The 115343-nt window shown below is 60.7% G+C and carries 105 protein-coding genes, 3 tRNA genes and 1 other RNA gene (2 of these 109 only partly in view); 26 read left to right on the forward strand and 83 right to left on the reverse strand.

Annotated elements, in window-relative coordinates; all coding sequences use genetic code 11:
* The 32 genes from E8K79_RS02660 to E8K79_RS02815 form a co-directional block, all read right to left on the reverse strand.
* A protein-coding gene (locus tag E8K79_RS02660) for an SPFH domain-containing protein (protein WP_246043678.1) crosses the window boundary here: on the reverse strand, positions 1-1531 show its 5' portion. Its footprint begins 977 nt before the window's first position; 1531 of the gene's 2508 nt are visible here — the first part of the coding sequence; the start codon lies at positions 1529-1531; the stop codon falls past the left edge of the window.
* A 237-nt stretch (positions 1532-1768) separates the two neighbouring features.
* Positions 1769-2011 (reverse strand): type II toxin-antitoxin system HicA family toxin, encoded by a 243-nt coding sequence (locus tag E8K79_RS02665; protein ID WP_136513365.1) that lies wholly within the window; start codon positions 2009-2011, stop codon positions 1769-1771.
* Positions 2008-2214: a 2-oxoisovalerate dehydrogenase gene (locus E8K79_RS02670; RefSeq protein ID WP_136513366.1), complete on the reverse strand. Its 207-nt coding sequence runs from the start codon at positions 2212-2214 to the stop codon at positions 2008-2010. The genes E8K79_RS02665 and E8K79_RS02670 overlap by 4 nt, the downstream gene beginning before the upstream one ends.
* A 198-nt stretch (positions 2215-2412) precedes the next feature.
* Positions 2413-2489, reverse strand: a tRNA-Met gene (locus E8K79_RS02675).
* Between the two features lie 159 nt (positions 2490-2648).
* Entirely contained in the window at positions 2649-3311 is a 663-nt protein-coding gene (locus E8K79_RS02680; protein WP_136513367.1) for an FKBP-type peptidyl-prolyl cis-trans isomerase, read from the reverse strand.
* Positions 3312-3396: 85 nt separating this feature from the next.
* Positions 3397-3930, reverse strand: coding sequence for a MucR family transcriptional regulator (locus E8K79_RS02685; protein WP_136513368.1), 534 nt, complete (start codon positions 3928-3930; stop codon positions 3397-3399).
* A 245-nt stretch (positions 3931-4175) separates the two neighbouring features.
* Positions 4176-5159, reverse strand: a complete 984-nt coding sequence (gene glk, locus E8K79_RS02690; protein WP_136513369.1) for a glucokinase — start codon at positions 5157-5159, stop codon at positions 4176-4178.
* Positions 5160-5317: 158 nt separating this feature from the next.
* Positions 5318-5926, reverse strand: a complete 609-nt coding sequence (locus E8K79_RS02695; protein ID WP_136513370.1) for a PqiC family protein — start codon at positions 5924-5926, stop codon at positions 5318-5320.
* A 2-nt stretch (positions 5927-5928) separates the two neighbouring features.
* Positions 5929-7608 carry a PqiB family protein gene (locus E8K79_RS02700; RefSeq protein ID WP_136513371.1) on the reverse strand — a complete coding sequence of 560 codons (1680 nt, stop codon included), beginning with the start codon at positions 7606-7608 and terminating at the stop codon, positions 5929-5931.
* A complete protein-coding gene (locus E8K79_RS02705; protein WP_136513372.1) occupies positions 7601-8242 on the reverse strand; it encodes a paraquat-inducible protein A in 642 nt (213 codons plus the stop codon). The genes E8K79_RS02700 and E8K79_RS02705 overlap by 8 nt, the downstream gene beginning before the upstream one ends.
* The gene (locus tag E8K79_RS02710) at positions 8239-8871 is read right to left on the reverse strand and encodes a paraquat-inducible protein A (RefSeq protein ID WP_136513373.1); all 633 of its coding nucleotides are present in this window, start codon (positions 8869-8871) and stop codon (positions 8239-8241) included. Before E8K79_RS02710 ends, E8K79_RS02705 begins: the two co-directional genes overlap by 4 nt.
* A gap of 154 nt (positions 8872-9025) precedes the next feature.
* Positions 9026-9102 (reverse strand) — tRNA-Pro (locus E8K79_RS02715).
* Between the two features lie 14 nt (positions 9103-9116).
* On the reverse strand, positions 9117-9455 hold the full coding sequence (locus E8K79_RS02720; protein ID WP_136513374.1) for a MerR family transcriptional regulator: 339 nt from the start codon (positions 9453-9455) through the stop codon (positions 9117-9119).
* A gap of 1 nt (position 9456) precedes the next feature.
* The gene (locus E8K79_RS02725; RefSeq protein ID WP_135869880.1) at positions 9457-9738 is read right to left on the reverse strand and encodes an integration host factor subunit alpha; all 282 of its coding nucleotides are present in this window, start codon (positions 9736-9738) and stop codon (positions 9457-9459) included.
* 86 nt (positions 9739-9824) lie between these two features.
* Positions 9825-12230 (reverse strand): phenylalanine--tRNA ligase subunit beta, encoded by a 2406-nt coding sequence (gene pheT, locus E8K79_RS02730; protein ID WP_136513375.1) that lies wholly within the window; start codon positions 12228-12230, stop codon positions 9825-9827.
* A gap of 145 nt (positions 12231-12375) precedes the next feature.
* The gene (gene pheS / locus E8K79_RS02735) at positions 12376-13392 is read right to left on the reverse strand and encodes a phenylalanine--tRNA ligase subunit alpha (RefSeq protein ID WP_136513376.1); all 1017 of its coding nucleotides are present in this window, start codon (positions 13390-13392) and stop codon (positions 12376-12378) included.
* A gap of 75 nt (positions 13393-13467) precedes the next feature.
* Positions 13468-13821 carry a 50S ribosomal protein L20 gene (gene rplT, locus E8K79_RS02740; RefSeq protein ID WP_015720525.1) on the reverse strand — a complete coding sequence of 118 codons (354 nt, stop codon included), beginning with the start codon at positions 13819-13821 and terminating at the stop codon, positions 13468-13470.
* 167 nt (positions 13822-13988) lie between these two features.
* The gene (gene rpmI / locus E8K79_RS02745; protein WP_129128247.1) at positions 13989-14186 is read right to left on the reverse strand and encodes a 50S ribosomal protein L35; all 198 of its coding nucleotides are present in this window, start codon (positions 14184-14186) and stop codon (positions 13989-13991) included.
* A 27-nt stretch (positions 14187-14213) separates the two neighbouring features.
* Positions 14214-14732 carry a translation initiation factor IF-3 gene (infC, locus tag E8K79_RS02750; protein WP_136513377.1) on the reverse strand — a complete coding sequence of 173 codons (519 nt, stop codon included), beginning with the start codon at positions 14730-14732 and terminating at the stop codon, positions 14214-14216.
* A gap of 11 nt (positions 14733-14743) precedes the next feature.
* Positions 14744-16654: a threonine--tRNA ligase gene (gene thrS / locus E8K79_RS02755; RefSeq protein ID WP_162604586.1), complete on the reverse strand. Its 1911-nt coding sequence runs from the start codon at positions 16652-16654 to the stop codon at positions 14744-14746.
* Between the two features lie 95 nt (positions 16655-16749).
* Positions 16750-16824, reverse strand: a tRNA-Val gene (locus tag E8K79_RS02760).
* Positions 16825-16912: 88 nt separating this feature from the next.
* Positions 16913-18013 (reverse strand): glycosyltransferase family 9 protein, encoded by a 1101-nt coding sequence (locus E8K79_RS02765; protein ID WP_136513379.1) that lies wholly within the window; start codon positions 18011-18013, stop codon positions 16913-16915.
* Positions 18014-18277: 264 nt separating this feature from the next.
* Positions 18278-19810 carry a sigma-54-dependent transcriptional regulator gene (locus E8K79_RS02770; RefSeq protein ID WP_136513380.1) on the reverse strand — a complete coding sequence of 511 codons (1533 nt, stop codon included), beginning with the start codon at positions 19808-19810 and terminating at the stop codon, positions 18278-18280.
* 28 nt (positions 19811-19838) lie between these two features.
* Positions 19839-21497, reverse strand: a complete 1659-nt coding sequence (locus E8K79_RS02775) for an ATP-binding protein (RefSeq protein ID WP_136513381.1) — start codon at positions 21495-21497, stop codon at positions 19839-19841.
* Between the two features lie 31 nt (positions 21498-21528).
* Entirely contained in the window at positions 21529-22677 is a 1149-nt protein-coding gene (locus tag E8K79_RS02780; protein ID WP_136513382.1) for an iron-containing alcohol dehydrogenase, read from the reverse strand.
* A gap of 502 nt (positions 22678-23179) precedes the next feature.
* On the reverse strand, positions 23180-23716 hold the full coding sequence (locus E8K79_RS02785; RefSeq protein WP_136513959.1) for a thermonuclease family protein: 537 nt from the start codon (positions 23714-23716) through the stop codon (positions 23180-23182).
* Positions 23717-23839: 123 nt separating this feature from the next.
* Complete coding sequence (hybB, locus tag E8K79_RS02790; protein WP_136513383.1) at positions 23840-25084, reverse strand: Ni/Fe-hydrogenase cytochrome b subunit; 1245 nt, start codon at positions 25082-25084, stop codon at positions 23840-23842.
* A gap of 228 nt (positions 25085-25312) precedes the next feature.
* Complete coding sequence (gene cysK / locus E8K79_RS02795) at positions 25313-26266, reverse strand: cysteine synthase A (RefSeq protein WP_135870034.1); 954 nt, start codon at positions 26264-26266, stop codon at positions 25313-25315.
* Between the two features lie 153 nt (positions 26267-26419).
* The gene (locus E8K79_RS02800) at positions 26420-27487 is read right to left on the reverse strand and encodes a sulfate/molybdate ABC transporter ATP-binding protein (protein WP_136513384.1); all 1068 of its coding nucleotides are present in this window, start codon (positions 27485-27487) and stop codon (positions 26420-26422) included.
* An 11-nt stretch (positions 27488-27498) separates the two neighbouring features.
* Positions 27499-28371 (reverse strand): sulfate ABC transporter permease subunit CysW, encoded by an 873-nt coding sequence (gene cysW / locus E8K79_RS02805; protein ID WP_136513385.1) that lies wholly within the window; start codon positions 28369-28371, stop codon positions 27499-27501.
* A gap of 1 nt (position 28372) precedes the next feature.
* Positions 28373-29221: a sulfate ABC transporter permease subunit CysT gene (gene cysT / locus E8K79_RS02810; protein ID WP_136513386.1), complete on the reverse strand. Its 849-nt coding sequence runs from the start codon at positions 29219-29221 to the stop codon at positions 28373-28375.
* A gap of 4 nt (positions 29222-29225) precedes the next feature.
* Positions 29226-30227 (reverse strand): sulfate ABC transporter substrate-binding protein, encoded by a 1002-nt coding sequence (locus E8K79_RS02815; RefSeq protein WP_136513387.1) that lies wholly within the window; start codon positions 30225-30227, stop codon positions 29226-29228.
* Between the two features lie 458 nt (positions 30228-30685).
* On the opposite strand from E8K79_RS02815, the gene E8K79_RS02820 reads away from it, so the two are divergent.
* From E8K79_RS02820 to mnmA, 7 genes are read left to right on the forward strand one after another with little or no spacing between them, the layout of a single operon-like run.
* A complete protein-coding gene (locus E8K79_RS02820; protein WP_136513388.1) occupies positions 30686-31939 on the forward strand; it encodes an O-acetylhomoserine aminocarboxypropyltransferase/cysteine synthase family protein in 1254 nt (417 codons plus the stop codon).
* Positions 31940-31987: 48 nt separating this feature from the next.
* The gene (gene thiS, locus E8K79_RS02825) at positions 31988-32203 is read left to right on the forward strand and encodes a sulfur carrier protein ThiS (RefSeq protein ID WP_136513389.1); all 216 of its coding nucleotides are present in this window, start codon (positions 31988-31990) and stop codon (positions 32201-32203) included.
* Positions 32200-33012: a HesA/MoeB/ThiF family protein gene (locus E8K79_RS02830; protein WP_135870041.1), complete on the forward strand. Its 813-nt coding sequence runs from the start codon at positions 32200-32202 to the stop codon at positions 33010-33012. Before thiS ends, E8K79_RS02830 begins: the two co-directional genes overlap by 4 nt.
* A 1-nt stretch (position 33013) precedes the next feature.
* Positions 33014-33415 (forward strand): M67 family metallopeptidase, encoded by a 402-nt coding sequence (locus tag E8K79_RS02835; protein ID WP_136513390.1) that lies wholly within the window; start codon positions 33014-33016, stop codon positions 33413-33415.
* A 35-nt stretch (positions 33416-33450) separates the two neighbouring features.
* The gene (locus E8K79_RS02840) at positions 33451-34395 is read left to right on the forward strand and encodes a 4Fe-4S dicluster domain-containing protein (RefSeq protein WP_136513391.1); all 945 of its coding nucleotides are present in this window, start codon (positions 33451-33453) and stop codon (positions 34393-34395) included.
* Positions 34396-34416: 21 nt separating this feature from the next.
* Positions 34417-34641, forward strand: coding sequence for a sulfurtransferase TusA family protein (locus tag E8K79_RS02845; protein WP_136513392.1), 225 nt, complete (start codon positions 34417-34419; stop codon positions 34639-34641).
* A 30-nt stretch (positions 34642-34671) separates the two neighbouring features.
* A complete protein-coding gene (gene mnmA / locus E8K79_RS02850) occupies positions 34672-35742 on the forward strand; it encodes a tRNA 2-thiouridine(34) synthase MnmA (RefSeq protein ID WP_136513393.1) in 1071 nt (356 codons plus the stop codon).
* Between the two features lie 3 nt (positions 35743-35745).
* On the opposite strand, the gene modC is transcribed toward mnmA, so the two are convergent.
* The 4 genes from modC to E8K79_RS02870 form a co-directional block, all read right to left on the reverse strand.
* The gene (gene modC, locus E8K79_RS02855; RefSeq protein WP_136513394.1) at positions 35746-36804 is read right to left on the reverse strand and encodes a molybdenum ABC transporter ATP-binding protein; all 1059 of its coding nucleotides are present in this window, start codon (positions 36802-36804) and stop codon (positions 35746-35748) included.
* Complete coding sequence (gene modB / locus E8K79_RS02860; protein ID WP_136513395.1) at positions 36804-37487, reverse strand: molybdate ABC transporter permease subunit; 684 nt, start codon at positions 37485-37487, stop codon at positions 36804-36806. Before modB ends, modC begins: the two co-directional genes overlap by 1 nt.
* Before the next feature lie 441 nt (positions 37488-37928).
* Positions 37929-39578: a methyl-accepting chemotaxis protein gene (locus E8K79_RS02865; RefSeq protein ID WP_246043680.1), complete on the reverse strand. Its 1650-nt coding sequence runs from the start codon at positions 39576-39578 to the stop codon at positions 37929-37931.
* 85 nt (positions 39579-39663) lie between these two features.
* Complete coding sequence (locus E8K79_RS02870; RefSeq protein WP_136513396.1) at positions 39664-40446, reverse strand: tyrosine-protein phosphatase; 783 nt, start codon at positions 40444-40446, stop codon at positions 39664-39666.
* Between the two features lie 158 nt (positions 40447-40604).
* Here E8K79_RS02870 and E8K79_RS02875 point away from each other — a divergent pair, with 158 nt between their 5' ends.
* The 5 genes from E8K79_RS02875 (at position 40605) to ssrS (ending at position 44928) form a co-directional block, all read left to right on the forward strand.
* Positions 40605-41579, forward strand: a complete 975-nt coding sequence (locus E8K79_RS02875; RefSeq protein ID WP_136513397.1) for a 4Fe-4S dicluster domain-containing protein — start codon at positions 40605-40607, stop codon at positions 41577-41579.
* A complete protein-coding gene (locus E8K79_RS02880) occupies positions 41576-42424 on the forward strand; it encodes an FAD/NAD(P)-binding protein (RefSeq protein ID WP_136513398.1) in 849 nt (282 codons plus the stop codon). Before E8K79_RS02875 ends, E8K79_RS02880 begins: the two co-directional genes overlap by 4 nt.
* Entirely contained in the window at positions 42421-43179 is a 759-nt protein-coding gene (locus E8K79_RS02885; protein ID WP_136513399.1) for an NADH-quinone oxidoreductase subunit B family protein, read from the forward strand. The genes E8K79_RS02880 and E8K79_RS02885 overlap by 4 nt, the downstream gene beginning before the upstream one ends.
* On the forward strand, positions 43163-44434 hold the full coding sequence (locus E8K79_RS02890) for a Ni/Fe hydrogenase subunit alpha (RefSeq protein ID WP_136513400.1): 1272 nt from the start codon (positions 43163-43165) through the stop codon (positions 44432-44434). Before E8K79_RS02885 ends, E8K79_RS02890 begins: the two co-directional genes overlap by 17 nt.
* Positions 44435-44743: 309 nt before the next feature.
* Positions 44744-44928: non-coding RNA, 6S RNA (gene ssrS, locus E8K79_RS02895), on the forward strand.
* A 491-nt stretch (positions 44929-45419) separates the two neighbouring features.
* Here ssrS and E8K79_RS02900 read toward each other — a convergent pair.
* Entirely contained in the window at positions 45420-46268 is an 849-nt protein-coding gene (locus tag E8K79_RS02900; protein WP_136513401.1) for an NAD-dependent epimerase/dehydratase family protein, read from the reverse strand.
* A 169-nt stretch (positions 46269-46437) separates the two neighbouring features.
* Here E8K79_RS02900 and E8K79_RS02905 point away from each other — a divergent pair, with 169 nt between their 5' ends.
* From E8K79_RS02905 to E8K79_RS02920, 4 genes are all read left to right on the forward strand, one after another.
* Positions 46438-47001, forward strand: a complete 564-nt coding sequence (locus E8K79_RS02905; protein ID WP_136513402.1) for a tetratricopeptide repeat protein — start codon at positions 46438-46440, stop codon at positions 46999-47001.
* A 15-nt stretch (positions 47002-47016) separates the two neighbouring features.
* Complete coding sequence (locus tag E8K79_RS02910; protein ID WP_136513403.1) at positions 47017-48447, forward strand: nicotinate phosphoribosyltransferase; 1431 nt, start codon at positions 47017-47019, stop codon at positions 48445-48447.
* Positions 48448-48472: 25 nt separating this feature from the next.
* Positions 48473-49105 (forward strand): isochorismatase family protein, encoded by a 633-nt coding sequence (locus E8K79_RS02915; RefSeq protein ID WP_136513404.1) that lies wholly within the window; start codon positions 48473-48475, stop codon positions 49103-49105.
* Between the two features lie 150 nt (positions 49106-49255).
* Entirely contained in the window at positions 49256-50323 is a 1068-nt protein-coding gene (locus tag E8K79_RS02920) for a 3-deoxy-7-phosphoheptulonate synthase (RefSeq protein WP_135870057.1), read from the forward strand.
* A gap of 242 nt (positions 50324-50565) precedes the next feature.
* Here E8K79_RS02920 and serA read toward each other — a convergent pair whose 3' ends face one another.
* The 10 genes from serA to trpE all read right to left on the reverse strand — a co-directional run bounded on the left by serA (position 50566) and on the right by trpE (position 63789).
* Positions 50566-52164 carry a phosphoglycerate dehydrogenase gene (gene serA / locus E8K79_RS02925; RefSeq protein ID WP_136513405.1) on the reverse strand — a complete coding sequence of 533 codons (1599 nt, stop codon included), beginning with the start codon at positions 52162-52164 and terminating at the stop codon, positions 50566-50568.
* Between the two features lie 74 nt (positions 52165-52238).
* Positions 52239-52859, reverse strand: coding sequence for a phosphoribosylanthranilate isomerase (locus tag E8K79_RS02930; protein ID WP_136513406.1), 621 nt, complete (start codon positions 52857-52859; stop codon positions 52239-52241).
* Positions 52860-52917: 58 nt separating this feature from the next.
* Positions 52918-54273 carry a TrpB-like pyridoxal phosphate-dependent enzyme gene (locus tag E8K79_RS02935; RefSeq protein WP_136513407.1) on the reverse strand — a complete coding sequence of 452 codons (1356 nt, stop codon included), beginning with the start codon at positions 54271-54273 and terminating at the stop codon, positions 52918-52920.
* Between the two features lie 47 nt (positions 54274-54320).
* Complete coding sequence (trpC, locus tag E8K79_RS02940; protein ID WP_136513408.1) at positions 54321-55121, reverse strand: indole-3-glycerol phosphate synthase TrpC; 801 nt, start codon at positions 55119-55121, stop codon at positions 54321-54323.
* A gap of 3 nt (positions 55122-55124) precedes the next feature.
* Entirely contained in the window at positions 55125-56183 is a 1059-nt protein-coding gene (trpD, locus tag E8K79_RS02945; protein ID WP_136513409.1) for an anthranilate phosphoribosyltransferase, read from the reverse strand.
* 54 nt (positions 56184-56237) lie between these two features.
* A complete protein-coding gene (locus E8K79_RS02950) occupies positions 56238-56807 on the reverse strand; it encodes an anthranilate synthase component II (protein WP_136513410.1) in 570 nt (189 codons plus the stop codon).
* A gap of 234 nt (positions 56808-57041) precedes the next feature.
* Positions 57042-57488, reverse strand: a complete 447-nt coding sequence (locus tag E8K79_RS02955) for a response regulator (protein WP_136513411.1) — start codon at positions 57486-57488, stop codon at positions 57042-57044.
* A gap of 150 nt (positions 57489-57638) precedes the next feature.
* The gene (locus tag E8K79_RS02960; protein ID WP_136513412.1) at positions 57639-59519 is read right to left on the reverse strand and encodes an ATP-binding protein; all 1881 of its coding nucleotides are present in this window, start codon (positions 59517-59519) and stop codon (positions 57639-57641) included.
* Between the two features lie 22 nt (positions 59520-59541).
* Entirely contained in the window at positions 59542-61590 is a 2049-nt protein-coding gene (locus E8K79_RS02965; RefSeq protein ID WP_136513413.1) for a response regulator, read from the reverse strand.
* Between the two features lie 723 nt (positions 61591-62313).
* Positions 62314-63789, reverse strand: a complete 1476-nt coding sequence (gene trpE, locus E8K79_RS02970; protein ID WP_136513414.1) for an anthranilate synthase component I — start codon at positions 63787-63789, stop codon at positions 62314-62316.
* Positions 63790-63921: 132 nt separating this feature from the next.
* On the opposite strand from trpE, the gene E8K79_RS02975 reads away from it, so the two are divergent.
* Entirely contained in the window at positions 63922-64983 is a 1062-nt protein-coding gene (locus E8K79_RS02975; protein WP_136513415.1) for a 3'-5' exonuclease family protein, read from the forward strand.
* 469 nt (positions 64984-65452) lie between these two features.
* On the forward strand, positions 65453-67387 hold the full coding sequence (htpG, locus tag E8K79_RS02980; RefSeq protein ID WP_136513416.1) for a molecular chaperone HtpG: 1935 nt from the start codon (positions 65453-65455) through the stop codon (positions 67385-67387).
* Positions 67388-67584: 197 nt separating this feature from the next.
* Here htpG and E8K79_RS02985 read toward each other — a convergent pair whose 3' ends face one another.
* The 18 genes from E8K79_RS02985 to E8K79_RS03070 form a co-directional block, all read right to left on the reverse strand.
* Positions 67585-70566, reverse strand: a complete 2982-nt coding sequence (locus E8K79_RS02985; RefSeq protein WP_246043682.1) for a PAS domain-containing protein — start codon at positions 70564-70566, stop codon at positions 67585-67587.
* A 223-nt stretch (positions 70567-70789) separates the two neighbouring features.
* Positions 70790-71668, reverse strand: a complete 879-nt coding sequence (locus E8K79_RS02990) for a response regulator (protein ID WP_136513418.1) — start codon at positions 71666-71668, stop codon at positions 70790-70792.
* A 171-nt stretch (positions 71669-71839) separates the two neighbouring features.
* The gene (locus tag E8K79_RS02995) at positions 71840-72487 is read right to left on the reverse strand and encodes a TPM domain-containing protein (RefSeq protein WP_136513419.1); all 648 of its coding nucleotides are present in this window, start codon (positions 72485-72487) and stop codon (positions 71840-71842) included.
* Positions 72487-73365: a TPM domain-containing protein gene (locus E8K79_RS03000; protein ID WP_136513420.1), complete on the reverse strand. Its 879-nt coding sequence runs from the start codon at positions 73363-73365 to the stop codon at positions 72487-72489. Before E8K79_RS03000 ends, E8K79_RS02995 begins: the two co-directional genes overlap by 1 nt.
* A 51-nt stretch (positions 73366-73416) precedes the next feature.
* Positions 73417-74001, reverse strand: coding sequence for a LemA family protein (locus E8K79_RS03005; protein WP_135870074.1), 585 nt, complete (start codon positions 73999-74001; stop codon positions 73417-73419).
* A gap of 97 nt (positions 74002-74098) precedes the next feature.
* Positions 74099-75316: an amylo-alpha-1,6-glucosidase gene (locus E8K79_RS03010; protein ID WP_246043684.1), complete on the reverse strand. Its 1218-nt coding sequence runs from the start codon at positions 75314-75316 to the stop codon at positions 74099-74101.
* Positions 75313-76014 (reverse strand): metallophosphoesterase family protein, encoded by a 702-nt coding sequence (locus tag E8K79_RS03015; RefSeq protein ID WP_246043686.1) that lies wholly within the window; start codon positions 76012-76014, stop codon positions 75313-75315. The genes E8K79_RS03010 and E8K79_RS03015 overlap by 4 nt, the downstream gene beginning before the upstream one ends.
* Before the next feature lie 403 nt (positions 76015-76417).
* The gene (locus tag E8K79_RS03020) at positions 76418-77827 is read right to left on the reverse strand and encodes a serine hydrolase domain-containing protein (RefSeq protein WP_136513422.1); all 1410 of its coding nucleotides are present in this window, start codon (positions 77825-77827) and stop codon (positions 76418-76420) included.
* Positions 77828-78065: 238 nt separating this feature from the next.
* Positions 78066-78902 carry a cytochrome c3 family protein gene (locus E8K79_RS03025; RefSeq protein WP_246043688.1) on the reverse strand — a complete coding sequence of 279 codons (837 nt, stop codon included), beginning with the start codon at positions 78900-78902 and terminating at the stop codon, positions 78066-78068.
* A gap of 122 nt (positions 78903-79024) precedes the next feature.
* Positions 79025-79924 carry a cation diffusion facilitator family transporter gene (locus E8K79_RS03030; RefSeq protein ID WP_136513424.1) on the reverse strand — a complete coding sequence of 300 codons (900 nt, stop codon included), beginning with the start codon at positions 79922-79924 and terminating at the stop codon, positions 79025-79027.
* Positions 79918-81636, reverse strand: coding sequence for a single-stranded-DNA-specific exonuclease RecJ (gene recJ / locus E8K79_RS03035; protein WP_136513425.1), 1719 nt, complete (start codon positions 81634-81636; stop codon positions 79918-79920). The genes E8K79_RS03030 and recJ overlap by 7 nt, the downstream gene beginning before the upstream one ends.
* Before the next feature lie 247 nt (positions 81637-81883).
* Positions 81884-82459 (reverse strand): tetratricopeptide repeat protein, encoded by a 576-nt coding sequence (locus E8K79_RS03040; protein WP_136513426.1) that lies wholly within the window; start codon positions 82457-82459, stop codon positions 81884-81886.
* Between the two features lie 9 nt (positions 82460-82468).
* Positions 82469-83371 carry a protein translocase subunit SecF gene (gene secF, locus E8K79_RS03045; protein ID WP_136513427.1) on the reverse strand — a complete coding sequence of 301 codons (903 nt, stop codon included), beginning with the start codon at positions 83369-83371 and terminating at the stop codon, positions 82469-82471.
* A 14-nt stretch (positions 83372-83385) separates the two neighbouring features.
* Positions 83386-84984 carry a protein translocase subunit SecD gene (gene secD, locus E8K79_RS03050; RefSeq protein ID WP_136513428.1) on the reverse strand — a complete coding sequence of 533 codons (1599 nt, stop codon included), beginning with the start codon at positions 84982-84984 and terminating at the stop codon, positions 83386-83388.
* A gap of 36 nt (positions 84985-85020) precedes the next feature.
* The gene (gene yajC, locus E8K79_RS03055) at positions 85021-85344 is read right to left on the reverse strand and encodes a preprotein translocase subunit YajC (RefSeq protein WP_136513429.1); all 324 of its coding nucleotides are present in this window, start codon (positions 85342-85344) and stop codon (positions 85021-85023) included.
* Between the two features lie 32 nt (positions 85345-85376).
* A complete protein-coding gene (tgt, locus tag E8K79_RS03060; RefSeq protein ID WP_136513430.1) occupies positions 85377-86501 on the reverse strand; it encodes a tRNA guanosine(34) transglycosylase Tgt in 1125 nt (374 codons plus the stop codon).
* Positions 86502-86723: 222 nt separating this feature from the next.
* Positions 86724-87749, reverse strand: a complete 1026-nt coding sequence (gene queA / locus E8K79_RS03065) for a tRNA preQ1(34) S-adenosylmethionine ribosyltransferase-isomerase QueA (RefSeq protein ID WP_136513431.1) — start codon at positions 87747-87749, stop codon at positions 86724-86726.
* A 1-nt stretch (position 87750) separates the two neighbouring features.
* Positions 87751-88842: a SpoIID/LytB domain-containing protein gene (locus E8K79_RS03070; RefSeq protein ID WP_246043690.1), complete on the reverse strand. Its 1092-nt coding sequence runs from the start codon at positions 88840-88842 to the stop codon at positions 87751-87753.
* 366 nt (positions 88843-89208) lie between these two features.
* On the opposite strand from E8K79_RS03070, the gene E8K79_RS03075 reads away from it, so the two are divergent.
* The 4 genes from E8K79_RS03075 to E8K79_RS03090 all read left to right on the forward strand — a co-directional run bounded on the left by E8K79_RS03075 (position 89209) and on the right by E8K79_RS03090 (position 93700).
* Positions 89209-91317, forward strand: coding sequence for an HD domain-containing phosphohydrolase (locus E8K79_RS03075; protein WP_136513433.1), 2109 nt, complete (start codon positions 89209-89211; stop codon positions 91315-91317).
* A 90-nt stretch (positions 91318-91407) separates the two neighbouring features.
* The gene (locus E8K79_RS03080; protein ID WP_136513434.1) at positions 91408-92370 is read left to right on the forward strand and encodes an ABC transporter ATP-binding protein; all 963 of its coding nucleotides are present in this window, start codon (positions 91408-91410) and stop codon (positions 92368-92370) included.
* Positions 92364-93353, forward strand: a complete 990-nt coding sequence (locus E8K79_RS03085; RefSeq protein ID WP_136513962.1) for an ABC transporter ATP-binding protein — start codon at positions 92364-92366, stop codon at positions 93351-93353. The genes E8K79_RS03080 and E8K79_RS03085 overlap by 7 nt, the downstream gene beginning before the upstream one ends.
* A 62-nt stretch (positions 93354-93415) precedes the next feature.
* Positions 93416-93700 carry an ArsR/SmtB family transcription factor gene (locus tag E8K79_RS03090; RefSeq protein WP_162604587.1) on the forward strand — a complete coding sequence of 95 codons (285 nt, stop codon included), beginning with the start codon at positions 93416-93418 and terminating at the stop codon, positions 93698-93700.
* A gap of 56 nt (positions 93701-93756) precedes the next feature.
* Here E8K79_RS03090 and E8K79_RS03095 read toward each other — a convergent pair whose 3' ends face one another.
* The 4 genes from E8K79_RS03095 to E8K79_RS03110 all read right to left on the reverse strand — a co-directional run bounded on the left by E8K79_RS03095 (position 93757) and on the right by E8K79_RS03110 (position 98370).
* The gene (locus E8K79_RS03095) at positions 93757-95109 is read right to left on the reverse strand and encodes a TldD/PmbA family protein (protein WP_342782464.1); all 1353 of its coding nucleotides are present in this window, start codon (positions 95107-95109) and stop codon (positions 93757-93759) included.
* Between the two features lie 286 nt (positions 95110-95395).
* The gene (locus E8K79_RS03100; RefSeq protein ID WP_136513436.1) at positions 95396-95845 is read right to left on the reverse strand and encodes an N-acetyltransferase; all 450 of its coding nucleotides are present in this window, start codon (positions 95843-95845) and stop codon (positions 95396-95398) included.
* Positions 95842-97503 (reverse strand): DNA repair protein RecN, encoded by a 1662-nt coding sequence (gene recN / locus E8K79_RS03105; protein WP_136513437.1) that lies wholly within the window; start codon positions 97501-97503, stop codon positions 95842-95844. Before recN ends, E8K79_RS03100 begins: the two co-directional genes overlap by 4 nt.
* Positions 97504-98370 (reverse strand): NAD(+)/NADH kinase, encoded by an 867-nt coding sequence (locus E8K79_RS03110; RefSeq protein WP_135870092.1) that lies wholly within the window; start codon positions 98368-98370, stop codon positions 97504-97506.
* A gap of 138 nt (positions 98371-98508) precedes the next feature.
* Here E8K79_RS03110 and E8K79_RS03115 point away from each other — a divergent pair, with 138 nt between their 5' ends.
* The 3 genes from E8K79_RS03115 to pfkA all read left to right on the forward strand — a co-directional run bounded on the left by E8K79_RS03115 (position 98509) and on the right by pfkA (position 103387).
* On the forward strand, positions 98509-101004 hold the full coding sequence (locus tag E8K79_RS03115; protein WP_136513438.1) for a glycogen/starch/alpha-glucan phosphorylase: 2496 nt from the start codon (positions 98509-98511) through the stop codon (positions 101002-101004).
* A 51-nt stretch (positions 101005-101055) separates the two neighbouring features.
* Positions 101056-102309 (forward strand): replication-associated recombination protein A, encoded by a 1254-nt coding sequence (locus tag E8K79_RS03120; protein WP_136513963.1) that lies wholly within the window; start codon positions 101056-101058, stop codon positions 102307-102309.
* A 118-nt stretch (positions 102310-102427) separates the two neighbouring features.
* Positions 102428-103387 (forward strand): 6-phosphofructokinase, encoded by a 960-nt coding sequence (gene pfkA, locus E8K79_RS03125; protein WP_136513439.1) that lies wholly within the window; start codon positions 102428-102430, stop codon positions 103385-103387.
* A gap of 89 nt (positions 103388-103476) precedes the next feature.
* Here pfkA and E8K79_RS03130 read toward each other — a convergent pair whose 3' ends face one another.
* The 7 genes from E8K79_RS03130 to amrS all read right to left on the reverse strand — a co-directional run bounded on the left by E8K79_RS03130 (position 103477) and on the right by amrS (position 108465).
* Positions 103477-103929: a tetratricopeptide repeat protein gene (locus E8K79_RS03130; RefSeq protein WP_136513440.1), complete on the reverse strand. Its 453-nt coding sequence runs from the start codon at positions 103927-103929 to the stop codon at positions 103477-103479.
* A gap of 15 nt (positions 103930-103944) precedes the next feature.
* Positions 103945-104565 carry an HAD family hydrolase gene (locus tag E8K79_RS03135; RefSeq protein ID WP_136513441.1) on the reverse strand — a complete coding sequence of 207 codons (621 nt, stop codon included), beginning with the start codon at positions 104563-104565 and terminating at the stop codon, positions 103945-103947.
* 1 nt (position 104566) lies between these two features.
* Entirely contained in the window at positions 104567-104887 is a 321-nt protein-coding gene (locus E8K79_RS03140; RefSeq protein WP_136513442.1) for an HNH endonuclease, read from the reverse strand.
* Positions 104888-104895: 8 nt separating this feature from the next.
* Complete coding sequence (gene rnhA, locus E8K79_RS03145; RefSeq protein WP_135870098.1) at positions 104896-105342, reverse strand: ribonuclease HI; 447 nt, start codon at positions 105340-105342, stop codon at positions 104896-104898.
* Complete coding sequence (locus tag E8K79_RS03150; RefSeq protein ID WP_135870099.1) at positions 105332-105985, reverse strand: lysophospholipid acyltransferase family protein; 654 nt, start codon at positions 105983-105985, stop codon at positions 105332-105334. The genes rnhA and E8K79_RS03150 overlap by 11 nt, the downstream gene beginning before the upstream one ends.
* An 87-nt stretch (positions 105986-106072) precedes the next feature.
* Positions 106073-107461: a sensor histidine kinase gene (locus tag E8K79_RS03155; protein ID WP_136513443.1), complete on the reverse strand. Its 1389-nt coding sequence runs from the start codon at positions 107459-107461 to the stop codon at positions 106073-106075.
* Complete coding sequence (amrS, locus tag E8K79_RS03160; RefSeq protein ID WP_136513444.1) at positions 107452-108465, reverse strand: AmmeMemoRadiSam system radical SAM enzyme; 1014 nt, start codon at positions 108463-108465, stop codon at positions 107452-107454. The genes E8K79_RS03155 and amrS overlap by 10 nt, the downstream gene beginning before the upstream one ends.
* 460 nt (positions 108466-108925) lie before the next feature.
* Here amrS and E8K79_RS21215 point away from each other — a divergent pair, with 460 nt between their 5' ends.
* A complete protein-coding gene (locus E8K79_RS21215) occupies positions 108926-109078 on the forward strand; it encodes a hypothetical protein (RefSeq protein WP_198419417.1) in 153 nt (50 codons plus the stop codon).
* A gap of 60 nt (positions 109079-109138) precedes the next feature.
* Here the strand turns inward: E8K79_RS21215 and E8K79_RS03165 are convergent, their stop codons facing one another.
* The 7 genes from E8K79_RS03165 to rfbA form a co-directional block, all read right to left on the reverse strand.
* Positions 109139-110287 (reverse strand): tRNA-queuosine alpha-mannosyltransferase domain-containing protein, encoded by a 1149-nt coding sequence (locus E8K79_RS03165; RefSeq protein ID WP_136513445.1) that lies wholly within the window; start codon positions 110285-110287, stop codon positions 109139-109141.
* A gap of 30 nt (positions 110288-110317) precedes the next feature.
* On the reverse strand, positions 110318-111418 hold the full coding sequence (gene rodA, locus E8K79_RS03170; protein ID WP_135870103.1) for a rod shape-determining protein RodA: 1101 nt from the start codon (positions 111416-111418) through the stop codon (positions 110318-110320).
* 55 nt (positions 111419-111473) lie between these two features.
* A complete protein-coding gene (gene mrdA, locus E8K79_RS03175; RefSeq protein ID WP_136513446.1) occupies positions 111474-113378 on the reverse strand; it encodes a penicillin-binding protein 2 in 1905 nt (634 codons plus the stop codon).
* Positions 113375-113857: a rod shape-determining protein MreD gene (gene mreD, locus E8K79_RS03180; RefSeq protein WP_136513447.1), complete on the reverse strand. Its 483-nt coding sequence runs from the start codon at positions 113855-113857 to the stop codon at positions 113375-113377. Before mreD ends, mrdA begins: the two co-directional genes overlap by 4 nt.
* Positions 113858-113866: 9 nt before the next feature.
* Positions 113867-114691: a rod shape-determining protein MreC gene (gene mreC, locus E8K79_RS03185; protein ID WP_136513448.1), complete on the reverse strand. Its 825-nt coding sequence runs from the start codon at positions 114689-114691 to the stop codon at positions 113867-113869.
* An 83-nt stretch (positions 114692-114774) separates the two neighbouring features.
* Entirely contained in the window at positions 114775-115263 is a 489-nt protein-coding gene (locus E8K79_RS03190; RefSeq protein ID WP_136513449.1) for a dTDP-4-dehydrorhamnose 3,5-epimerase family protein, read from the reverse strand.
* Positions 115260-115343, reverse strand: partial view of a glucose-1-phosphate thymidylyltransferase RfbA gene (gene rfbA, locus E8K79_RS03195; RefSeq protein ID WP_136513450.1) — the 3' portion only. 822 nt of this gene lie beyond the right edge of the window; 84 of the gene's 906 nt are visible here — the last part of the coding sequence; the start codon falls outside the window, past its right edge — the gene reads right to left on this strand; its stop codon occupies positions 115260-115262. Before rfbA ends, E8K79_RS03190 begins: the two co-directional genes overlap by 4 nt.

The following is a 115343-nucleotide window of genomic DNA, read 5'->3' on the forward strand; positions in this document are numbered from 1 at the left end:
CGCGGAATCCCTTCGGGACGACGTACTTCTCCTTCCCCTCTTCTTCCGAAGCGCCGGTCTGTGACGAGCCGAGCCGTTTCTTCATCTCCTCGGTCGGGTCTTCTCCGACGTTGGAGACAATAACACCGACCTGGCCGCGCTCGACCACGGCAACATCGTCGATGGCGACGCTGAACATGAGCGGGTTGATGTAATAGGTTCCCGGGCGCAACACGTCCAGTTGCGGGCCGCGCTGCCCGTGTTTGAGCAGGAAGGCGGAACCGTCCTGATAGTCGTTATGGCCGGTGATCGGCGAGGCGACGTACTCGCGCTCCGGCAGCGGAATGCCGTCCAGAGCGGTCACGAGACCGATCTTGTTCGCCTCGACCACCGCCGCCGGCGCGACCTGGATATTGAACAGGTTCAGGTTGATACGGTAGGTACCGGGGAGAAGCACGTCGATCTGGGGTCCCTTTTGCCCGCCGTTTTTGATGAAGGCCTCGCCGTTTTCGTAGTTGGAGTGCCCCGGCACGCTCTGGGCGAGAAGACGTCCCATGGGAATGGGTGCGCCGTCCTGGGCGGTGACCATGCCGACTTCCCCTTTCGCGATGATGACGGCCTCGGCCTTGGTCACCTTGAAAAGGTTCGGATGGATGCGGTAGACGCCCGGCGGCAGGATCTCGGTCTGAGGCCCCTTCTGGCCGCCGCTCACGATGAAATCTTGGCCGGACTGGAAGGAGTTGTGCCCGGAGACCACGGAAGCAAAGATGCGTCCGGCAGGGATGGCGGAGCCGTCGGCCGATTCCACCAGGCCGATCTCCCCGTCGCCGATCTTGGTTGCCGAACTCTTGGTCACCTTGAATAGGTAGGGGTTGATGCGGTAGTTGCCGGGAGGGATGATCTCGATCTGCGGACCTTTCTGTCCGCCGTTGTTGATGAAGGCCTCGCCGTTTTGGAATGAGCTGTGCCCTTCCACCGCCTGGGCGAAGATCCTCCCCTCCGGTATGGCGACACCGTCCACCGACTCGACGATACCGATCTCGAAGTCCTTGATCTCGGTGACGTTCCCCTTGGTCAGCTTGAAGAGATACGGGTTGATGCGGTATTTGCCCGGAGGAAGCACCTCGATCTGCGGTCCCTTCTGCCCACCGTTTCTGATGAACGCTTCGCCGTCCTGGAAGGAATTGTGGCCGGCGACGACCGCGGCGAAGATGCGTCCGGACGGGATCGATGTGCCGTCCACCGATTCGATCAGGCCGATCTCGTTTTCCAGTATCTCGGTGAAGACGCTTTTCGTGGCCTTATAGATGAAAGGGATGAGGAAATGCAGTCCCGGTCCAAGGGTGCGGGCCTGGATCCCTACCTCGTTCCCGAGGGCCACGACCCGCCCCTGCGGCATCTTGCTGCCGAACCAGCGTCGCTCGATGAGGGCGATCTCGTTGCCGCCTACGATGACCACCGAGTTCCAGAGCAGAATTACGAGGGCGGTGAAGGCAACAAAGTAGAGATAATGATTACCAAGCCAGATGAAGAGATTTGCGGGGTCGGACACGGTGCCTCCTGGAGATGTTCGTGCTCGGGATAGACTAAAAAAAATCCATTAAAAAAGCCGCCAGTGCTGGTGAATAGCACTGGCGGCTGTGAACTGTGACAAACTGCCTCTTCCTATTGTCATGTTGACCTCTTAGCAGGATTCGGAGCGAGTGTCTTTATACGCTCTTTTTTACTTGGAGGTCAATGAGAATGAATCAACGTGCGAAATTTCTGATTGAAGCGCGTTGGATTATTGTTAAGCGAAAAGAATTTCCAGCAGATTATCACGCGTTATTTTGTGGTGGGATTCAATATCGGAGAGAATGGCGGCAAGCGTGCCAACTTTGAGCGGAATATGGGCGGGTACGGTAATATGATGCTCGCCATCTGCGGTCGTTGAAAGGCGGATATGACTGCCGGTCTGGCGGGTAATCGTATAATCAAATTTGCGAAGAGCTTTTGCTAGGTCATAGCCGGTGATGTCACGCGGCAGTTTCATACAGCCAAGACTTCCTCATGGACGAAATGAAGGCGGATCATCTTGGGTGCAGCGCCTGCTTCGAAGTGGCACAGGACCGCGTCTCTCACATTTGTATGGAGTTCTTCAAGGGTGTCGGCCTCGGTAAATATTGATTCGCCAAGAGCCTTGGCGACATACCCACCTTCCGGCCCGCTCTCTACAACGAACAAGATCTCATTCATAGCCAGCTCCTCTCGGGGAAATATATCAAAGAGCGGAGGAAGACGCAACACGACCGAATAGAGGGGTGCGGAATATGGTCTGACGCGACATGATTATAAGTGATAGGGTCGAAGGTGGACGAGGTGAAGAGGAACTCCGATGGAGTAATCACAAAAGCAAAAGAGCCTTCCGGCGGTGACCGGAAGGCTCTTTTTTTATGGTGGCGGTGCAGGGACTTGAACCCCGGACAACACGGATATGAGCCGTGTGCTCTAACCAGCTGAGCTACACCGCCAAGCTCTTATTTGTAATGATGTCAACTACCTGCTCGTCTCTTGCAACGGTTTCTGCCGCGCCTCAAGAGACACTCTTTATAGTCTAGAGCGCTTTCGTTGTCAATAAAAAATAGCGCTAAAACTTTCTCATGCTGCACGGACATTTCAGCAGCAAGATTTTACTTCAGTATATCCAGAAGCTCGACCTCGAATATCAATGTCGCATTGGCGGGAATCATCCCGGAGCCCTGCTCACCGTAGGCCAGTTCAGGAGGACACACAAGCTGTGCCTTGCCGCCGACCTTCATCTTCTGCACGCCCTCGGTCCAGCACTTGACGACCTGGTTCAACCCGAACTCAGCGGGACGCCCTGCGGCGTAGGAGCTGTCGAACTCCTTGCCGTCGACGAGGGTGCCGCGGTAATTGACCTTAACCCTGTCGGTGGCGGCAGGACTTGCGCCGGTCCCTTCCTTGATGGACTTGTACACGAGCCCCGAAGCGGTCTTGACCGCACCTTTCTCGCTTGCTGCCTTCTCGACAAACTCCTTTGACTTGGCAGCAAGACGCTCGCCCTGTGCGGCCCGACGCGCCAGTGCAAGCTGCTGGATTTTAGCCTTGTAAGGCTCGATGTCGAAATCCGGCTTCTTCCCGGCAATACCATCCTTAACGCCTTTCAGCACCTGGTCCAGTTCGTCCGACGTCATGTCGAAGATGGCCAACTGGCGTGCCATTACCTGGCCTACGGCATAAAGGGTCTTCTGGTCCTCGGCTTTCTTGTCGTCAGCGGCAAAGGCGGGGACGGCGAGAAATACCAACAGGGCGACAGCTATCAACTTGGTCATGATTTAGTCCTCCTGAAAATGTATTGGCTTCGGAATCAAAAAAAGCACCCCTCGCGAGGTGCTTTTTACAGACGTAGGAACCGGCCTACTTCTTGGCCTTGGGTGCTACTTTTGCCTTGGGGGCTTTGGCGGCTTTTGCCGGTGCCTTGGTCGCCTTCGCGGCCTTGGCCGGTTTGGCTACCGTCTCTTTCTTCGCCTCGATGTTGGCCATGCGCACTTCCCTCGCCTTGGCAAGGTTGTCGGCCAGACCGCGGTCCTGCGCCATCTTGCGGCGGGACTCGGAATAGCTCTTCGCGGACAGGGCCTGCTTGCTCGGAATCCCGAACTGCTTCTTGTAGGCACCGGGCTTCATGCCGTGCGCTGTGCTCAGGTGACGCGCAAGGGTCTTGAACCCGCCTTTGCCGCAAACAAGGCAGACCACCTCGTTCTTTTTGAAGGCTTCTTTGATGGAGAGTGAAGCTTTTGGTTCTTCGACGCCTTCCACGCCCTGCCCTGCCTCAAGGTTCTTCAGTGCAGCGTGAACTTTGGCTATTTCCGCGAGAAGCTCATCCGATGTCATCGGCGTGCTGGAGGCATGCGATGCAACGAGTTGTGCAGCTATTTCTACCAAGGTCGCCATTTACCACCCTCCTTCAAAGTTATAGTTAGGTGATTAATAGCAGAGACGGAGATATTGTCAATAATAAAGTAAAAATAACATTGTTGGACTGAGTATACGGGAGGACAAAAAGAATCGAACTTCATCGCAGAAGAAATCGACTTTAAATGATGAGGTACGCAAACCCGGGAAGTGCATTTGTCGAGCCGGCAGAATCATGCAGCAGCTCCGGCGCCTGCAAAGAACAGCGAGAAAGAAAGTGTATCTCACAGATGTGCATAGAATGCAGCTCTTCCGGCACCTAAAAGAGCGGTTTTTTCATTCAGTATGACGTGCACCGGAATAGACTGTACCAGGGGACTCAGCCTGCCTTTTGCGGTAAAAGAAAGCATGAATGCCGGTCCTTTTAGCAGATCCAGTATCTTCGGTGCGATCCCTCCGCCAAGGTAGACGCCGCCTGTGGCGAGAAACCTGAGGGCGGCGTTGCCTGCCTCGGCTCCGTAGACGGATATGAAGACCTCGAGGGCCTTCGCGCACATGGGGCAGCGGGATTCAAGGGCCGCCTTCGTAATGACCGCGGGTGGATCGCCCACCGTCATCGCGGCAGCGATGGATTCCTGTTCGGGGAAGTAATGCTTGTCGCGCAGAAAACGATAGATGTCCAGGAGCCCTGGGCCGGACAACACACGCTCGTAACTGGCCCGGCCGTGCTTCGTCTGCAGGTAAAGGAGGAGTTCCGCTTCCAACTCGTTGCGTGCCGCGAAATCGGCGTGTCCGGCTTCGCTGGGAAGCGGGTGATGGATACCTCCAGCGAAGTAGGCGAGCGACTCACCAAGGCCTGTCCCCGCCGAGACCACGGCTATGGTGCCGGAAGGGTTGGCAACGCCTTCGTTGAGAGTGTGGAGATCTTGCTGTTTAAGCGACGCGATGCCGTAGGTGTTCGCCTCGAGATCGTTGATAAGCAGCACACGTGGGAGTTCTAAAGCCGCAGCAAGTTCATCGCTCTCGATGGTCCAGGGAAGGTTCGGTGTGCGGACCCGTCCCTCGATGATGGGACCGGCGATACCGAAGCAGGCGCGCTCCGCGCTGATGTGATGCTGCGAGGCGAAGTGGCGTACGATATCGATAAGGCTGCCGTGGGTGGCGCTTTTGTACTGCGCCTCGGCAAGTGTGGTGAGTCCGGCGGGATCGGCCTGAAAATAGGCAATACGGGTCGAGGTTCCCCCCACATCTCCTGCGAGAATGAGCATATGACCTCCCGTTAAAGGCTTTGCTGTGGCTGCGTTGGCGGTTCGTTACCCCCTGAGCCGTAGCAGAGGAAAACTAGGACGCAAAAGGCAAATCCCCCCTGTCCCCCCTTCGCAAAGGGGGGGACGTTAGGCAAACGTGGCGCTTCGTATCCGCGTGACTACTTTCTGGAAGCGTCCGCAGGGGTTGCCTCCTCGGCTAACACCGTTTTCACGATCTCGGCGCTGATCGTGTCTAGGGCGCGGCTCGTCGCGTCTGCTACGGCGTCGTAACCGGAGCCGGTCGCTTTTTCGCGAACCACGGCGCGCCCTACCCTGCTATCACTCCCCCTGCGCACACTCCAGGTGGCCTCGATGGTGACGGCTTCGCCGGGGACGGCTTCCAGCCTGAGAATATCGACAGGCACTCCGTACTTCACATCCACACCGGCACCTTGGCCGTAGGCAAACACACGGTTCGAACCGAGCCTGCGCCCTATATCCTGCGATAAAAGCCGCGGGATCTCCTCTTTCAGCGGTTCGGCCCAGCGGTGCGATTCCAAAATGGCAACCCGGTTCGGAGCGACGCGCACGACGAGCTGGGGACGATCCAGAAGTTCAGGCAGCGTTACCGGTCCGACCCTTACCGACAAGGACTGCGCGGACGACGCTTCCACCTCCGGAACCGCTGCCGGAGTCAGGGTGTAGAAGGTGACTCCGGGAGACCTGACGCATCCTGCGCTTAGGAGAAAAAATCCAAATAAGACCGGGAGTACGGAGACGGTGCGCATGGCTATTTTTCCTCCTTTTTGCCGCGTATCAGGGATTCGGGGTGCTGTTCGAGGTAATCCCCGAGAACCCGCAGCGAACGGGCCGCACGCGAGACCTCGCGCATGGTGTCGCGCAGGTCGACCTGCACGGGTGCATCGGCGCTCAGGACACCGCTGGCACCGCCCAAAGTGGACCGCGCTTCGGAAAGCGTCTTTCTCACGTCCTCGAGCGTCGTCTTCGTCTCGGTGAGCACGGTTTTCGCCTCGGGCACCAGGGACTTGTCCATGTTCTGCAGCAACCGGTCGGCGCTCTTTAAGGTATCGTCGAGGGAGCGCATGGTCTGTCCCGCATCTCCGGCAAGTTTCTCCAGCGGCAGTTTCTCGATCCGCTGCACGATCTCGATGAGGTTCTTCTGCAGTTTCTCCATGGAACCGGGCACGGTCGGGAAACGCGGCGGCGAGGTGCTCCAGTTGATGCGGCCGGCACGGGCATCGGGCACGAAGTCGAGCGCCACGTAGAGCTGGCCGGTCAGCAGGCTGCCGCTTTTGATCTGCGCGCGGAAGCCGTGCGCCACCAGATCGTCGAGAAGCCTGTGTGCCTCGGCGGTGCCGGGTTGGGGCATGTTACCGCCGCTGTCCTTGCGGAACTTGGTCTGCAGGTGCTCAGGGTAGAGCTGGATCTCGACCGGGACGGAGAAATCCTTGCGGTTGCGGTCGAGCACCACATTGATATTGGTGACCTCGCCCACGGTGACGCCGCGCAGGTCCACGGGAGCACCGACGGCAAGGCCGCGCACCGACTCGCGGAACTCGAGGATGAATTTTTCGGAGGCAGCGGAGTTCTTGATGGCCTCGTCGCGGGTACCGTAAAGGGTGTACGCGGTGTCCGCGGGAGCGGCGACGGCGCCGGAGACCGACTCATCGAAGGAGATGCCGCCCAAAAGAACGGCAAGCATCGATTCGGTGTTCAGCTTCACGCCGCCTGGAGTGACGGTCAAGTCAACGCCGCTTGCCTGCCAGAAAAAGGTGCTGGTGGTGACAAAGCGGTCGTACGGCGACTTGATGAAGACACGGACGGTGACAGCTTTGCCATCGCGGTCGAGATCGGTGGAGATGACCTGCCCCACCTGCATGCGGCGGAAAAACACCGGTGAGCCGGTGTAGAGCGAGCCTACATCGTCGGTATGCAGCACGAACTGACGCCCGGGGACATCCATGGAAACAGCGGGGGGAGACTCGAGACCGATGAAACTATCACCGAGCTCCTTCGAAGTCCCCGCTTCTACCCCGATATAGGAGCCGCCAAGGAGCGTGGTGAGACCGGAGACGTTTCCGCCGGAGATGCGCGCGCGCACCACCCAGAAACGGGTATCTTTCACCATGAGACCCTTGGCGTCCTTGGTGACTTCCGCGGTAACCACGACGTGGGTGCGATCGTCGGAGATGGCGATCGATTTCACCTCGCCGATCATGACGTCCTTGTACTTGAGCTTAGTCTTGCCCGCCTCGAGCCCCTCCCCGGTCTTGAAGGAGATGGTAATGGTCTCGCCGCGGTCCACCCACGCCTTGGCTGCGATGGAAAGACCGATGATGGCGGCGACTATGGGTATGATCCAGACGAGCTGGATCGAGAAGCGCCGCTTCGGCTCGCTTACCGCCTCGGGAAGGTCCTGTATCTCTTGTCTGTCCGATGGTTCAGTCATGGAATTCCTCTTTCTGCAACGGGTCCCAGATCAGGCGCGGATCGAACTCCATGGTGGCGAGCATGGTGAGGACAACCACCGCGCCGAAGGCAATCGCGGCTGGGCCGGCCTTCACTATCGCCAGGGAGCCCAGTTGCACGAGCGCCGCGAGCAGGGTAACTACGTAGATATCCAACATGGACCAGCGCCCCACCGCTTCCACCAACCGGAAAAGCCGGGTGCGCTGCTGCGGGTGCCAGGTCGATTTACGCTGCACGGAGATGAGCAGCAGGGTCAGGGAAAAGAGCTTTAAAAGCGGTATCGCCACACTGGCCACGAAGACGATGACGGCGATCATCCAGGACCCGGTCCTCCAAAGATGCACGACACCGCTCACGATGGTGTCCTTGCGGTAATTGATCAGGGAGCCGGTCTCCATCATGACCAGCATGTTGGCCGGTACGTAGAGTATGTAGGACGCGATGACGAGCGCCCAGCAGCGCTGCACGCTGCCCGGTCTGCGCAAATGGAGGCGGGCGCCGCAACGCGGGCAGTGCTGCGCGCGCGAAGTACCGGTGCTCCGTGAGACCAGCTGGCAGACATGGCAGGAGCAAAGCCCGCGGCCGGCCGCGATGGGGGAGTCGGCGGCGCTCACTTTGACTCCAGATCCCGGCGCTTCCCGTCGAGCTGGGCCCAGACGTCGCGCGCGTTGAAGGCGGTGGCCGCTGCGGCAAGCAGCAGTGTCAATACCGCGAAGGACCACAAAGCCATCCCCGGGATGACGCGGAAGTTGTTGGTGAGTTTCACCAGGGAAACCAGCACCCCGAGCATCAACACCTCCACCATCCCCCACGGCTCGATGCACTGCAGGGTGCGCATGAAAAGCGGATACCTCGGGGGCACCTTGCCGAGTTTTAAAGGCAGGAGCAGATAGGTGAGCGAGGCGAGCTCAAGCGCAGGAATCAGAATGGCAGTGATCAGGACGAGAGTGGAGACGCTCCTCATCCCCTGTTCCCAAAGGGAGAGCACGGCGCCGAAGAGGGTGATGGCACTGCGGCCCCCCTGCACCTCGATGGCAAATATGGGAAAGAGGTTCGCGCCCAGAAAAACCATGCATGCCGCCAGGGTATAGGCGAGGGTGCGGTCGACGCTGTCGGTGGCGTTACGGTACAGCACGGCGCCGCAACGACGGCAGCTCGCATAGCAGCCGGGGTTTAGCTGGATGTCGCGCTGCAAAAGGTCGCACTCGTGACAGGCGATTAGTTGTGGGGTTCGATCGGTCATCGGGGAGACGATCCCTCATATGCGGCCCCGGCAGGCCGTGGCAGACGCGTCGCACAGCGGAGGCCGGTAGGACATGACAGATGAAAACATACCACAGTTACTGTCATAAAACTAAATCAGCCGCCCAGGAAGTCTCCCAAGCGGCTGATTGAAATGGTCGGTGCGACTGGATTCGAACCAGCGACCACTAGACCCCCAGTCTAGTGCGCTACCAGGCTGCGCTACGCACCGATTAAACCTGATAATTACAACTGATCCCGCAAATTCATCAATTCCAGCTTCACATCCTGAAGCAGTGCCGCAAGTGCTTCACCGGAAAGGTCAGATTTTCGGTACTTTTTCTTCACTTCCAGACGCTTCCTCGCCCCCTCGATGGTCAGCTTTTCCGCGTATAGAAGTTCTTTTATCTCATGGACCAGCTCGACGTCCTTCTTGGAGTAGAGCCTTTGGCCTCTGCTGCTTTTCCTTGGCGCCAATCCCGGGAATTCCGTCTCCCAGTAACGCAGCACAGAGGTAGGAAGGCCAGTTACCGCGGACACCTCGCCGATTCTGAGGTAAAGCTTGTCCGGGGCGCCGGTCGTCATGCTACTGCTGGATGTTGATCGCGCTCTTCAGTACCTGGCTCGGTTTGAAGGTGAGGATCTTGCGAGCAACGATGGTGATCTCTTCGCCGGTCTGCGGGTTCCTGCCGCGACGGTCGGACTTCTCTTTCACTACGAAGTTGCCGAAGCCGGCAATCTTGATCTTGTCGCCTTCTTCAAGAGTGGACTTAATCAGGTCGAAGACCGTCTCAACGAGTTCGGCAGATTCTTTTTTAGAGAAACCGACCTTCTCATAAATTTTTTCTACGATGTCCGCTTTGGTCATAATCCCCTCAACAGGTGAAACATTTCAGTGTGTTCTCAACAGCGGCTTAATCTAATACCATAGCGTTTTCGATTTCGCAACCGTTTTTATCTGAAGGAAACATTTAATTTTTTCTGTAGTGCCTCGGTTACCTTCGTGTGCAGACGGGTTACTTCTTCGTCGGTAAGGGTCTTCTCCTTCGACCCGTAGCGCACGCGAATGGCGACACTCTTCTCGTGTGCAGCGATGTTCCCACCCATGTACAAGTCGAAGATTTCCACCCCTTCCAGTTCGGGTGCCTTCACGCCGTTCACGCACGAAACCACGTCGGCGACGGGAAGTTCACGCGGCAGGAGCATGGCGATGTCGCGGAAGGTGGACGGGAAGCGCGAGGGAACCTGGGCGGCACCCTGTTTCTTCCGCGCCGAAAGAAGCGCCTCGAAGTTCAGTTCCAGGTAGTAAAGCGGCGTGGAGATGCCGTAGTTCTCCTGTACGGTCGGATGGAGCTCTCCCATGGAGCCGAGCACCTTCTTTCCGCTCAGGATGCGGCAGGCCTTGCCCGGATGGTAGTACGGATCGAGTTCCTCGACGCTGAAGTTGACCCCGCCTACGTTCAGTTCAGCAAGGAGGTTCTCTGCGATCCCCTTGACGTCGAAGAAGTCGATATCACCCTTCGCCTGGTTCCACCCCTCGGGGTCGCGTCTTCCGGTCAGCAGAGCGGATATGTAGAGCGGCTCTTCGGGGAGTTCGGCCCCCTCGACGGGAAGATAGATGCGGCGCATCTCGAAGATGCCGAGGTTCAGCGTCCTGAAGCTTACGTTTTTGACTGCGGTATCCAAAAGCCCCGGGAGCATGGTGGTGCGCATGACGGAGAGCTCGTCCGAGATCGGGTTCAAAAGGACCATGCCGTTACTGCGGAAGTCGTCCGCCGGGAGCATGATCTTCTCGCAGGAGGAAGGTGCGACGAAACTGTAATTGATCACCTCGGAGAGACCGTGGGAGACCAAAAGCCCTTTAACCCTGCTTGCCAGACGCTGCGTGTCGGAAGGAAGATCGGAGAAGACCGACGCCTGCGGCAGCGTCGCGGGTACCTTCTCGAAGCCGTTCACGCGGACCACTTCTTCGACGAGGTCTACCTCGCGCTCTATGTCGACCCTGAAGAGCGGCACCTTTACGGTGAAGACACCGGGCTCGCCCTGCTGCACCTCGAATTCGAGGCGCTCGAAGATGTCCTGCACCTCGGCTGCGGAGAGATCCAGACCGGAGACGGCGTTGATACGCGACAGGCGCGCGGTGATGACGCGCGGCGCAACGGGCGCCGGGTAGACGTCGATGATCCCCTTGGCGACCTTGCCGCCGGAAAGCTCGGCGATGAGCTGGGCGGCGCGATCGAGGGCACGGGTGAGCCCGGCGACGTCGGCGCCGCGTTCGAAGCGGTGCGACGACTCGGTGTGGATCCCGAGACGCTTGGAGGTCTTGCGGATCGCGGAGGGGTTGAAGTAGGCGCTCTCGAGAAGCACCTCGGTGGTCCCCTCCCCTATTTCGGAGTTACCGCCACCCATGATGCCGGCAAGGGCCACAGCCTTCGCGCCGTCACGGATGGTGAGGTCGTTCGAGGCGAGGGTTCTCTCCTGGCCATCGAGGGTGGTGAACTTCTCCCCCTCGCCTGCCGCGGCAACGACGATCTTTCCTCCGGAGAGGAGCTTGTAGTCGAAGGCATGCAGCGGGTGACCGTACTCGAGGAGCACGTAGTTGGTCACGTCGACGATGTTGTTGATGGAGCGGATCCCTGCGGCCATGAGCCTGTTGGCGAGCCAGGCCGGGGAGTCGGCGAGCGTGCACCCGGTGATGTGGCGCGCGGTGTAGCGCGGGCAGAGTTCCGGTGCGAGAATCTCGACGCTTGCAACCGATGCGACGGGTGCCCCTTCCTCTTTTACCTCGAGGCCCGGGTAGTGCACCTTCTTGCCGAGTTTGGCGGCGACCTCGCGCGCGATGCCGACGACGCTCAGGCAGTCGGCGCGGTTCGGGGTGAGCCCGATCTCGAATATGACGTCCTTGGTGCCGAGCGCGTCGAAGAGCGGAGTACCGAGGGTGTAGCTTTCGGGGAGGATCATGATACCGGAGGACTCGGCGGAGAGGGCAAGCTCCTTTTCGGAGCAGAGCATGCCGCAGGACTCCTCGCCGCGGATCTTCGAGCGCTTGATCTTGAAGTCACCGGGGAGCGTCGCGCCGATCTGGGCCAGGGCGACCTTGTCGCCGGCCTTGAAGTTCTGCGCGCCGCAGACGACGTTCACGATCTGGCTTCCGTTGTCGACCTTGCAAAGCGAAAGCTTGTCCGCGTTGGGGTGCTGGTTCTTTTCCACCACCTGGGCCACGACGACGTCGTCCATGCCGCCGCCGACCTCTTCCATACGCTCAACCTCGAGGCCGAGCATGGTGAGCAGATGCGAGAGTTCAGCCGCCGGGAGGTCGCAATCGACGAATTCCTTGATCCAGTTATAGGTAACTATCATATCGATTCCTTCAAATGGAAAATCAATTAACAGGGATAAAAGGGATACAGGGGATAATTCAAAGGCTTCATGCGAAGATCAGACTTTAAGCTTTGAGCCTTCAGTCGTTATCCCTTTCATCCCCTTCATCCCTGTTCAGCGCTTTTTAAAATTGCTTTAGGAACCTGAGGTCGTTCTCGAAAAGAAGCCTCATGTCGGCGATGCCGTACTTGAGCATCGCGATCCTCTCGATCCCCATGCCGAAGGCGAACCCGGTGTACTGCTCCGAATCGTACCCCACGTGGCGGTACACCTCGGGGTCGACCATGCCGGCGCCCAGGATCTCGAGCCAACCGGTCTCCTTGCAAACCCGGCACCCCTTACCGCGGCAGATGACGCAGGCGATGTCGACCTCGGCGGAGGGTTCGGTGAAGGGGAAGAAAGAGGGACGGAGCCTAACGCCGATGTCCTTGCCGAAGAGCTGGCTGATGAAGAGGGTCAGAATACCCTTCAGATCGCCGAAGGTGATCCCCTTGTCGACCATGAGCCCCTCGACCTGGTGGAACATCGGGGAATGGGTGGCGTCGGAATCGCAGCGGTACACGGTCCCGGGTGCTATGATGCGCACCGGCGGGGGCTGCTTCAGCATGGTGCGGATCTGCACCGGAGAGGTGTGTGTCCGGAGAAGCACACTCTCGCCGAAGTAGAAGGTGTCCTGCATGTCGCGCGCGGGGTGGTCCTTCGGGAGGTTCAGCGCCTCGAAGTTGTAGAAGTCGAGCTCGATCTCCGGACCTTCTGCGACGGCAAAACCGAGCGCGCCAAAGATGGAGCAGATCTCCTCGGTCACCAGGGTGATCGGGTGTTTGGAACCCATCGCCTGACGCCTGCCCGGCAGGGTCACGTCGATCTTCTCACCGGCGAGCCTCGCGGCCTTTGCCGTCTCGCGAACCGCGGTGGCGCGCGCGTCGAGCGCATCCTCGAGCTTCGCCTTCACGGTGTTCACCACCTGGCCGACCAGAGGCCTTTCCTCGGGGGAAAGCGCACCCAGCCCCTTCATGACGCCGGTGAGCGCCCCTTTCTTGCCCAGGTACTTGACCCGCAGTTCCTGCAGCCCCTCTTCCGTGGAGGCCTGAGCCAGCTCGGAGAGGGCCTCTTCTAAAAGTGCTTCCAGTTTATCCTTCATCGCATGACCCTATTTTCGGAAAAAAAAAGAAATGGGACATCGCTATCCCATTTCTCTTTATGCCCGCGGTATGTATTAAAATTTTGCTTTGGCTGCTGCCGCGATAGCTGCGAAACCTTTCGGATCGGAAACGGCCAGGTCGGCCATCACTTTTCTGTCGATTTCCACGTTGGCGAGCTTCAGACCGTGGATCAGTTTGCTGTAGGAAAGACCGTTGATCCTTGCCGCAGCGTTGATCCTGGTGATCCAGAGGGCCCTGAAGTCCCGCTTTTTCACCCTTCTGTCCCTGAACGCGTAGTTCAGTGCGCGGTCCACCGCTTCGGTGGCGCTCCTGAACAGTTTGCTTCTCGCGCCGCGGTAGCCCTTGGCAAGTTTCAATACTTTGTTTCTTCTCTGTCTCGCTTTAAAACCGCGCTTTACTCTTGGCATACATACTCCTTCTGGTTTTTAAATTAGCCGGATCCGCAAGGGGAGACGTTTCCTCACGGTTCTCGGACTTCGGTAACGGGCGAAAACGGCGGTTGAAGACGAACAGCTCCGAGGCGCACCCCGGTGCCGGTGTTCCAGTCCCTAGTCCCCAGCCCCCAGTCCCGATGTTATTTGTAGGGGATCAGGCAGCAGATGTTCTTGTGGTCGGAGGCTGCTACGATGCCGCTTTTACGGAGGTTGCGCTTGGTCTTCCTGGTCTTGGAGGTCAGGATGTGGCTGGTGAAGGCGTGAGCCATCTTGATTTTGCCTGTGCCGGTCTTGCTGAAACGCTTGGCGGCGCCCCTATGGGTCTTCATTTTAGGCATTGTTTTACTACTCCTTTGTTGTGGTGTTTATTTTTTTACTTTGGGGGCGATGATCATGAACATGCTACGCCCTTCCATCTTCTGCTTTACCTCGACCACGCCGATATCGGCGAGTTCGGCGGTTATCTTTTCCAGTGCGGCCATGCCGAGTTCCTGGTGCGTGATCTCACGACCGCGGAAAACGACGGTGATCTTCGCCTTGTTCCCTTCTTCCAGGAAGCGACGTACGTGCTTAACCTTGAACTCCAGGTCGTGCGTATCGGTCTTCGGACGAAGCTTCACTTCCTTCAGCTCGACCTGCACCTGCTTCTTCTTTGCCTCAGCAAGCTTCTTAGCCTGCTGATATTTGAACTTGCCGTAATCCATGATACGGCAGACAGGGGGAACGGCTGTCGGCGAAACCTCTACCAGATCGAGTTGCTGACTCTCAGCCAACGCCAGAGCCTCGCGAAGCGGAAGAATACCAAGCTGCTCACTTTCGGCACCTACTACCCTTACCTCTTTGGCCCTGATTGTCTGATTGATGTTGACTGTAGGTTTAGCTATGACGCCACCTCCTATTTGTAGGTTTTAACTTCGTTCTCTATGAAGGCGATGAACTGTTCGGGAGTCATCGCTTCGAGGTTCTTGCCGTCGCGGAAACGAGGCGCGAGCAGGCCGCCTTCGACCTCCTTGTCCCCCACCACCAGCATGTACGGTATCTTCTGCAGCTGGGCCTCGCGGATCTTGAAGCCGAGCTTTTCGTTTCTGAAATCCTTCTGCACCCGCACGCCCGCGGCACGCAGCTTGTCGAAGGCAGCCTGTGCGTAGGGAATCTGGTTGTCGGTAACCGTGAGAACGGTCGCCTGAACCGGTGCCAGCCAAGTCGGGAAGTTTCCGGCGAAGTGCTCGATGAGGACACCGATGAAGCGCTCGATGGCGCCAAGGATAACCCTGTGCACCATGACAGGGCGTTTCTTTTCACCATCCGCGTCGACATAGGTGAGATCGAAACGCTCCGGAAGGGTAAAATCGCACTGGATAGTAGCACATTGCCATCTTCTGTCAAGAGCATCGCGCAGCTTGATGTCTATCTTCGGCCCGTAGAATGCGCCGTCGCCCTCGTTTATCTCATAGGGACGACCGGAATCCTTCAGTGCATTCAGAAGCGCGTTCGTGGCAAGTTCCCATGCATCATCGGAGCCGATCGACTTTTCGGGACGGGTGGAAAGCTCCATCTCGAACTCGAAGCCAAAGATCGCCATCACCTCGGTGACGAACTGGATGACCCCCTTGATCTCGCCGTCCAGCTGTTCCGGGGTGCAGAGGATGTGTGCGTCGTCCTGGGTGAAGCCGCGCACGCGCAGAAGGCCGTGCAGAACGCCTGCCCTCTCGTGACGGTGCACCGTGCCGAGCTCGAAGTAGCGCAGCGGCAGATCGCGGTAGGAGCGCAGCTGCGAGCGGTAGATCATCATGTGGGCCAGGCAGTTCATCGGCTTCACGCCGTAGCTCTGCTCGTCCACCGTGGTGAAGTACATGTTCTCGCGGTAGTTCTCGTAGTGGCCGGAACGCTGCCAGAGTTCGGTCTTCAGGATCTGCGGCCCCTGGACGATGTCGTAGCCGCGCTTTAAGTGTTCCTTCCTCTCGAAGTCCTCGAGGATGGTGCGCAGCATCGCACCTTTCGGGTGCCAGATGACCAGACCGGCGCCGACCTCGTCGTTGAAGGAGAAGAGGTCGAGTTCGCGGCCGAGTTTCCTGTGGTCGCGCTTCTTCGCCTCCTCGATCCTCTCGAGGTACGCCTCCAGTTCCTTCTTGTCGCCAAATGCGGTGCCGTAGACGCGCTGCAGCATGGCGCGCTTTTCGTCGCCGCGCCAGTAGGCGCCCGCGATGGAGGTAAGTTTGAACGCCTTGCACCAGGAGGTACTCGGCAGATGCGGACCGCGGCAGAGGTCGGAGAAGTCACCCTGGGTGTAAAGGGAGACCTTGTCGGCGCCGAGATCCTCGATCAGTTCGACCTTGTAGCTCTCACCCATCTTCCTGAAGAGTTCAACGGCTTCGACGCTGGTAAGCTCGGAGCGGACGATCTTGAGATCGGCCTTGGCAAGCTCACGCATCTTCGCCTCGATCTTTTCGAGATCTTCCGGTGTGAAGGGATGGTCGACGTCGAAGTCGTAGTAAAAACCGGTCTCGATGGCGGGACCGATGGTCACCTTGGCCTGCGGGAAGAGCGCCTTCACCGCCTGGGCCATCAGGTGCGAGGTCGAGTGCCTGATGATCTCGAGCGCCTCGGGGCTCTTCTCGGTGACGATCTCCACACGGGCGCCGTCGGTGAGTGTCGCTCTCAAGTCGACGAGGTTGCCGTCGATCTTGCCGGCGATGGCGGCCTTGGCGAGACCAGCCCCGATGGAGGCGGCCAGATCGTAGATAGAGGAGCCTTCAGGCAAGGGCCTTTGGGAACCGTCCGGAAGCGTGACCTTAATCTCGTTCATGCAAGACCCCTTTTGAAAAATCAGGATACAAAACAGAAAGAGGCATCGAAACTCGATGCCTCCGTCGAACCTCGTACTGAAGGTCTCTGTTTAATTGGTAGGCGCGGGCGGTTTCGAACCGCCGACCCCTAGCGTGTCGAGCTAGTGCTCTACCCCTGAGCTACGCGCCTGTTTTTATTGCTGCTTCGTGGAACTCGGACTTTGTACCAATTCGCCGTTTCAAAGTCAAGGTTTTATTTTCATGCACATGAATTTTTCTCATTGGAGAGACGGCGTCGCCGTACATGCCGCGTCAAGGAGCCGAATCAGCGCCCTTGAGACCTCGGAAGGATCGGCGTCGACGCAACTCCCCTCATGTGAACATGCCGGTATGGTCCCCCACCTTGAACAGGGTACGCAGGAAAGGGTCGAGGCGAAGACGCGGTGCCACTCCCCTTTGGGAGCCCATTTGACGGGATCGCTCGGTCCGAAGAGAGAAACGGTCGGCGTGCCGAGACCGGCCGCGATATGAAGGAGGCCTGAGTCACCGGACAGAAGGGCCTTTGCCCGGCCGATCACGGCAGCACTCTCGGCGAGACTCCCCTTCCCTGCAAGGTCGAGCGCGCCAGTGGACCTGGCAATCAGCTCGCACGCCTCAGCTTCCTTCTCCCCGCCCAGAAGGACGACGGCGTATCCGGCCAAGACGGCGGAGGAGGCGACTTGACGGAATCTGCCGATGCCCCACTCCTTGCGCGGAACACTCGCGCCGGGAAATATGGCCACGAAGGGGCGCTCGCCGATGTAGGTCAAAAGGCGTGCTGCCCCATCTACCGCCTCCGGTGGCAGGGTCAGGAAAGGAACGGACAGTTCGGATGGCTCCTCGATGCCGAGAGGGGCCAGCAGGCGGAAGAAGGAATAGGGTTCGTAGTCGTCGAGGGCGTAGGGAACGGCGTCGGTGAAGAGCCTCTTTCTCTGATTGGTGGCGAAACCTACGGAACGGCGGGTGCGAACCAGACGGGAGACGAGTGCCGAGAGGCGATACCACTGCTCGGTGTCGATGACGAGGTCGTAGCGGTTGCGCAGTACGCGGGAAAGCTCGCCGGGGGCATCGTAGCGGTGCACGGCCTCGAGACCGGGGCAGAACTGGAAGGCGGCGGCGTTTCGCGTCTCGGCGAGGATCTCGATGCGGCAGGCAGGGTAAGCGGACTTAAGCGCACGCAGCGCGGGGATGAGGAGTATCGCGTCACCGATACCGCCCGGACGTATGACCAGGGCGCTTTGCGGCGCGGTGGTGGTTCCGGGGCGGCGACGGCGCAGAAAGAGATGGGCCAGCAGGGGACCGGCGATGGAATCTATCTTTTTCAAGAGGGTCGGTTGCAAGTGGGGTCCTCCGCGGGAAGATCGTCGGCGCCGGGTGGCGCCGGTGCGCACCATCTTTACAGAAAACGGCGCGTTTTTGCAACCGGGGCTCCCCCCTCCCGACCTCCCCCCTCCAGGGGGAGGAGCGGTGGACCGAAGCGGTGGACCGAAGCGGTGGACCGAAGCGGTGGACTAAAGCGTGGAGGGTGTGGCATCCCTCCCCGGAGGGGGAGGGGCTGGGAGGGGGAAGGTTTCCCGGGGTGCCGCATCTATCGGCTGCTTCGACTAGCGCCCCGGCAACTCCAGTTCTTTCATCTTCCTGTAGAGGGTATTGCGGGCAATACCGAGTGCCTTGGCGGCTTCGGTGATGTTGCCGTCATACTGGGAAAGCGCCTCCTTGATGGTCTCGGCTTCGGAATCCTTCAGGGCGTGCATGGGGGGGACGATCTTCTTCCTGCGCATGACGGCCAGCAGATTGGACTGGGCCTGGCGCAGCGAGCTGAGCATCCGGTTCAGCTCCTCGGCTCCCATCCTCTCGAGCGCTTCAAAGCTCCCGCACTGCTCGACCAGTTCCGCCTCGGGTGCCGCTGAGGTCTGCGCTGCGGCTGCGACGACAGCGGGTTCGGTACGTCGCGCGGCGGACGGACCGGCGAGAAAAGTCCCCCCGAGGTGTTCAGGCAGGATAGTGTCGCCGTTACAGATGACGACGGCTCGCCGCATCACATTGGCAAGCTCCCTTATGTTTCCGGGCCAGGTGTATCCCTGCAATAGACGTACGGTGCCGGGGGCAAGGCGCAGTTCCCGGTTCAACTGCTGCACGAAGTGTTCGGCCAAAAGCGGGATGTCTTCGCTGCGCGCGCTAAGGGACGGGATCTCGAGGCGCACGACGTTCAGGCGGTAAAAGAGGTCCTCGCGGAAGGTCTTCTCGCGGATCGCCTGCTCGAGGTCGACGTTGGTCGCCGCTATGACGCGCACGTCGGTCTTTATCGGGCGCTCCCCCCCTACCCTCATGAATTCGCCGGTCTCCAGCACGCGTAAGAGCTTCACCTGGATCTGCGGCGTCGCGTCCCCGATCTCATCCAGAAGGAGGGTACCGTTGTTGGCGAGCTCGAAGATGCCGCGCCGGGTCTGGTTCGCGCCGGTGAAGGCCCCTTTCTCGTGCCCGAAGAGTTCACTTTCCAGCAGGTTCTCGGGAAGCGCGCCACAGTTGACCGGGATGAAGGGCTGTCCGGCGCGCGCGGAGGCGGCATGGATGAAGCGGGCAAGCACCTCCTTGCCGGTACCGGTTTTGCCCTGGATCAAAACGGAGATGTCCTTGCCGGCCACCTTGTACGCGAGGGAAACCATCCGCTTCATCGAGGGCGCGCTGCCGACCCTGAAGCCTACCCCTTGCGCGACCTCGGCCCATTCGTCGGGGGAAGCTTCTCCCCTTCTGTGCACGGCGCCGGCCCCGGCGGCCCTGGCGACCAGTTGCTCGATCATGTCGATGTCGTCGAAGGGCTTCTCGAGGTATTCATAGGCGCCAAGCTGCATGGCGGTGACCGCGGTTTTCACCGTCGAGTAGCCGGTCATGATGATCACTTCACAGTCAGGCTGACGCGACTTGATGATCTCCAAAAGCGTGATGCCGTCGGTGTCGGGGAGCTTGAGATCGACGAGGGCTACGTTGAAGCGCCCAGTCTCCAGTGCGGCCATCGCCTCCGGCTCGTTCGCCGCAGTCACCACATCGTACCCTTTGCGCGCCAGGAGGCGCTTGAAGAAGGTACAGACATCCCTCTCGTCGTCTATTATCAAAACCTGCGTTAGAGAATCACTCACGGCCTGCTCCACAGTTCATATTGAATAATCATGCCTCGTCTACCGGCAGCACTAGACTGAAACAGCTCCCCTGACCAAGCGTACTCTCCACCTCGATCCTGCCGTGGTGGGACTCCGCGATGCCTAGGCTGACCGAGAGACCAAGGCCGGTCCCCTTGGTCGCTTCCTTACTCGTGTAAAACGGGGTGAAGATCTTCGAAACGTTTTCCGGCGCTATCCCCACGCCGTTATCGGTCACGCTTAGGACCGCCCAGCGGCGCCCCCCCTCGATGCGCAGCGAGGTTGCCACTTCGACAACCTTCTCTTTCCCTTCGATGCCGTTGAGGGCGTCGCGCGCGTTGATCAGGAAGTTCGTGAGCACCTGCTGTATCTGGGGACCGTTTGCCTTTATCTTCGGGAGTTCGCGGTCGAAGTGCTCGAAGATCGCGATCTGGCTACGGTTGATCTGGTACTGGATCATGTCGAGGACACGTTCCGCCTCGGCGTTCAGGTTGACAGGCGTAAAGGGGGCCTGGTCCTGCCGAGAGAAGGTCAGGAGGTTCTGGATGATCCGCTTGCAACGCAGCCCGCAATTTATGATGTCGGAGAGTGCCTCGGCGCGCTCGGTGTCCTCGTCTTCCTGCATGTCGCGGGCAAGCATCTGCGCCGTACCGATGATCACGGTCATCGGGCTGTTCAGTTCGTGCGCGACCCCGGCCGCCATGACGCCAAGCGCAACCATCTTGGCGGACTGTACCAGTTGGGCCTCCATCTTCAGCTTCTTGGTCACGTCCTTCATGATGATGGTGACCGCGGCGAGCTGCTTCTCCTCGTTGAAAACCGGGTAGTAGGAGAGTTCCAGGGACTCCCCTTCCGGGGTGTTCCACTGTTGGAAAACCGGTTTGCCGGTCTCCTTGATCTCCTGGAGCGGGCAGTTCTGACACGGCTCTGCCGTCCCTTTCAGCTTGGCGAAGCATTTGTTGGTGATGGCCCTGTTCCAGTGCGTGCTCATGCCGGGGGGGAGCTGCCCGTTATGCAAAAGCACGTTGTAATCGGTGTCGATCAGAAAAATGGGATCGGTCACCGCACGAAACGTCGCCTCCCATTCCTTTTTGGCGCGGGAGACCTGCTTGTAGAGCCGGGCATTTTGCATGCTGATGGCGAGCTGGTCGGCCAGGTGCTGCACGAAGTTCAGCTCGGCGCGGGCGTAGGCGGCATCGATGGTGCTCCCGAGGAGGAGCAGGCCAGTGACCGAGGAGCGCTCGAAAAGGGGTGCCGCGGCGAGGGAGCGCAAGGGTTCCGTGTGCTTCTTGGTCATCCGCGCCAGACAAAGCGGGTCCTGCATCGGGTTATAGCTGGTGGCACCCTTGTCGCGGAAGGCGTTCCAGATGACGGACTGCTTCGGGATGTAGCCGAGATCGGTGAAGTCCCTCGGGGAGACGGCAATGAGCTTCAGTTTTCCGTCCTGCAGCTTGGCCAGGGCGAGGAAGTCGCAAGGAAGCGCTTCGGGGAGCTTTTTGAAGGCCCTCTCGATGATGTCCCCGATCGACATGTCGATGTTTATGTCGCGGGTTAGTTGCTGCAGGATCTCCAGACGGCTGTTTTGTTTCAGCACGTCCTGGTTTCTCTTTTTCAGCTCGACGTAGTAGTTGAGCTTCGAGGAATCGACACCTGTCAGTTGTTCGAGCAGCTTGCCCCTGTTTTTCACGTTGCTTCCTTTGAGGACGGGCCTTTAGTGCCTACATGGCGTTGCGGTAGATCTCCATGATCTGCTCGCGGGTGGCGATGCGCGGGTTGGTGACGAGACAGGCGTCCTTGGTCGCGTTCTCGCTCAAAAGCGGGATGAACTCCTCCTTGAGACCGAGCTCCGAGAGCCCCTTGGCGAGACCGATGTCCTCGATGAGGCGCTTGACCGCCTCGATGGAGCGCTCCGCGGCGGCCATGACGTCGAGTCCGGTTACATCCTCGCCCATGGCGACGGCGATATCACGGAAACGATCCGGGCAGGCCTGCAGGTTGAAACGCATGACATGGGGCAGGATCGAGGCGTTCGTCTCGCCGTGGTGCTGGTCTAAAAGGCCGTCCACCTGGTGCGTCATGGCGTGGGCCGCGCCGAGGATGGCGTTCGAGAAGGCAAGACCGGCGGTGAGGCTCGCCATGGCCATGTTGGTGTTCGCCTCCATGTCGCTTCTCTCAGCGACGGCGCGCCTTAGGTTTTTGGAGATGAGCTGGATCGCCTTCAGCGCGTGGATATCGGTGAGCGGCGTGGCGGCGAGCGAGACGTAGGACTCGATGCCGTGGGTGAGCGCGTCGACCCCTGTAGCGGCGGCGAGCTTCGCGTCCTTGGTCTTTAGGAGCTCGGGATCCACGATGGCGATGTCGGGGATGAGGGAGCGCGAGATGATGGACATCTTTAGCTTGCGGTCCGTGTCCACGATGATAGTGAACTGGCTCACTTCGGAACCGGCGCCGGCCGTGGACGGGACGATGACCATCGGGGGCAGCGGCGTGGAGATCTTGTTGATCCCCTCGTAGTCCTGCAGCCGCCCACCGTTGGAGGCGATGGTGGCGATCGCCTTGGCGACGTCGGTGGGGCTGCCGCCACCAACAGAGACGATGCCGTCGCAGCCTGAGGTGAGGTAACGTGCGGCACCTTCGGTGACCTCGCAGTCCTTCGGGTTACTGGTGAGACTGGCGAAGATAACGGTCTCAAGCCCCGCCGCACGCAGGTATCTGACCGCCATGTCCACCCACCCGGCGGAGATGACGTCGTTGTCGCTCACCAGGAACACCTTGGAGACGCCCAGACGCACTACGCTCTCACCGATTTGGCTCAATGAGCCCCTGCCGAAGATGATCTCCGGTGCCACGAACTTGCTGATATCCATCGTTCCACTCCTCAAGGATCTGCGCCGCTTTTCCGGCCAACCGGCCAAACCCATGGCAGGCGCGTTTTGTATACACAGGCAAGATCGATACCAATACGGCGATCACGCCCCCGCGCGGCGCCGAATTCTAATGAGCGATAGCGGCTAATGCTTTGAATACAAAACTGTGAGACGGCTTTTTAACTTTTGCAGAATCGACAAAAAGGGGTCCTGATCTCGGCGCACGCGACGCCTACACGGTGTCACTATATCTAACAGTTGTCACTTTTTGTAACATAAAAAAGTCACATAATGGAACACCAAGGGAAGCCGGCGTGGGGGGATCGATAGACCGGAGGGGGAAAAGTAACCGTCGTTTTAAGTACTTATCGTGCAATACCGAAGCGGGACGCGCTCCGGGGCGGCGTCGGGGCGTTGATATTCTATTTAGCTGTAAACAGGAAGAAGGCGTACCGGGGTGGAAGCGGAGTTATAAGAGGAGGCGCGGTGCGCCCGGGGTGCATCAGTTCTGTTTGGCCTTGATCTTCACCTGCGGCTTGAACTCCCACGGAGCCTGGGGGTTTTCCTGGATCCACAGGCCGTTGCGGCGGGAGCGGGCCATCCGTTCCTCGGAGAAGAACTGCGGGTGGTCCGCGCGGCTTAGCAGTCTGCGGTAGGCCCAGGCCCACCCCTCGTGGAGCATCTCGAGGTTTATGTTGCGCCCGTCAAGATAGACGACCGCGACGGCAATCTGGTTCGGCTGCGTTTTGAAAAGCAGGGTTTGTTTCACCTCGATCTTGACCATCTGGTGCAGGACCTTGATGGAGAGGGCCCGGAAAGCGTCTTCGGCATAAGGCTGCCCCGGTTTGTACCATCCGGTGAACTTGTCGATCTTCGCGGTCTGGGGGGCGGCGATGCCGTAGAGGCGGACCGGTATTTCAGTCCCAAAGGAATTGACGGTGATGCGGTCCCCCTCGCTCACCCCTACCACGAGCCCCTCGATGATGTTTCCGTGATGGTGCGGGTCTACCGCGAGAGCCGGAGCGGCAAGAAGAAGCATACAGCACGACAAGAATACGAAAAAACCGCCCGCCTTTCTCAAAAAAGCTCCCCCTTACTTATTGCACCATGACCCATCTGTAGCTGGCGCCATGTTAGCAAAACAAAAATCTCAACGCAATGCTCATGAACGGAATTGCTGTACCGGAAGCGGCGGCAAAAGCTTGATGAGCAGTTGGTAGGCGAGTATCTCGATCGATACGATGCCAACTGCAATCATCACTTCAGCAAAGGAAGGGAAATAATGCCAGCCGTTGCCAGGGTTGAATCCAATCAGGTAAACGTTAAAGCGGTACAGCCCGCCGCCGGCAAGCATAACTACGGCGGCAAGAAAAAGGCGGCGCGGCGAGTGCCTTCTCGCCACAGTGAAAAGAGGTATCGCCCCTATGGCCATGAGAAAACACTCGGCGAGGAAGAATATGGAGTAGAAATCGCCATGAAAAACGGCCGCGACCTGATCACGCCGCATGATGTCGCCGATCCTTATCGTGAGCCATGCGGTGGTGAGCCACGGGATGATCCGCCCGACGGCGGCAAGCTCCGCGTTGTGGAACCCGCGCTCCAGGACGAAAGAGGAAAGGATGGAGACGAAGATGACGATGGCGTAACCGAAGTATATGCAGTTGATGAGAAACAACAGCGGCAGGAACGGGCTGTGCCAAAGCGGATGCAGTTTCGTCGAGGCGATCAGCATCAGCGAGCCGAGCGCAGACTGGTGCACGGTCGGGAGCACGATCCCCGCGAGAGCGATGAAGATGAGGACCTTGTTGATCCCGTCGGAGAGCCTGCGATCGGGAACAGCACTCCCCTCCTCGCTTCTTGCCGCGAGCCCCCTGCGTATGAGTGCATCAAGGATCGTGGTGCGCAGCGCCGTAGGCGTGCCCCGTCCCATAAGGCGCAAAAGGTTCGGCAGGTATTCGAGGGAAAGCGCGATCAGGTAGCCGAGGGTACAAAGGGTCAGCTCGAAGAAGGCGGAGTTGGGCTGCCAGCTCGTAACGGACGAGAAACCGTGCGCGTTCCAGGGTCGGCCGATCTCAACCACGATGGATGATGCAGCAAGGAAGGAACCGAAGAGGCTCGTGAGGATGGCGGACTTGACCAGCGAATGGTAGTGGCCACGGTTGATGATGTAGCTCAGGAGAGCGACGGCGAAACCGCCACAGGTGACCGCGGTGCCGATGGCGACGTCGTAGGCCACCCAAATGCCCCAGGGGTAGCCGTCGCTTAAGTTGGAAACCGCGCCGATCCCCTTAACGAAGCGGACCGCGATGAAGAAAAGACCAACCAGGGACAGGGCGAGGAGAACGAAGAAGGACTTGGTAAAGATTGTTCCATTGCCTTGAGGTAGGCGTTCTGTGTCGCTGGTCATCTCGGTCCCTGTCTGCTTGGCGCTACGGAAAACGTCGCAAGTGTAAGGGGTGAGGCCTCCCGCTGTCAACAATTCCGTATACCGGTACCATCCGGCTTCGCATTGTGGTGCGAGAAATCAGCCCGCAGTAGGACGTAATGAAATGGCGTATCTTGTCAATGAAACAGTTGTAGCACAAATAAAAAAGCCCCGGGAGGTCCGGGGCTCTTAAAGGATTGAAAGGTTTAGCTACGCCTCGTCGAAGAGCGCGGTGGAGAGGTAACGCTCGGCGAGGTCGGGAAGGATCACCACGATGGTCTTCCCGGCGAACTCGTCCAGGTTGGCGAGGCGGACGGCGGCTGCTGCGGCGGCTCCACTGGAAATCCCGACCAGGAGGCCTTCCTCCTTGGTGAGCCGCTTGGCGAATTCGATCGCCTCGTTGCTCTCGACCTGCTCGACGCGGTCGATCAGTGAGAGATCGAGTGTGTCGGGGATGAAGCCGGCACCGATTCCCTGGATCTTGTGCGGGCCAGGGCGCAGTTCCTGGCCGGCGAGTTTTTGCGTGATAACCGCGCTTTCTTTGGGCTCGACGGCCACGGCGACGACGTTCTTACCCTTGGTGTGCTTCAGGTAGCGGGCAATACCGGAGATGGTGCCGCCGGTCCCAACGCCGGAGACGATGACGTCGACAGCTCCGTCGGTATCGGCCCAGATCTCAGGCCCCGTCGTTTTCTCGTGAATGGCGGGGTTAGCCGGGTTCTTGAACTGCTGCGGCAGGAAATAACGGGCCGGATCGGAGGCCACGATCTCCTCTGCCTTGGCGATGGCCCCCTTCATCCCGGCGGAACCGGGTGTAAGGATGAGGTTCACCCCGAGTGCTGCCAGTACCCTGCGACGCTCGATGCTCATGGTCTCGGGCATAGTGAGGGTCAGCTTGTAGCCGCGGGCCGCAGCAACGTATGCCAGCGCGATGCCGGTGTTTCCGCTGGTCGGCTCCACGATCTCGACGCCCGGCTTGAGCACGCCACGCTCCTCGGCATCCCAGATCATGTTGGCGCCGATGCGGCACTTGACCGAGTAGGCGGGATTGCGCCCCTCGACCTTGGCCAGAACGGTTGCCTTGGCCCCCTTGGTCACATGGTTCAGACGCACGAGCGGCGTGTTACCGATGGATTGGGAGTTATCCAGATAGATACGTGACATGGCGGTTGCTCTCCTTTTTGTTTGGATCCCGGCGCATGGTGCCGGACGCATGAATTCTTACAGGCGTCTGTATTTTTATATTTAACCTGCAACGTTGTCAACTATTTTATTTATGTTCTTGATAGACAGAGTGTACTTTGATCAAGGGTGCCGTTAAATCTGGTAATCATTGACAAAAAAACGAACGTTACGCGGGCGTACGAAGACCTGCTCCCCCACCTGCAAGGCCAGCCGATCCGCCGCATCACGGGAGAGATCGACCTCGAGCTGTTCGCCTCCGGCGTGCAGCAGATCGACCCGCACAAGGGGCCCCACCCGCAGTACGCCACGCACCTGGGCCGCGATCGCATCACTCCCGCTGCCGTGACGTGAGATGTCGATATCGTGGGAGCGCACGTAGCCGACCGCGGAGCCGTCTGTGCCGGAGGAGGAACCGGAGGCGGGAAGCCGCACCCCTCCGAGTTGAGCCACGCCGTTGTCGATCCGGCCGTGAAACAGGTTGACCTTGCCGAGAAAATCGAAGACGAAGGGGTTCGCCGGATGGTCGTAGACCTCGCTCGGCGTCCCTTCCTGCTCGACCTTGCCCCGGTTCATCACCACGATACGGTCGGCCACTTCGAGCGCCTCCTCCTGGTCGTGGGTCACGAAGACGCTCGTGACATGGATCTCGTCGTGCAGTTGTCGCAGCCAGCGGCGCAGTTCCTGGCGTACCTTCGCGTCCAGGGCGCCGAACGGTTCATCGAGCAGCAGCACCTGGGGTTCCACGGCCAGCGCACGCGCCAGGGCGACCCGCTGCCGCTGTCCCCCGGAGAGCTGCGACGGGTAGCGGTCCCAGAGATGCTCCATCTGGATGAGCTTCAGCAGGTCGAAGACCTTGCTCCGGATCACCTCCTTGCCCGGCCGGGTCCTTTTCGGTTTCACGGAAAGACCGAAGGCTACGTTGTCGAATACGGTCATGTGCCTGAAGAGGGCATAGTGCTGGAAGACGAAGCCAACCTTCCTGTGCCGGGGGTCGTGCAGGCTCGCGTCTTCCCCGTTCAGAAGGACTTTCCCCTCGTCGACGCTCTCAAGCCCGGCGATGATGCGCAGCAGGGTCGTCTTCCCCGAGCCGGAGGGACCGAGGAGGGCCACCAGCTCCCCGGAGGGTACCGAGAGGCTGACGTCCTCCAAGGCGGCGAAGGCGCCGAAACGTTTGCTAACATTTTCAATTTCGATGCTCATCTTTTCTCCTTTCATGCCCCGGCTTTCTGAAGCTGGCGCATCTTCCACTCGGTAAACGTCTTGAGCGCGAGGGAAACCAGCGCGAGCAGCGCAAGCACCGAGGCGACCGCAAATGCGGCGACAAAATTGTACTCGTTGTAAAGGATCTCCACCTGCAGCGGAACGGTGTTGGTCGCGCCGCGCACGTGCCCTGAGACGACGGAGACCGCGCCGAACTCCCCCATCGCCCGTGCGTTGCAGAGGATAACCCCGTACAGAAGCCCCCACTTGACGTTGGGCAGGGTGACACGGAAGAAGGTTTGCAGCCCACCGGCCCCGAGGGTGAGAGCGGCCTCCTCTTCTTCGCGCCCCTGCGCCTCCATGAGCGGGATAAGCTCACGCGCAACAGACGGGAAGGTGACGAACACGGTCGCGAGCACGATGCCGGGCACGGCGAAGATGATCTTGATGTCGTGCGCCTGGAGCCAAGGTCCCAGCCACCCCTGCTGTCCGAAGACAAGGACATAGACGAGTCCCGACACCACAGGAGAGACAGAGAACGGCAGATCGATCAATGTCACGAGCAGGCTTTTGCCCGGAAAGGTGAACTTTGCGGTGCACCAGGAGGCGACGATGCCGAAAAACAAGTTGAACGGAACGCAGATAACCGCCGTGACAAGGGTGAGCCTCATCGCGGACAGCGCATCCGGCTCGAGGAGCGCCGCACGGTATTCCTGCCACCCCTTCGAAAGCGCTTCGGAAAAAAGGGCTCCGAGAGGCAACAGCAGAAACAGAGTGAGAAAGAGCACAGTGCCAGCGACCAGGAGCAGGCGGACAGGGAGGGGTTCGGCAAGAGCCCCCGCCTTTTGGACACGAAAGACGCCGGGATAATGGGAACTGTTCATATCATTGCTCCGCATAGCGCCTGCTCCATTTCTGCAGCAGGTTCAGTACAAGAAGCAGCATAAAGGAGACCAGCAGCATCACCACGGCTACCGCCGTTGCGCCTGCGTAATCGTACTGCTCCAGCTTGGTGATGATCAGCAGCGGCGTGATCTCGGACACCATCGGCATGTTCCCTGCGATGAAGACGATGGAGCCGTACTCGCCTACAGCACGCGCGAAGGCCAGGGTGAAGCCGGTGAGGACCGCGGGAAACATCAGAGGGAATACGACCCTCGTGCATATCTGCCACCGGTTCCCGCCAAGGCACGCCGCCGCCTCCTCCGCTTCGCGATCGAACTCCTGCAGCACCGGCTGCACGGTCCGCACCACGAAGGGGAGACCGATGAACACCATGGCCAACCAGATCCCGACCGGCGTGAAGGCGACCTTGACACCGAGCGGTTCCAGCACCTTTCCGAGCCAGCCGTTGGAGGCGAAGATACCGGCCAGGGTGATGCCGGCAACCGCGGTCGGGAGCGCGAAGGGAAGATCGACGAGCGCGTCGAGGATCCTCCTTCCGGGAAACCGATAGCGGACCAGGGTCCATGCCACGATGACGCCGAAAAAGGCGTTGGTCACGGCCGCAAGGAGCGCGGCACCGAAGGTGACGCGGTAGGAGGCCAGCACGCGCGGGGCGGCTACGGCGCCGACAAACTCGTCCAATGTCAGTGTGGCTGCCTTGAAAAACAGGGTGGACAGCGGGACGAGAACGACCACGAGCAAGCAGAGGAGCGTGTACCCCATGGTGGGGGCGAAGCCGGGCAGGTTTCCCCACCCGGCGGCGTGACTTTTCTTCAAACTTCTTGCCATGACATCACCTGCCCGGCCGGTAGATCTGGTCGAAGGTTCCGCCATCGGCAAAATGCGTCTTCTGAGCCCTGGTCCACCCGCCGAAGGTCTGATCTACCGTCACTAGTCTCAATTTAGGGAAGAGCTTCGCGTATTTGGCGGCCACCTTGCGGTCCGAGGGGCGGTAATAGTTCTGTGCCGCGATTTCCTGACCTTCCTGCGAGTACAAGTATTTCAGATACTCCTGCGCAACCACGCGGGTTCCTTTGCGGTCGACAACCTTGTCCACCAGGGCGACGGGCGGCTCCGCCAGTATGCTGAGCGAAGGAACCACGATCTCGAACCTGTCTTTGCCCAGTTCGTTCACGGCGAGAAATGCCTCGTTCTCCCAGGCGATGAGGACGTCGCCCTGCCCGCGCTGCACGAAGGTGGTGGTAGCGCCACGGGCCCCGGAATCAAGCACGGGAACGTTGCGGAAGAGTTTGCCGACGAACTCGCGAGCCGAAGCCTCGTTGCCCCCCTTCTGTTTCAGGGCGTAGGCCCACGCGGCGAGGTAATTCCACCGCGCACCGCCGGAGGTCTTCGGGTTTGGTGTGATGACGCTTACCCCCGGGCGCACCAGATCGTTCCAGTCCCTGATCTGCTTCGGGTTACCCTTACGGACCAGGAAGACAATGGTGGAACTGTAAGGGGAGCTGTTTTTAGGCAGGCGTTTCTGCCAGTCCTTGGGGATGAGCTTCGCCTTGTTGTGGATCTCGTCCACGTCGTAGGCAAGGGCGAGCGTGACCACGTCGGCGTCAAGGCCGTCGATGACCGCCCTCGCCTGCTTCCCGGACCCACCGTGCGATTGCTTCACGGTGACATCTTGGCCGGACTTCTGTTTCCAGTGCCGTGCGAAGGACTTGTTGAAATCCTGGTAAAGCTCCCGGGTCGGATCGTACGAGACGTTCAGCAGCTCGGTAGCGGCAAAAACGTTGGATGCGTGAAAGAGTGTTGCGACCAGCAACAGCATGACAATACGGTACATTTACTCCCTCCTTTTTGGGCGGCCGCCGCACCTATTCCGGGCAAAGCGGCTCGCGGGTTAATGAGCATTACATGACAAGAACGAGAGATGGTTGCGGCGCGCCCGACACTATCTACTCTACCAAACAAGTGGACATAGCACTAACACTACCCGAATCACCAGGTCAAGTATTTTATCAAAAAAGCAGTTCAGTTTACCACTCTTCAGCTCAACAAACACGAAACCAAAGGCATAATAATATAGGTTTGCCCCCTTGTGACCTCACATCAAAAAAATACTACTCGCAACGATTTAGTTGATTGACCAGGGATTTCTCCCCCCAAAGGTTTCCACACCACCACGCAGTGGTTACCAAATATATTTCTTGACAAAACGAGTAACTAAAACTACCCTCGCACAACCCTTGCGCCGAGTGCTGGTTTAATCGGTGCCTTATAGTTGGAATCGGAGGAGCGACCGTGGGAGTAGTTGACGGCAAATTGAGGTTCGACACGAAGCTGATCCATGGCGGGTCAAGCAGGGACGCTTCCGGCGCCACCAAGACGCCGATCGTTCAGGCGTCGGCCTTCGCTTACAACACCGCTGAGGAACTGGAGGACGTCTTCAGGGGAAGAGCGTTCGGACAGGTATATACGAGGATCGGCAACCCGACACTGGATGGCCTGGAAAAGCGCCTCGCCGCGGTGGAGGACGGCATCGCCGCCGTCATCACCTCCTCGGGAATGTCGGCCATCACCACCGCGGTCATGGCCGTGGTGCGCAGCGGCGACGAGATCCTTTCCTCCTCGTCGCTCTTTGGCGGCACCTACTCCCTGTTTCACGACACCCTCGCCAACTACGGCATCACCACGAGCTTTTTCGATCCGGTCGACCTGTGGGCGCTGGAGGCAGGCATCAACGATCGGACAAGGCTCATCTTCGTGGAGACCATAGGCAACCCGAAGATGGACGTGCCCGACATCGCGGCGTTCTCGGCGGTGGCGAAGAAGCACGGCATCCCCCTCATGGTGGATGCGACCGTCTCGACGCCCTACCTAGCGCGTATGCGTGAGTTAGGCGCAGACATCATCGTCCACTCGACCAGCAAGTACATAAACGGCACGGCCAACTCCATCGGAGGGGCGATCATCGATGCCGGCAGCTTCAACTGGAACAGCGCCCTCTTCCCGCATTTCGAGCCCTTTTACCGGAAGTACAGAAACTTCGCATTCACGGCCCGGGTGAGAAAGCTGATCCACAAGGACTTCGGGGCCTGCGCCGCACCGATGAACGCATTTCTCTCCGGCGAGGGGCTCGAGACGCTGTCGCTCAGGATGGAGCGTCACTGCTCGAACGCCATGAAGCTCGCCTCCTTTCTGCACGCGCACCCGAAAGTCGCCTGGGTGAACTACCCGGGGCTTGCCGACTCGCCGTTTCACAACGTCGCCAGACGCCAGTTCAATGGGCGCTTCGGCGGGCTGCTGACCTTCGGCCTTGCCGACCGGGCCGCCGCCTTTCGGTTCATCAACGGCCTCACGCTCGCGAAGAACCTTGCCAACATCGGGGACACGAAAACCCTCGTCATTCACCCGGCCTCCACCATCTGCGCCGATTACACGCCTGAGGTGAAGGCGCTCATGGGTGTCTCAGAGGAACTGGTGCGGGTATCGGTTGGAATCGAGGCGCCGGAGGACATCCAGGACGACTTCGCTACCGCTTTGGAACAGGTTTAACGCTGTTTTTTGCCTAATATCTATGCTATCAAACGAGGAGCGCATCTAATGAACCTTATGGTCAACGGCAAACCGGCCAGTATCACCGAAGCACAACCCGTCTCCATCACCTACCTGCTCGAAGCGCTGCAGGTAGAACAGCGCGAATACGTCACCGTGGAACTAAACGGCGACATCATGGACCGCGTGCAGTTCGACGGAACCACGGTGAAAGACGGCGATAACGTAGAGTTTCTTTATTTCATGGGTGGAGGTAGACCGTGAAGCTCACCGAAGAGCAGATCAACCGCTATTCGCGTCACATCCTTCTTAAAGAGGTCGGCGGCAAGGGACAACAAAAGCTGATGAACGGCCGCGTGCTGGTGATCGGCGCAGGGGGCTTAGGCTCCCCGATCGCCCTGTATCTCGCCGCAGCCGGCGTCGGGACCATCGGCATCGCCGACGCCGACCAGGTCGACCTCTCCAACCTGCAGCGCCAGATCATCCACAGCACCCCCGACGTCGGCAAGGCCAAGGTCCTTTCAGCGAAGGAGAAGATGGTCGCCATCAACCCGGACCTGAACGTGGTCACCTACGAGACCTGGGTCAACGCGGACAACATCCTCTCCATGATCGAGGGGTACGATTTCGTCATCGACGGCACCGACAACTTCGCGGCGAAGTTTCTCATCAACGACGCCTGCGTGCTCGCCGGCAAACCATACTCGCACGGCGGCATCCTGCAGTTCGACGGGCAGACCTTCACGGTAGCCCCGGGTGAATCTCCCTGCTACCGCTGCGTCTTCCCGGAGCCTCCCCCCAAGGATGTCATCCCCACCTGCTCCAGGGCGGGGGTCATAGGCGTCCTCCCCGGCATCATCGGCACGCTGCAGGCGACCGAGGCGATCAAGTACCTCCTGGGCATCGGGGACCTTCTGCACGGCAGGCTCCTCACCTACAACGCCCTGCGCATGCGTTTCCGTGAGGTTCCCATCCGCAAGAGCCCGAAATGCCCGATCTGCGGCGAGCACCCCACCATCACCGAGGTGAAGGACGAGCTCGACGCCCTGACGGTCTGCGATCTTGGGCACTAGCATGCTGGAGATCCCCAGAGAGATACTGGAGGCGACCATCGCCCAGGCAAAAGAGGGCTTTCCCCTCGAGGTGTGCGGCATGATGGGCGGGATGGGACACCGCGTCACCACGCGCTACCCGATGACCAACACCGACGCGAGCAACGAACACTTCACCATGGACCCGAAGGAGCAGTTCGCCGCAGTGAAGGCGATGCGCGCTGCGGGCGAGGAGATGCTGGTCATCTACCACTCGCATCCCGAGTCGCCGGCCCGCCCCTCCCAGGAGGACATCCGGCTCGCCCTCACACCGAACGTCTGCCACCTGATCGTCTCCCTCGAGCACCCTGAGGAGCCGGTAGCGAAGGCGTTCCGGATCACCGCCGGGGTCGTGGAGCCGGTGCAACTTACCATCGCAGGGTAGTCCCCCTACCCTTTGCTATCGAACAGGAGCGCGTTTTGGCAGAACAGAAGATAGATCTGAGGAACCTGAAGGCAGGCGGCTTCATCAAGGAGCGCGGCAAGGATTTGTTCACGGTGCGCCTGCGCGTCCCGGGCGGGAGGCTTTCGGTGGACCGCCTGGCGAAGATCGCCGCAGTTGCGCAAAAGTACGGCAAGGGTTACGTGCACCTGTCGGTGCGCCAGTCCATCGAACTCATCAACGTGAACTTCGCCGATTTCGACGCGGTGGTCGCGGAACTGGGCGAAGAGCAGCAGAAGGTCGCCTCCTGCGGCGCCCGAGTGCGCGTTCCGACCGCCTGCGGCGGCTGCGAGTACAACCCCAACGGCCTGGTGGACACACAGAAGTCGGCGCTCGAGGTGGACGAGAAGCTCTTCGGCACCGCCACCGGCCATCACAAGTTCAAGGTATGTTTCGCCGGCTGCCCCTTCGACTGCCCCAAGTCGGCCATCAACGACGTCGGGTTCCAGGGTGCGGTCTGGCCCAGCCTCGACGCAGACGCCTGCATCGGTTGCGGGCTGTGCGCGAAATCGTGCACCGAGGGTGCCCTCGCCATGGCGGACGGCAAGCCGGTATTCGACGCTAAAAAATGCATCTACTGCGGCGACTGCATCAAGGTCTGCCCCACCAGCGCCTGGAGCGCGGCGAAAAAAGGGTACACGGTCCGCATTGGCGGGAAGTGGGGGCGCCGTCCCCTGATTGGAACGCTTTACGCCACCTTCGTACCGGAGGAGCGTGTCGTAGACTTCATCGCCGCCGTGCTCGCCTGGTACCAGGAGAAAGCGGAAGGAGCCGGCCGGGTGCGTCTTGGCGACATCATCATCCGCGAGGGGTGGCAGTCACTGCTTAACCACCTGAGCCGCGACTTCGCCGACTTCGTCGTTGCCGAAACCACTGCTCCGCAGGTCATCGTCAACCAGATACCGCTTCCGGGCCAGGCCTGAAGCATTTATAGAGGAACCTCCATGCAAACTATCGATTTACGTGGTGTTACCTGCCCGACCAACTTCGTCATGGCAAAACTCGAGCTCGAGGATATCGAGGCGGGGACCACCGTGGAATTTCTCCTGGACGACGGGGAACCGGTCAAGAACGTGCCGCGAAGCCTCAAGGACGACGGGCACAAGCTCCTGGGCCTCAAGGAACAGGACGGCTACTACACCCTCCTCTTGGAAAAGGGTGCGGATTAAGAGGCAAGCGCTTCAGCGGGAATGAAAGAGATGTCAGAAAGAAAAAGGGTATTAGTGGCAATGAGCGGCGGCGTCGATTCCTCGGTGACCGCCGCTCTTTTGAAGGAACAGGGTTACGATGTGATCGGCGTGTCGCTGCAGCTCTATGACCGTCCCGAGAACACCCCCTCCGGCGGCAAGACCTGCTGCTCGCTCACCGACGTCATGGACGCGGCGCGGGTCGCCAAGAAGCTCGGCATCCCCTTCCAGGTCATCGACATGCGCGGGCGCTTCAAGGAACTTGTGATAGACGACTTCGTCGCCGAGTACGCCTCGGGGCGCACCCCGAACCCCTGCGCACGCTGCAACGAAAGGATAAAGTTCGGCCTGCTCCTCGAGACGGCCGACGCCCTGAACGCCGATCTCCTCGCCACCGGGCACTACGCCCGGATCGAGCCGGACGAGGACGGCGTGTTCCAGCTGCGCAAGGGGGACGATCCCCGCAAGGACCAGACCTACTTCCTGTTCGCCATGAACCAGCAGCAGCTCTCGCGCACCATCTTCCCGGTGGGGAGGATGGAAAAACCCGAGGTGCGCGCACTGGCGGCACGCTTCGGCCTTCCGGTGGCAAGCAAGCAGGAAAGCCAGGAGATCTGCTTCATCCCGGACAACGACTACGTCCGCTTCCTCGAGGAGCGCGGCGTCACACCCCCCGGCGGCGACATCGTCGACCGTGAGGGGAAGAGGCTGGCAGGCCACGACGGCATCCACCGCTACACGGTGGGGCAGCGGCGCGGGCTCGGCATCGCCTGGAAGGAGCCCCTCTACGTTACCGCCCTCGATGCCGAGAACGCGCGTGTTGTTGTCGGTCCAAAAGAGGAGCTTTTGCGCGCCTCCCTTCTCGCCGACCAGCTCACCTGGACCTCCACACCAATCTCCGTGGTATTCCACGGCACATGCAGCATCCGCTACCGGCAGCAGCCGGTCCCTTGCCGCGCCGAACTGCAGGCGGACGGCAGGCTGAGCATCGAGTTCGACGCCCCGCAGTCCGGCGTCACCCCTGGACAGGCCGCGGTCCTCTACGACGGCGACCGGGTCGTAGGCGGAGGCTGGATCCTTTGACGCTCAACTGAGGCGCCTGAAAGAGGCCGCCTTGATCACGGCATAAATCTCGTTGCGCGCCTGGATGGCCAGGTCGTCCGCGGCCTGGACCACCACCTCCGCTATCAAAGTCTCGTGGCCGCAGCGCAGCTCCACCCCCACCTTGTTCCCGGACGGAAAGGTGTCCACCACAGTGCATTTCAAAAGGTTTCTGGCGCTCACCGCCTCCGGGTGGCGCGTGAAGAGGATGATATCGCGCGAGGATAGCTCGAAGACCGCCATCGGCTCCTCGTCCCCGGCAGAGATGAAGAGTTCCTCCAGCTCCCACCGGTACACGTACAGCCCGCCCATCTTGCGCAGTTTCTCCAGCTGCAGCACGTTGATGTAACCCACCTGGCTCCCCCCCATCCGCTCGCGCGCGAGTTCTTCCGGCGTCGTCTGCGCCAGCACGCGGCCGCCCGCCATCGAGATGACCCGGTCCGTCATGAGACGGATTTCGAGAAGCGAGTGCGAGATGAAAAGGTAAGGAATCCCGAATCTTTCACCGGCACGTTTCAGGTAATGGATGATCTGCAGCTTGAGGCCATCGTCGAGCGCCGAGAGGGGCTCGTCCATGAGCAGGAGGCGCGGATTGGCGAGGATGGCGCGCCCGAGCGCCACGCGCTGACGCTCCCCTCCCGAGAGACGGTTCACGCCGCGCCCCAGGAGTTCACCGAGCTGGAGCACCGATACCAGCGTGGCAAAATCGACGCTGCGCCGCCCCACCCCACTCCTTTTGTACCCGTACATAAGGTTCGCCTCGACGCTTAAGTGCGGGAAGAGGCACGCATCCTGGAAGACGAGCGAGATGCAGCGCCGCTGCGGTGGTACGTTGATCCCCCTTTTGCTGCTGAACAGACACTCCCCATCCAGCCATATTTCTCCCTCTTCGGGCTTCTCGAGTCCTGCTATCAGCTTGACCAGGGTGGACTTGCCGCTTCCGGAGGCGCCGAAGATGCCGACCTGGCTCCCGGACGCAGTGCAGTCGAGGTCGAGACTGAAGGGGCCTCCAAAACCCTTGCGCACCTTCAGAGTCAGCTCCATCAGGCCCTCCTTGCCAGGCGTTTGACGAGCGCCTCGTGTCCGGCGAGCACGAACACGGAAATGCCGACGGCGACGGCACACAAAGAAAGGGCGGCCCGCTCTCCGCCGGGCGAGGAGGCGTAGTCGTAGATGGCTAGTGGAATTGTCTGGGTGCTGCCGGGCATGTTCCCGGCCACGATGATAGTGGCGCCGAATTCGCCGAGGCTTCGGGCGAACATGAGCGAAGCGCCAGAGACGACGCCGGAGACGGACAGGGGGAGAATCACGGAGAGTAGCGTGTCGATGGGCCCGGCACCCAGGGTGCGCGAGGCCTGCACCAGCCTCCCGTCGATCCCCTCCATGGCGATCCTGATGGACCTTACCAGAAGCGGAAAGCCGACGATGGCCGAAGCCAGCACGGCGGCCTTCCACGTAAAGATGAGGCGCACGCCGAAAAGATTGAAAAGAGGCGCCAGCCAGCCGTTTCTACCAAGGGAGAGGAGCAGCAGGTACCCCATGACAACGGGAGGCAGGGTGAGCGGGAGGTTCACCAGCACCTCAAGGAGCACCTTGGCCCGGAACCGGAAGAAGGTCATCAGGTAGGCGTAGAGAAAGCCCAGGGGGAGACTGATCAGGGTCGCCGTGAGGGCTACCTTGATGGAGAGGATGATGGCGTCGCAATCGGCACTGCTCAGAAGGGGCATGGCTCACCTCGCTGTGATGGCCATCTTCTAGCAGGTTCCGTTCCAGATGCGGTAAACGCTAAAAACGCCTGTTTCAGTGGAATTCTCAGTGCTGCGGCAAAAGCGGGCGGGCCTGCACCGTGGGCGTTTGCTGAAATTTAAAGCAGCGCGCGACGGTATCGAATGCGCAATGTGACGCTGACAATGTCACGAAAGGTTCGTCCCGAATGGGGGATATAGATCCCTGTGCAGCGTATCTGAACTCGCGCCCCCCTTTCGGGGATCATGAACCAACCAAGGCAAATCCCCCCTGCCCCCCCTTCGCAAAGGGGGGGACCTTGGGGCTCATGCAGCGCTTCTGTGAGGTGCACCGTAGCACCAAGCTACTTCAGAAAATCCAAGAAAAAGGGGGCGGCCGCATGCAAGGCCGTCCCCTTTTCCGCTGACAATATGTCAGTCGCCTCAACCGACGAGCCTGAACCGGCTCACGATGCGCTCGAGGTCCTTTACGCATCCGGTGAGCTGGGATGCCTGCCCCGCGCACTGGTGCGCCCCATCGGCAGTCCCCTGCACCAGGTCGGTGATCTGCCTTATGTTGCCGCTGATCATACCGGTGGTCGCAGTCTGCTCCTCGGCAGCCTGAGCGATCTGCACCACTTCTCCCGCCACGGCGTTCACCTGCTCGAGGATCTCCTTTAGCGCCGTACTCGACTTGGTCGCCTCGGCGGTGCCGTTTTCTACCTCGTGCACCCCTTCCTCCATGGCGTAAACGACCTCTTTGGTATCGGACTGGATCGCCTTGATCATGTCGGCGATTTCCCTCGTCGCTCTGGTGGTCCGCTCGGCAAGGGCCCTCACCTCGTCGGCGACGACGGCGAAACCCCGCCCCTGCTCGCCGGCACGGGCCGCCTCTATGGCTGCGTTCAGGGCAAGGAGGTTGGTCTGGTCCGCAATGTCCTCGATGGTCCCGATGATGAGCCCGATCTGGTCGCTGCGTTCTCCGAGCTGTTCGACGGTCGTGGAAAGTCCTTTTACCCGCTCGGCGATGCGCTGCATCACGGTGATGGTATTGCCTACCACCGACACGCCCGTTTCAGCGATGTCGCTCGTGGTGCGCGAATTGTCTGCTGCGTGTTGGCAGGTCCGCGATATCTCCTGGGACGTTGCCGCCATTTCTTCGCTGGCGGTGGCGATGGTGACGGTCTCGGTGGCGACGACCCCGGCGTTGCCCGCTATCTGCCCGGAGGCTACTGAGAGCTGATCCGCAGAGGTGACTAGGGTGATCGAGGTGGCGTTGATCTGGTGCATCACCTCGGCGAAACGCTCGACCATCGTCTTCATGGTCTCCATCATCACCCGGACGCTCCCCCTCCCCTCCACGGCGACCTGCACGGAGAGATCGCCTCCCGCGATGCGCTCGAGCACGGAGGTGCAGGCGGAGAAAGACCCTTGGATACTCCTGATGATGAAGAGGCTCAAGAGCACGCAGCCGAGGGTGACCGCGATGCACATGACGATGAGCACGGCAAGCGAGCGCGACAGCTCGCTGACGGTCGATTTTTCCAGGGCACTTCCCTTGCTGTCGGCGATTTGCACGAGCTTGTCGATGGTTGCCCGGTGCTCCTCGTACAGGCCGGTGAGCCTGGCCAAAACCTCGCCGGCCTTGGACGCATCGCCCGAGGTGACGGCAGGAAAGAACTCGTCCGTCGCGGTGCGGTAAAACTGCTCCGCAGGCCGGTAGGAGGACTCAACGAGCAAGGTCTTATCCTCGCCTGCGGCAAGTTCCTTGACCCAGAAGGCATGGCGCTCTTCGTATTCACCCTTCAGTTTCTTGAATGATTCCTGCAGTTTTTGCAGCTTGGCGGGGTCGGTCTCACGGGAAGCCTGCAGCACGACGAGATAGGACTCGATGATGTACTCGGGAGGGGGGAGTATGTCGGCAACGAGATCCTTTCCCTGGACAAGCTGGGCGTAAATCGGGCCGTTCACCTTTACCCTGTTTATGATGGAATGCGCCGTAATGGATACCAGGATCAGTCCCGCGATTGAGACTACCGCCATGGTGACGATTAGTTGCAGAATGCTGAACCTTGATACTTGGGACTTGTTCATCGTTACCTCACAGAGGGATTGGTTCACTCCGTCAACCGTTATCGGCTTCCCACTGGAGGTGCTTGAGGTAAAAAATGCGGCGCTTTTACCGTGACTGCAGGAGGGTGCCCCTCAGAAGAGTCAAAGCGGCCTCCTCGCCGACCTCGGCCGTTATGGCCTCCTTCCCTTTTTGCAGCATTTCGGCGAGACCTTCGGGACGATGAGCGTCGCTGCCGATGCAGGAATAGAGACCGTGACGCAGAAACAGCAGGGCACGCTCCCGGACCTCGTTCCCGTAACGTCCGGCGAAGCTGCCGAGGTTACCCTGAAACACGCAGCCCGCGCGCTTCATAGCCATGATCGTCGAGTCTTCCGACAGTTCGGAGGTCTTCTGCCATCCCATAACGGAGAAAAGCGCTCCATGCAGGCCATGCTCGCGTACCTGCGGTTCGAAGGCGCGGCACCGCTCCGGGTGCGCGATCAAGGGTTCAAGACCGAGCCGAAAGAATCTCTCCACCATGGAGGAGAGCAGTTCTGGGCCGTCCCGAAAGGGGACCTCCACTAGCATCCTCCTGTCCTCCGGCCTGGCATGGACCGATTCGAGCAGCAACTCGGGCAGAAACTCGTCGAGATAGTGCTCGCACCCCGGCACGAGTTGAAGAAGGATGCCAGCGTCGTTTAGATGCCCCTGCAGCACACTCACCGCGCTGGTAACACGGGCGGGATTATTCTCAAAGCAACCGCGGATCATGTGCGGCGTGCAGACTACGGTACGGAAACCGAACTCACTGAGGATCCTCGCCATGGCAAAGGACTCTTCGAGATCGGTTGCGCCGTCGTCAACGGCAGGCACAATATGGCAGTGATAGTCGGTAAAATCTTTCTCCATATAGTTTCTGTAGCACCTATGCCGGTCGAAGTCAAAAATCACCGATGAAAATTGCCGTTTCTCCTCGCGATCAGAGCCTGTAACGCTTGCAGTCGCAGTATGGCACTTGCCTTTGCCTTCTCCGCCGATAAAATTGAGCCTTGTGCAAGGGGGTAAAAATGGAGAAGTCCTTCCTCGAAGCGACACAGCTAAGCAGTTTCCTTGAGAAGCTACGGCTGTTCGGCGAACTGCACGGTCCGACCGTGACCGATGCCGGAGTCGCCACCTTCGCACCCATAGCGGCTCCCTCACAACTTCGCATCAATTACCGCAGAACCCAGATCCCCCCAAAGAAATACCTGCTCCCCTTCCGGGAGCAACTCCTGAGCTATCGGGACGGGCGCTACGCCGAACCCGCCGAAACCCAGCCCCCCATCGTCCTTTTCGCCCTTCATCCGTGCGACCTGGCCGGGATCGCCTACCTGGACCTCGTTTTCCTCGGCGACAACACCGATCCGGGGTATGCGGCGCGCAGGGCGCGGCTCACCCTGGTCGGCATCTCCTGCGAGCCTGACGATTTCTGCTTCTGCTCTGCTCCGGACTCCGCTGCCAACTGCGACGCATTCCTCACGGCGGTTAAGAGCGGATACCTCTTCTCTGCGGTTACCGCGCGGGGAGAAGCAATTGCCGCGGCGGCAGCTGATCTCTTCAGCACAACCGAAGTCCCTCAGCCGGTGGCAGCGCAGCATCCGGGAACGGGCGTCGCCCCCCAGGGTCCCGAACTGCGCTTCTCGGACAACCCGCTCTGGCAGAAGTTCGCCGACACCTGCGTCTCATGCGGGGCCTGTTCCGTCTGCTGTCCCACCTGTTACTGCTTCGACGTGCGTGAATATCCCGCTCTCGACGGCGGGGGAGTACGCATCAGGGAGTGGGACAACTGCTTCTTCGCGACGCACGGAGAGGTGGCGGGCGCGAACTTCCGCCCCACACGTCTCGACCGCCTGCGCTACCGTTTCCTGCACAAATACTGCGGCTTCACGCCGCTGCAGGGCATCACCTCGTGCGTCGGCTGCGGACGCTGCAAGGCCGTTTGCCCCGTCGGCATCGACCTGCGCGAGCTCTTCAGTGCGGCACGTGGGGAGATGTCGCCATGAACGAGAGGGTAAAAGACATGCACCTGCCGTTCACCGCGCGGCTTATCGAGCGGCATGAGCTCACCGAGGATACGTCCCTCTTCCGTATCGCCCCCGAGGGGGCAGCCCTTTCTCAGCTGTCCCGTTTCGTCCCGGGTCAGTTCGTTCAGATCTCCGTTCCCGGCGCGGGAGAAGTCCCGATTTCGCCGGCCGACCTCCCGGGAGAAGACGGGACGCTTGAACTGTGCGTGCGCCGCGTGGGACACGTGACCGAGCTGTTGCACCAACAGCTCCCGGCTGCACCGCTCGGCATCCGCGGTCCTTTCGGCAACGGATTTCCTCTGGAGGAAATGACCGGCCATCCCGTTCTGTTACTCGCCGGTGGCCTCGGCATTGCTCCGCTACGCTCCCTCCTCATGCACCTTCTCAGGCACCGCGAACGTTTCGGCGAGATCACCCTGATGTACGGGGCGCGCCAGCCAAAGCTCATGCTGTTTCGCGAGGAGATGGCGGCGCTCGCCGCACGCGGGGAGATGCGACTGTACCTCACCGTCGATTTCGCGCCGGAAACGAACGGCATCCAGTCCTGCGCGGTGGGGCTGCTGCCGGATCTCCTGAAAGGGTTTCGTTTCGACGCACCGGCGACCTACGCTGCGGTGTGCGGCCCCCCTCCCCTGTACCGCTGCCTCATCGCCGACCTCGAGCAGGCTGGGGTGGCGCCGGGACGTATCATGCTGAGCCTCGAACGCAGGATGCGCTGCGGCGTGGGGCGCTGTTGCCACTGCGCCATCGGCCAGAAACTCTGCTGCGTGGACGGGCCGGTCTTTCGGGCCGGCGAATTAAAAGACATACCGGAGGCGCTGTGAAACTTGTAAGGCTTGCCATAGCGGGGCTTACCGCCTGTTCCGGTTGTCAGCTCACCCTACTTAACTGCGAGGCCGAACTCCCGGATGTGCTGCAGCGTTTCGAGCTCGTATATTTCCCAATGGCACAAAGCGGCGGCCGCCGCGAAGGACCGTTCGACGCCGCCCTCGTCGAGGGTGCCGTTTCCACACCGGCAGATCTCGATATGCTCTTCAGCCTGAGAAACGCGAGCCGCCTGCTCGTGGCGTACGGAACCTGCGCCGCTTTCGGCGGCGTCGCCGCCATGAACAACGGCCAGTCACAGAGACAGGAACTGCTCCAGACCGTGTACGGGAGCCAGCCGAGCCTGCCTGAGAGCTTCGCACCGGCCCCCTTCGGCAACTTCGTGAGTGTGGACTGGACCATACGCGGCTGTCCTCCCGAGAAGGAGGAGGTCGTAGAACTGCTCGCGGCACTCCTTGCGGGGACCCTCCCGCCGGTCCGGTCCTACCCGGTCTGCACCGAGTGCCGCAGCAGGGAGAACCTCTGCCTCCTTATGGAAAAAGGGGAGCTGTGCCTTGGGCCGGTCATACAGGGTGGATGCAACGCGCGCTGCCCTGCTACGGGCATCGTCTGCGAGGGTTGCCGCGGCCCGGTGCGGGAGGCGAACGTGGCACAGGAACTGGAGCTTCTGCTCGAGCGGGGCTTTGGCCGCGAGGAGATCGAGCGCAGGATGAACAGGTTCAAGCCGGGGTGGGACTATGGGCAGCGTCGTTGAAATAAACCCGTTGACGAGACTCGAAGGGCACGGCAGCGTGAAGGTCTTCCTTGACGGTGCCCGCGTCGAGCGGGTGGAGCTGCACCTGAGCGAGTCCCCTCGCCTTTTCGAGGCCCTCCTGGTCGGGAAGAGCTACGCCGAGGTCCCCGACATCGTATGCCGCATCTGCTCGCTCTGCTCGACGGTACACAAGGTCACGGCGCTACTCGCCGTCGAAGACGCCCTCGGTATCGAGGTCTCCGAGCGGACCTCGCTCACCAGGGAGCTCATGCTGAACGGGGCTACCGTCCAGGACCACGCGCTGCACCTTTATTTCCTGGTGCTCCCCGACCTCCTCGGCGTGCAGGGTGTCGCAGAGCTTGCCGGCACGGCGCCGGAACTCGTCAAGCAGGGACTCGCCATCAAAAAGGTCGGAAGCCTCATCCAGGAGACGGTCGGGGGGCGCCTGATCCATCCGGTGAACATCCGCCTTGGCGGGCTTGGACGCGTGATTTCGAAGCATGAACTTACCCAACTAAGAGACGAGTTGCGCCGGGCGCTTCCCGCCTGCAGTGACGTCTGCCGGCTCTTCAGTACCCCATTTCCCTTCCCAAAACTCCCGGAACCCGCCTTTCTCGCCCTCGAGCCGTTATCGGCCCCACTTGCCTCGCGGCGCTTGCGCCTCAGTCGTGACCGCTCTTTTGCCGTAGGGGAATACCGGGAGCATGTCGCGGAAACGCTTCTTCCGCACTCAAACGCAAAGCTTTCCAAGGTGATGGGTGTGGAGGCGACCGTAGGGGCCCTGGCCCGCTTGCATCATGGCCCCACCTTGAGCGAAGGCGCAGATGAGATTTTCAAGGCACATAGGCATGAACTGATCGGGAAGGACATACGGGGCAACAACCTCGCCCAGGCCATCGAACTATACGACGCCGCCGAGCGCGCCCTTCAACTCGTCGAGCGTCTTTTGGAACTGGGACCCGGCCCCGAAGCCGGCGTCGCAGTGGCGTCGCGCGGCGGTACAGGAACCGCGGCCTGCGAAGCACCGCGCGGGGTACTGATTCACAGCTATACCATCGACGACGCCGGCATTTGCACACAAGCCGATGTGATCACCCCAACCGCCCTGAACCAGGGTGCGATGGCTCGGGACCTGCTGGCGCTCGCGCGCGGCATGGAGGGAGAAGAAACGGCTCGGATGACCGCCGCGCTCGAACGGCTGATCCGCTGTTACGATCCGTGTATCTCATGTTCGGTCCACACCTTCCCACTGTAGCTGCGGTAACCGGTGCTGACTCGGGGCGCTGCAAGGAAGCAACTTTTGTTGCACCCTGACACGGAACAGGACATCCCGGCAAAGGGCAACTGTCATACCAACAAGCAATAAAACTGGTCAGACAGGTCCTTCTAGCCGCTATGACGAAAGGGAAAAGACGGCGAAATAACTGCCGCTTTACGGAACAGGCATAATTGAAAAAAATGCAGTTTTTCAGCCATTTGCATCAGATGAAATTAATTTCATCTCCGTGTTGACACTCTCTGGAGCGTTGCTACAATACCATCAAGCTTTAGCATGAGAGTGCGAGCCGCTCTGGAATACTCGTAGCGCATCCATTTGGGTCCCTGACTACCTTTTCATCACACTGTCTCTGGTTTCAGACGTGGTGAGCAAGCCCTCACAAGCAGAGGGAAGCCTGAAGCGTCTCACCGGGGAATGTTGCGACAGAGGTCAGTAATCCAAGTCTTCCCGCACGGTGTTCCGGAGCAACCAAATTGGCGTTACTGGGAACAACGCTGAAAGCGACTTATCTCATCCGCCAGGCGGTTCGCCGCTTGAAAAAGGGTTGCCAAACGGAAACCTGCTGCGCGGCGGCACCGACCACGCAGCAACAACCGCGACGCTTCACCGACGGATCGGAAGAAAGTGTTCCGCTTTAACGCCAATGTACGAAAAGGCCCATGGAGATCCCATGGGCCTTCTTTATTAAGTCCTTGTAAAACAAAGAAATGCGTCACAGACCGCGACAACGCCTCATAAATATAAGTAGTTATATTATCAAGGCAAATGTCGTTACCGATATTCCACAAAACCTGTGGAAAACTCTGTGGGAAAACCTGACCGCGTGGTTAGAAAGTGGCGTTTTCGTCGCTAATGATAGCGTTTTGCCTGTTTTTTAGGCAGCGGCTTCTCCCGCTCCCACGGCAGCAAAAGGGTCACGACTGGCAGGCAGCGGCCGCGCCTGTTATCCCCATACCTTAACTCAATCCTTCAATCCCGCCTCCAAATTCGGGTAGAGCAGGGTAATGCCCAGCTCTCTCAACATCTTTCCGTTATCGACGATGCGCCCTTCTGAGAAATAGGAGATCATGAGCGGCGTCATCACCTTGCGTGCCTCTTCCATGGTTACCTGCCTAGGCCTCGGCAGTCCCAGCTTGTCGGCAGCGGCGTTGAAATAGGTGGTCATCGAGCTGGGGGCCCCGTCGCTTACGTTGTAGATCGCGCCATCCGGCCCCCTGTCGAGGGCGGCAAGGCAGATGCGGGAGAGATCATCGGCGTGGATCCTGTTGCTGGGAAGCGACTCCTCTTCGCGCAAGACCGGCTGGCCCGTGGTAAGCTGCGACACCGGCAGGCGGTCCGGCGCGTAGATCCCCGTGACCCGTAGTACGACCACCGGAACGCCGTGCACCAAGCCCCACTGTTGAACTATGCGCTCCGCGTGCAGCCGCCTCTTGCCGCGCGCGGTCTGCGGCACCGCCTCGGTTTCCTCGGTGACCACGTCGCTGCCGTGATCCCCGTAGACGCCGCTCGTACTTATATAGACGATCTTCGTCGGTTCGCTGCCGTCGCCGATACCGGCAAGGAAGTTACGCATCCTGGTGTCCTCGATCCCTCCCCCCGGCGGAGGAGCCAGGTAGATGACGCCGACACCGCGGGTTGGCAGTCCCGCCAGCGTTTGCGGCTCATCGAGGTTCCCGGCGCAGTGCGTTACCCCCTCCAGCGGCGCTACTTCGTTCCTGTTGAAAGTACTGACCTTAAGCCCCCGCTTAAGTGCGAGAGAAGCGACCCTGCGTCCTATGGCGCCGCAGCCGATGACAAGCAGATGTTCCATACGATCCCCTTTCAGATGAATTCCCCGCCACGACAAGTCCCGCGGCGCCTACTTTATCTACCAAATGGCGCCGGCGATGTCAGCAAAAACCTAGGGAGGCGTCAGGGTCACCCTGTTTTTGTAAATATCCTCTAACATGCTATCTTTGTGCTTTCCGCGGAGGTCCGCTATGAAGCACCGCAAGGGAACATACCTCGCACTGCTCATCGTCACCGGCTTTGCCACCGGCGCCCTTGCCCCAACGGGTGAACCGCTCAGGATAGGTAGCGAGGAGTACTTTGAGGCGGACGACTGGTTCGAGGCAGGCGTGGAGCTAAACGGCGACGGGAATTACCCGGAGGCGGCCGAGGCTTTCGGCAAGAGTATCGCTCTTGAGCCGCACAACGCGCTGTCCTGGTTGAACCTTGGCACCGCCCAAGCGCTCGCCGGTGACTACCCGCATGCCATAGACTCGCTCAAGAAATCGGTAGAGCTGGACCCTTCTCTTGCCCTTGCCGTTTCGAACCTCGGGGAAGTCTATTTCAGGGTAGACCGCTACGAGGAAGCGGCGACCGCTTACAAGGACCTCCTCTCTCTCTGGCCCGGAAATGCAAACGCACTGTACAAGCTTGGACTGTCACATCTTATGCTGAACGATGCTGGCAAGGCACAGGCGGAGTACCTGTTACTGAAAATCATCGACCCGGAACTGGCAGAAAAGCTGCATCGTGCGATAATTCAGGGTGCCAAATGACTAAAAGGGGGCGCCATGCGTTATTCGCCGCTGATTACCGACCTTTATGAGCTAACAATGCTCGCAGGCTACCATGAGCAAGGGATGCACGAACGTCCCGCCGTTTTCGACCTCTTTTTCCGTCACAACCCGTTCAAGGGTGGATACGCCGTCTTTGCCGGGTTGGAACCCGCGCTTTCCTACCTCGAGGATCTCTCCTTCAGCGAGGAGGAACTCGCCTACTTAGATAGTCTGAAACTCTTCCGCCCGTCGTTTCTCGACTACCTCGCCGATTTCCAGTTCAAAGGAAGAGTCATCGCCCCCGGTGAAGGGACCGTGGTGTTCGGCACCGAGCCGCTTGTCACCATCGAGGGGGGACTTGCCGAAGCGCAGTTCGTGGAAACAGCACTGTTGAACATCATCAACTTCCAGACCCTCGTCGCCACCAAGGCCGCGCGCATCAAACAGGCCGCCGGGGATGCCACCGTCCTCGAATTCGGCCTGAGACGGGCCCAGGGGCCCGACGGCGGTTTGTCCGAGGCCCGGGCGGCTTACGTCGGCGGGGTGTGCAGCACGAGTAACGTTCTCGCCGGCATGCGCTACGGCATACCGGTCAGGGGTACCCACGCCCATAGCTGGATCATGGCTTTCCCGGACGAACTCACGGCATTTCGCCGCTACGCAGACAATTTCCCGGAGAGCTGCATCCTCCTCATCGACACCTACGACACCCTCGGTAGCGGGCTCCCCAACGCGCTCACCGTGGCCCGGGAACTGCGTGAGCGTGGCCATGAACTGGTGGGGGTGCGCATCGACTCGGGCGATCTCGCCTATCTCTCACGACAGGTCAGAAGCGCCTTCGACGCCGCAGGCTTCCCCGCTGTCAAGATCGTCGCCTCGAACGAACTGGACGAGTTGGTCATCGAATCGATCAGAAGCGAGGGGGGCCAGGTAGACATCTACGGCGTCGGCACACGGCTCGCCACCTGCGCGGGAGAAGGAGGAGGCGCTCTCGGCGGGGTCTACAAGCTCGTGAAAATCGACGGCGAGGCGAAGCTTAAGATAACGAGCGACCTCGCGAAGTCCACCCTGCCGGACCGCAAGCGGGTGCTGCGCGCCGTGGCCCCCGACGGCTCCTTCATCCAGGATGTCATCGCCCTACATGACGAGGAGGTGCTCCCCGGAGCACAGGTATTCGACCCCGCCAATCCGATCCAGCAAAAGCGGATACCTCGGGAGGCACGACTTATAGAGTTGCGCGGCACGGTGATGGAGAACGGCAAAAGGTGCGCCCCCTCCCCCACCCTGCAAAGCTGCGCCGAGCTTTCGAACAGCGAGCTCAAACGGCTGCCCGAGGGTTGTCTGCGCCTCGTCAACCCGCACCTGTACAAGGTCTCCATCAGCCCGGGTGTCAACACGCTCCGGCTCAAATTGATGTCTCAGATCCAGAGCAGGTACGGCGAATAACCGCTCGCCTGCAAAGGAGGTCTCGATGAAAAGAAGAGCCGCCCTTCTTGTCGTAGATGTTCAGGTTGATTTCTGCCCCGAGGGAGCGTTGGCCGTTCCGGGCGGCGACAAGGTCCTGGCGCCGCTCAACCGTTACCTCGACCTCTTCAGCGAAGCGAGTACCCCCGTATTCGCCTCGCGGGACTGGCACCCGCCGGCCAGCAAGCATTTCCGGGAGAACGGCGGAATCTGGCCGCCGCACTGCATCCAGGGGACCGCCGGTGCCGCCTTCCACCCACGCCTGAGGTTCCCGGAGGGTACCATCGTCGTCTCGAAGGGGATGGCCGACTGGGACGACGGCTACTCCGCCATGGCAGGCGTCACGGAAAACGGCACCCCGCTTACCATGCTCTTGCACCGCATGGCCCTGGACCGCCTCTACGTCGGCGGACTCGCTACCGACTACTGCGTGAAGGAGACGGTCCTGGATGCACTAAAGGAAGGTTTTGCGGTGACACTTTTGACCGACGCGATGCGCGGCGTGGACGTTCAGCCGGGCGATTCCCACCGCGCGGCAAAGGCGATGCTGGAGGCGGGTGCCGAGGAGGCTTCCTTCGACTCGGTGCGCAGCGCGCTGACCGCGGACCGAAAGGGCGCAGGTCACGCCAAACGCGGCTAAACCGTCGGCTTTCACAGCGTTTTTTATACCTGCACCATACAAAAATATGCTCAGGGCAAAATTCCTACGCCCCCGGGCATTTTTTTTTGACAGCGGATGGGAAACGCGCTAGATTACGCCACATTAAAAACCGCTAGCGGGGAGCATACGATGATTAAGACCAACAACCTGAAGATCAAAAGCATCACCCCGATCATTGCACCGACCGACCTGCGGCAGGTCTTTCCGATCTCCGTGCAGTCGGGCGCCTGCGTAACCGAGAGTCGCGCAGCCATCGCCAAGATACTGAGGGGCGAGGACAAGAGGCTCATGGTTGTGGTCGGCCCCTGCTCGATCCACGATCCCAAGGGGGCGCTGGAGTATGCGGAGAAGCTCGCCGCCCTGTCGAAGGAAGTATCGGAAGAGCTCCTCCTCATCATGCGCGTTTACTTCGAGAAGCCGAGGACCACGGTAGGGTGGAAGGGACTCATCAACGACCCGGGCATGGACGGCACCCACTTGATCTCCAAGGGGTTGGGCATCGCGAGGGGGCTTCTCTGCAAGGTGACCGAGATGGGACTTCCGGTAGCGACCGAGATGCTCGACCCGATCACCCCCGAGTACCTGGCCGACCTCCTTTCCTGGGGCGCCATCGGCGCGCGTACCACGGAATCGCAGACGCACCGCGAGATGGCGAGCGGGCTTTCCTTCCCGATCGGTTTCAAAAACGGCACGGACGGTAACCTGCAGATCGCCATCGACGCCATGAATGCGGCGCTCCATTCGCACAGCTTCCTCGGCATCAACCGTGACGGCCTCTCCTCCATCATCCAGACCACCGGCAACCCCGACGTCCACATGGTGCTCCGTGGCGGCAACAAGAAGCCGAACTACTATCCCGAGGACATCGCCAAAAGCGAGGAGATGCTCAAGAAGGCGGGCCTCACCCCGACCCTCATGGTGGACTGCAGCCACGGCAACTCGGAGAAGAAATACGAGCGCCAGCCCGAGGTGCTGAGAGCCGTTGTCGACCAGATCGTCGCCGGCAACCGTTCCATCTCCGGCGTGATGATCGAGAGCTACCTTAAAGACGGCAACCAGGCGTTGCCGAAGAACCTGGCCGAGCTCAAATACGGCGTATCCATCACCGACAGCTGCATCTGCTGGGAAACCACTGAGAAGGCCCTGCGCGAGGCGCACCAAAGGCTGAAGGCCTGCGGCGGGAGGAAGATCTCCTAACGCCCCCCTACAGATGCATTAACGCAAAGACGCAAAGGCGCGGAGACGCAAAGGAAAAGCGGGTTTGGTTTTGCAGTTTCCATCCAGAAGGTTTTCTTTGCGACTTGGCGGCTTTTTCGTCTTTGCGTTGAAGCTTTAAAAAGGCTGAAACCCTTCAAAAGCAAAAGGCACAATATTCAAACCATAAAAAAAGCCCCCCGGCGGACGCCGGGGGGCTTTTTCGTTCTGCAGCTATCGCAACACTACTTCGCGGTGACGAGGTAGAGCGGTTTGACGAAGTTGGCTTCGGTCGCCTCCCTCACCTCTTGAACGACCTCGGCAGGGACTGCGGAGTCGAGGGAGAGGATGACCATCGCCTCTCCTTTCTTCTCGCGGCGCCCGAGGTTCATGGCGGCGATGTTGATCTCGTGCTTGCCGAGGATGGTGCCGATCTTGCCGATGATGCCCGGGCGGTCGCCGTAGGCAAGAAGCAGCATGTGCTCCTCCGGACGGAAGTCCATCTGGTAGTCGCGCAGCTTCACGATGCGCGGCACACCTTCGAACGCGGTGCCAGAGATCAGGCGTTTCTCGCCGGAGCCCTCGATGGTCACGGTGATCATGTTGGAGAAATCATCGGAGTGGGTGCTCTTCACCTCTTCGATCACGATCCCCATGTTGTCCGCGACGAGCTGAGCGTTGACCATGTTGACTTCCTGCTCGACCCGGCGGTTAAGCAGCGAAGCGAGGCCGCAGACGGTGATCGGGGTGCAGTCGTACTGGGCGAGACCGCCGGTGTAGGTGAAGGTGATCTTGTTCAGGTTGGTGTCGACCAGTTGGATGATGAAGTCGGCCAGCACGTTCACGAGGTTCAGGTACGGACGCATCTGCCCCATGAGGGAGGCGTCGAACTTCGGGATGTTGATGGCGTTCTCGATCGGCTGCTCGTCCATGTAGCGCAGGATTTCCTTGGCCACGTCGACGGCGACGTTCACCTGAGCCTCGAAGGTGTTGGCGCCCAGGTGCGGGGTGACGACCATCTTCTCGTGACCGATGAGCTTTTTGAGGACCTCGCTGTCGGGCGGCTCCTGGCTCCAAACGTCGAAGGCTGCACCGGCTACGCGGCCGGAGTCGAGGGCTTCCAGCATCGCCTCTTCGTTGATGATCCCGCCGCGGGCGGCGTTGATGATGATCACGCCGTCCTTCGTGGCTGCGAGCTCCTTCTTGCCGATCATGTTGTGCGTTTCACTGGTGAGCGGGGTGTGCACGGTGATGATGTCGCAGTTCTTGATGATCTCGTCGAGAGTGACCAGCTTGACGCCGAGGTCGTGGGCGCGCTTCTCGGCGATGTACGGGTCGCAGGCGAGGACCTCGCACTCGAACGCCTTCAGGCGGGTGGCGACGCGGCCGCCGACCTTACCGAGGCCGATGACGCCTGCGGTCCGCCCTTTGAGCTCAAAGCCGGTGAAGGGGGCGCGTTTCCAAGCGCCGCCCTTAAGGGAGTTGTTCGCCTTGGTGACGTTGCGGCAGAAGGAAAGAAGCAGCGCCATGGCGTGTTCGGCGGCGCTGTTGGTGTTGCCGAAGGGGGCGTTGACCACGATGACGCCTTTGGCGGAGGCATAGTCAACGTCGACGTTGTCGACGCCTACACCGGCTCGGGCGACGAGCTTCAGGTTGGTCGCTGCGTCGAGCAGGGGCTTGTCAACGGTGGTGCCGCTTCTGGTGATGATAACGTCGTAATCACCAATGATCGAGTAAAGCTCTTCTTTCTTCAGTCCCAGCTTGATGTCCATCTGCACGCGCGGGTCACGCTGCAAAATCGCCAGTCCTTCCTGAGCCACCTCATCGGTTACGATAATCTTCATTGCCACTCCTTTGCTTTGGGTTAGAAACCGTTCTACGTTCAACGTTCTACGTCTAAATTCTACGTCACACCGCATCAGATCGGGTGCGGATGTTTTGCCAGTTGGATGAAGCGCCGCACCTTGTCGGGGTCCTTTAGGCCTGGCGATGCTTCGACGCCGCTTGATACATCGACGCCATAGGGACGCACCTGTGTCACGGCGGCGGCGATGTTGTCAGGGGTGAGCCCTCCGGCAAGGACGATGGGGCCGTGCTCCTTGGCGGCAATGGCGCATTCCCAGTCGAACACCTCACCCGTCCCCCCGTGGGCGTTGGGCGAGTACGCGTCCAGCAGGTAGGCGGCCACATGGAATTCCGGCAGCGGAACGAGACTTTCGGGCCCACGGACACGGAATGCCTTCATGACGCGACGCCGCACCAGCCGGCAAAACTCGGGGCTCTCCTCGCCGTGCAGTTGTACGATGTCGAGCCCACAGCGGTCGGCGGTTCGGTTCACCACGTCCAGATCGGCGTTGACGAAAAGACCCACGACCTGCACGAGCGGAGGGAGCTTGGCGATGATCCCCGCCGCAGCCTCCGGGGTGACGTAACGGGGGGACTTCTCGAAGAAGACAAACCCCAGGGCGTCGGCTCCGGCATCCACCGCCATGAGAGCATCGTCCACCGATGTTATGCCACAGATCTTGACCTTTGTCATGGGCGTATACCCTTAGAATTGTTCAATTTACCGACATCGGCCAGCCGAAGCTAAACTTCTAAAGACTTACCTTGGGCAGCCTTTCTAACGACTGGCGGATCGACTCCTCGGGGTACTCATAGTCTTCGAGCTTCCCGGAGAGGTACGCATCGTAAGCCATCATGTCGAGCTGACCGTGGCCGGAGAGACCGAAGAGGATGGTCTTCTCCTTCCCCTCCTCCTTGGCAAGCACCGCTTCGTCGATGGCGGCACGCAGCGCGTGGGAGGACTCGGGCGCTGGAACGATCCCCTCAGTCCTGGCGAAAAGAAGCGCCCCTTCGAAGCAGGCATTCTGCTTGTACGCCTTCGCTTCGATCTCGCCGGCGTGGTAGAGCTGCGAGATGAGCGCGGATTCGCCGTGGTAACGAAGCCCGCCCGCGTGAATTCCCGGCGGCATGAAGTCATGACCCAGGGTGTACATCTTGGTAATCGGCGCAAGCTTCGCGGTGTCACCGTAGTCGAAGGCGTAGACCCCCTTGGTGAGGGTCGGGCAGGAGGCAGGCTCGACCGCGAGGCAGCGCACCTTCTTGCCGTTCGCCCGGTCACTAAGGAACGGGAAGGCAAGCCCTGCGAAGTTGGAACCGCCACCGCAGCAGGCGATGACCACGTCCGGGTAGTCCTGCGCGAGCGCCATCTGCTCTTTTGCCTCAAGACCGATCACGGTCTGGTGCAAACAAACGTGGTTCAAGACGCTTCCGAGCGCGTAGTTTGTATCATCGTGGGTCGCCGCGTCCTCGACCGCCTCGGAGATGGCGATGCCGAGGCTACCAAGGTTGTCCGGGTCGTGCGCGAGGATGGTGCGCCCGGCGTTGGTGAACTCGGAGGGGGACGGGATCACCGTCGCGCCCCAAAGCTGCATCATGCTCTTTCTGTACGGCTTCTGCGTGCAGGAGACCTTGACCATGTAGATGGTGCACTCCAGACCGAACATGGAGCAGGCAAGGGCGAGCGAGCTCCCCCACTGCCCTGCGCCGGTCTCAGTGGCGAGCCTGCGGATGCCGGCCTGCTTGTTGTACCAGGCCTGTGGGATGGCGCTGTTCGGCTTGTGCGAACCGGCCGGCGACACCCCTTCGTATTTGTAGTAGATCTTCGCGGGGGTCCCAAGCGCCTGCTCGAGCCTGTGGGCACGGAAAAGCGGGGACGGACGCCAGATACGGTATTTCTCACGCACCTCGTCCGGGATATCGATCCAGCGCTGGGTCGACATCTCCTGCTCGATGAGCGACATCGGGAAGATCGCGGTCATGTCCTCGGGGGTGACCGGCTTCAAGGTCGCCGGGTTGATCACCGGCTGGAGTGGACCCGGCATGTCGGGGATGATGTTGTACCACTGTTTCGGGATGCGCGATTCATCAAGCAGGAACTTGGTATTCATAGCCTCTCCTTTTCAGTTGGAACATTGCATTCCATAATACGGGCGCCCTACCCCACCAGTTCGGCGAGTTTCGCCCCCACGTCGGTCTCTCGCATGAGCGATTCGCCGATCAGGAAGGCGTGCAGCCCCTTTTCCATCAGGTGCACGATCTCCTCGCGGTTGTTGATGCCGCTCTCCGCGACGATGATGCGCCCCGCGGGAACCATGGCGGCAAGCCGCTCGGAGGTGGCGATATCGACCTCGAAGGTGCGCAGGTTCCGGTTGTTGATGCCGATCATGCTGCAGTCGGTCTGCAGCGCCATCTCGAGCTCGTGCTCGTCGTGCACCTCGAGGAGCACGTCCATGGAAAGGTCGCGGGCAAGGGCGTGGAAGTCACGCAGCTGCGGCACGTCGAGCATGGCGGCGATAAGGAGAATGGCATCGGCCCCGGCGGCGCGGGCCTGGTAGATCTGGTAGGGATCGAAGATGAAGTCCTTGCGCAGCAAGGGGAGCGAGACCTGTTCACGGATCAGGGCTAAGTAGCTCAGGTGCCCCATGAAGAAGTGTTCGTCGGTAAGCACGGAAAGACAGGTGGCGCCGTTATCCTGGTAGGTAGTGGCGATCTGCAGCGGATCGAAATCGGCCCGGATCAGCCCCTTGGACGGGGAGCCCTTCTTGACCTCGGCGATGATGGGAGTCCACCCGGAGCCGAGTGCGTTGATGATGGCGTTCTGGAAACCGCGCGGGGTGTCCTCCAGATCGTCCAGACGGTCCATGATCTCATTGAGCGGTACGGCGGTCATCGCCGCTTCCAGCTCGCCCTGCTTGTGGTCCACGATCTTCTTCAGTACGTCTGGTACCTTTGTCATCTGCTACTCCACCTCGTTGGTGAGCGCTACGAGCCGCTCCAACTGTTTAAGGCCACTGCCGGAATCGATGGTCTCGGTGGCGAGCCTGATCCCCTCGGCGACGTCCTGAACCTTTCCGGCCGCAAGCAGTGCGTAGGCCGCGTTCAAAAGCACGATCCGGCGCTTGGCGCCGTCCTTGCCGGAGAGGATATCCCGGACGATAACGGCGTTGCCTTGTGCGTCGCCGCCATGCAGTTCGGTCAGCGGCGCGCGATCGAGGCCGAACTGCTCAGGGGTGATCTTGTACACCCTGACACCATCAGGTCCGACTTCGCCTATGGTGCTCTCGCCGGTAAGGGTAACCTCGTCCATCCCGTCGCAGCCGTGCACCACGTAACCGCGGCGGCACCCAAGTTTCTTGAGCACGTGGGCGAGCTTTTCGACCAGATCCTCGCGGTAGACGCCGAGCACCTGGCAGTCGGCCGCGGCCGGGTTGGTGAGCGGGCCCAGGATGTTGAAGATGGTGCGGACGCCGATCTCGCGGCGCGGGCCAATGGCGTGCTTCATGGCGCCGTGCAAGGCCGGGGCGTATAAAAAGCCGATGCCGATCTCGGCGATGCTGCGCTCAACCGTTTCGGGGGTTACGTTCAGGTTCACGCCGAGCGCTTCGAGGACGTCCGCCGAGCCGCAGGAGGAAGAAACCGCGCGGTTACCGTGTTTGGCGACTTTGACGCCGCAGGCGGAGACGATGAAGGCGACGGTGGTGGAGATGTTGAAGGAGTTGGTGCCGGAGCCGCCGGTACCGCAGGTGTCGAGGATGGTCTCACGATCGAGGTTGATGTCGTCGCGGTCGATGCCGAGGACACTTTTGCCGACCCGGATCGGCATGGCCCGGTCGCGCATGACCCGCGCGGCGCCCGTGATCTCGTCGACCGTCTCCCCCTTCATCCTGAGGGCGGTGATGAAGGAGGCTATCTGCGCGGGCGTGGCGCCACCGGACATGATCTGGTCCATCACCTCGATCATCTCCGCCTCGCTCAGGTCCTCCCTCTCGACGACACGTGCTATTGCCTTGCGAATCATAGCGACTCCTTCACAAAAGAATTTAAAGGCCGGGAGAGCTGCCCCGGCCGGATACTATCTTGACATCTCGAGGAAGTTCTTCAAAAGGTCCATCCCCCCTTGGGTGAGTATGGATTCCGGGTGGAACTGCACCCCCCAGAGCGGAAGAGTGCGGTGCCGCATCCCCATGATCTCCCCCTCCTCGACCCAGGCAGTCACCTCCAGCTCGGCAGGAAGCGTATCGCGCTCGACGATGAGGGAGTGGTAGCGGGTGGCGGCGAACGGGTTAGGAAGCCCCTTGAAAAGCCCCTGACCGTCGTGATGGATGGGCGATGTCTTGCCGTGCATCAGGGTCGCGCTCCGGATGACCTTCCCGCCGAAAGCGTAGCCGATGGACTGGTGCCCGAGGCAGACACCCAGGATCGGGATCTTGCCTGCGAAGCGGCGGATCGCCTCGACCGAGATGCCTGCCTCCTCGGGCGAACAAGGCCCGGGGGACACCACGATCCGGTCCGGCGCGAGCGCCTCGATCTCGTCAAGGGTGATCTTGTCGTTGCGGAAAACCTTCACATCCTCACCCAGTTCGCCAAGATACTGGACGATGTTGTAGGTGAAGGAGTCGTAATTGTCTATCATCAGGAGCATGGCTGGTAACCTGCGGGAACCGGAGGCGTTAGATGCGACGTCGCGGAACCCCACCCTTTTGGTGTCTTATGCGAATCGCAAAAATATAAAGGTTTTGCCGAAGAAACTCAAGAGATTCCGTCAGGAAATGCGCAAAAGAGGCGGACCAGGAGGGGTGATACGGGGTAAATTAGGGTGGTATCCCACCCGCGGGTGTGGGAATATTTCACACCCCCAAAAAGAATTTTGCCCTCCCTAGCCGGAGGGGCGTTTGTTCCAGGCAAGCCAGTAGAAACCGAGGTCTTGCAGAAGACGGCTGAAGGAGTCGAAGTCCACCGGCTTCGTTAAATAACTGTTGGCGTAATGGTTGTAGGCCTGGGCAAGGTCACGCTCGGCCGCCGAGGTGGTCAGGATGACTACCGGGATCGCCTTTAACTGTTCCGAAGCCTTCACCTGTTTGAGCACCTCTATGCCGTCGACTTTCGGCAGGCGCAGATCAAGCAGTACGAGGTGCGGGCGCGGGTAGCTCAGCTCGTCGACGAAGCGCCCGCGGTTGTGCAGATAGTCAAGAGCGGCCTCGCCGTCCTCGACGTGGAACACGCGGTTGGCAAGCCCCGCGTCGGAAAGGTTTCTAAGCGCTAGCTCGGCGTGGTCCGGGTTGTCTTCCACCAAAAGAATGCACAACGGTTCGCCTTCCACCATGTGTTCCCCCTTTGAGAATGGTTGTCTTCAATTCCTGGACTGCCCCCCCCTCGTGGAGTACAGCTCCCTACGAAGCGCTGCATGAGCCCAACGTCCCCCCCTTTGCGAAGGGGGGACAGGGGGGATTTGTCTCGGTCTTACATGATCTTCTTAAGATTCCACTGCCGCGGCAGGCGGCGTCATGTTTAGCGTGAAACAGAAGGTGCTCCCCTGCCCTGCGCCCTCCGACTCAACCCACAGCTTCCCGCCATGAAACTCGATGATGCGCCGCGCGAGGGCAAGTCCGATCCCGGTCCCCTCGGAACGGGCATCGAGCTTGTTGAATAGGCCGAAGATGGTCTCATGGTACTGTTGCGCCACCCCCATGCCGTTGTCGCGGACCGTGAAAACCACGCCCTCCTCGCCATCGCGCACGCCGATCTCGATGCAAGGGTGCGGCTGCTCACCGGCATACTTGATGGCGTTTTCCATTAGGTTCTGCAACACCTCGCAGATGCGGCGCTGATCTCCCCAGACCGTGGGAAGCTCCTGCTGCACTAGGACCTCAACACCCCGCTGCTCCAGGGGGCCTGCCAGTTGGGCGAGCACCTCGTGGGTGAGGGCGTTCATGTCGATGAGGGTCGGAGCGTTCACGATGCGTCCGACGCGGGAAAGCTCCAGAAGGTCGTCAAGGAGTGCCGTCATCTTGTCGGCGGCGGCCATAATGCGGCGCACGTCGCCGTCAAGCCGCTGCGACTGACCGTTTTGCAGATCCTTGATGACGGCCCCGGCGAACCCCTTGATGGTGATGAGCGGGCTCTTGAGATCGTGCGACACCGTGTAGGTGAAACGCTCGAGTTCGGCGTTTTTCGCCTCCAACTCGAGCTCGCGCTCCTTGCGCTCGCGTACCTCGCTTTCCAGGAGAAGCGCCTGTTCCCTGAGTGCTTCGTCGGCACGCTTTCGGTCGGTAATGTCGCGGTTGCTCGCCCTTACACCGCTCTCCGCTCCCTCTTTCGTGTAGACGACCCGGCAGATGTGCGAGATCCAGCGCACCTCGCCGTCAGGGCGTACGATGCGGAAATCGATCGGACTGGGGTTCCCATCAAAGGAAGCGTGTTCGTGGTCCAGGTATGCGGCGAGATCGTCGGGATGGATGACCCTCTCGATGAGGGTGTGGTCGGCATAGAACGCTTCGTGGCCGTAACCGCAGAGCTTTTTGCAGGACGGCGATACGTACCTGAAGGTCCGGTCCGGCGCCTGCCAGTACTCCCAGTCGTCAGTGTAGTCGGCAACGGTGCGGTATCGCTCTTCGCTCTTTTCGAGGACCCGGGCGCTGCGGGTCAGGACGCGTGAACCGGTACCGATCATCCCCACACCCAACAGCCAGAGAATGGAGTGACTAGCCACGCCCCCCATTATTACCGATGCGAAGGCCCCCTCGTTCGGCTCGATGGGAACTGAGGCGCTTATGCCCCCGCGGATGTCACCGACCTTGTACCCCTGCCTGGCATGACACTTAAGACACCCCTCTTCGGTGACGAACGGGCGCATGAGCCTCATGTACCTGCGCCCGTTGATCACCTGAACCTCGCTCACCTCCTTAACACCCTGCTCGAACTTGAGCAGGGCCCGGGCTTCCCACGGGTCGGGAACGTTCTCGGGGCGTATCGGCTTCAGGCTCGTTATGTGACCGCGCACCAGGTTCTTCTGACTGTCGGCCAATTCGAAGACCTGCCGGGTCATGTAGGCGGGGTTGATCAGGGTTAATGCGCGCCCAGACGGGGTGACGACGTCGCGCTCGGGGACCATGGCAAGGTTCGGATTCGGCGGGCTGGATGCGCTAACCGTGACATAGACGCCGCCATGATTGGTTGCCCAGCGACGGTAGAGGCTGTCCTTCTCGTAGGTGGCCCGTGCCTCAGCGCGGGCGATCTCGAGAACGGTATCCTGTTCGTGCTTGTAAAACCATAAGAGTGAAACCGCGATGCCGGCAGTCCAGAAAAGGGCGAGCGCAATGGAGAAACGGCGTATGGTGCGTATCTGCGTTACCATGCCAGCAGGACTCCTTTCGGCGTTAAGGGCGGTCCAGCATGTCACGGACCTTCGTAAGAAGAACCGCGGGCTTCACAGGTTTCATGACCAGTTCGGCCCCCTCGTCGAGATCGCTTCTGCTGCGGATGATATCGGCGGTGTAGCCGCTAGTGAAAAGGATCTTCGCGTCAGGAGACATGCCGCGTATGTGCTCAGCCGCCTCCTTGCCGTTCATCACGGGCATGATGATGTCCATGAGCACCAAGCTGATCTGCGGGTTCTCCTTGAATTTCTGCACCGCCTCCAGACCGTTGGCGGCGTGAATGATGGTGTAGCCGAACTGCTGCAGGATCGAAGAGACCAGGTCGAGAACGTGTAGGTCATCCTCGGCTACCAGGATGGTCTCCGTCCCCTGCATCACCGGCTCGGGTGCGGGTGGCCCCTTCTTCTCGCGCTTTTCGGTTCCGATGGCAGGAAGGTAGATGCGGAAAGTGGATCCGATGCCGGGCTCGCTGTAGACGTTCACGAATCCCCTGTGCTGCGTGATGATCCCATACACGATGGCAAGACCGAGGCCGGTCCCCTTGCCGACCACCTTGGTGGTGAAGAAGGGATCGAAAATCTTCTTACGCGTCGTCTCGTCCATCCCCTCCCCGGTATCGGAGATGGTCAGGAGGGCGTAGTGGCCGGGCTCCCCGAAGCCGTGCGCGTGCACGAAGGCCTCGTCTATTTCGTGGTACTCCGTCTGAACCATGAGCCGCCCACCCTTAGGCATGGCATCGCGGGCGTTGGCCCCAAGGTTCATAAGCACCTGCTCGATCTGGCCGGTATCAACGACGGCCCAGAGCGGCTCCTCGGCCAGGGAGGTGGTGAGAGTGATGTCCTCGCCGATGATGCGCTGCAGGAACTTCTCAACCCCCTTAACGATTTCGTTCAGGTTCCCAGGAGCCGCCTTCACCTCCCCCTTGCGGCTGAAGGCGAGGAGGCTCCGGGTCAGGTTGGCGGCACGATCCGCTGCGGCCGAGATCTGCAGCACCTTATCCCTTACCGGGTTCCCCTCATCGATATCCAGCTTCAACAGTTCGCAGTACCCGCCGATCACGGTAAGTATGTTGTTGAAGTCATGGGCTACACCGCCCGCGAGGATCCCGACCGCCTCGAGTTTTTGGGAGTGGCGTAACTGCTCCTCGAGTTTCAACCGCTCGGTGATGTCGAGCGCGATTGCCAAAAGGCGCTCGCTACCGTCCACAACGATCCGCTCGCAATAATACTCACCTTTCAGAACTCGACCGTCCTTGGCGTGGAGCGTGACCACATACCCGGTCACGATCCCTTCCTGGTTGAGTTTATCCAGCAGCGCCGCCCGGTCCGCCGCGTCGATCCAGCCGAGGGAAGTCGAGGTTTTTCCTAGCACCTCATCCCGACTGTAGCCAGATAGGTCTACGAACTTGCGGTTCACGTCGATGAAGACACCATCGTCCATGTCGGTAATCACCATGATGAGGGGGGCACTGTCGAAGGCCTTGTGAAACTTCTCCTCGCTAAGGCGCAGGGTCTCCTGGGCGAGTTTTCGTTCAGCGATCTCCTTCTTCAAGAGAAGCGCCTGTTCCTGAAGCGCCTCCTGCGCCATCTCGCGTTCCGCCACCTCGTGCTCCAGGCGGTTGCTTTGTACTCTTAACGCCTCCTCGGCCCTGCGGTGCTCGAGGATGTGATCCCACTCGCGCAAAGCGCGCTCGACGATGCGCGGCATGGCGTCGAAAACCTCGGGCATCTTGACCACGTAGTCGATGGCACCCGATTTCATCGCCTCGACCGCTACCTGTTCGTTGCCATGCGAAGTCATCACCACGACCGGAGCAATGTCGGCCGATAGCGTTACCAGGTCTCCACCCTTGCCGTCGGGCAAAAGGTAATCGGTGAGCACGATATCGTAGTCACGGGTGCGTACACGCGCCAGGGCTTCCTGGAGGCTTCCAGCAACGGTCAGCTCGTACTGGTCGGTACATTCGCTGAATCCGCGACGTATCAGTTCTGCGTGGGAATCGTCATCTTCGACAATGAGGACCTTCTTCACGGGACAAGCACTACCCATACAATCGGCTCCTGCGGCGGCATTAAACAGATCGGAAGATAGATTGGATTAACGTGGAAATTCTACTATGTTTTTTTCTCCTGTGTGTTAATCCCTTCACAATATAAAATTAAATTACACACATTTTGTATATTCAATGCCAGCTTTTTTCTTGGCAGTGAATAAGAGGTGTAAACACAGTGATGGATTAACACATCGGTTCTGCGCAAAAAAGTTTGAGCCAGACGTTTTAACAGAAGAGGGAAATTAGTCAGTGCAAGTTATACCAAACATGAGGTCGGCCTCGCATATCCCACCCGCATCGGTACGACTTTTCAACGAGCGCACGCTAATTTGAAACGCGGCCGCGGAAATTTACAACGCGTGCGTAGAAGCTTGAAACATCCCCGTACAAGTTTGCAACGCGCGCGTACAAACTCGGAACGTCCCCGTGCAAGTTTGCAACGCACACGTACAAACTTGAAACGTCCCCATGCAAGTTTGCAACACGCGCGTACAAACTTGAAACCTCCCCGTGCAAGTTTGCAACGCACACGTACAAACATGAAACCTGATCGTGCAAGTTTGCAACGCACACATACAAGCTTGAAACGCCTCCATGCAAGTTTGCAACGCTCACGTACCAACTTGTCACGCGTCCGCGGGAGTTCCTGCCGGGCGCACCAATAAAAAAGGCGGCCGGAATTCCGGTCGCCTTTTTCTGAGCGTTCCAAACGATGAGGTCTAGTCGATGCCGCGCTCGGCCATCTCGATCGCCTTCACCACGGCCTTCGCCTTGTTCACCGTCTCCATGTATTCGGAGGCGGGGTCGGAGTCGGCCACGATGCCGGCACCGGCCTGCAGATGCACTTTGCCGTCCTTGATGACGAGGGTCCTGATGGCGATGGCCATGTCCATGTTGCCAGAGAAGGAGAAGTAGCCGACGGCCCCGCCGTAGACTTCACGCCGCGCCACTTCCAGCTCGTCGATGATCTCCATGGCACGCACCTTCGGCGCTCCCGAGAGGGTGCCCGCGGGGAAGGTGGCGCGCACCACGTCGAAGGCGTCGAAACCCTGGGCAAGGTTTCCCTGCACGTTGGAGACGATGTGCATCACGTGCGAGTACCGCTCGATGACCATCAGCTCGGAGACCTTCACGCTTCCCGTGGTGCAGACGCGCCCGAGGTCGTTTCTCCCGAGATCGACCAGCATGACGTGCTCGGCACACTCTTTGGGATCGGCCAGAAGGTCGCGCGCCAGTTCTTCGTCCGCGGCAGGGGTGGCGCCGCGCGTACGGGTGCCGGCGATGGGGCGCAGTTCGACGAGCTCCCCCTCCTTGCGCACCATGACCTCGGGAGAGGCCCCAACCACCATGGTATCCTCGAGACGGAGGAAGAACATGTAGGGCGACGGGTTCAGCGTCCTCAGCACCCGGTAGATATCGAAAGGATCGACGGTCAGGTCGCCGGAGAAGCGCTGGGAGAGCACCACCTGGATGATGTCGCCGCTTCTCACGTACTCCTTGGCGCGCGTCACCGCCTGCTCGAACTCCTCGCGCTTCACGTTGGAGGTGAGTTCCACCTTCCCGGTGGCGGCTTTCTTCGGCTGCACGGGAAGGGGTTTCTTCAGGCGTTCGATGAGACCTTCAATCTTGCTCACCGCGTCGGCGTAGGCCGCCTCGGCAGAAGTACCTCCATCCAGGTGGGCGTTCGAGACGACCTTGATCTTCTGGCTCAGGCTGTCGAAGATGATCATGGTGTCGGTGATGATGAAGTAGGAGTCGTAGGTATCGATGAGCCTCGGGTTACTGTCCGGCAGGGTCTCGAAATGGCGCACCGCGTCATAGCCGAGGTAGCCAACGGCGCCACCGAAGAACCTTGGTATCCCGGCCACCTCGACCGGCTGGTAGCGGGCCATGTAGTCGCGGATGTAGTTCAGCGGATCGGCGACCTCGACGCGGCTAACCGCGCCCCCCTCCACGATCTCGACCCAGTTGTCCTTGCCGCGGATCACCACCGCCGGCGATGAACCAAGGAAGGTGTAGCGCCCCCACTTCTCCCCACCCTCGATACTCTCGAGCAGAAAACCGAAACGACCGTCGTCGATCTTCTTGAAGGCACCTACCGGAGTATCCAGGTCGGCCAGGATCTCACGAAAGACCGGAATCAGGTTGCCTTGTGCGGACAGGGTCTGGAACGAAGCGAAATCGGGGAAATACATGGGGCTCCTTGTTGCGCTGCGAGGTGTTTGGTGGGGCTATCCCCTTGCCGGGCAAAGAGTTTTAGCCCGACTTTATTAACATAGCTGGGAAATGGTGTCAAGAAACGGGGGATCTGGTAGAATCAGGTGCTAATGAAAAACATGCCGGTACTGAACACAATTAAAATGCGCCTCTCGGCCTTCGCACTCGGAGTGGTCGACCTCGTCGTGCGCTTCAAGCGCGCCACGGAGAAGATGTTCCTGCCATGGGACAAGTGGGTGAAACCGGAGGGAAGTATCGCGCGGGAGAAGCTGTTCTCGCGTTTCCCGCGCTACCTGAAGGAGCCTTCCGGCAGTGTGCGCTGCGGCGAGGGGTGGTATACGCTGGTGTGGGATCTCTGCACCGCCATAGAGGCGATGGAGCACCTCGGCATGCCGCGCATCGGGCACTTCAAGGCTGAGGAACGTCTGGGCGGGCTTTTCGTCCGGGTGGAGTCTGGCTCCTTCATCGTGAAGGAACTCGCCCGCGACGCGGAGCACAGGGCAACCGCAATCTGTGAGGAGTGCGGCGAACCAGGGTCGCTACAGCTTGGCCACGGCTTCGCGAAGACGCTCTGCCAGTTGCATGCGGCGCAGCGCAAGTCCCATAAGGTGAAGACCGTCCCCATTCCCGAGAACCTCGCCACGCAAAGGCCCAAGCTCCTTTTCCTGGACACCGAGTTCACCGATTTCGACTACCCGCAGTTGATAAGCATTGCCCTGGTCGCCGAGAGCGGCGAAAGCTACTACGCCGAACTGGAAAACGGCTGGAGCCGCGATGGATGCTCCGCGTTCGTGGTCGAGAAGGTGTTGCCGCAGTTAACCGGCGGCGAATTCTTCCAGGAAAGTGGCTACGCGGCGCGCCGGTTGCGCGAATGGCTCGCCGGCTTCGGTGTCCCGATACGCGTGGTGACCGATGCGCCGGGGTACGACTGGGTGCTCATGCTTGATCTTTTGCATCACGAACTCCCCCCCAACCTCTACCCCACCCCGCTGCATTTCTACAGCGAAAGCCTCCCCGAACTGCGCCCGCTGCTAAAGCAGGCCCACGACGACGCCTACAGCGATCTTTCGCCGCACCATGCCCTGCACGACGCCGAAGCGCTGCGCGAGGCGTGGGAGGTGATGAAAGAGCACCTGCACCCCGCCATACTGAGGCAGTACCTCAAACTTTGATTCGCCCACAGGTTTTCACCTGTCTGAGCTAGCCACATTTCTCCCTTCAAGTTGCGCTATTTCTGCGCGAATAGTGTTGTTTTGCAGGGAATTAGCTTATTTGGCCGTGAATAGTGTTATTTTCTCCGGAATAAGCTTATTTCACCGGGAATAGCGTTATCTCGTTCGGAATAAGCTTATTTCGCGCGAGAATAGTGTTATTTCGTTTTGAATAAGCTTATTTTCTGCAAAATAGTGCTATTCCGTTCAAAATAAGCTTATTCTCTCTCGAATAGCGTTATATCCTACGGAATAAGCTTATTTTGCCTGGAATAGTGTTATTTCGATGACGTCTCCATGCGTGGCCGCAGTGAGACGATGGCAGAGTGATGGGCACGCATGTTTTTTCCTCCCTCCCCCTTGAAATCAGAAGCAGCAATGCTTATGTTCCGTCGAGCACCCACTCAAGCACAAAGGAGACCACGAAGACATGGCCAAAACCGTCAAGAAGTTCGAGACCGAGGTCCAGCAGCTTTTGGACCTGGTGATCCACTCCCTCTACTCCAACAAGGAAATCTTCTTAAGGGAGCTCATCTCTAACGCATCTGACGCCATTGACAAGATAAAGTTCGAGTCCCACTCCAACATGGAACTGCTGGAGGGGAACACCGACTGGAAGATCAAGCTGCATGCGGACAAGGAAGCGGGAACCATCACCATCACCGACAACGGCATCGGCATGAGCATGGACGAGGTGGCCGACAACATCGGCACCATCGCCAAGTCCGGCACCAAGAGCTTCGTGGCCGCCCTCAAGGAAAAGAACCTTTCCGAGAACCCGGAACTGATCGGCCAGTTCGGCGTCGGCTTCTACGCCTCCTTCATGGTCGCGGACAAGGTGGAACTCACCACCCGGAAGGCGGGCGACAAGCAGTTCGGCTGCCGCTGGGAATCGGCCGGTGACGGCTCCTACTCCATCGAGGAGGTCGAGAAGGAGACGCGCGGTACCGAGATCGTGTTGCACCTGAAAGACGACATGAAGGAGTTTCTCGACGAGTGGAAGATCCGCTCCATCGTGAAGAAGTACTCCGACTACGTCCAGTACCCGGTCGTCATGGACGTGACCCGCTCCGAGCCGGTGAAGGACCAGGACGGCAACGTCATCGAGGGTGGCGGCAACATCGAGAAGACCGTCGAAGAGACCTTGAACTCCATGAAGGCGATCTGGACCCGCCCGAAGAGCGAGATCACCGAGGAGGAGTACGAGGAGTTCTACAAGCACATCTCCCACGACTACGACAAACCGCTCTCCACCATCCACTACTCGGCCGAAGGGGTGAGCGAGTTCAAGTCCATCGTCTACATCCCTTCGCACAAGCCCTACGATCTCTTCCTGCGCGACCATAAAAAGGGCGTGCACCTCTACGTTAAGCGCGTGTACATCACCGACAACTGCGAGGCGCTTCTCCCCGACTACCTCCGTTTCGTCAAGGGTGTGGTTGATTCGGCAGACCTGCCGCTGAACGTCTCCCGCGAGATCCTGCAGGAGGATGTGCAGATCAAGCGCATCCAGAAGTCGCTCGTCGGCAAGATCCTCTCCACCCTCTCCGAGATGAAGGAAAAGAACATCGACGATTACCTGAAGTTCTATGGCGAGTTCGGGCCGGTGCTGAAGGAAGGGATCCACTTCGACTTCGCCAACAAGGAGAAGCTGCAGGACCTCCTCCTCTTCGAGAGCTCCAAGACCGAGAAAGGGAAGTTCACGTCGCTCAAGGAATACGTCGAGCGCATGCCCGAAGGACAGAAGGAGATCTACTTCATCACCGGCATGTCCCGCGAGTCGGTTGAGAACTCCCCCTACATGGAGGCCCTGCGCAAGAAGGACTACGAGGTCCTCTACATGACCGATCCAGTCGATGAGTGGGTGGTGCAGGCGATCAACGAGTACCAGGAAAAGCACCTGAAGGCGATCGACAGGGGCGACCTCGAGCTGGACAGCGAGGAGGAAAAGAAGGAGAAGGAAGCGAAGAAGGAGGAGGCAAAGAAGGAGTTCGGCGGCATCCTCGACTTCATCCAGGAAACGCTCAAGGACAGGGTGAAGGAGGTGCGTCTCTCCTCCCGCCTCACCGAGAGCGCCTGCTGCCTCGTGGCGGACGAGATGGGGCTGAACGCCAACATGGAGAAGATCCTGAAGGCGATGAACCAAGAGGTGCCGGAAGGGAAAAGGATCCTCGAGCTCAACCCCGAGCACCAGATCATGCAGGTGATGACCGCCATGTACGAGAAGGACAAGTCGAACCCGAAACTCGCCGACTACAGCGAGCTCCTCTTCGACCAGGCCCTTCTGACCGAAGGCTCCCCGATCAAGGACCCGCTCCGTTTCACGAGGCTCGTGAGCGAGCTCATGGTGGTCGGCGGCAAGTAGCCGGACGGCTCCTTGTAAAACGAAAGCCGGGAGGATCGCATCCTCCCGGCTTTTTGTTATTCAGGTAACAAGAAGCAAATCCCCCCCGTCCCCCCCCTTCGCAAAGGGGGGGGCGCGAGGTCACCTACGGCGCTTCGTGGACACACTTTTTCGCCTTTCCCTGAATTCCCGAATTACCTTTTTTGCCCTGCCGGAATTTATTCCCCCAGCACTCCTCGCAGCGTCCTGCTCATCTCGTTCACCCGATACGGCTTTTGTATGAACCCCGAAGGCCCGGCACCTACGAACTTCATGGTGACCTCCTGCTCGTTGTAACCGCTGGAGATGACCACCTTCACATCCGGCTGCAACTCCCGCAGAGCCCGGAAGGTCTGTTCCCCGTCCAGATGGGGCATGGTGAGGTCCAGGAGCACGCAGACGATCTCCTCTTTATGCCGGCGATAGACTTCAAGCGCCTCCTGCCCGTCGCAGGCAAGCAAAACGTCGAAGCCCATGGTCTCAAGCATGTCGCGCCCAAGCCCCCGGATGCTCTCCTCGTCGTCGGCGAGCAAGACGGTGCCGCTGCCCCGCCAGAGCGGACCCGGATCGGCAGCTTCGTGGTGATCGGCGTACCCCTCTACGCAAGGCAAAAGGAGGCGGAAGGTACTCCCCCTTCCCTTCTCGCTGTAGACCTTGATAGCCCCGTGGTGCGCTCTCACGATCCCTAGAACCGCTGCCATGCCGAGGCCGCGTCCCGTGAACTTGGTGGTGAAAAACGGGTCGAAGATCCGGGGTATCACCTCGCGCGCCATGCCGCAGCCGTTGTCGGAAACTTCGAGCACCACGTAGTCCCCTTCCGGGAGCCGGTCGTCGATCCAGGACTCGGATAGGTACGCACGGTCGCAGAAAAGGCGTTTGGTGCTGATGACGATCATGCCGTTGGCATCGCCCACCGCCTCGCTCGCGTTGAGCACGAGGTTGAGAACGACCTGCCGCAGTTGAGTCGCGTCGCCGCTTACCGGTGGGAGTCCCGGCGCAAAATCGTAGCGCAGTATCACCTTCTTCGAGATAGAGACCTCGAGCATCTGCCCCATCTCCTGCACAAGCCGGGTCATGTCGAGTTTCTCAATGACGAATTTACCCCTACCAGAATAAGCCAGCATCTGCCGGGCGAGGTCTGCCGCACGGCTCGCGGCCTGTTCGATCTGGGCCAGGTTTTCGCTGGCGGGCGAATCGGGCGCCATCCGCATCAGCGCAAGGTCTGCGTTGCCTAGGATCACCATCAGGATGTTATTGAAGTCGTGGGCGATACCGCCTGCGAGCACCCCGAGGCTCTCAAGTTTTTGCACGTGGAGCATCTGTGATTCGATCAGGCGCTTCTCCTGTTCCAGGCGCTTGCGCTCCGTCATGTCGACGGCGATAAACATCAGGTGATGCTTCCCCTCAACATCGAAGCGCGAAAGGAAGCATTCTACTTGCAGCAGTTTTCCAAACGAGGAAGTCGTAGAGATCTCGATGCTCCTCGTCTGGCCGTCGGAGAGCACCAGCTCCGCGGCAGCGCGCATCCCGGCCTCCCATGACGGAACTTCGCGGAAATTTTGACTGAGCAGCTGTTGCACGGTCCCACCTGCGAGATCCGCCGCCGCCTGGTTCGCCTTGACGCAGGCGCCGCTTTCTCCCTCGTACACGAGAATGGCGGTAGGGGAAGAAGCGAGCAGCGATTCGAGCATGGCAAGAGCCCGGTCGCGCGCCTCCTCGATCATCTTTCTCTCGGTGATGTTGTCGTAGACCCCGAGTATGCCGGTCACCGTCCCGGTATCGTCGCACAAGGGAACCTTGGTCGTGTCCACCCACAGGTGCCGGCCGCTCGCCTGCAACTGCTGCTCTATGATGTGGTACTTGGGACGATTGCCCTCCATGACGGCGCGGTCGTCGCTTCGGTAGGCGTTGCTCTCCTCCCGCAGCCAGGGGAGGTCGTAATCGCTCTTGCCGGCGATCAGCTCGGGGTCGTCGAGCCCGGCCGCTTTTGCAAAGACGATGTTGCACCCCTGGTAGATACTGTCGCGATCCTTCCAGAAGACGAACTGGGGGATGGTGTTGATGATCTGGGCAAGCATGTTGCGCCCGCGGCGCAGTTCCACCTCGGCGCGTTCCCGCACGGCAAGCTCGAGTTTCAGCTGTTCGTTGGTCAGCCGCTGCGCTTCGGTCCTCTCAGCGACCCTCACCTCGAGCTCTTCCCTCGCGCGGCGTTGTTCTTCCTCGGCCTGTTCCTGGCGCAGCAGACGGAGGTAGATTACGCGGGACATCGCGGAAGTGACCAACAGGAACAGCACAACAAGCGCCAGGATCTGCGCGAGTTCACGGTACCAACGCGCCAGGATCTCATCGGGAAGCAATGCGATGCTGATATACATGGGATAACGGCCGACCTTGCTGTAGGAAACGAGCCGCGGCGTACCGTCGTTGGTCCGCTCGGCATAGTAGGTATCAGTCGACATTCCCTTAGCGATGCGCTTCTGCATCTCGGAGGAAGCGGGCTTACGTCCGACGTCGGTGCTTACCGGAAGCTGCTGCGGATAGCGCAAGATCAAACCGAGAGACTCGTCCCGCAGCGTGATGCGCCCTCTCGCGCCGACGTCGATGGTCGAGAGCATGTTCCGTATCTTCTCCAGGGGAATGGCGCAGTAAACGACGCCTGCGAAAGCGCCGTTTGGGCCGGAAACCCTACGGGCGAGGATAACCACCCATTTGCCGCTGATCAGCCCCAGTACCGGCTTGGAAATGACCAGCGCAGCCTGCGGGTTGTCGCGCAACTTGATGAAATAGTCGCGCTCCTGAACACTCTTGTTCGAACCGCGGTCGACTCCGGTGCCGTAGAGGATGTTCCCCTTGCCGTCGGCCATGCGTATGCTGTCCAGGGCCGGAACGCGGGTATGCTGCGCGATGATGAAGGCGTTCAGGGCATCCGTGGAAATCCCACCCTGACGATGTTGCCGTTCAGCTTCGTCCACCACGCTGAGAAGCGCGATGTCCGCGGCGTCGAAAACCCCGGAGATACTGTAGACGAGCGTCTGGGTGAGGTTGCGCCCCTGGGTGGCAGCGTTTCTCAGGTACTGGTCCCGGCTCTGGCGCAAGGTCACCGTCCCCAAAACGATGACGAAGAGGTTAACGGCAAGAACCAGTGCAATGGTACGCGCCATCAGCGTTGTCCCTGAAGTTTTAGTTGTTTCCGGCAGCGAACTGCGCATATCTAATCTCCAGCGGTCTGGACGTCAACTCCTGGACCGGCCGTACGATGCGCGCACGGCAGTGGTACTCACCGGTACCTTATCGGCGCAGCGCCATCATTTCATTAGTTGAATTGGAATATGAGGAAAGAGGAAGAGGCGGCCGTCGTAAAACGGCCGTTCGGAAATGAACTGTTCAGGCGGTTTTCCCATAAAGGGCTTCCCTGCTCGCGAAGGCCCGCTTCACACGGGTGAGAAGTCCTATCTCCTTCACGGGTTTCAGTACGAAATCGAAGAAACCCTTTTCCAGGGCCTCCTTCTCCTCGTCGGGGGTCGCCGCGGCGGTCATGAGGATCACCGGCATGTAGCGGAACTCTGGGATATTGCGAATGGCGAAGAGGAACTCGTACCCTCCAAGTTTGGGCATCACCTTGTCCGTAATGACCAGTTTGGGCTTCAGGGTGAAGATCTTGCTGAAGGCATCCATGCCGTCCAGGGCGGTTTCCACCTGGTACCCCTGGCGGGTCAGGATCTTCGCCACCATCTCGCGGGAGAGTTGATCGTCCTCGACAAGGAGGATGGTCTTGCTTGCGCCGCCACCTATGGTCTGCCCTAGGTAGTGCCGGGCGATGGCGCGGTTGATGTCAAGGCGGGTGGCGACGTAGAGCACCAGTTTCAGGTTATGCTGTGCCGAGATGCTCGCGAAAAGCTGGTCAGTGGTCGGGTCGGCTACGGCGAGCCCCAGCCTGCCGTCATCAAGCTTGAGCGGGAAGATGCAGTGTTTCACAGCCATGTCGATGGGGATGAGACTAAGGACGTTGGCCTGGTAGCTGTACTTGGCAAAATCACCTATTTTTCTGACGTGGTACTGAATCGCCAGCGCCTCTGCCAACTCTTCGGGCGTCACGAGGCCGATCACCTCCAAAAGCTCGCCTAAACGAATGTTCTTACTCTTGGCGTGCGAGATGAGGCGGTCCACGGAGGCCCTGGTGAGGAGGCCGCGCTCGACGAAGATCTCCCCAAGAGGCTTGCGGATCGGCGTGGGGGCGGGGGTGGCTTTTACATCTGCGGTCATGCTACTTCTCCTGCAGGACAAAAAAGGTATGAAAACGACGCCCTGCCGCGGATGCCGAAGGACCAGCCGTCGCAAGGGACGGGGTGCGGCGGGCGCAGAGCGAGCCATGATAATGAGAAATCACCGGACGGGATGTCAATGTCTATATCGGCAGGTTCGCAAAAAAAATGATCAGGAAATGATGAGGTTGTCGGCCAACTCGTTGCGATCGTAGGCCCTACGGGGAAAGTGACGAGAGAGCTCTGCTCCACAGGTGGCGACGACGCCGCAGACGGCCTCACCGCCTCGTCCGGCTCGCAGCCCCTGGGCGAGCTCTTCGGCGAGCTTCTTCCAGTAGCCGGGGGGTATCTTTTCGTTGATGCCGCGGTCTCCTACGATCCAGACCTTGCGCTCGAGAAGGGAGATGAAGATGAGGATCCCGGTTTCCTCCCGGGTTTTATAAAGCCCCTGCTGGTAGAAGGCGACCAGAGCGCGCTCCTGCACCGCCTCGGTCAGACGCCTGGGGCCGACGAAGGAAAGTTTTAGCTTCGGGAAACGGCGCAGGAAGAAAAGTAGCGGCAGGTACAATAGGGCCACCAACGGTATGTAGGTCCAGATGGTGACGTGATGCCACAAGACGGCGACCACGACGCCGAAAAAACCGGCAAGCAGCAGGGCGCCGAGAGATTCCGCCTCTCGATAGCGGTCACTTTCCGAGACCACCATGGTGGCGATTTCACCGCTGGACGCAGCTTCGGCACGAACCACAGCCTGACGGATCGCCTCCTTTTCGGCGTCGCTGAAGTAATTGTGTGCAATCGACTTATGCGAAAGGTCCATCACCAGTCTCCCGAAGCGCCGCCGCCACCGAAACTGCCGCCGCCACCAGAAAAGCCTCCCCCTCCCCCTCCCCCGCCGAAGCCGCCTCCTCCGAAACCACCCCCTCCGTACCCGCCGAAGAAAGGTGGTCCACCCATGAAGCCACCTCCTCCACCTGAGGAGAAGAGAAAGGCGATGAATAGGCCGGCGAGAAAACCTACCACGGCAAGTATGCCTAGAAGCAGCATCGAGAGCCCGGAGAAGGATATGAAAGCCGCGATGGGAAGCCCGATGGCACCGGCCACACCGCCGAGAACGCGGGAGATGCCGCCCAGGAACACGGAGGCGACCAGCACGAAGAGGAGCAGGGTGAGGATGGGGGGGGCGCCCTTTTTGCCGTGACGCAGATCGGTCGGTTCCGCCTTGTATTCGCCGCGGACCGTGGCCATGATGGCGGCGACACCTCGGGCAATGCCGACGTCGAAGTTCCCCTGTTTGAAGGCGGGGGAGATCTCGTTGCGGATGATACGCCCGGACATCAGGTCGGTCAGCTTCCCTTCGAGGCCGCGCCCCACCTCGATCCTGATCTTGCGATCGTTCTTCACCACCAGCAGCAGCGCGCCGTTATCCTTTCCCTTCTGGCCGATCTGCCACTTTTCCACGACTTTTATCGAGTACTGCTCAACCACCTCCCCTTCCAGGCTCGGAATGGTGAGGACCACGATCTGGGTGGAGTCGCTCTTCTCGAAGGCGGTGAGCTCGTCCTCGAGTTCACGTGCCGCCTGAGGAGAGAGCATCGAGGCGTAGTCGTTCACGTGCCCGCGCAAGGGTGGCACCTCGGCGGCCCAAGAGCCACCAGCCACCAGAAGCGCTATCAAAAGGAAGAGCAGTTTCTTCATGAACTCTCACACCTCGCTCTCAACCTGCTGCTTTTCGAGTAACCGATAAGGTTAGAACTTGACCTTCGGCGCCACCTTCGCTCCCTCTTCAGCCTTGAAGGGCTCCTTGCGCTGCAGGTGCAGCATAACGGAATTGGTGAGCGAATTCGGGAAGGTGCGGATCGAGGTGTTGAAGTCCTGAACCACCTGGTTGTAACGCACGCGCGCTACGTTGATGCGGTTCTCGGTCCCTTCCAGTTGGTTCTGCAGGTCCATGAAGTTCTGGTTAGCCTTGAGCTCAGGGTAACGCTCGACGACAACCATCAGGCGCGAAAGGGCGCCGGAGAGCTGGGATTGCGCCTGCTGGAAGTTCTGCAACGCCTTGGGGTCGTTGATGGCGTCCTTGGTGACCTGCATCGAGCCCACCTTGGCACGCGCCTCGGTGACCGCCTTCAGCGTGTCCGCCTCATGTTTCGCATACCCTTTTACCACCTCGACCAGGTTGGGCACTAGGTCGGCACGGCGCTGGTAGGAAGCCTCTACGTCACCCCAGGCTGCGAATACCGCCTCTTCCTTGGCCTGCATGGTGTTATAGCCGCATCCGGAAAGGGATGCGATGGTCAAAAGCGCCACGAACATCAGGATCAAACGTCTCATAGTCTCAACCTCCTTGAACAGCATGTGCACAATAATAATCATGAGAAGGACTAATGTCACCCTCTAAGCCGAAAAAAACAAGGAATATCAGCGGGCCTCAGATGATAAGTCGAAGATCACCGGTCAGGCTGTGGCCCGCGAGCAGGTACATGGCTGCGTTCCACGACTGCCTCGGCATCCCCATCGGTTCCCCGCTCCTGCCGTGAAACCACTCGTTGAATTCCCATCCGTTGACGCGGCTACTGTGCGCCATCTTGACCAGTTCTTCCCGGGCCATCGCCTTCTCTCCCAGTGCGGCGAGGAGCATCACCCAGAAGCCTCCCACAAAGGGCCAGGCGCCACCGTTATGGTACTGCCAGGGGAGGTTCTGCCTGTGCCGCGCCATGTAGGAGCGCCAGACGCCTGAGTGCTCGTCGATGGGAACACCTACCACGCGCACCGGATGCGGTTCGTGCGCCCTGAGCGCTACCACAGCGGAAACCATCCTGCAGGCGTCGGAAGGGTACCCGAGACCGGTCAGGTAGGCGAGGATATTGCCGAAGATGTCGACTTCCTCTCCCCAGGCGGACAGGTTGACCCAGCTCAGCATGAAGGGGGTGGACCGGCTGCGGTTGCGGATGTAGTGGCGCATGAGGCGCACGCGCTTTTGGAAAGGTACGGCTGCGTCGAAGGGGTGAAAGAGTTGCTGCGCGAAACGCCTGGTCTCGCCGGTGCAGGGGAGCTGGTAGAGCCGCTTGACCCAGTACCAGAGCGCGTTTGTGTAAAGCACGAAACCGGAGCGCGGCATGATATCGGCCCAGTCCGAGGCCTCGTTTTGCTGCAGCAGGTGCCACCCCTGGTGTTCCTGGCAGCTTAGCCAGTTGAGGGCGCGCTCGGCGTGCTCGGAGAGCCGCTCCGCCAGGGTGAGCCGGCGGTGGGTACGGTCGAGGAAATGGAGGGCGATCAGCCACCAGAGGGTCGCGTCGATACACCCTGCGTACCAGAAATCGACCTCTCCCGTTTCCGGCTTCACGTACTTCGGGATCTGGCCGTTGCCCGCCTGATGCCGGGCCAGGGTGAGCAGCCCCTGCTCGGCCGCCTGGACGAGGGAGTCCTCGCCGGAAACGGCCATGCCGAGGGCACAGATGGCGGCATCACGTCCGAAGATGGCGTCGTAGTTACGCGCGCTTGAGCGGTCGTTGCGCGCGGAGGCGAGCACGCCCGAAGGGGTGGAGTTTTCCAGCAGAAGAGCGATCGCCTCGCGGCGGCACTGTTCGAGCAACGCGGTTTCGGCATCACCGCATGGCTGAGCAGGCAGAACCGGGGCGTTGGTCACTTGAGGGGCACCATCTGATAACTAGCCCGGCCGTTTTTCACCCGGACCACGATGATGTGATAGACGCGCTCGCCGTAGCGGCTCATCCAGGCAAGCGGAGCCCCCGCTCCCCCCGAAATGAAGGCGGGCTTGCCGCCGAAGAGGTCACGGTCGTAGACATGCGAGTGGGCAAAGAAGCTTGCCTGGACCGGGCCTGAGGAGGCGATGACGCGCGCAAGCTCGGAGGCCCCGTCGGTAAAGGTGTGTCCGCGCCAGCGCGCGGTCTCGGGCGGCACGTGCATGGCGAGAAAAGTCGCCTGCGGGGCCGTGGCAAGCTCCTTCTCGAGGAAAGAAAGCTCTGGCGCCTTAAGCTCCTCCCCGGCGTTGTCGACGACGAGCACCCTGAGGCCGAGCCGCTTGCTCCCGAACCGGTATTGCCTTGGCGCAACCAGTTTCTCGAAGACGGCGGGGCTCTCATGGTTGCCAAAGACCACGAAGACCGGGATGGCCGGGACGGTACTCTCTACCAGCGACAGGAACTTCCTCGTTTCCTCATCGCTACCCTTGTCGGAGTAATCGCCGCCATGGAGGATGAAGAGCGGTCGGTAAGTAGCGGCGACGCTCAGCGCCTTCTTAAAGACGGCCTCGTTGCCGCGGCTGTCGCCGAGCACGACGAAGCTGTAGTCGCCGGGGGTTGCCTTCGCCGCAAGCTGCTGCATAAGAGCGCTGGAACGCTGGAAGAGGGTCTCGGCATGAGCTGCGGAGACGGTCCCAAAACTGAGCTGCAGTATAAGGATTAAGAAGGAAAAGTGAGAGTGGAACTTGCAGGTGCGTGAGTGACTAGAAGTTTGAGACATTAGGATTGTTGATCTCGATACAGAGTTTACACAGCTTCTCAATGGTAGCTACCTGTGCGGCAGTGAGCCCCGTAGTGTCAGGCAGCCGAAACGAGCGACAGTCACAGCAGCGACAGAGAATCCCAAGATCAAGACCTGTATCGTACGTTTCCATGTCAGAGCCCCAGCGAAAGCATGTGCTATTTTTAATCTGCGCGATAGTAACACAATCTGAAAGCTAAGGCAAGTTTCTTAAAGCGGTGTTCAGGGCAACACAGTCAGCGGATCAGCTTTTTGATAGTGTGCGGCGCTTTTTGACGCCCGCGCGTGTCTTGCCGGTGTCGTTCTTGGCAACCTTGGCGGTGAGCTTGCTGCGATGCCCGGCACGGGCCTGGACCACCCGGCGTCCCGGCTTGACCGAACACTTCGCCGCACGGCGATCGTCACGGTGCCCGAATAAGGCGAGCCTGAAATGGCGCGGCTCCCTCCTGAACACGGCAGCCGACGCCGCGATGACGCGGGCTTTGACGACCTCCGCCTCGACTGCGGGTGCCTCGCCCCCCGCCCCTACCCTGAAGTCGGCGGCGGCAATGGTGGAAACGTTGCGGCGCAGCTGGTTGAAGTTGTGTACGTTACGGTAATCGACGCGCCTGGTCAGCATGATCACGAACATGTCCTGCTGGGGGTCGATCCAGATCGAAGAGCCGCTGTAGCCGGTGTGGCCGTAGGAGGCATCCGAGAACAAGGTCCCCTTCGGTGCGGAGAAGGGCGAAGAGATATCCCAGCCAAGGCCGCGCTTCACCCGGCCGTTGTTGCAGAGGTACGGGGTGGTCATCTGGCCGACCGCTTCTTCCGAGAGGATCCGGGTGCCGTCCAGGGTACCCTTCCCCAGCATGAGACGCGCATAGCGTGCGAGGTCGTAGGCCGAGCTGAAGAGGCCGGCATGCCCGGCCACCCCGCCCAGAAGGCGCGCGTTCTGATCCTGCACTACGCCGCCCAGGCTCCCCGAGGTAGGGGCGATATCGCTTGTGCCATCACGGGAGGGAAGAAAAGCCGTGTCGCGAGTGCCAAGCGGAGCGTAAATCTCTTCGCGGCAGAACTGGTCCAGCCTTTCGCCGGAAACGCGGTGCACCAGTTCGCCGAGCAGGATGAAGTTTATATCGGCATACTCGAAGCCTGAGCCAGGAAGGCGCGACCGCTGTGCCGCCACCTTGCGCACGAGCCCCTCAACGCTGCGGTCCTGACCGACCATCACATCGGAAAGGCCCGAGGTGTGGGTCATCAGGTTGAGGATGGTGATGCTGCCCTTGTCGGTGCCGGCAAGTTCTGGGAACCAGTGGGAAAGAGGGTCGGTGAGCGCGATGCGTCCTTCGTCCAGGAGTTTGATGACGGCCGGGGTGGTGGCGATTACCTTGGTGAGGGAAGCGACATCAAAAATTGTACGGTCTGTGATGGCGGGCGCCCCAGCGGAGGAGCTCACCTGGCCGCGCGCCGCGGTAGCGAGGATCCCCTCGTGATTGCCGACCACGACCACCCCACCTGCGATGAGGTCGTCGGCCATGGCACGTTCCAGAAGGCGATCAAGGTTTGTAGTGGTGACGGCAGCGGTAACCGCGGGGTCGACCATGGCATGGAGCTTGACCGGGGCGATAAGCGGGAACGACAGGAGTAACAGAAAGAGGACTATAACGCGCACGAGCTTCCTTTTACGTTCCGTGTTGCCACAGAAACTTCGAGTTAGGACTGCGGTTGACGTTGAAGTGCAAAAGCGGGAGGTTTTCGGCGGGCGAAAAGGCTTCTGCATGCAAACAAGCTGGAAGCTACGATACCGGATGGGCGGGGATTTTTTTGTGACGGAAGTCACGTTTTGGGCGCAGAAACAACAAAAGGCCCCGGGGATTCCCGGGGCCTTTTGTTTGCCTGAGAGGGAAAGCTTACTTCATGCTCGGCAGGTCGTGAACATCGAGGTGGCAACCCAGGCAGTTCGGGAAGCGATCCAGGATGGTCTTCGGATGCGGAGCCTTGTGGCACTCGGTGCACTGCGGGATGTAGCCGTGCTTGGATTTGTGGCAGGAAGCGCAGGCAACCTTGTTGTGGCGGCTGGCGGTCTTCCTCAGTTTTTCAGCGATCTTGCCGTGGCAGGAAGCGCAGGTCTGGTTCCAGTCGGTACCCTGGTAGGTGACCATCTTCGGCTTGTGAACCGAGTGGCACTTAGCGCAGGCTTCAACAGGCTGATCCTTGTAGTGCGGCCTGTGGCACATGAAGCAGGACGGCTTGTAGCCGTGCGAGGTGTGGCAGCGGTCGCAGGAGACGTTGGTGTGCTTGCTCGGGAATTTGACGAGCTCGGCCTTTTCGTCGGCGTGGCAGGTGGCGCAAGCGCCGGCAAGCCTCGGGGTCATGGCAACCTTGCGCGGGGTGTGCGGGTTACTGTGGCAGCTGGCGCAGTCCTTCGCGGTCGGACCGTGGATATCGGTGTGACAGGAGGCGCACTTGGGCATCACCTCGTCGTAATTGGCCTTTTTCGGGTTGTAAGCGTGGATCACGGTGTGGCAACCCTGGCAATCGAAACGGTGCTTGCCGCCGGCGTTCTTCAGGCTGTTGAAGGCGCCGGTGTGACACTGGGCGCACTGCTGCGGGGTAAGCGCAGCCGGAGCGGTGGCGTACATCTCGGGCTTTTCCGGGATGTCAACGGTCGCCATCTTGCCTGCAAAGGCAGTAGAAGCGACGAGAATCAAGGCCGCGATGAACAGCGACAGACTACTTTTTTTCATCATTCCTCCCCAAAATAACATTGTATTCACTGCAATCGATTGATCCTAATACTACCTAACATGAGTATCTGTCAAGAGAGTTGTGACAAAAGCCGACCTAAAAGGTGGGTGTAAAGGAAAAGTCACAGCCGGATGAGATCCTCGTGCGGCTCGTCGGAAGGGTTGATGTGAATCATGACGTCCCCCACGTTGTTGAAGTGGTCGAAGATGCGTTTTTTGACCTCGGTCGCGATGTCGTGAGAGTGTTTGACCGTCATGTCAGGGGGCATGTCCAGTTTCAGATCGACGATGAGGTACTGTCCTGAGTGGCGGGCCCTTATCTCGTGCACCTGGTCCACCCCCTCGACCGAACCGGCGAGCCGCGAGATGGCGTCTAGGATCTCCTGTTCGGGCTGGCCGTCCATGAGCTCGTGCGCCGAGGTGCGGAAGGTGTGGATACCGATGTGGAAGATGAAAAACGAGGTGACGCCTGCGGCGATCGGGTCCATGATGCCGACGCCGAGATAGGCACCGCCGACGCCGACCAGGGTGGCGATGGAGGTGACGGCGTCCTTTCTGTGGTCCTTGGCGATGGCCAGCAGAGCCGGACTGCCAAGGCTCCCACCTACCCTCATGGAATAGCGGTAGAGGGACTCCTTGATCACGATGGTCGCCGCCGCGGCGACCACGGCGATTAGCGCCGGGGCCTCATAGCTCCCCTCTCGCACCGTGGAGGCGGCCCCGTAAAGGACCCAGCCACCGGTGCCGCAGATCACCAGGGAGACCAGGATGGCGGAAAGGCTTTCCACTTTGCCGTGCCCGTAGGGATGGTCCTCGTCGCAGGGCTTGCGCCCCACCTTGAGGGCGATGATGGTAAGCCCAATGGCGATGAAATCACAGGCGCTCTCGATACCGTCGGCGAAGACGGCGCCTGAATGGCCGTAGTGCCCGGCGGCAAGCTTGACGGCCATGAGGACGGCGTTACTCCAGAAGCCGATCCGGATCACGCGGTCCGCCTTATTGAAACGCTCCCCCCTTAGCATGTTCCCTCCGGGCGCAGGTCCTTCACCGTAAGCTGTAGCGAAGTCCTGCCGTTCCATACGTTGATCGCCGGCGAGAAGAGGAGGTCCACACGACCGTCAGGGACCCCTTTTTCGGCAAGGCCGAAGGCGATGGCGTCGAAACTGCGCCCCCCCTGCCCTACCCGCAGTTTCAGATGTCCGCCCCTCAGCACGCGGCTCTCCTCAACGACGGCGCCCCTCAAAACGAAGAGCGGCTCCGGGTTCCCCATGCCGAACGGCCTCAGCCGCTCGAGCTCTTTTACGAGCCCCTGGTCGATGGCGCCGGCTTCCAGTTCCAGGTCGTAGGCAAGCGTCGGCGTGAGCGCATCGGCGTCGAGGACATCCTGGGCGGCTTCATCAAAGCTGAGCGCGAAACGCTCCAGTTCATCCTGCGCTATGGAAAGGCCGGCGGCGTGGCTGTGTCCGCCGAAGCGCAGCAGGTGGTCGGCGCAGCTTTTGATGGCGTCCAGCAGATGGAAACGGGAGATGCTGCGCCCGGAGCCGCGCCCGGTGCCGTCTTCAAAGGCGAAGAGGATGGCGGGACGGTGGAACATCTCCACGATGCGGGAGGCGACGATGCCGATCACGCCCGGATGCCACATCTCGGAGCCTAAAACGATGCTCTTTCTGCCGCGGCAGGCACCCTGTTCGAGCATGGCGCGCGCCTCTTCGAAGGTGGCCCGTTCGAGGGCCTGCCGCTCGGCGTTCGCCTCGTCGAGCTCTTTTGCGATGGTACGGGCGCGTGAGGCATCGCTGCAGAGCAAAAGTTCGAGCCCAAGGGCGGCGTCCTCGAGTCGCCCCGCCGCATTGATGCGGGGAGCGAGACGGAAGCCGACCGCGCCGCAGCCGATTTCGCCCGTGATCCCCGCCACCTCCTTGAGCGCTTCGATGCCGACCCTGCTCCCTGAGCAGAGCTGTTTCAGCCCGTAGCTCGTCAGCACCCGGTTCGCCCCTAAAAGCGGCACCACGTCTGCGATGGTGCCAAGGGCCACGAGGTCCAGGTACTCCCTCAGGTCGGGCTCGCTGCCGCGATCGAAGCGCCCTTCCTCGCGCAGCCTCGCGCGCAGTGCGACGACGAGGTGAAAGGCGACGCCGACGCCGGCCAACGATTTGAAGGGAAACGGGCAGCCTGGCTGTAGCGGGTTCACGATGGCGCAGGCGTCCGGCAGTTCCGCCGCCGGGGAGTGGTGATCGGTGACGATCAGGTCGATACCGGCCTCGCGGCAAAGGGCGGCCTCGGCGACCGCGGTGATGCCGCAGTCCACCGTCACGAGCACCTTGGCGCCCGCCTGTGCTGCGGCGGCGACCCCCTGGGCGGAAAGGCCGTACCCTTCGGTGAGCCGTTTCGGGATGTACGGGAAGCAGTCGAGGCCGATGCGCCTGAAAAAGCTGATGAGAAGCGCGGAAGAGGTGACGCCGTCCACGTCGTAGTCGCCGTGCACGCAGACGCGCTCGTTGTTCGTGAGGGCGCGCGCGAGCCGCTCCACCGACTGCGCCATCCCCTTCAAAAGCATGGGATCATGCAGCCTGGAGAGAACCGGGTTAAGGTACGCCTCGGCGTCGTCCGGCGTCGAAACGCCGCGTTGCGCAATAAGGCGCGCGATAAGCGGGGAGACACCGCTACGTGCGAGCTCCTCGACGGCCCCCGCATCGGCTTCCCTTGCCCGCCAGCATCTATCCGTAACAGGTTTCATTCACACTCCGGTCGATTGAAAATCGGGATTCCTTTGAACGAGGCGGAAGGCTAAATCCCCCCTGTCCCCCCTTCGCAAAGGGGGGAACGTTGGGGCTCGTGCAGCGCTTCGCAGGCGGCTGCGCCTCGTCCACCCCCGGGCCTTCCGTTAAAAACAGTGAGAAATAATATCATAAGCGCTCCCCGCTCGCGAACCTAATGTGGAACGGCACCGGGCAAAAAAAAACCCGCCGAAGCGGGTTTTTCTTCTACTTTTTGAAGCTTGGGGGCATGTTCCCGAGGGTACCAAGATCGCTCTGGATCTGCTGCGCCGTCGGGCTCGTGGAGTCGAACTGCAGGTACTTCATCCACACCTCCTTGGCCTTTTCGGGCTGCTTCAGGTCCTGCCAGTACACCACGCCGAGGTTGTAAAGGCTCTGCAGGTGCTTGGGATCGATGGTCTGCGCCTTCTCGAAGTTGGCGATCGCCTTGTCGTACCAGCCGATCTTTCGGTACATGATCCCCTGGTCCGTCATCACGTTCAGGTTTTTCGGATCCAGTTCCAGGGCCTTGCCGTAGGCGTTCACCGCCTTCTGGGGCTGATCGGTGTCGAAGTAGTCGTTGCCGAGCTGGATCCAGGCCTGCAGATTGCCGGGATCCTTGGCGACGATCTTCTCCGCCTCCAAGATGCGGCGCTGGTAGTCGGTCGGGGAACCGGCGCCCTGCGGGACCGACATGGCCTGCTGGGGCGCTTTGTTATGCCCGGCGATGCTGAAGATCAGGTAACCGCCGAGAAGCCCCACGATCAACGCCACCACGATGGTGAGTACGTTTTCCCTGTTCACGGGACCTCCTTAGGCGGCCTCAACCTCTACCGCTTTCTTTTCCCAGACCGCGACGATGGGGCTCGCCACGAAGATGGAAGAATAGGTGGCCACCACGACCCCCACGACCAGCGCGAAGGCGAAATCGTGGATCACCTCGCCGCCGAAGAGGTAGAGAGATACGGCGGCAAGGAAGGTGGTCACCGAGGTGATGATGGTACGGGAAAGGGTCTCGTTGATGCTGCGGTTGAAGATGGTAAGCATCGGGTCCTTGAGACTCTTGTGCATGTTCTCGCGGATACGGTCGAAGACGACGACGGTATCGGTGAGCGAGTAACCGGCGATGGTGAGCACCGCGGTGATGAAGAGGATGTTGACCTCGCGGTGCAGCACGTAGAAAACGGCGATCATGGCCAGGACGTCGTGCATGGTGGCGACGACCGCGCCCACGCCGAACTTGAAGTCGAAGCGCCAGGCGATGTAGATGATGATCCCGAGCATGGAGAGCGCCACGGCGACGAGGGTGTCCTGCTTGAGTTTCTCACCGATGGACGGGCCGATCTCGGTGGAGCTTTCAACGGTGAAGCTGTTGCCGGGGATGCCCGCTTTCAGCGCGTCGGAAACCGCGTCGGCGGACTTGCCGGTCGACTTGTGCATCTTGATGAGGATCTGGTTGCCGCCGGTTACTTCCTGCAGCTCCACTTCCTTGATGCCGGCCTTGCCGAGCGCGTCACGCACGGCCTGGCTGTTGGCAGGCTGGGCGAACTTGATCTGCATCGAGGTGCCGCCGGAGAAATCGATCCCCATGTTGGCGGTCCCACGGGCGATGGCGATGATGCCGAGAATGCCGATGATGGCCATGATGCCGGAGGCGAGGAAGGAGAACTTCCTCATGCCGATGAAGTCTATGTTGGTCTTCTTGATCAGTTCCATGTTCGTCCCCCTCCTTATATGCTGAGTCTCTTCACGTGGACGCGCTCCAGGAAGGCGTCAAAGATCACCTTGGTGGAAACAAGCGACGTGAACAGGTTGATGATGATACCGAGGCTCAGGGAGACGGCGAAACCCTTGACCGGACCGGTGCCGAACTGGAACAGCACCGCCGCGGTGATGAGCGCGGTCACGTGCGAGTCCATGATGGTGAGAAACGCCTTGTCGTAGCCTGCGTCTAGGGCTGCGTGCGGCGTCTTGCCGAGCCTTAGCTCCTCCCTGATCCTCTCGAAGATGAGGACGTTGGAGTCGACCGACATACCGACCAGGAGAACGATAGCAGCGATGCCCGGCAGGGTCAGGGTGGCGCCAAGGGCCGAGAGCGCGCCCATCAGGAAGAGGATGTTCAGCACCATCCCGAAGTTAGCCACCATGCCGGAGATCTTGTAGTACATCGCCATGAAGCTCACGACGAGAAGTACGCCGATGAGGCCTGCCATGAGACCCTTGTGGATCGAGTCGCGCCCGAGGGAAGGTCCGACGGTGATGTTCTGCAGGATCTTGACCGGTGCGGGGAGCGAACCGGCGCGCAGCACGATGGCGAGGTCGGCGGCGTCCTTCTCGGTAAAGGAGCCGGAGATCTGGGCGGAACCGCCGGAGATCCTCTCGCGGATCACCGGAGCGGAGTAGATGTTGCTGTCGAGCACGATGGCAAAGCGCTTGCCGACGTTGGCCGCAGTCACCTGGTCGAACAGACGTGCGCCCGTCGAGTTGAACTCGATGGCGACGTAAGGCTGGTTGTACTGGGAATCGATCCGAATCTGGGCGTCGGTCAGAAGCTCGCCGGTGATCATGGCCTTCTTCTTCACGACAAGCGGGGTCTCGCTGACCGCGCCGGTGGCGGGATCGGTTCTCTTCTCGTAGAGGAGCTCGTCGTCCTCGGGGACCGAGCTTGCGGTCGCGGTTGCCGCGTTCACGGACTCGTCGACCAGCTTGAACTCGAGACGGGCGGTCTTGCCGATCAGCTCGATGGCGCGCTTCGGATCCTTGATGCCCGGAAGCTGCACGACGATGTGGTTCAGCCCCTCACGCTGGATCACCGGCTCGGATACGCCGAACTGGTCAATCCTGTTGCGGATGGTCTCCAGGGCCTGCGCCACGGCGCGGTCCTTCCTGACCTGGGCTTCCTTCTCGTTGATGCGCAGCTGCATGTTGACGAAGCCACCCTCGTCGAAGACCGGAAGCGCTTCGAGGTCGGGGTACTTCTTCTTGACCATGGCCTGCACCTTGTCGGCGGAACCGCGGTCGTAAAGGGTGAGCTGCACCTTGTCGCCGCCAAGACGGGCCACCTTCTTGAAGCGGAGGTTCTGGGCGTTGAGAGAGTCCTCAAGGTCGGTTGCGATCAGCTCGAGGGAGCCTTCGACAGCCTTCTGGGTCTCTACCTCCATGACGAGGTGGGTACCCCCCTGCAGGTCAAGACCCAAGTGGATCTTGTCCTTCGGGAGCAGACCGCTCCACCACGTGGGGAGCGTGTCGACCAGCGTCGGCGTCAGGTAGACGCACGAGGCGATGATGAAAATAAGGATGAGAGAAATGCGCCAGGTATAACCCTTCATGGGAAAAGCTCCTTTCGGAAAAATTGGATCAATGCATTAGTCCTGCTTCACAGACGCAATATACCCCTTGTTGATCCTGACGTTGACGCCGGGAGCGATCTCGAGGGTCACCACCTGGTCGTCCAGTGCGGTCACCTTGCCGTGCATGCCGCCGGCAGTCACGATCTGATCGCCTTTCTTGAGCGCGTCCAAAAGCGCCCTGTGCTCCTTGGCCTTTTTCTGCTGCGGCCTGATGAGCAGGAAGTAGAAGATGGCGAACATGAATACCAGCGGGATCACCCCCTGGAACTGGGCCATCATACCTCCGCCCGCAGCGGCACCCTGGGGGGGACCAGCCATCGCAAACGCCAAACCTAACATTAGTTACCTCCTGGATTGTTTTCTTGCTCTTTTCATTGGTGCAAAGCGGCGCTTCTTGCCGCATAAAAGTCTTTCCTGAACTGCACGAATTGGCCTTTGCCGATCGCCTCCCGTACCTCTTTCATCAGGTTCAGGAAGAAGTGCAGGTTGTGCCAGCTGTTCAGCCTGGAGGCGAGGATCTCCTGGCTGCGGTACAGGTGCCTCAGATACGCCCTAGAGTAGTTACGGCAGACGTAACAGTCGCAAAGGGGATCGATCGGTCCCTGGTCCTCGGCGAACTGCGCCCCCTTGATGTTGATCCTGCCGAAGCTCGTGAAAAGCGCCCCGTTGCGCGCGTTTCTCGTCGGCATGACGCAGTCGAACATGTCGAAGCCGTTGTAGACCGCCTCGACGAGGTCCTCCGGGGCGCCGATCCCCATGATGTAGCGCGGCGCGTTCTCGGGAAGGATGCCGCTGCACTCCTGCATCATGCCGTGCATGACTTCCTTTTCCTCACCTACGGAGAGGCCGCCGAGCGCGTAGCCGTCGAAACCTATGTCGGTGATCTGCTTCGCGCTCTCGCGCCTTAAGTCCCCGTGCATCCCCCCCTGGACGATACCGAAGAGGGCCTGGTCCTCGCGTTTGTGGGCGTCCTTGCAGCGTTTGGCCCAGCGCGTGGTCAGTTCGAGCGATTTCTCTACGTAGTGGCGCTCCGCCGGGTACGGCGGACACTCGTCGAAGCACATGGCGATGTCGGCGCCAAGCGCCTCCTGGATCGCGATGGAGACCTCGGGAGAGATGAAGTGGCGCGAGCCGTCGATGTGGGAGCGAAACTTCACCCCCTCCTCGGAGATCTTCCTCAGCTCGCCTAAGGAGAAGACCTGGAAGCCGCCGGAATCGGTCAGCATGGGGCGGTCCCAGTGCATGAAGCGGTGCAGGCCGCCCAGGCGCTCGATCAGTTCGTGCCCGGGGCGCAGGTAGAGGTGGTAGGTGTTCGCCAGGATGATCTGGGAGCCGACCTCGACCAGTTCCTCAGGCGTCATCGCCTTCACCGTCGCCTGCGTGCCGACCGGCATGAAGATCGGGGTCTCGATCCTGCCGTGCGTTGTTGTCAGAGAGCCGAGCCGGGCCGCGCAGCCCGGGTCCTTCTTGATTAGTTCAAACGATATGGCTGCCAATAACTCTTCCCGTCATTAAATTCTGTGAAACCGTCTTGGTTTTAAGTCCCCCTTTGCGAAGGGGGATTTAGGGGGATTTAGCCGGGGTTGGCAGAGGCAAATCCCCCCCGCCCCCCCTTCGCAAAGGGGGGAGCCCAGGCCCCACGTCTCTTTTTCCGTGCAAACGCCTGCGTCCGCGGTGTTACTCAACTTACGTGACGGGAGGGTTCGCCGCATCCCGCATCAGGAGATGAACATCGCATCGCCGTAGCTGAAGAACCGGAAACGCCGCTTCACCGCCTCGCCGTAGGCGTGCAGCATGGTCTCCTTCCCGGCGAATGCGCACACTAACATAAATAGTGTCGACTTGGGGAGATGAAAATTCGTTATCAGCGCGTCGACCACGCGGAAGCGGTACCCGGGAAGGATGAAGATGTCCGCCTCGCGCTCCCCGGCGACGAGCTCCCCGGAGGCCGCGGCGTGCTCCAAAGCCCGCAGCGACGTGGTTCCAAGGGCAATTACCCTCCCCCCCGCCTCCTTGGTCCTGCGGATGGCGGCGGCGGTCTCCTCGGGGATCCGGTACCTCTCCCGGTGCATGGTGTGCTCCGAGAGTTCCTCCACCCGCACCGGCATGAAGGTCCCAAGCCCCACGTGCAGGGTGACCGGCGCGATCTGAACGCCCCGGCTCCGGATCTCGTCCAGAAGCTCCGGGGTAAAGTGCAGCCCGGCGGTCGGGGCGGCGACGGCCCCCTTCTCGCGGGCGAACACGGTCTGGTAACGCTCCAGATCCTCCCCTTCGGGCTGCCGCTTGATGTAAGGGGGAAGCGGCATGCTCCCGACCCCCTCCACCCAGCCCATGAAGTCGGCTGCCCCCTCGAAAAGGACCTGCCACTCCCCGTCCTCGCGTGACACCACGGTTGCGGTGACGCCGCCGGGAAGGAGGATGCGGGTCCCCTCGCCGGGGGAGCGGGAGGCCTTGATGAGGCAGCTCCAGATCTCGTCCGCGCCAGGGAGGCGGCGCACCAGGAAAACCTCTACCGCGCCGCCAGTCTCCTTCTGCCCTTTGAGCCGTGCCGGGATCACGCGGGTGTCGTTCAAAATCAGCAGGTCGCCTGCCCGGAACTCTCCGGCGATGGCGGCGATGGTGGTCTCGGCAACCGCCCCGCTTGCGCGGTCCACGGTCAAAAGCCTCGAGGCGTCCCTGCGGCTCGCCGGGTGCTGCGCGATCAGCTCCGGCGGGAGTTCGTAGTCGAAATCGGAAAGGCGCATGTTATCGACCGTACCCCTCGGCAAGCTTCACCCCGGGGTAGTAATAGGTCAGGATCTCCCGGTAGGCGAATCCCTCGTTGGCGCGCCCCTTGGCGCCCCACTGGCAAAGGCCGACCCCGTGCCCGGAGCCGGTGCCGATCACCTGGAGGCCGTCACCTTTCATGCGCAGCTCGAAGTTGGTGCTCTTAACGACGCCGTAGCCTAGCGCCTTTCTGAAGGCGACGCCCGGAACGGTGACCGACCCGCGGGCAGACTCGGCAACCACGTCCTGCACCCTGCCGCTTTGGTTGCGCCCCCGCACGCGGAGCTCTTTGAGCCCGGAGACCGGGTACCCGGCCGAACGGAGCGCGCTCTCCACCTTGCGCATGGTGAGGTTCACATCCCACTTGATGGGGTTGGACTCGCTGCAGTAGCGGCAGGGGACGCCCTGGAGGTACGGGATGGAGAGCCCCCAGACGTTACGGGAGGACTCGGTGTGCCCGGCGCAGTTGGAATGGTAGAAGGCCTGGATGATCTTGCCGTCGTAGGTAAGGACCTGGCCGGCGGTCTCGCGCACCCCGTAGGCGGCGCGGCCATCCTCGGCGTCGGCGCCGTCGTAGACCTGGTCCATCACGCTCGACTCGAGCTGGTACGCGGCGCCCCGGCGTGCCTGGATCTGGTACATGGCGTAGGAACGTGCGATGACCGCCTGCGCCTTGATCGCCTCGATGGGCCAGGCGGAGCTGATCTCGCAGTTGATGAGACCGATAAGGTATTCCTCGAGCGGCAGCTCGTTCACGACGAGGAGCCCCTTGTCTCCCGGGGTGACCTCGATGAGGGCACGGTACCCTTTGCCATTCACGGTGACGCGGGAAAAAGCCGAGGCGACCAGCCGGTTCACGGTCCTACCGTTCACGGTTACCGCACTTCCCGACCTCTTCACCTCGAGAGGCATCTCGACACGGAGCGGCTCGCCGCTGCCGTCGGTAAGGAGCACGCCGTCGCCGTCGATGCGGACCGTTTCCGCCCCTCTCAAGAGGGCGACCCGAACCATCTCGGGTCTCGTCGCGGCGGCACTCGCTCCGGCGGCGAGGCAGATGACAACTATGATCAACGTCCTGAAGAAACTCATCAATTCCGTTTACACATGGGTATGGCGCGAGCCTGAAAAGCCCTAGATATAAACCATGGAACAGCCGACAAAGTCAATAATTTTGTCGTTCTAATGCTTGGCCACAGCGGGCGGAATTGGCAAGCGTTTTGCTGTCATTCTCATTAATTCTTCGACGACACCGTTGCGCCTGGGAGGGGTCCCCTCACCCATCGCGCGCTAAAGTGCCGAACTCTATCGGTTTGGAGCCGCCGACGCGGCGCCGCCGGCACCAAATAAACTGTTGCCAGAACTTGAAAAAAAGGCTATATCGCTGAGTGGCTTAGCGCTATTGCGTGATTTGCCGCACACCTATAAGTACGGAACCGTATGTGCAACTCCCTTAAAATCAAGATACTGACCCTGGTCACTGTCATACTGGTGGTCATTATCTCTACGGTGGCCTATCAGAACTACCGGCAGCAGAAGGAAATGCTGCACGAGATTGCGAACCGCAACACCTCGGTACTCATAGAGACGATAAAGAGTTCCGTTGCCAACGCCATGCTCTCCGGCCGTTCCGACGAGGTCGCCGCCATCTTCGCACGGATCAAGTCACGCGAGTTCGTGAACTCCATCCGGATCGTCGACGAGTCGGGGAAGATCCTCAACTCCGCTGACCGCGAGGAGATCGGCACGACACTCCCCGAGCTCGGACGGCAGCAACTGCCGACCAGGAACCTCACCGTACTCCCCGAAGATGGGGTCTTCCTCTCCTACGCGCGCATCTTCAACGCCCCCCAGTGTTATAAATGTCACCCGGCAAGCAAGGAGACGCTCGGTCTTCTCGAGATCAAGCTCTCGCTCGGCTACATGAACGGGTTCATCACCCGGGAGCGCAACATAGCCGTGGTCTCAGCGATCATGCTCGTCCTTCTCACCGTGGCGACCATATTCGTATTCCTCGTCATCTACGTGGAGCGCCCGATACGCAAGCTGGTCCGTTCCATGGAGAAGGTGGAACAGGGTGAGTTCGACCAGGAGATCAGCCTCACCTCGAGCCACGAGATGTACACCCTCGGCAACAGCTTCAACCACATGGTCGGCACCATGGCGAACCTCATGGAGGCGACGGTCAGCCATGAGAGGGAGCTTGCCCGCGCCCAGGAGAAGCTGGAACACCACCGAGAGACGCACCAGATGAACGGCAGGCTAGAGGAACAGATCCGCGAGATTGAAAACCTGAACGTCACCCTCGAGGAGCGCATAGAGGAGATCGAGGAGGCGAACTACAAGATCGCCGACCTCGCCGGGGAGCTGGAGGATAAAAACACCAACCTCGAGAAGGCGGTCGCCAAGCTCTCCACCCTGAACCGCCTAGGTCTCGCCATCAATTCCACTATCGAGGTCGAGGACCTCTACCAGCTCGTGGTGAAGACCACCATGGACACGCTTCAGGCCCAGGTCGGCTACATCGTGCTGTACGACGCCGAGCGCGGTGAACTGCGCATCACCAACCTGATCGGTTACCGCGACCCGAACTCGCAATACCTGCGCGTCCCGATGAAACCCTCCAGCGTTTCCAGCTGGGTGATCCAGAATAGCAAGCCGCTGCTCATCACCGACATCGCCCTGACGCCGGAGTTCGACCGGGTGAGCCCGCTCGGGTTCGAGAGAAAGACCCTGATCTGTGCGCCGCTCATGGTGAAGGACGAGATCATCGGCACCCTCACCGTGGTCAACAAGCTGAACAACACGGTCTACAACCACGAGGAACTGGAGCTTCTCTCCACCATCGCAGCCCAGGCCTCCATCGCCATGAAGAACGCGATGCTCTACGACGAGCAGCAAAAGACCTATCTGAACACGATCCAGGCGCTCGTCTCCGCCATCGAGGCTTCCGACAGCTACACCCGGGGGCACTCCGAGCGCGTCACCCGCTTCTCCCTTGCCCTCGCCCGCAAGCTCGAGCTCCCGGCCAATCGCCTGAAAGTCATCGAGCGCGCCGCCATCCTGCACGACATCGGCAAGATCGGCATCGACCTCTCGCTTTTGCACAAGGAGGATGCCCTCACCAGCGAGGACGTCGCCGAGCTGCAGCAGCACCCGAGCATAGGGATGAAGATCCTGGAGCCGATCGAGTTCCTGCACGACGTCCGCCTTTGCATCGGACAGCACCACGAGCGCTACGACGGCAAAGGGTACCCAAACAGCCTCACCGGGCAGGAGCTGCTCCTGGAGTCCAGAATCCTCGCCATCGCCGACAGCTTCGACGCCATGACCTCGGACCGCCCCTACCGCAAGGCGCTGAAGCTCGAGGTAGCCATACAGGAGCTCGCCGAAAATGCCGGAACCCAGTTCGACCCCGAGCTCGTGCCCATCTTCATCAAGCTGTTGAAAACGCCGAATTTCCTGCCGCAACGCGAGGAATACCTCGGTCTGCACGTGGTGTCGGCCTCGCAGAAACCAGGTAAGCCGCACTCCTGTATTGCCCAGTAATCCGAATAATGGTATAAGGTAAACTTTTGCAGCGCGGCCCGCAGAGCCGGTTCGCGCCATTTTTGTACCCAAAGGTAATCGGAGAGCCTCGTGCCGGCACTTCTCGAAATAACTGGACTGCGTACCGAATTCCGCGTGAAAGGCGGGACGGTGAAAGCGGTGCGCGGCGTGGACCTCGCCGTGGAGGCGGGAGAGACCCTGGCGCTTGTCGGCGAATCGGGCTGCGGCAAGAGCATCACGGCCGCCTCGGTGCTGCGCCTCGTCCCTCCTCCGGGTAAGATCGTCGCCGGTTCGATCCGCTTCAAGGGGGAAGAGCTCCTGGAGCTCTCCGAAGAAGGGATGCGCGGGATCCGCGGCAACCGGATCGCCATGGTGTTCCAGGACCCGATGACCTCGCTGAACCCGGTCTTCACCGTCGGCTACCAGGTGGCGGAGGGGCTCCGGATCCACCGCGGCCTCTCGGCGGCGGCCGCCGAGCGCGAAGCGGTTGAGCTCCTCACCCAGGTGGGGATCCCGGCGGCTATAGAGCGCATCAGGGACTACCCGCACCAGCTCTCGGGCGGCATGCGCCAGCGCGTGATGATCGCCATGGCGCTTGCCTGCGGGCCGGAACTCGTCATCGCCGACGAGCCGACCACCGCCCTGGACGTCACCATCCAGGCACAGATCCTCGAGCTTTTGGACCGGCTCATGGCGCAAAACCGGATGGGGCTCGTCCTGATCACGCACAACCTGGGCATCGTGGCCGAGCGTGCCCATAAAACCGCCATCATGTACGCAGGCGAGATCGTCGAGAGCGCCGCCACCGAGGCGCTCTTCGCAAACCCGCTGCACCCGTACACCAAAGGGCTCCTAGCCTCGCTCCCGGAGTTCGGTACCCCGGGAGAAAAGCTCGCCACCTTCGCCGGGGGCGTGCCCGACCTGAAAAGCGACTTCATCGGCTGCCCCTTCAGGGAGCGCTGCCCGATCGGGGACGCGGAGTGCGGCAAAGCGAACATCGAAATGCGGGAGGTGGCGCCGGGACATCTCGTGCGCTGCAGGAAGGTATCGTGACCCCCATACTGACCGCCGAAAATCTGGTGAAAGAGTTCCCGGTGCGCGGAGGGATGTTCGCCCCGAAGAGGACCTTGACCGCCGTCGCAGGTGTGGACCTGGAACTCTACCCGGGCGAAACCCTGGGTCTTGCCGGCGAGTCCGGCTGTGGCAAATCGACCATGGCGCGACTCTTGACCGGGCTCACCGCACCCACCTCGGGGAACATCCGCTACCAGGGACGCGAGCTCGCCGCCATGTCGAAGGAGGAGCGCACCCGGTTCCGCAGCGAGGTGCAGATGGTCTTCCAGGACCCCTTCTCCTCGCTGAACCCGCGCATGCGAGTAGCCGAGATCGTCGGGGAGCCGCTCGCGATCCACGGCATCGGCAACGCCTCGGAGCGGCGCGAACGGGTGGCGGAGCTCATGCAGCGTGTGGGGCTTTCTCCCGAGCAGATGATGCGCTTTCCCCACGAGTTTTCCGGCGGGCAGCGCCAGAGGATCGGGATCGCCCGCGCCCTCGCCGTCGCACCAAAACTCGTGATCGCGGACGAACCGGTTTCTGCACTCGACCTCTCGATCCAGGCGCAGATCATCAACCTGCTCCAGGAGGTGAAAAAGGACCTCGGGCTCTCCTTCCTCTTCATCACCCACGACCTCTCGGTGCTGAGACACATGAGCGACCGGGTGGCGGTGATGTACCTCGGGAGGATCGTAGAGACCGGAAGCCGCGACGCGGTGCTCTCGCGTCCCCTGCACCCTTATACCGAGACGTTGCTCTCCGCTATCCCGAGCATCGATCCGAACAGGCGCAGAAAGCACGTGATCGCCAAGGGGGAGCTTCCCTCTCCGGTGTCGCCCCCGAGCGGCTGCCCATTCCACCCGCGCTGCCCGTACGCACGCGAGGTGTGCAGCCAGAAGCGCCCTGAACTCGTGGAGAAGGTGCAGGGACAAAAAGCCGCCTGTCATTTCTCTGAGGAAATCTACCTAGGCGGCAGCAAGTAATTCGTTGACAAGTCCAATTAGCATATATAGATTGTTTTCTAGCACAGACGGAGGATACCAACTTGGCATTTGACAAGACGAAGGATTACGGGAAAGAAGCGGAAATGCTGAAGGTGCTCGGGCACCCGATCCGCCTGAAGATAGTTGCGGGGCTTTGCGCCCAGGAATGCAACGTGAAGCACATTTGGGAGTGCCTCGCATTGCCGCAGGCGACCGTGTCGCAGCACCTGGCGCTTTTGAAGAACAAGGGGATCATCGAGGGGACCCGCGACGGGGTCGAGGTGCACTACGCTGTGGTGAGCCCGTTCGTGCGCAGGCTGATCGAGATCCTGCACGCCGAACCGTAAAAGAAGCATCCAGGCGGCAACAGGCTTTTGCGCCGCACCCTCTTCGGGGTGCGGCCTTAGGTGCCGCTTATGTCCAGTTCCGCGATCCTGAGCGACGGCGCGCCGGTTGAACCGAAGAAGCGCAGGTCGCTGCCGACCATATCCACCTTCCTGAAGAGTTCCAAAAGGTTTCCGGCCAGGGCGAGCCCCTTCACCGGATGCCGCAGCTCCCCCCCTTCCAGATAGAACCCGGAGGCCCCGACCGAGAAGTCGCCGGTGATGGGATTTGCCGTATGCATCCCCATCACGTCGGTGATGAGCACACCCTTGGCCACGCCGCCGATAAGCGCGCCTGCGTCCGCCGTTCCGGGCTCGATGAAGAGGTTGTTCGCACCGAGTCGGGGCGGGCTCTTGATGGCGCCGCGCTGGGCGTTCCCGGTGGACGCAGCACCAAGGCGCTTCGCCCAGTAACTGTCGTAGAGGTACCCCTGGAGGACGCCTGCGGTGACGAGCGGCGTATCCTGCTGCGGCACACCTTCGCCGTCGCAGGGGGCGCTCCCCACCCCCCCCTCGAGAAGCCCGTTGTCGCGCACCGAGACGAGCTCTGAGAAGATGCCCTCCCCTACCCTCCCGGCAAGGAGCGACTTCCCCTTGTGCACGCTCTCGGCGAGAAACGAAGTGGCGAGGACGTCGAGGAGGTCCGCCGCCACGCGGTTGTCGAGCACGACCTGGCAGCGCATGGTGGGCATGCTGCGGGCGCCCAGAAGCGCCGTCGCCTTGCGACCGGCACCGGCGGCGACCTTTTCCAGATCGATGGCGGCAAAGCTTGGGGCAAAGGCGAAATCCCAACCGGTCTGAGCGTCGCCATCGGCCTCGGCCACGGCGGAAACGCTGCAGCTGTTGTAGCTCCCCATCGTCGCGGCGTTCAGGCCGTGCGAGTTCCGGACCAGGGTGTGGTAGACTGACTCGCCGTAGGCGCACTTTCTGACCCTTTTCACGCGCGGGTCGTAGGCGCGCACCAGGCGTTCGAGCTCGAGGGCGCGCCCGATCTTCGCCTCCTCGTCAAGAGCCGGGAGTGCGGGATCGTAGAGCCAGGGGAGTTCGGGGTAGGATGCGGCGGGTCCGGGAAGGGTGTACCAGGAATCCGGGCTCTGCATGCGGGCGGCGACGAGGGCCGCGTCCACCATCCGCTCGAGTGCTACAGGGTCCATCGTGGTGGAGAAGGAGAAGCCGAGCCCCTCTCCGTCAAGGAGCCGGACCGCCACACCGAAGGGTTCGGCGCAGCGGAAGGCGTCCACCTTACCCTCTTTCACCTCGATGGCGAGATCCCGCGCGCCGTAGAGCGCGATCTCCCAACCGTCGATGCGCCGCGCCCCGATCAGGCGCTCCACCGTCTCTGCGTGCCGAGCCAGTTCCATTTCATGCGTCATAAGGGATTTCTCTTGGAATTTAAAGGAAGAGGCTGTCGTTAGCCCCCTCCCCCTGCGGGAGGGGGTTAGGGGGAGGGGGAAGAAGCCATTATCTCTAGTGCTTGCAGCTTCACCCACCCCCCTACCCCCTCCCGTCAAGGGAGGGGGGGAATCAACTTAGAGTTCGAGGATCATCGCGATCTCGTCGCAGTCAGNTTTGGGGGTGGGGGAAGAAGCCATTATCTCTAGTGCTTGCAGCTTCACCCACCCCCCTACCCCCTCCCGTCAAGGGAGGGGGGGAATCAACTTAGAGTTCGAGGATCATCGCGATCTCGTCGCAGTCAGGGAACTTCACGCACTTGATGCAGTCGCCCCATACCTTGTGCGGGAGCTCCGACTTGTCCGCCACCTTGAAGCCGAACTTGGCGAAGAAGTCGGGCTTGTAGGTGAGGCAGAAGAGGCGCTTCAAACCGAGCGATCTCGCTTCGTCGATGCAGGCACCCACCACCTGGCTCCCGATGCCGCGGCGCCCGACGCTTTCGGCGACCGCCACGGAGCGCACCTCGGCCAGGTCGTCCCAGACGATGTGCAGCGCCGAGGTCCCAAGCAGTTGCCCGTCCTCTTCGAAAACGTAGAAGTCGCGCAGCGCCTCGTATAGTTCGGAAAGCGAGCGGGAGAGCATCTCTCCGCGGCTCGCGAAGTTGGTCAACAGTTTCTGAATGTCCTTTACGTCGCCAATTCTGGCCTTTCTGATCATCTTGCCGCCTCCTGAATCATCTCCCTGGCGTGTTCCAGGGTCTTGTCGGTGACGCGCGCGCCCGAAAGCATGCGCGCCACCTCGGCCACCCGCTCCTCTCCCTCCAGGAGTTGGACGCTGGTGGCGGTCCTGCCGTGCTCCACACCCTTCTCCACCTTCAGGTGCTGGTCCGCGAAGGCGGCCACCTGCGGGAGATGGGTGATGGCGAGCACCTGCTGTTCGCGCGCCACGCGCTTTAGCTTCTCACCTACGAGCGCCGAGGTCGCCCCGCCGATACCGGTATCCACCTCGTCGAAGATGAGGGTCGGCACCTCGGAGTCGGGGTGGAGCTGCTTCAAAGCGAGCATGAGGCGTGAGAGTTCGCCCCCCGAGGCGACCTTCGCGATCGGCCTCGGCGGCTCACCCGGGTTGGGGGAAAAAAGGAACTCGGCCCGCTCGAAGCCATAAGACCTAGGCTCCGCGCTTTTCTCGAAGGAGGTCTCGAACACGGCGTGCTTCATGGCGAGCTCGGAGAGTTCGCGCTCCATCCCCTCCTTGAGGCGAACGGCTCCCGCCTCGCGTGCACTCGTAAGCTTTGCGCCGAGCGCCGCCAGTTCCCCCTCGAGATCACCGATGCGCGCCTGCAGACCCTCGCGGGTCTCGCCCCGGTTGGTGAGCGCAGCGAGCTCGGCGTCGATCTCGGCCTGGTAGGCGAGGATCTCCTCGACGGTCGCGCCGTACTTCTTCTTGAGGCGGTTGATGAGGTCGAGCCTGTCCTCGAGCTCCTCGAGGCGCGCCGGGTCGGAATCGATGCGCGCGGCGTAGTCGCGCAGGGAAAGTGCTGCGTCCTCGAGCTGGGCGTAGGCCGTTTCCAGCGCCTGGGCGACCGGCGTCAGGGCATGGTCGATGCGCCCTGCGTCCGCCACCCCCTGAATCACGCCGGTGAGACCGCCGAGGATGGCGGCGTCGCCGCCGTAGAGCTCGTCGAAGGCGCCCTGGGAGACCTCCATGAGCCTGCCGCTGTGGGCAAGGCGCACGCGCTCCTCGGAAAGTTCCTCCTCTTCACCCGGGACGAGCTTCGCGTCGGCGATCTCGCCGCTTTGAAAGGCGATGAGGTCGAGCCGCCTTGCCGCCTCGCGCTCCCCTTCCTCTAGCGCCTTCAACTCCTGTCTCGCGCCCTGGTACTCCTCGAAGCGGGAGGCGAACTCGTGGCGCATGGGGAGGCTCCCCGCGAAGCCGTCCAGAAGGAGCAGGTGCTGGTCCGTCTTCAAAAGGGTCTGGGCGTCGTGCTGGCCGTAAATGTTGATGAGGCTGCGGCAGACCTCGGCGAGAAGGGCCGTGGTGGCGAGCCCGCCGCCGATGAAGACGCGGTTCTTGCCGCCGGGCGCCACGGTGCGCCGCACGAGGAGCTCGCCGTCGCAATCGATCCCAGCCGCGGCAAGAGACTTAAGGAGCGTATCCCGCCCGGTGAGATCGAAGAGCGCCTCCACGGAGGCCTCCTTCGCGCCGGAGCGGATCAGGTCCGAGCTGCCGCGCCCCCCTAGGATGAGGTTCACCGCGTCGATGATGATCGACTTACCCGCACCGGTCTCGCCGGTCAGTATGTTGAGCCCGGGGCTGAATTCGACGTGGAGTTTGTCGATGATGGCGAGGTTGGTGATCTGGAGTTCTCTGAGCACTTACCGTTCACCCCACTTGAGCTTGGTGCGGAGCACCTCGAAGTAGTCCTTGCTGCGCGACTGGATGAGCCGGGTCACCTGCGCGGCCTTGGTGATCTGGACGGTATCGCCGGAGAAGAGCTTCATCCCGACCTGGCCGTCAAGGGTGAGGAAGACGGACTCGTCCGGGGCGTATTTGAGCTTTATCGCGATGTGCGCGTCGGCGGCCATGACGAGCGGCCGGTTGGTCAGGGTGTGCGGGCAGATCGGGGTGAGCGAGATGCACTCGAGTTCGGGATGGAGGATCGGCCCGTTCGCGGAGAGGGAGTAGCCGGTCGAGCCGGTCGGCGTGGACAGGATGAGGCCGTCGGCCTTGAAGGTGGTCAGATAGCGACCGTTCACCGAGGTCTCCATGTCGATGATCCTCGCGAGCGCCCCCTTGTTGATGACCACGTCGTTTAGCACGCGGTGCAGCTCGACCACCTCGCCGTCGCGCTCCACGCTCGCCATGAGCATCATGCGTTCGCTCACCTCGAAGTCGCCGGCGAGGCAGCGCTCGACCGAGGGGTAGAGCTCGCCCAGGGTGATCTCGGTGAGAAAACCTAAGCTCCCGAGGTTCACCGCGAGGATCGGCACGTCGCGCTCCCCGACGAGCCGGGCCGCCGCGATGAGGGTACCGTCGCCCCCCAAAACCACGACGAGATCGGCATCCTGCGAGATGTCCGAACTCTCGGCGCTTTCGGCGAGGGTGGTGCGCCTAAGCCGCCTGGAGAGGTGCTTCTCGACCTGCGCGGTGATGCCGCGGGCCGCCAGCCACTCGATGAGCTCCTCTGCGACCCCTAGGCAGCGCGGATCGTGCACTTTGGCGAAAATGGCGATTTTTTTCATCACTGGCCCTTTACTTGTACTGTAATCTAGGATTTACTAGCACAGTTGTTGTATCATGTCCAACGGAAAACTGGGGCGGTGCGGCTGCTCCAATCGGCGCCTTTCCCGTAATAACTACATGCAGATGCAGGGTGACTCATGACCGAAGAGCAGATCGGTATCAACGAAGAACTAGACGAGCAGATGCTCATCATAAAGTCATTCCTGGAACACCTGGAATACACACTGGGAAAGGACAAATACTCCGCTACCCCGTATGACAGGTATAACGCTCTCGCCTATGCGGTAAGGGATCATCTGGTTGAGCGCTGGCTCGACACACAGCAGGCCTATTACAATTCCGACAACAAGCGCGTCTATTACATGTCGATGGAATTCCTGATGGGGAGAACCCTCTCCAACAGCCTCATCAACCTGGGCCTTTGGGACGACTTCAAGGACGCGATCACCTCGCTTGGCAACGACTTCGACCTGATCCTCAACGAGGAGCAGGACGCGGGCCTCGGCAACGGCGGCCTCGGACGGCTTGCCGCCTGTTTCCTCGACTCAATGGCCACCATGTCCATCCCGGCCTACGGCTACGGCATCCGCTACGAGTACGGTATCTTCAGGCAGCACATAGCCGACGGGGCGCAGGTGGAGATTCCGGACAACTGGCTGCGCTACAGAAACCCCTGGGAGCTCGACCGGCAGGAGCACCTGCACACGGTGAAGTTCTACGGGCGGGTCATCTCTACCTTCGACAAGAACGGCAAGCTGGTACGCGAATGGGTCGATACCGACGACGTCATGGCCATGGCCTACGACACCCCGATCCCCGGCTACCAGACCCACAGCGTGAATACGCTTAGGCTTTGGAGCGCCAAGTCGAGCCGCGAGTTCGACTTGAAGTTCTTCAACGAGGGAAACTACATCCGCGCGGTGGAAAAGAAGATGCAGTCGGAGACCATCTCCAAGGTCCTCTACCCCGCCGACAACGTCGTGGAAGGGAAGGAGCTCCGCTTCAAGCAGGAGTACTTCCTCGCCTCGGCCACCGTGCACGACGTCCTGTACCGCTTTAAAAAGAAGCACCAAGACACACGGCTACTTCCCGACAAGGTCGCCATCCAGTTGAACGACACCCACCCCACCCTCGCCATCCCCGAGCTGATGCGCGTTCTCATGGACGAGGAAGGGCTCGATTGGGACGAGGCGTGGGCGATCACCAGGAAGACCTTCGCCTACACGAACCACACCATCCTCCCCGAGGCGCTCGAGCAGTGGCCGGTCTGGTTCTTCGAGCAGATCCTCCCCAGGCACCTGCAGATCATCTACGAGATCAACGAGCAGTTCATGATGGAGATCAAGGCGCACTTCCCGGACGAGCCGGAACGCCTCACCCGCATGTCCATCGTGGAAGAGCACTGGGAGAGAAAGATCCGCATGGCGCATCTCGCCATCGTCGGGAGCCACTCGGTGAACGGCGTCGCCGCGCTGCACACGGAGATCCTGAAAAAGGAGCTTTTCCGCGACTTCTACGAGATGTACCCGGAGCGTTTCAACAACAAGACCAACGGCATCACGCAGAGGCGCTGGCTCAAGATGTCCAACCCCGCCCTCTCTGCCCTCATCGACGAGTACATAGGCGACGGCTGGACCAAGAACCTCTTCGAGCTCGAGAAGCTGCGCGCCATCGCCGGGGACCCGGAGTTCCTCGGGCGTTGGCAGCAGGTGAAGCGGGGGAACAAGGAGGACCTTTGCCGCTACATCAAGCAGCATAACGACATCGACGTCGACCCCGACTCGATGTTCGACGTGCAGGTAAAGAGGCTCCACGAATACAAGCGCCAGCTTTTGAACGTCCTGCACGTGATCACCCTTTTCAACCGCATCAAGGACGCCCCGTCGCGGGAAGTGGCCCCCCGGACCTTCATCTTCGCAGGGAAGGCGGCTCCGGCCTACGCGGCGGCGAAGCTCATCATAAGGCTCATCAACGCGGTAGCCGCGGTGGTGAACCACGACCCGGACGTCGCAGGAAGGATCAAGGTGGTGTTCCTCGCCAACTACAGCGTTTCCCTTGCGGAAAAGATCTTCCCCGCCTCCGACCTCTCAGAACAGATCTCCACCGCCGGCACCGAGGCGTCAGGGACCGGGAACATGAAGTTCGCCCTGAACGGCGCGCTCACCATCGGCACCCTGGACGGCGCCAACATCGAGATCATGGAAGAGGTGGGTCGCGAAAACATCTTCATCTTCGGCATGACCGCGGCCGAAGTGATGCAGCTGCGCGAGCGCGGCTACAATCCGCGGGAATACTACAACGGCAACCGGGAATTAAAACGTGTCATCGACATGATCTCCTCGGGGTACTTCTCCCCGTGGGCTCCCGACCTTTTCACCCCGCTCACCGACTCGCTCCTGGACCTAGGCGACCACTACATGCTCCTGGCCGACTACGCCTCGTACGTCGCCTGTCACGAGCAGGTGGCCGCGCTTTTCAGGGACCAGCGCGAGTGGGCGCGGCGCGCGATTTTGAACTGCGCCGGCATGGGTAAATTCTCCAGCGACAGGACCATCGACGAGTACGCCAGAGAGATCTGGGGCATCAAACCGATCGACATCCGCCCGGGGGCCGTGGAACTACAGAGGCTCTGATTGGATCTTTTCAACGGCAACCAAGAACAATTCGCGCCGCTTGCCGAGCGCATGCGGCCGCGCACCATCTCCGAATACCTGGGCCAGGGGCACCTTCTGGGCGAAGGGAAGATGCTCAGAAGGCTCATCGAGAGCGACCGGATCACCTCCCTCATCTTCTGGGGCCCTCCCGGCTCCGGCAAGACCACCCTCGCCCGCATCATCGCGGGTGCCACCAAGAGCCACTTCATTTTCTTCTCCGCCATCATGAACGGGATAAAGGAGATCCGCGAGGTGGTCAAGGAGGCGGAGGATGCCCTCAAGTACCAGGGGAAGCGGACCATCCTCTTCGTGGACGAAATCCACCGCTTCAACAAGAGCCAGCAGGACGCCTTCCTTCCATACGTGGAACGCGGCACCTTCACCATGATCGGCGCCACAACGGAAAACCCATCCTTCGAGGTGATCGCCCCGCTTTTGTCGCGCTGCAAGGTGCTCGTCTTGCACCCGCTTTCCGACGAGGACATCCTGGAGATCCTCAAGGGGGCGCTCGCCGACGAGGAGCGGGGTTTGGGCGCCGCCGGCCTCACCGCAGCCGACGAGGCACTCGCCTTCATCGCCGAGCAGGCGGGCGGTGACGCGAGGATCGCGCTCAACACCCTGGACATGGCGGCCCGCCTCGCCCAGGAGGGAAGGATCACCCTGGAGACGGCGCGCGACGCGCTGCAGAAAAAGCCGCTACTCTACGACAAGGGGGGCGAGGAGCACTACAACGTCATCTCCGCCTTCATAAAGTCCATGCGCGGCTCGGACCCGGACGCGGCGCTCTACTGGCTTGCGCGCATGCTAGAGGCGGGGGAGGACCCGATCTTCATCTTGAGGCGCATGGTGATCTTCGCCTCGGAAGACGTCGGAAACGCCGACCCGCGCGGGCTTCAGATGGCGGTATCCGCGCTCGATGCCTTCCGCCTGGTCGGCATGCCGGAGGGGAGGATCATCCTGGGACAGGCGGTCACCTACCTGGCCACCGCGCCGAAATCGAACGCGAGCTACGCGGGGATCAACGAGGCGCTTGCCGAGGTGAGAAAGTCCGGAGGGCTTCCGGTGCCGATGCAGGTCCGCAACGCGCCGACCAAGCTGATGAAAGGTTTAGGTTACGGGAAGGGTTACCTCTACCCGCACGACCACAAGGACGGCATCGTGGTGCAGGACTACCTGCCGGAAGAGCTGGCCGGGAGGCGCTTCTACACACCCAAGGCCTCCGGGTACGAAAAGAGCATCAAGGAGAGAATGGAGTGGATCAGGGGAGAGCGGGAGAAGGCCTAGCGGCGCCTTGCCGCAGTCGTTGAAAACGATTCCCCGCATGTTATATTCAACCCTGGTTTGGAGGCCCCCTCTCGTAGAGGGAAACGTCAAGGGCGGCAACAGCAAAGCGGAGCGACAGATGAAGAGGATAGGGATTCTGACAAGCGGCGGCGACTGCTCCGGCATGAACGCCACCATTCGGAGCGCGACCCGCACGGCCCTCGCGCGCGGCGTGCAGGTCGTGGGCTTTCGCAAGGGGTACGCCGGGCTTTTAAAAGGCGACTTCATCGAGATGACGACCAGAGAGGTCGCCGGCATCCTGCACCGCGGCGGCACCTTCCTGCAGTCGGCGCGCAGCGAGGAGTTCCGCACCGTGCTCGGACGCGAGAAGGCGGTCCGGCACCTGCAGGATTACGGGGTGGAGGGGCTCATCGTGATCGGAGGGGACGGTTCCCTAAACGGTGCGCTCGCCCTGCACAAGATGGGGGTCCCGGTGATCGGCGTACCGGCGAGCATCGACAACGACATCGCCTTCACCGACATGGCGCTCGGGGTCGACACCGCGCTCAACAACATCATCTACGCCGTCGACTGCATCAAGGACACGGCGAGTTCGCACGACCGCGCCTTCGTCATCGAGGTGATGGGGAGAAACTCGGGCTACCTGGCCAGCATGTCCGCCATCGCCACCGGGGCCGAGTACGCCATCATCCCCGAGGTCGAGCATGACGTAGCGGACCTTTGCAACCAGTTGCGCAGGCGCTACGAGGAGGGACGCAGTAACGCCATCATCATCCTCGCCGAGGGGGCCGGGCGCGCCCAAAACATCGCCGACAACATAAAGGACGCCATAGGCTTCGAGACCAGGGTGACCGTGCTCGGCCACTACCAGCGCGGCGGGGCCCCTTCGGTATTCGACCGGCTGCTTGGTAGCCGTTTCGGCAATGCCGCGGTCGAGCAGCTTTTGGCCGGAGAGATGGGGAAGATGGTGGGACTTTGCTGCGGCGAGATCTGCAGTACGTTACTTGAGACCGTGGTGGTGAGCGAGAAGACGACTTTGGACGAGTTGCACGAGCTTTCAAAGATCCTGGGCATCTGACAACATGCCCCAGGCAGAAAAAAGGCCGCGCCACCGGTACGATCCGGAGCGCGGCCTTTTGTTTTATCGGTACGGCTCTTGCCGTACCTTCAGCGCAGCCCGATGCGGCTCAGCGCGATGCCGAGCCACTTGTTAAGGAAATGGTCGCGTGACAGGAAGGAAAGCGGTGGCGGCTTTCTCGTCCCAAGCTTCGCCAGCAAGGCGACGATATCTTCGCTGCCGCCCATCCCCATCCCTTGCCTCAGCACCACGATGGCCTGCGGCTTGTCGCCCGCCACTTGGTGCACCCGGGCAAGGTTTAAGTAGTGCACCGGGTTCTGCGGCTCGTGTTCGAGCGAGGCGAGACAAAGCTCCGCCCCTTTTTTAACCTGCCCTCTCTCCTTGGCGATGCAAAAGCCGAGGTAGGAGTGGAGCTGCGGGTTGTCACCGATCTTCAGCACGCGCTCGAACTGGGCGAGCGCGGACGAAAACTCCCCTGCGGAAAAAGCGCAAAGGGCGCGGTTGGTCAGCTTCTCAGCATCTTCCTGCGGCACGGGCTCCATAGATCGACCTCCGGATTAAAGCAGTGACAGCAGATCCTGGTGTTTCTCGATTCTCAGCGGGGCGGGGAAATCGCCGCGGTACGAGACGAAGCGGACGCCGGCTCCTTGGGCGGCCTCCCGGTCGACCACGGAGTCGCCTATGAATATCGCCTCGCCCGGTTCGATGCCGTAGTGCTCCAGCACCTTGAAGACCGGCTCCGGGTGCGGCTTCGGATTTTTAACCCGTGCCGCGGTCATGACGCAACTGAAATACCCGTCCAACCCGAAGGTGGCAAGAAGTGCCTCCATGGAACTCGAGCGGTTGGTGCAGACGGCCAGCTCCACCCGCCCCTTCAGTGCGTCAAGCGTCTCGCGCAGCCCATCCTCCATCACCATGAGGGGGAAAAGCTTTCGGTAGTCGAGGCTCGCCGAGAAGGCACGTACCTCGTCCATGCGCTCCTCACCGGCGAAGATGTGATCGAGGACGACCTTGTTGCTGTAGGTGTGCAGGATGCGCATCGTCTCGTGGTCGGCCCGGTCGAGCGGCGGCCTGCCGAAGCGCTCCAGTATCAGGTGGTAGAAGGCGTAGTTCGCCTCGAAGGAGTCGAAGAGGACGCCGTCGCAGTCGTAGATGACCGCCTTGATGCCGTTGTTCAAGTCATTCTCCACGGGAAGGCTCACCCTCCCCCGTCCCCATCTGCTCGAGGTATTCCTGCCACTCGATGGGGAGCATGTGCTTCTTCTTGTTGTTGCATTCCTTGCAGCATGGAACCACGTTGCCACGAGCCGACTTGCCGCCGCGGATCACCGGCACGATATGGTCCATGGAGAGCTGGTCCGGGGAAAACCTCCCACGGCACCAGTGACACACCCCCTTGGCAACGCGGTTCTTCCACCACTGGGTGCGCCGCAGCTCACGTCCCTTCTCGCGTTCGCGCCGGATCTCCTCCTCGGAGATCTCGATGATGAAGTAATCCATCCCCGTCCCTATCTTCCTGCGCCAAGGCGGTAGCTGTCGATCGCGGCACGCGCGAGTTCGTCGCAGCGTTCGTTCTCGACGTGGCCGTTGTGGCCGCGCACCCAGACCCAGGTGATCCTGTGCATCCTGGAGAGGGCCATGAGGCGCTCCCAGAGTTCCCGGTTCAAGACCGGCTCCTTCTTCGAGTTGACCCATCCGCGCTTCACCCAGCCGTGGATCCACTCAGTCATACCCTTCACCAGGTACTGGGAGTCGGTGGTGACGACCACGTCGCAGGGGCGGGTAAGCGCCTCCAGGGCGCCGATCGCCGCGCTCATCTCCATGCGGTTGTTGGTGGTTTGCCCATCGGCCCCGGAGAGCTCCTTAACCTTGTCACCGTAGCGCAGGATGCTCCCCCATCCGCCGACACCGGGGTTGCCGCTGCAGGCGCCGTCGCAGAAGATCTCAACTTGCATAAGGTTTACCCCCTTGCCGTTCAATCAGTTCGGCAATGGCGGCCATGACCCGGTCCACGATGAGCTGATGCGTCTCTTTGCAGTCCTCCAACTGGTACAGATCGGTGAAGTCGAGCGGCGCACCGAAGGAAACGCTCCCCTGCAACCCCAACCCGGGGAAGGTCCACCGGTTGATGCCGACGAGGGCGGTAGGTATGACATGCGGCCTCGTGTCGTAAATGATCTTCCCGACGCCGCGGTTACCCTTGCCGAGGACGCCGTCTTTATGGCGAGTCCCCTCGGGAAAGAGCATCACCTTCTGGTCGGCCAAGAGAGCGTTGATCTGCTTCCCGGCGCGGACGTCACGCCCGCGCTTCACCGGGAAGGCACCCCAGGAGCGGTAAATGAGACCGGGAAACGGCTTCTCGAAGAGCTCCTCCTTGGCGGGAGCCCACAGCATCTGCATAGGGTGGCTACGGATGACAGCCCAGGGGAGAAAAACCGTGTCGTAAGCGGAGATGTGGTTGGAAGCGATAAGCACGCCGCCACTACCGGGGATCGCCTCGCCACCCACGATGCGGAAGCGGTTGAGAAACGAAGCGTAGAAGCCGATCACCCAGATGGAGAACGTCACCCAGAAGCGGCGTAGAAATGAGACCTTCAAGAAGATAACCTCTTCATCACGTGGATTTCATTACGAAGAATGGGTATAGCACGAATGCCGGACCCGGGGCAACCGTTTCGAGCCCCCCTACCCGGGGAGCGTGAAGTAGAAGCTCGCCCCCTTGCCCGGCTCGCCCTCCGCCCAGATGCGGCCGTTGTGGCGGCGCACGATGCGGCGTACGGTGGCAAGCCCGAGGCCGGTACCGGGAAAGTCGCGGTAGCTGTGGAGCCGCTTGAAAGGCTGGAACAGTTGGTCGGCGCATGCGCCGTCAAATCCGGCGCCGTTGTCCCGTACGAAAAAAACCGTTTCGCCGCAGGAACCGGCCATGGTGCCAAGCTCGACGGCAGGGGATGGCATGCCGGAGGTGTACTTCCAGGCGTTTGACAGAAGGTTTTCCAGCACCACGCGGACAAGGCTCGCATCGCCGTTTGCGACCAGTCGCTCCGGAAGTTGGAAGGAGACCGGGTGCCCCTCGTAGTCCTGACGCAGTCGTGCCGCGATCTCGAGAGCAGTCGGGACCAGATCCAAATCGCCGCGTTCGATCTCCACCTGGGTCACGCGGCAAAGGACCATGAGGGAGTCGAGCAATTCCTCCATCTGGACGCAGCCGTCGTGCACCAGGTCGACGAAGAACCGACCGTTGTCGTCCAGAAGCTCGCGGTACCCCTTCAGCTCCTGGGCCGAGCTGTAGACGCGGGTGAGCGGCGCCCTCAGGTCGTGGGAGATGGCCTGGCAGAAGGATTCGAGTTCCTGGTTGGTCTGTTTGAGTTCCTGCGCCTGGCGGGTCAGGGCAGCGTTCAGTTCGATCGCCTCACGCTCGGCGCTCTTGCGCGCAGTGATGTCACGGACCACCTCGATCCCGTACAAGGGCGTTCCGTCGCCGGCACGCAGCGCCGAACCGATGATTTCGACATAACCGCCGGTCGCGGAGATCCCTGGTCCGAGCTCGCTGCGGTGCACCTGACCATCCTCGAAGGCGGCCGTAAGATGGCAGTCCTCGCACACCGTGCTTCTTTTACGGTACGCCTCATAACAAGGGCGCCCGACGCTGTGCCCTGTCAACTCCTGGTGCGCGCGGTTTTGGTAGATGACGTTCAGGTCCGGGTCCTGAATGGAAATGGCATCCCCCATCGCCTCGACGATACCTTCAAGCTTCGCCCGCTCCCGCTCGGCCTTGTCGAGCGCCTGCTGCAGGGCATCCTCAAGGCGAGTCTCGATACGGTGCGACCTGCGTGAGTACAAAAGCAGGCAGCAAACGAGAAAGAGAATCAAGGCGAAATCGGAAATTTCGTGGGGATCGGGGTGTAACAGGAACTCGAAGAAGGTACGGTCTCCTTGAATCAGGAAATCCATGACCGCGTCGGCGAGCCAAAAAATGAAGATCAGCAGGGCCCCAAGGAGCGCCTGGCAGACAAACGATGCTAAACCCGGCTCACCGAGCCGGGTTAATCGGGACAACTTGCGTACTAATTCCATACACCCTCGATCCCCGTGCCGCAGCCGGGACAGCGGCCGCCTGAGAGGAGGTTCTTCTCCACCAGGTAGCCGTACCTCTTTATCAGGAGCAACCCGCAACCGGGGCAGTAGCTGCTCTCCCCCCCTTCCCCGGCAACGTTTCCTTCGTACACGTATCGAAGGCCGGCGTCAAGGCCTATCCGGCTAGCCATCCTCAGCGTCTCGACCGGGGTGCGGGGCTGGTCGGTCAGCCGGTGCGTAGGATAGAACTGGGTCACGTGCCAAGGCGTCTCGACCCCGACCTCCGAAGCGATGAACCGCGCCAGGTCGCGCAGTTCCCCCTCGGAGTCGTTGCGGTTCGGTATTACCAGGGTAGTAAGTTCAACCCATATGCCGTGCCTCTTGTAATCGAGGATGCAGTCGAGCACCTCGGCGAGCGAAGCCCCCACCACATCACGGTAGAAAGACTCGGTGAACCCCTTGAGGTCTATGTTGGCGGCATCGAGGAAAGGGGCTATGGCGGCGAGGGCCTCGACGGTGATATAGCCGTTGGTGACGAAGACGTTTTTCAGCCCTGCGGCTTTGGCAAGCCGCGCGGTCTCGTAGGCGTACTCGAAGAAGATAGTCGGCTCGGTGTAGGTGTAGGCGATGGACCGGCACCCGGTGGCGATGGCCCGCTCGACAACGGCCTCAGGGGGGACAAAGCTCCCCGAGCGCTCGACGCTCGCCTCGTCCGGCTGGGCGATGGTGTAGTTCTGGCAGTGCAGGCAGCGGAAATTGCATCCCACCGTGGCGACGGAGTAGGAGCGGCTCCCGGGAAGCAGGTGAAAAAACGGCTTCTTCTCGATGGGGTCGACGTGCTCGGCAACGAGATTGCCGTACACGAGAGAGTACAGGGTCCCTTCACGGTTTTCCCGGACCCGGCAACGCCCACGCTGCCCGTTGCTGATGAGGCATCCAAAACGGCACAGCCCGCAGCGCACCCTACCCCCGTCCAGCTTTTGGTAGAACATCGCCTCTTTCACGCCGCCTCCCTTGTTGAGTCAAAGGCAAATTAACAGCGACCAATAGTACCATTAACGCAAAAAAAATTCCAGCGCAAATTTAGCGACATCCGTCGGCGCCGGCAAAATGACGGCGATGCTGTATACGCGGACACAAACCGGCGTTCCACAAGCCCCGGGTGCAAAAAAAAAGTTGAAGAAGCTACTCATTTACGCAAAGGTAAACCTGATTATTCAAAAACGTCATACCTTTGTTTTATATCGAGAAATAAACTGAAATTACAGTGTGTTACGACAAGATTAGGAGAACTTATCTCCGAAAAAGAGAGAGATGTTTTAAAATGAAGGCTCGTAGCGGCGGGGGTACGCAAAAGCTAAACTACTGTTTTAGGTCATTTTTTCACAAAATTAGCACTTGACCGACCACGCATGTTCTATATATTGTCAAAATCAAAATACCCCCAACGTAGGAGAAACAAACATGGAATGCCCGCACTGCAGCAACAAAATCGGAATCGAGATCGACATGCATTCCGACGGTTACGCGAAAGACCTTCTGGAATGCAACTCTTGTGGCACCATCTGGCTGGAGAAGGCCAGCAAGATCATCACGGTGAACAGGAAAGCGGCCTAAACGGGAAAGGGGGCGCCCCAGGCGCCCCCCCTCCGATTCCTTCCTCGCATACTTCCCCACTCACCCCGGGAACGAAGCTACCTCGGGCACCACTTGACGCTCACCTGCAGCCATCCCCTCGAAAAAGTCGTCGTATACCGGAGCAAGACGCGTCCAGTCGTAACGCGAAACGTGCTGATCCAACCGCGCGCGCTCCTCGTCCGGCTGTTTTAAAATCGACCTAAGCCGATCCACCAGAGTCTCGTCCTCGCGGTACAGAACATGAGAAGACAAGTGCTGCGGCACGTGCTCCGGGTAGGCAAGCCGGTCCGGCAGCAAAGGAACGCAGCCGCAGTAAAGCGCCTGCACCACGCTCGCCCCAAAGAACTCCTGGCGCGAGGTAACCGGCAGCACGTCACCCCTCCAGAGCAACTTTGCATAATCGGCGAAGCTCTCCTGGTATCCCCACTGCACCACGCGGGCACCTAGGCGCCTACGCGCCTTCTCGAACACCTCGGGCACTCTCCCGAAGGACTCCCCAAGCACCGCGACCTCGAAAGGCACCCCCTCGTCGTCCAGCTGGTAAAGCGCCTCGAAGAAGGGTTCCGGGGCCTTGTCGAATTCCCATCGGTGGTTCCAGAGCAAAAGGGGCGCCCTCTTCCCCGCGGCTTCGGTCGGGCGATGCTGGTCGAAGCGGCCCAGATCGAGCCCTAGCGGCAGCACGCGGCTCTTGGCGGCGATCCCCCCCACCGAGTCGAGATCGACGGCATCCGGGAAGCGCCTTAAAAAGTCGGGGAGCGCCCCGAGGAAGGAGTCCATGTGATAGCGGGAGTTAAAGAGGACCGCATCAGCCGCCAGCGCGCTTATGTAGTTGATGAAGGCGTAGTGCAGGTCGCGCTGACGGGACGGATCGGGGTCGCTGGGTGACCATGGGTAGGTGAGCTGGTTCTCGTGGAAATAGATGGCGCTCGGGCAGCCGTCGGCAAGAGGTCGGGCGAGCGCCAGGAAGGTGGTGAGGTCGAGCATGTCGGTTGCAAGGATCAGGTCCGGACGCCTGCCCCCTTCGAGAAAGCGCGAGGCGAGCGTCACCGCCCCGCCGTGCATGCGCCACTTCCAGTTGCGGCCGGCGAGCGTGAAGAGTTCCACCTCATGGCGCGAGTGGGAGGCGTATTCCCCGGCCCAGGCGGCGTGCGACCCGGTGCAATAGGGCTCGACGAGGGCGATGTGCATCTTTGGGCCTCCTGCGGCAGGAAAGCCGCCTCAGAACATGAAGCGGCGCATGCTGATGTTGAGGAGGATGCCGACGCCGACCATCGAGGTCACCATGGAGGTGCCGCCGTAGGAGAAAAACGGCAGCGGCACGCCTACGACGGGCATGAGACCGATCACCATCCCCATGTTTATGACGATGTGCCAGAAGAGCATCGCGGTGACGCCTACGGCGAGCAGCGAACCGAAACGGTCGTTGCACCTCTTGGCGATGCCGAGCCCCCAGAGGATCAGGAACAGGTACAGGGCGAGCATGAGCAGGCACCCGATGAAACCCCATTCCTCGGCGAAAACGGAGAAGGCGAAGTCGGTGTGCTGCTCCGGAAGGAAGCGGAGCTGGGACTGGGTCCCCTGCATGAACCCCTTGCCGAGGGTTGCGCCGGAGCCGACGGCGATCTTGCTCTGGATGATGTGGTAGCCGCTCCCCAGCGGATCGAGATCCGGGTTCAGGAAGTTATAGACGCGCTTTTTCTGGTAGTCGTGCAGCAGGAACTGCCAGGCGACGACGACGACGGGGACCGCGGCGGCGAAGAGCGAACCGAGGGCGGACCAGCGCACGCCGACGAAGAGGAGCATGGTACCTGCGATGAGCGAGACGAGGATCGCGGTACCTAGGTCGGGCTGCTTCATGATGAGCGCGGCAGGAACCCCTAGAAGCAGCAGCGGGTATACCAGTTCCTTGAGGGTCAGCCCCTTGAAGACTGGATAGCGGCTGAAGAAGCGGGCGAAGGTCATGATAATGACGATCTTCATCGGCTCGGAGGGCTGCATGTTGAAAAAGCCGAAACTGATCCAGCGGGTCGCCCCCATCGTGGTCTTACCGGCGACGAGTACAAGCAGGAGCAGGATGACGACACCGCCGTAGAGCCAGTAGGCGAAGTCCTCGAGCATGTGATAGTCGAGGCTACAGACGGTAAGGCTCAACAAAAGGCCGGCGAAGATCCAGTAGAGCTGCTTTATGTAGTACGGCGTGCCGATGTCCCGGTAGGAGGACGAGGCGCTGTATATGTTGATCACCCCGAAAGCGGTGATGAGAAGCACCACGCCCAGGAGGGTCCAGTCGAAGTTGGTGAATAGTCGTCTATCGAACATCTCTTCCTCGTATGGTCCAGCGTCGCGGCATTACCCCCGCGTGCGCCGGGCTGCGTCATTCTTCCTTCGCTCCGGTATCGGGCTCGGCAACCCCATCGCCCCCGGCTTCTTCCTTCACGGACGCTTTGGGTACCGGCTTTTTGATGACCCCTTTCCCCTCGAAGTAGGCACGCAGGATCTTCCCGGAAATCGGGGCGGCGGCGGAGCCTCCGTGCTCCCCGTGCTCCACGATGACGGCCACGGCGACCTCGGGTTTCTCGAAGGGAGCAAACCCGACGAACAGGGCGTGGTCGCGGAACCGGTACGGGATGCCTCCTTTGCTGTCGCGCAGCTTCACGACCTGTGACGAGCCGGTCTTGCCCGCCACCTTGACCTCCCAGAGTCTGGACATGCCGCCGGTGCCGTGCGCCTCGTTGACGACGGCGAAGAGCCCCTCCTTTACGAATCGGTAGGTGGAGGGCTTGAGCCCCGTCTTGCCGATCACCTGCGGCGTGTAATCCTGCAGCACCTTGCCGTCCGAGTCCACCACGCGCTTGACGAGGTGCGGCCGGTAGATGGTCCCCTCGTTGGCGATCGTCCCGATCATCGAGGCCAACTGCACCGGCGTGGTGAGCACGTACCCCTGGCCGATGCCGACCGGGAGGGTCTCACCCGCATACCACTTCTTGCCGAAGCGTTTCAGCTTCCACTCCTCGGTCGGAATCACGCCCCCCTTCTCGTTCTCGAGGCCGATGCCGAGCGGAGCACCGAGCCCGAAGGCCTTGGCGTACTTGGCGATCCGGTTCACGCCGAGGCGCTCGGCGAGCTTGTAATAGTAGACGTCGCATGACTCGCGCAGCGACTTCTTCAGATCGACGGTGCCGTGCCCCTTGTGGTCCCAGCAGCGGAAGGTCGCGTTGCCGAACTTGTAGGAGCCGGTGCACTGCACCGTGGTGTGCTCGTCGATGAGCCCTTCCTCAAGCCCCGCGATCGCCGTGATCACCTTGAAGGTGGAGCCCGGGGGGTACATCCCCTTCAGCGCCTTGTTTTCCAGGGGATGCCGCTCGTCCTCGAGGTATTTCTTCCAGACGTCTGGAGGCATCCTACCGGTGAAGAGGGCGGGGTCGAAATCGGGGCTGGATACGAAAGCGAGGATCTCGCCGGTGTTGACGTCCATGGCGACGGCCGCGCCGGCCTGGTCGCCCAGCGCTTGCTCGGCCGCCTTTTGCAGGTCGAGGTCGATGGTGAGCATCACCGTGTTGCCAACGCTCGACCCGGTCTCGGCAACGGTGCGCAGGAAACGTCCGCGGGCGTCAACCTCGATCTGGCGCCCGCCGTCGGTGCCGTGCAGATAAGACTCCCACGCCCGCTCGATGCCGCTTTTGCCGATGTAGTCGCCCGCGTTGTACTCTCGGTAGCGCTCGGAGTTTAGTTCGTCCTCGGAAACCTCGCCCAGGTAACCAAGCAAGTGCGAGGCGAGCGAGCCGTTCGCGTAGGCGCGGATCGGCTTCATCTCGATGTTGACCCCGGAAAGGGCAAGCCGGTTCTCCTCGAGGAACTCCATCTGGTCACGGGTGATGCCCGAGGCGACGACCAGCGGGTAATACTTAGCCCTCCCCTGCCCCTTGGTCCACTTGGTCTCGATCTCCTTGCGGTCGAGGTTCAGGTAGCGGGCGAGGTTGTCGATCAGCTGATCCTTGTTCTTCACATCCTGGGGGATGACCGCGACGGAGAAGGATGGCGTGTTGGAGACGAGCACCTTGCCGTTTCGGTCCAGGATGGCGCCGCGCGGTGCCGCGACCGGGACGAAACGAAGCCGGTTGCTTTCGGACTGGTCGATCAGATCCTCTGCACTGATCACCTGCAGGTACCAAAGCCTCGACAGTAGCAGGAAGAACATGGCGAAGGCGCCGAGGGAAAGGCCTATGATGCGGCGGCCGCCTCCGTCGTCGTCGGGAATGATGTTGTTCAAATTCTTCATCGCGCCTCCTCCACGGGGAGCCTCACCCCGGACACCAGGGAGGCGACCAGGGCATTGATCAGGGCCTGCGGCAAAAGCGCCGGCAACAGCGAGGCGTAAAGGCCGTTCGAGACGGAGAAGACCAGGAGCATCAAGAGGTTCAACAGGGCACTCACTAGCGTTGCAATGAAGACGACCAGCACGAACAGTACGCGGTTATCGGTGTAGAGCCGATCGGCAAGCTCAGACAGGAGCGTGTAGATGCAGAGATAGGAAAAGGCATGCAGCCCGAGGTAGATGCCGCTGAAGCTGTCCTGCAAGAGCCCCAGGAGAAGAACGGCGACTCCGGAGTAGCGGTGCGGCAGCTTAAGCCCCAGGTACACCACCAGGATGATGATCAGGTTGGGCTGGAAAGGGTCCTGCAGGTACCTCGGCAGGAGCGTCATCTGGAGAAGACAGGCGACCGCCACCACGGCGGCTATCTTAAAATAGGCTATCACTGGAAAATCCTACTCATCGCGCTGCCGGACGAGCACCAGCATCTCTTCAAGCTGACCGATGTTCACCAGGGGGCGCACCTCGATGGTCTGGAACACCCCGTACTCCCCCTTCTTCACCATGGTAACCTCCCCGATGGGAAGCCCCTTCGGGAAGACGCCGCCGATGCCGGAGGAGATCACTGTGTCGCCCACCTTTACGTCCTCGTCCTTCACGGTGAACTCCATGGAGCAGCGTCCCCCCCCGGCGCCGCGCACCACACCGCGGGCGCGGGTGCGCTGCACAATGGCGGCGATGGCACTGGCATGGTCGGTGAGAAGGAGCACGCGCGAAGAGTGCGGCGCCACCTTGACCAGGCGCCCCACGACGCCGCCTGCGGCAACGACAGGCATCCCCTCGGCAAGCCCGTCGGCAGCGCCCCGATCCACCACGAGCGTCTTGAACCAGGCCGAGCTGTCCTCGCCGATCACCGACACGGCAACCGATGGGATGGCCACGCTCTCCTTGAGCTCGAGTAGCTGCTTGTACCGGAGGTTGGCGGCAATGGCCTCGTTGTTGGCGACGATGCGCTCGTTGAGACGCTTCACGCTCTTTCTGAGTTCGATGTTCTCGCGGCGTACGTCGATCAGGTCGATGTAGTTGTTCCAGATGTCGCTCAGAAAACCGGTAGCGCTCGCGGCGGAGCCGGCAACCGGTGCGGTCATGCTCATCACGGTACGCTCGACCGGGTTTGCGTGATCCCTGTTCCTCAGGTTCATGGCGTAGGTAAGAAACGCCACCAGCAGGATTAGGGCGGTCAGCAGGAATCGCCTGTAGCGGTTAAGAAGGTTTTTCATCGGCCTCAAAAATGGTTTAGGGGGCACTGCGGCCCCCTATTTGTCGAATGATGTCATCGCATGTCGCCGCGAAGAAGAGGCGCTCAGTCAAGCTGAAACGGAGAGTCCACGAGTTCCTCGTGGCGGATTTCGTCGACCTTCTCGCTTTTCCCCTCCCCTGCGTACAGCCGGTTCGGGGCGTTGAAGACGATCCCGCTCTCGAGACCGATGTTACGGTACGCATGCACCACGCCTGGGGGCACGATCAACATCATCGGCGCGTCGGCGCCTGCGTAAAGCACCTGTTTGACACCGCAGCTCGGAGAATCGGGGCGGGCGTCCCAGAGGTACACCTTGAAGTTCGAAGGCCCCATGAAGCAGAAAAGGTCGGTCTGGTCGACGTGCTCGTGAGGGCCGCGCGCCACTCCCGGCAGGGTCATCGAGATGTATGCCATGGCGGGCATGACGCCCGGTTCCAATTCGTCGGAACGAAAAAGTTCGGTGAGCCACCCCCGCTCGTCCAGGAACTTTCCCAGCGGCTTGAACACCACGTCGTGGATGCGCCCCTTTTTGTAAACTACTACATCGCTCATTTCATCCCCTCCCCGCCGCAAAGGTCGGTCTCGTTGTACACCCGCACGAGGTAGTCACGGTAGGACGAGTTGGGCGTCTG

The sequence above is a fragment of the Geomonas edaphica genome (genome assembly GCF_004917075.1).
In the GTDB taxonomy this organism is placed as follows: Bacteria; Desulfobacterota; Desulfuromonadia; order Geobacterales; family Geobacteraceae; genus Geomonas; species Geomonas edaphica.

Excerpts from the sequence above, each read along its gene's own strand:
- E8K79_RS02665 (WP_136513365.1), bottom strand. The coding sequence starts at position 2,011 with ATGAAACTGCCGCGTGACATCACCGGCTATGACCTAGCAAAAGCTCTT.
- E8K79_RS02670 (WP_136513366.1), bottom strand. The coding sequence starts at position 2,214 with ATGAATGAGATCTTGTTCGTTGTAGAGAGCGGGCCGGAAGGTGGGTAT.
- E8K79_RS02680 (WP_136513367.1), bottom strand. The coding sequence starts at position 3,311 with ATGACCAAGTTGATAGCTGTCGCCCTGTTGGTATTTCTCGCCGTCCCC.
- E8K79_RS02685 (WP_136513368.1), bottom strand. The coding sequence starts at position 3,930 with ATGGCGACCTTGGTAGAAATAGCTGCACAACTCGTTGCATCGCATGCC.
- glk (WP_136513369.1), bottom strand. The coding sequence starts at position 5,159 with ATGCTCATTCTCGCAGGAGATGTGGGGGGAACCTCGACCCGTATTGCC.
- E8K79_RS02695 (WP_136513370.1), bottom strand. The coding sequence starts at position 5,926 with ATGCGCACCGTCTCCGTACTCCCGGTCTTATTTGGATTTTTTCTCCTA.
- E8K79_RS02700 (WP_136513371.1), bottom strand. The coding sequence starts at position 7,608 with ATGACTGAACCATCGGACAGACAAGAGATACAGGACCTTCCCGAGGCG.
- E8K79_RS02710 (WP_136513373.1), bottom strand. The coding sequence starts at position 8,871 with ATGACCGATCGAACCCCACAACTAATCGCCTGTCACGAGTGCGACCTT.
- E8K79_RS02720 (WP_136513374.1), bottom strand. The coding sequence starts at position 9,455 with ATGACGACCGGCGCCCCGGACAAGCTTTACCTCAGAATCGGCGAGGTG.
- E8K79_RS02725 (WP_135869880.1), bottom strand. The coding sequence starts at position 9,738 with ATGACCAAAGCGGACATCGTAGAAAAAATTTATGAGAAGGTCGGTTTC.
- pheT (WP_136513375.1), bottom strand. The coding sequence starts at position 12,230 with ATGATAGTTACCTATAACTGGATCAAGGAATTCGTCGATTGCGACCTC.
- pheS (WP_136513376.1), bottom strand. The coding sequence starts at position 13,392 with ATGAAGGATAAACTGGAAGCACTTTTAGAAGAGGCCCTCTCCGAGCTG.
- rplT (WP_015720525.1), bottom strand. The coding sequence starts at position 13,821 with ATGCCAAGAGTAAAGCGCGGTTTTAAAGCGAGACAGAGAAGAAACAAA.
- rpmI (WP_129128247.1), bottom strand. The coding sequence starts at position 14,186 with ATGCCTAAAATGAAGACCCATAGGGGCGCCGCCAAGCGTTTCAGCAAG.
- thrS (WP_162604586.1), bottom strand. The coding sequence starts at position 16,654 with ATGAACGAGATTAAGGTCACGCTTCCGGACGGTTCCCAAAGGCCCTTG.
- E8K79_RS02780 (WP_136513382.1), bottom strand. The coding sequence starts at position 22,677 with ATGGATATCAGCAAGTTCGTGGCACCGGAGATCATCTTCGGCAGGGGC.
- E8K79_RS02785 (WP_136513959.1), bottom strand. The coding sequence starts at position 23,716 with ATGCTTCTTCTTGCCGCTCCGGCTCTCGCGGTAGACCCGCACCATCAC.
- hybB (WP_136513383.1), bottom strand. The coding sequence starts at position 25,084 with ATGACCAGCGACACAGAACGCCTACCTCAAGGCAATGGAACAATCTTT.
- cysK (WP_135870034.1), bottom strand. The coding sequence starts at position 26,266 with ATGTCACGTATCTATCTGGATAACTCCCAATCCATCGGTAACACGCCG.
- E8K79_RS02800 (WP_136513384.1), bottom strand. The coding sequence starts at position 27,487 with ATGAGCATCGAAATTGAAAATGTTAGCAAACGTTTCGGCGCCTTCGCC.
- cysW (WP_136513385.1), bottom strand. The coding sequence starts at position 28,371 with ATGAACAGTTCCCATTATCCCGGCGTCTTTCGTGTCCAAAAGGCGGGG.
- cysT (WP_136513386.1), bottom strand. The coding sequence starts at position 29,221 with ATGGCAAGAAGTTTGAAGAAAAGTCACGCCGCCGGGTGGGGAAACCTG.
- E8K79_RS02815 (WP_136513387.1), bottom strand. The coding sequence starts at position 30,227 with ATGTACCGTATTGTCATGCTGTTGCTGGTCGCAACACTCTTTCACGCA.
- thiS (WP_136513389.1), top strand. The coding sequence starts at position 31,988 with ATGAACCTTATGGTCAACGGCAAACCGGCCAGTATCACCGAAGCACAA.
- E8K79_RS02835 (WP_136513390.1), top strand. The coding sequence starts at position 33,014 with ATGCTGGAGATCCCCAGAGAGATACTGGAGGCGACCATCGCCCAGGCA.
- E8K79_RS02845 (WP_136513392.1), top strand. The coding sequence starts at position 34,417 with ATGCAAACTATCGATTTACGTGGTGTTACCTGCCCGACCAACTTCGTC.
- mnmA (WP_136513393.1), top strand. The coding sequence starts at position 34,672 with ATGTCAGAAAGAAAAAGGGTATTAGTGGCAATGAGCGGCGGCGTCGAT.
- modC (WP_136513394.1), bottom strand. The coding sequence starts at position 36,804 with ATGGAGCTGACTCTGAAGGTGCGCAAGGGTTTTGGAGGCCCCTTCAGT.
- modB (WP_136513395.1), bottom strand. The coding sequence starts at position 37,487 with ATGCCCCTTCTGAGCAGTGCCGATTGCGACGCCATCATCCTCTCCATC.
- E8K79_RS02865 (WP_246043680.1), bottom strand. The coding sequence starts at position 39,578 with ATGAACAAGTCCCAAGTATCAAGGTTCAGCATTCTGCAACTAATCGTC.
- E8K79_RS02870 (WP_136513396.1), bottom strand. The coding sequence starts at position 40,446 with ATGGAGAAAGATTTTACCGACTATCACTGCCATATTGTGCCTGCCGTT.
- E8K79_RS02875 (WP_136513397.1), top strand. The coding sequence starts at position 40,605 with ATGGAGAAGTCCTTCCTCGAAGCGACACAGCTAAGCAGTTTCCTTGAG.
- E8K79_RS02880 (WP_136513398.1), top strand. The coding sequence starts at position 41,576 with ATGAACGAGAGGGTAAAAGACATGCACCTGCCGTTCACCGCGCGGCTT.
- E8K79_RS02890 (WP_136513400.1), top strand. The coding sequence starts at position 43,163 with ATGGGCAGCGTCGTTGAAATAAACCCGTTGACGAGACTCGAAGGGCAC.
- E8K79_RS02900 (WP_136513401.1), bottom strand. The coding sequence starts at position 46,268 with ATGGAACATCTGCTTGTCATCGGCTGCGGCGCCATAGGACGCAGGGTC.
- E8K79_RS02905 (WP_136513402.1), top strand. The coding sequence starts at position 46,438 with ATGAAGCACCGCAAGGGAACATACCTCGCACTGCTCATCGTCACCGGC.
- E8K79_RS02910 (WP_136513403.1), top strand. The coding sequence starts at position 47,017 with ATGCGTTATTCGCCGCTGATTACCGACCTTTATGAGCTAACAATGCTC.
- E8K79_RS02915 (WP_136513404.1), top strand. The coding sequence starts at position 48,473 with ATGAAAAGAAGAGCCGCCCTTCTTGTCGTAGATGTTCAGGTTGATTTC.
- E8K79_RS02920 (WP_135870057.1), top strand. The coding sequence starts at position 49,256 with ATGATTAAGACCAACAACCTGAAGATCAAAAGCATCACCCCGATCATT.
- serA (WP_136513405.1), bottom strand. The coding sequence starts at position 52,164 with ATGAAGATTATCGTAACCGATGAGGTGGCTCAGGAAGGACTGGCGATT.
- E8K79_RS02930 (WP_136513406.1), bottom strand. The coding sequence starts at position 52,859 with ATGACAAAGGTCAAGATCTGTGGCATAACATCGGTGGACGATGCTCTC.
- E8K79_RS02935 (WP_136513407.1), bottom strand. The coding sequence starts at position 54,273 with ATGAATACCAAGTTCCTGCTTGATGAATCGCGCATCCCGAAACAGTGG.
- trpC (WP_136513408.1), bottom strand. The coding sequence starts at position 55,121 with ATGACAAAGGTACCAGACGTACTGAAGAAGATCGTGGACCACAAGCAG.
- trpD (WP_136513409.1), bottom strand. The coding sequence starts at position 56,183 with ATGATTCGCAAGGCAATAGCACGTGTCGTCGAGAGGGAGGACCTGAGC.
- E8K79_RS02950 (WP_136513410.1), bottom strand. The coding sequence starts at position 56,807 with ATGCTCCTGATGATAGACAATTACGACTCCTTCACCTACAACATCGTC.
- E8K79_RS02955 (WP_136513411.1), bottom strand. The coding sequence starts at position 57,488 with ATGGTGGAAGGCGAACCGTTGTGCATTCTTTTGGTGGAAGACAACCCG.
- E8K79_RS02960 (WP_136513412.1), bottom strand. The coding sequence starts at position 59,519 with ATGGTAACGCAGATACGCACCATACGCCGTTTCTCCATTGCGCTCGCC.
- E8K79_RS02965 (WP_136513413.1), bottom strand. The coding sequence starts at position 61,590 with ATGGGTAGTGCTTGTCCCGTGAAGAAGGTCCTCATTGTCGAAGATGAC.
- trpE (WP_136513414.1), bottom strand. The coding sequence starts at position 63,789 with ATGTATTTCCCCGATTTCGCTTCGTTCCAGACCCTGTCCGCACAAGGC.
- E8K79_RS02975 (WP_136513415.1), top strand. The coding sequence starts at position 63,922 with ATGAAAAACATGCCGGTACTGAACACAATTAAAATGCGCCTCTCGGCC.
- htpG (WP_136513416.1), top strand. The coding sequence starts at position 65,453 with ATGGCCAAAACCGTCAAGAAGTTCGAGACCGAGGTCCAGCAGCTTTTG.
- E8K79_RS02985 (WP_246043682.1), bottom strand. The coding sequence starts at position 70,566 with ATGGCGCGTACCATTGCACTGGTTCTTGCCGTTAACCTCTTCGTCATC.
- E8K79_RS02990 (WP_136513418.1), bottom strand. The coding sequence starts at position 71,668 with ATGACCGCAGATGTAAAAGCCACCCCCGCCCCCACGCCGATCCGCAAG.
- E8K79_RS02995 (WP_136513419.1), bottom strand. The coding sequence starts at position 72,487 with ATGGACCTTTCGCATAAGTCGATTGCACACAATTACTTCAGCGACGCC.
- E8K79_RS03000 (WP_136513420.1), bottom strand. The coding sequence starts at position 73,365 with ATGAAGAAACTGCTCTTCCTTTTGATAGCGCTTCTGGTGGCTGGTGGC.
- E8K79_RS03005 (WP_135870074.1), bottom strand. The coding sequence starts at position 74,001 with ATGAGACGTTTGATCCTGATGTTCGTGGCGCTTTTGACCATCGCATCC.
- E8K79_RS03015 (WP_246043686.1), bottom strand. The coding sequence starts at position 76,014 with ATGCAGCAGCTTGCGGCGAAGGCAACCCCCGGCGACTACAGCTTCGTC.
- E8K79_RS03025 (WP_246043688.1), bottom strand. The coding sequence starts at position 78,902 with ATGAAAAAAAGTAGTCTGTCGCTGTTCATCGCGGCCTTGATTCTCGTC.
- E8K79_RS03030 (WP_136513424.1), bottom strand. The coding sequence starts at position 79,924 with ATGCTAAGGGGGGAGCGTTTCAATAAGGCGGACCGCGTGATCCGGATC.
- recJ (WP_136513425.1), bottom strand. The coding sequence starts at position 81,636 with ATGAAACCTGTTACGGATAGATGCTGGCGGGCAAGGGAAGCCGATGCG.
- secF (WP_136513427.1), bottom strand. The coding sequence starts at position 83,371 with ATGGAACTGATCAAGAAGACCAACATAGACTTCATCGGCATGAGGAAG.
- secD (WP_136513428.1), bottom strand. The coding sequence starts at position 84,984 with ATGAAGGGTTATACCTGGCGCATTTCTCTCATCCTTATTTTCATCATC.
- yajC (WP_136513429.1), bottom strand. The coding sequence starts at position 85,344 with ATGTTAGGTTTGGCGTTTGCGATGGCTGGTCCCCCCCAGGGTGCCGCT.
- queA (WP_136513431.1), bottom strand. The coding sequence starts at position 87,749 with ATGCGCCTTTCCGATTTCGACTACGAACTCCCGCCGGAGCTGATCGCG.
- E8K79_RS03075 (WP_136513433.1), top strand. The coding sequence starts at position 89,209 with ATGTGCAACTCCCTTAAAATCAAGATACTGACCCTGGTCACTGTCATA.
- E8K79_RS03095 (WP_342782464.1), bottom strand. The coding sequence starts at position 95,109 with ATGACGCATGAAATGGAACTGGCTCGGCACGCAGAGACGGTGGAGCGC.
- E8K79_RS03100 (WP_136513436.1), bottom strand. The coding sequence starts at position 95,845 with ATGATCAGAAAGGCCAGAATTGGCGACGTAAAGGACATTCAGAAACTG.
- E8K79_RS03110 (WP_135870092.1), bottom strand. The coding sequence starts at position 98,370 with ATGAAAAAAATCGCCATTTTCGCCAAAGTGCACGATCCGCGCTGCCTA.
- E8K79_RS03115 (WP_136513438.1), top strand. The coding sequence starts at position 98,509 with ATGACCGAAGAGCAGATCGGTATCAACGAAGAACTAGACGAGCAGATG.
- E8K79_RS03120 (WP_136513963.1), top strand. The coding sequence starts at position 101,056 with ATGCGGCCGCGCACCATCTCCGAATACCTGGGCCAGGGGCACCTTCTG.
- pfkA (WP_136513439.1), top strand. The coding sequence starts at position 102,428 with ATGAAGAGGATAGGGATTCTGACAAGCGGCGGCGACTGCTCCGGCATG.
- E8K79_RS03130 (WP_136513440.1), bottom strand. The coding sequence starts at position 103,929 with ATGGAGCCCGTGCCGCAGGAAGATGCTGAGAAGCTGACCAACCGCGCC.
- E8K79_RS03140 (WP_136513442.1), bottom strand. The coding sequence starts at position 104,887 with ATGGATTACTTCATCATCGAGATCTCCGAGGAGGAGATCCGGCGCGAA.
- rnhA (WP_135870098.1), bottom strand. The coding sequence starts at position 105,342 with ATGCAAGTTGAGATCTTCTGCGACGGCGCCTGCAGCGGCAACCCCGGT.
- E8K79_RS03155 (WP_136513443.1), bottom strand. The coding sequence starts at position 107,461 with ATGGAATTAGTACGCAAGTTGTCCCGATTAACCCGGCTCGGTGAGCCG.
- E8K79_RS21215 (WP_198419417.1), top strand. The coding sequence starts at position 108,926 with ATGGAATGCCCGCACTGCAGCAACAAAATCGGAATCGAGATCGACATG.
- E8K79_RS03165 (WP_136513445.1), bottom strand. The coding sequence starts at position 110,287 with ATGCACATCGCCCTCGTCGAGCCCTATTGCACCGGGTCGCACGCCGCC.
- rodA (WP_135870103.1), bottom strand. The coding sequence starts at position 111,418 with ATGTTCGATAGACGACTATTCACCAACTTCGACTGGACCCTCCTGGGC.
- mrdA (WP_136513446.1), bottom strand. The coding sequence starts at position 113,378 with ATGAAGAATTTGAACAACATCATTCCCGACGACGACGGAGGCGGCCGC.
- mreC (WP_136513448.1), bottom strand. The coding sequence starts at position 114,691 with ATGAAAAACCTTCTTAACCGCTACAGGCGATTCCTGCTGACCGCCCTA.
- E8K79_RS03190 (WP_136513449.1), bottom strand. The coding sequence starts at position 115,263 with ATGAGCGATGTAGTAGTTTACAAAAAGGGGCGCATCCACGACGTGGTG.